At 32.7% G+C, this 115,343-nt stretch carries 104 protein-coding genes, 1 tRNA gene, 1 other RNA gene and 1 riboswitch (2 of these 107 only partly in view); of the genes, 69 read left to right on the top strand and 37 right to left on the bottom strand.

Features of this window, described 5'->3' with window-relative positions; translation table 11 throughout:
- A protein-coding gene (locus ACQQ6V_RS04925; protein ID WP_448844441.1) for a hypothetical protein crosses the window boundary here: on the top strand, positions 1–545 show its 3' portion. 115 nt of this gene lie to the left of the window's left edge; only the last 545 of its 660 coding nucleotides appear in the window; its start codon lies beyond the left edge, outside the window; it ends in the stop codon at positions 543–545.
- A 95-nt stretch (positions 546–640) separates the two neighbouring features.
- Here ACQQ6V_RS04925 and ACQQ6V_RS04920 read toward each other — a convergent pair whose 3' ends face one another.
- On the bottom strand, positions 641–2,998 hold the full coding sequence (locus tag ACQQ6V_RS04920) for a TonB-dependent receptor domain-containing protein (protein WP_448844440.1): 2,358 nt from the start codon (positions 2,996–2,998) through the stop codon (positions 641–643).
- Positions 2,999–3,590: 592 nt separating this feature from the next.
- Between ACQQ6V_RS04920 and ACQQ6V_RS04915 the strand changes: the two genes are divergently transcribed.
- Positions 3,591–4,493, top strand: a complete 903-nt coding sequence (locus ACQQ6V_RS04915) for a phage tail-like protein (protein ID WP_448844439.1) — start codon at positions 3,591–3,593, stop codon at positions 4,491–4,493.
- 18 nt (positions 4,494–4,511) lie between these two features.
- Positions 4,512–5,399, top strand: a complete 888-nt coding sequence (locus tag ACQQ6V_RS04910; RefSeq protein WP_448844438.1) for a phage tail-like protein — start codon at positions 4,512–4,514, stop codon at positions 5,397–5,399.
- A gap of 63 nt (positions 5,400–5,462) precedes the next feature.
- Here ACQQ6V_RS04910 and ACQQ6V_RS04905 read toward each other — a convergent pair whose 3' ends face one another.
- From ACQQ6V_RS04905 to ACQQ6V_RS04890, 4 genes are all read right to left on the bottom strand, one after another.
- Positions 5,463–5,996 (bottom strand): GNAT family N-acetyltransferase, encoded by a 534-nt coding sequence (locus tag ACQQ6V_RS04905; RefSeq protein ID WP_448844437.1) that lies wholly within the window; start codon positions 5,994–5,996, stop codon positions 5,463–5,465.
- Between the two features lie 19 nt (positions 5,997–6,015).
- Positions 6,016–7,479, bottom strand: coding sequence for an LptF/LptG family permease (locus tag ACQQ6V_RS04900; RefSeq protein WP_448844436.1), 1,464 nt, complete (start codon positions 7,477–7,479; stop codon positions 6,016–6,018).
- A gap of 105 nt (positions 7,480–7,584) precedes the next feature.
- Positions 7,585–8,229, bottom strand: coding sequence for an outer membrane lipoprotein periplasmic chaperone LolA1 (gene lolA1, locus ACQQ6V_RS04895; RefSeq protein WP_448844435.1), 645 nt, complete (start codon positions 8,227–8,229; stop codon positions 7,585–7,587).
- A gap of 100 nt (positions 8,230–8,329) precedes the next feature.
- Positions 8,330–9,154, bottom strand: coding sequence for a head GIN domain-containing protein (locus ACQQ6V_RS04890; RefSeq protein WP_448844434.1), 825 nt, complete (start codon positions 9,152–9,154; stop codon positions 8,330–8,332).
- A 129-nt stretch (positions 9,155–9,283) separates the two neighbouring features.
- Between ACQQ6V_RS04890 and ACQQ6V_RS04885 the strand changes: the two genes are divergently transcribed.
- The 5 genes from ACQQ6V_RS04885 (at position 9,284) to ACQQ6V_RS04865 (ending at position 14,607) form a co-directional block, all read left to right on the top strand.
- Positions 9,284–11,374: an LTA synthase family protein gene (locus ACQQ6V_RS04885; protein ID WP_448844433.1), complete on the top strand. Its 2,091-nt coding sequence runs from the start codon at positions 9,284–9,286 to the stop codon at positions 11,372–11,374.
- Positions 11,375–11,408: 34 nt separating this feature from the next.
- Positions 11,409–11,897: a DUF4920 domain-containing protein gene (locus ACQQ6V_RS04880; RefSeq protein WP_448844432.1), complete on the top strand. Its 489-nt coding sequence runs from the start codon at positions 11,409–11,411 to the stop codon at positions 11,895–11,897.
- A gap of 135 nt (positions 11,898–12,032) precedes the next feature.
- A complete protein-coding gene (locus ACQQ6V_RS04875; RefSeq protein WP_448846175.1) occupies positions 12,033–12,881 on the top strand; it encodes a 1,4-dihydroxy-2-naphthoyl-CoA synthase in 849 nt (282 codons plus the stop codon).
- A gap of 87 nt (positions 12,882–12,968) precedes the next feature.
- On the top strand, positions 12,969–13,895 hold the full coding sequence (gene menA, locus ACQQ6V_RS04870; RefSeq protein ID WP_448844431.1) for a 1,4-dihydroxy-2-naphthoate octaprenyltransferase: 927 nt from the start codon (positions 12,969–12,971) through the stop codon (positions 13,893–13,895).
- 31 nt (positions 13,896–13,926) lie between these two features.
- On the top strand, positions 13,927–14,607 hold the full coding sequence (locus ACQQ6V_RS04865) for a metal-dependent hydrolase (RefSeq protein WP_448844430.1): 681 nt from the start codon (positions 13,927–13,929) through the stop codon (positions 14,605–14,607).
- Positions 14,608–14,688: 81 nt separating this feature from the next.
- Here the strand turns inward: ACQQ6V_RS04865 and ffs are convergent.
- Positions 14,689–14,786: signal recognition particle sRNA small type (gene ffs, locus ACQQ6V_RS04860), an RNA gene on the bottom strand.
- A 208-nt stretch (positions 14,787–14,994) separates the two neighbouring features.
- Here ffs and ACQQ6V_RS04855 point away from each other — a divergent pair.
- The 9 genes from ACQQ6V_RS04855 to ACQQ6V_RS04815 all read left to right on the top strand — a co-directional run bounded on the left by ACQQ6V_RS04855 (position 14,995) and on the right by ACQQ6V_RS04815 (position 25,349).
- Positions 14,995–15,579: a DUF4199 domain-containing protein gene (locus ACQQ6V_RS04855; protein ID WP_448844429.1), complete on the top strand. Its 585-nt coding sequence runs from the start codon at positions 14,995–14,997 to the stop codon at positions 15,577–15,579.
- A 28-nt stretch (positions 15,580–15,607) separates the two neighbouring features.
- On the top strand, positions 15,608–16,558 hold the full coding sequence (locus ACQQ6V_RS04850; RefSeq protein ID WP_448844428.1) for a glycosyltransferase family 2 protein: 951 nt from the start codon (positions 15,608–15,610) through the stop codon (positions 16,556–16,558).
- Positions 16,559–16,597: 39 nt separating this feature from the next.
- Complete coding sequence (locus tag ACQQ6V_RS04845) at positions 16,598–17,299, top strand: GIN domain-containing protein (RefSeq protein WP_448844427.1); 702 nt, start codon at positions 16,598–16,600, stop codon at positions 17,297–17,299.
- Positions 17,300–17,315: 16 nt separating this feature from the next.
- On the top strand, positions 17,316–19,031 hold the full coding sequence (locus ACQQ6V_RS04840) for a phospho-sugar mutase (protein WP_448844426.1): 1,716 nt from the start codon (positions 17,316–17,318) through the stop codon (positions 19,029–19,031).
- A gap of 86 nt (positions 19,032–19,117) precedes the next feature.
- Positions 19,118–20,371 (top strand): pyridoxal phosphate-dependent aminotransferase, encoded by a 1,254-nt coding sequence (locus ACQQ6V_RS04835; protein ID WP_448844425.1) that lies wholly within the window; start codon positions 19,118–19,120, stop codon positions 20,369–20,371.
- Positions 20,372–20,513: 142 nt separating this feature from the next.
- Complete coding sequence (kdsB, locus tag ACQQ6V_RS04830) at positions 20,514–21,239, top strand: 3-deoxy-manno-octulosonate cytidylyltransferase (RefSeq protein WP_448844424.1); 726 nt, start codon at positions 20,514–20,516, stop codon at positions 21,237–21,239.
- Positions 21,240–21,312: 73 nt separating this feature from the next.
- A complete protein-coding gene (locus tag ACQQ6V_RS04825) occupies positions 21,313–21,975 on the top strand; it encodes a LolA-like protein (protein ID WP_448844423.1) in 663 nt (220 codons plus the stop codon).
- Between the two features lie 157 nt (positions 21,976–22,132).
- Positions 22,133–23,599 carry a toll/interleukin-1 receptor domain-containing protein gene (locus ACQQ6V_RS04820; protein WP_448844422.1) on the top strand — a complete coding sequence of 489 codons (1,467 nt, stop codon included), beginning with the start codon at positions 22,133–22,135 and terminating at the stop codon, positions 23,597–23,599.
- Positions 23,600–24,050: 451 nt separating this feature from the next.
- A complete protein-coding gene (locus ACQQ6V_RS04815; RefSeq protein WP_448844421.1) occupies positions 24,051–25,349 on the top strand; it encodes an aminopeptidase P family protein in 1,299 nt (432 codons plus the stop codon).
- 226 nt (positions 25,350–25,575) lie between these two features.
- Here the strand turns inward: ACQQ6V_RS04815 and recA are convergent, their stop codons facing one another.
- Positions 25,576–26,577: a recombinase RecA gene (recA, locus tag ACQQ6V_RS04810; protein WP_448844420.1), complete on the bottom strand. Its 1,002-nt coding sequence runs from the start codon at positions 26,575–26,577 to the stop codon at positions 25,576–25,578.
- A 239-nt stretch (positions 26,578–26,816) separates the two neighbouring features.
- Between recA and ACQQ6V_RS04805 the strand changes: the two genes are divergently transcribed.
- Positions 26,817–27,572, top strand: coding sequence for a DUF3575 domain-containing protein (locus ACQQ6V_RS04805; protein ID WP_448844419.1), 756 nt, complete (start codon positions 26,817–26,819; stop codon positions 27,570–27,572).
- A gap of 59 nt (positions 27,573–27,631) precedes the next feature.
- Here the strand turns inward: ACQQ6V_RS04805 and ACQQ6V_RS04800 are convergent, their stop codons facing one another.
- The 3 genes from ACQQ6V_RS04800 to pfkA all read right to left on the bottom strand — a co-directional run bounded on the left by ACQQ6V_RS04800 (position 27,632) and on the right by pfkA (position 31,470).
- Positions 27,632–29,182 (bottom strand): T9SS type A sorting domain-containing protein, encoded by a 1,551-nt coding sequence (locus ACQQ6V_RS04800; RefSeq protein ID WP_448844418.1) that lies wholly within the window; start codon positions 29,180–29,182, stop codon positions 27,632–27,634.
- Between the two features lie 237 nt (positions 29,183–29,419).
- A complete protein-coding gene (gene gap, locus ACQQ6V_RS04795; RefSeq protein WP_448844417.1) occupies positions 29,420–30,424 on the bottom strand; it encodes a type I glyceraldehyde-3-phosphate dehydrogenase in 1,005 nt (334 codons plus the stop codon).
- Between the two features lie 59 nt (positions 30,425–30,483).
- Positions 30,484–31,470, bottom strand: a complete 987-nt coding sequence (pfkA, locus tag ACQQ6V_RS04790) for a 6-phosphofructokinase (protein ID WP_448844416.1) — start codon at positions 31,468–31,470, stop codon at positions 30,484–30,486.
- Positions 31,471–32,029: 559 nt separating this feature from the next.
- On the opposite strand from pfkA, the gene ACQQ6V_RS04785 reads away from it, so the two are divergent.
- From ACQQ6V_RS04785 to ACQQ6V_RS04735, 11 genes are all read left to right on the top strand, one after another.
- Positions 32,030–32,956 (top strand): malate dehydrogenase, encoded by a 927-nt coding sequence (locus ACQQ6V_RS04785; protein ID WP_448844415.1) that lies wholly within the window; start codon positions 32,030–32,032, stop codon positions 32,954–32,956.
- Between the two features lie 374 nt (positions 32,957–33,330).
- Complete coding sequence (locus ACQQ6V_RS04780) at positions 33,331–36,429, top strand: SusC/RagA family TonB-linked outer membrane protein (RefSeq protein ID WP_448844414.1); 3,099 nt, start codon at positions 33,331–33,333, stop codon at positions 36,427–36,429.
- A gap of 21 nt (positions 36,430–36,450) precedes the next feature.
- A complete protein-coding gene (locus tag ACQQ6V_RS04775; RefSeq protein WP_448844413.1) occupies positions 36,451–38,073 on the top strand; it encodes a SusD/RagB family nutrient-binding outer membrane lipoprotein in 1,623 nt (540 codons plus the stop codon).
- 92 nt (positions 38,074–38,165) lie between these two features.
- Positions 38,166–38,978, top strand: coding sequence for a tyrosine-protein phosphatase (locus tag ACQQ6V_RS04770; protein ID WP_448844412.1), 813 nt, complete (start codon positions 38,166–38,168; stop codon positions 38,976–38,978).
- 38 nt (positions 38,979–39,016) lie between these two features.
- Positions 39,017–39,109, top strand: a riboswitch (TPP riboswitch).
- Positions 39,110–39,185: 76 nt separating this feature from the next.
- Positions 39,186–39,977, top strand: coding sequence for a hydroxyethylthiazole kinase (gene thiM / locus ACQQ6V_RS04765; protein ID WP_448844411.1), 792 nt, complete (start codon positions 39,186–39,188; stop codon positions 39,975–39,977).
- A 1-nt stretch (position 39,978) separates the two neighbouring features.
- On the top strand, positions 39,979–40,611 hold the full coding sequence (gene thiE / locus ACQQ6V_RS04760; protein WP_448844410.1) for a thiamine phosphate synthase: 633 nt from the start codon (positions 39,979–39,981) through the stop codon (positions 40,609–40,611).
- Between the two features lies 1 nt (position 40,612).
- On the top strand, positions 40,613–41,446 hold the full coding sequence (gene thiD / locus ACQQ6V_RS04755; RefSeq protein WP_448844409.1) for a bifunctional hydroxymethylpyrimidine kinase/phosphomethylpyrimidine kinase: 834 nt from the start codon (positions 40,613–40,615) through the stop codon (positions 41,444–41,446).
- Positions 41,433–42,089, top strand: coding sequence for a thiaminase II (gene tenA, locus ACQQ6V_RS04750; protein ID WP_448844408.1), 657 nt, complete (start codon positions 41,433–41,435; stop codon positions 42,087–42,089). The genes thiD and tenA overlap by 14 nt, the downstream gene beginning before the upstream one ends.
- 184 nt (positions 42,090–42,273) lie before the next feature.
- Positions 42,274–42,558: a DUF3817 domain-containing protein gene (locus ACQQ6V_RS04745; RefSeq protein WP_448844407.1), complete on the top strand. Its 285-nt coding sequence runs from the start codon at positions 42,274–42,276 to the stop codon at positions 42,556–42,558.
- A gap of 44 nt (positions 42,559–42,602) precedes the next feature.
- The gene (locus ACQQ6V_RS04740; protein WP_448844406.1) at positions 42,603–43,520 is read left to right on the top strand and encodes an alpha/beta hydrolase; all 918 of its coding nucleotides are present in this window, start codon (positions 42,603–42,605) and stop codon (positions 43,518–43,520) included.
- Positions 43,521–43,537: 17 nt separating this feature from the next.
- Complete coding sequence (locus tag ACQQ6V_RS04735) at positions 43,538–43,930, top strand: barstar family protein (protein ID WP_448844405.1); 393 nt, start codon at positions 43,538–43,540, stop codon at positions 43,928–43,930.
- A 3-nt stretch (positions 43,931–43,933) separates the two neighbouring features.
- Here the strand turns inward: ACQQ6V_RS04735 and ACQQ6V_RS04730 are convergent, their stop codons facing one another.
- The 3 genes from ACQQ6V_RS04730 to ACQQ6V_RS04720 are packed head-to-tail and all read right to left on the bottom strand — an operon-like array spanning position 43,934 to position 45,225.
- Positions 43,934–44,377: a VOC family protein gene (locus ACQQ6V_RS04730; protein ID WP_448844404.1), complete on the bottom strand. Its 444-nt coding sequence runs from the start codon at positions 44,375–44,377 to the stop codon at positions 43,934–43,936.
- Positions 44,378–44,401: 24 nt separating this feature from the next.
- Positions 44,402–44,785: a VOC family protein gene (locus tag ACQQ6V_RS04725; RefSeq protein WP_448844403.1), complete on the bottom strand. Its 384-nt coding sequence runs from the start codon at positions 44,783–44,785 to the stop codon at positions 44,402–44,404.
- 5 nt (positions 44,786–44,790) lie between these two features.
- Positions 44,791–45,225, bottom strand: coding sequence for a GNAT family N-acetyltransferase (locus ACQQ6V_RS04720; protein WP_448844402.1), 435 nt, complete (start codon positions 45,223–45,225; stop codon positions 44,791–44,793).
- Between the two features lie 189 nt (positions 45,226–45,414).
- Between ACQQ6V_RS04720 and ACQQ6V_RS04715 the strand changes: the two genes are divergently transcribed.
- Entirely contained in the window at positions 45,415–46,182 is a 768-nt protein-coding gene (locus ACQQ6V_RS04715) for a methyltransferase domain-containing protein (RefSeq protein ID WP_448844401.1), read from the top strand.
- 61 nt (positions 46,183–46,243) lie between these two features.
- A complete protein-coding gene (locus ACQQ6V_RS04710) occupies positions 46,244–46,609 on the top strand; it encodes a DUF1304 domain-containing protein (protein ID WP_448844400.1) in 366 nt (121 codons plus the stop codon).
- Positions 46,610–46,637: 28 nt separating this feature from the next.
- Here ACQQ6V_RS04710 and ACQQ6V_RS04705 read toward each other — a convergent pair whose 3' ends face one another.
- Entirely contained in the window at positions 46,638–47,651 is a 1,014-nt protein-coding gene (locus ACQQ6V_RS04705; protein WP_448844399.1) for a LacI family DNA-binding transcriptional regulator, read from the bottom strand.
- A 187-nt stretch (positions 47,652–47,838) separates the two neighbouring features.
- On the opposite strand from ACQQ6V_RS04705, the gene ACQQ6V_RS04700 reads away from it, so the two are divergent.
- Positions 47,839–49,272, top strand: coding sequence for a mannitol dehydrogenase family protein (locus tag ACQQ6V_RS04700; RefSeq protein ID WP_448844398.1), 1,434 nt, complete (start codon positions 47,839–47,841; stop codon positions 49,270–49,272).
- 24 nt (positions 49,273–49,296) lie between these two features.
- Complete coding sequence (locus tag ACQQ6V_RS04695; protein ID WP_448844397.1) at positions 49,297–50,619, top strand: MFS transporter; 1,323 nt, start codon at positions 49,297–49,299, stop codon at positions 50,617–50,619.
- Positions 50,620–50,738: 119 nt separating this feature from the next.
- Here ACQQ6V_RS04695 and proA read toward each other — a convergent pair whose 3' ends face one another.
- Positions 50,739–56,462: an anti-phage protein ProA gene (gene proA / locus ACQQ6V_RS04690; RefSeq protein WP_448844396.1), complete on the bottom strand. Its 5,724-nt coding sequence runs from the start codon at positions 56,460–56,462 to the stop codon at positions 50,739–50,741.
- 176 nt (positions 56,463–56,638) lie between these two features.
- On the opposite strand from proA, the gene ACQQ6V_RS04685 reads away from it, so the two are divergent.
- Positions 56,639–57,190, top strand: a complete 552-nt coding sequence (locus ACQQ6V_RS04685; protein ID WP_448844395.1) for a DNA-3-methyladenine glycosylase I — start codon at positions 56,639–56,641, stop codon at positions 57,188–57,190.
- 66 nt (positions 57,191–57,256) lie between these two features.
- Here the strand turns inward: ACQQ6V_RS04685 and glsA are convergent, their stop codons facing one another.
- On the bottom strand, positions 57,257–58,270 hold the full coding sequence (gene glsA / locus ACQQ6V_RS04680) for a glutaminase A (protein WP_448844394.1): 1,014 nt from the start codon (positions 58,268–58,270) through the stop codon (positions 57,257–57,259).
- A gap of 266 nt (positions 58,271–58,536) precedes the next feature.
- Positions 58,537–59,457, bottom strand: a complete 921-nt coding sequence (locus ACQQ6V_RS04675) for a T9SS type A sorting domain-containing protein (protein WP_448844393.1) — start codon at positions 59,455–59,457, stop codon at positions 58,537–58,539.
- Between the two features lie 295 nt (positions 59,458–59,752).
- On the opposite strand from ACQQ6V_RS04675, the gene ACQQ6V_RS04670 reads away from it, so the two are divergent.
- A complete protein-coding gene (locus tag ACQQ6V_RS04670; protein ID WP_448844392.1) occupies positions 59,753–60,184 on the top strand; it encodes a PaaI family thioesterase in 432 nt (143 codons plus the stop codon).
- The gene (fabF, locus tag ACQQ6V_RS04665) at positions 60,181–61,425 is read left to right on the top strand and encodes a beta-ketoacyl-ACP synthase II (protein WP_448844391.1); all 1,245 of its coding nucleotides are present in this window, start codon (positions 60,181–60,183) and stop codon (positions 61,423–61,425) included. The genes ACQQ6V_RS04670 and fabF overlap by 4 nt, the downstream gene beginning before the upstream one ends.
- 149 nt (positions 61,426–61,574) lie before the next feature.
- Here the strand turns inward: fabF and ACQQ6V_RS04660 are convergent, their stop codons facing one another.
- Positions 61,575–61,868 (bottom strand): hypothetical protein, encoded by a 294-nt coding sequence (locus tag ACQQ6V_RS04660; RefSeq protein ID WP_448844390.1) that lies wholly within the window; start codon positions 61,866–61,868, stop codon positions 61,575–61,577.
- Positions 61,869–62,033: 165 nt separating this feature from the next.
- Here ACQQ6V_RS04660 and ACQQ6V_RS04655 point away from each other — a divergent pair, with 165 nt between their 5' ends.
- Positions 62,034–64,469 (top strand): alpha-ketoacid dehydrogenase subunit alpha/beta, encoded by a 2,436-nt coding sequence (locus ACQQ6V_RS04655; RefSeq protein ID WP_448844389.1) that lies wholly within the window; start codon positions 62,034–62,036, stop codon positions 64,467–64,469.
- Positions 64,470–64,556: 87 nt separating this feature from the next.
- Positions 64,557–65,648 (top strand): acyltransferase family protein, encoded by a 1,092-nt coding sequence (locus ACQQ6V_RS04650; protein ID WP_448844388.1) that lies wholly within the window; start codon positions 64,557–64,559, stop codon positions 65,646–65,648.
- Positions 65,649–65,656: 8 nt separating this feature from the next.
- On the opposite strand, the gene ACQQ6V_RS04645 is transcribed toward ACQQ6V_RS04650, so the two are convergent.
- Complete coding sequence (locus ACQQ6V_RS04645; protein ID WP_448844387.1) at positions 65,657–65,803, bottom strand: hypothetical protein; 147 nt, start codon at positions 65,801–65,803, stop codon at positions 65,657–65,659.
- Positions 65,804–65,866: 63 nt separating this feature from the next.
- On the opposite strand from ACQQ6V_RS04645, the gene ACQQ6V_RS04640 reads away from it, so the two are divergent.
- From ACQQ6V_RS04640 to ACQQ6V_RS04630, 3 genes are all read left to right on the top strand, one after another.
- On the top strand, positions 65,867–66,163 hold the full coding sequence (locus ACQQ6V_RS04640; RefSeq protein WP_448844386.1) for an MGMT family protein: 297 nt from the start codon (positions 65,867–65,869) through the stop codon (positions 66,161–66,163).
- A 119-nt stretch (positions 66,164–66,282) separates the two neighbouring features.
- Positions 66,283–67,935 (top strand): alkaline phosphatase PafA, encoded by a 1,653-nt coding sequence (gene pafA / locus ACQQ6V_RS04635; RefSeq protein ID WP_448844385.1) that lies wholly within the window; start codon positions 66,283–66,285, stop codon positions 67,933–67,935.
- A gap of 126 nt (positions 67,936–68,061) precedes the next feature.
- Complete coding sequence (locus ACQQ6V_RS04630) at positions 68,062–68,565, top strand: hypothetical protein (protein WP_448844384.1); 504 nt, start codon at positions 68,062–68,064, stop codon at positions 68,563–68,565.
- Positions 68,566–68,631: 66 nt separating this feature from the next.
- On the opposite strand, the gene ACQQ6V_RS04625 is transcribed toward ACQQ6V_RS04630, so the two are convergent.
- On the bottom strand, positions 68,632–70,272 hold the full coding sequence (locus tag ACQQ6V_RS04625; protein WP_448844383.1) for an ABC1 kinase family protein: 1,641 nt from the start codon (positions 70,270–70,272) through the stop codon (positions 68,632–68,634).
- A 159-nt stretch (positions 70,273–70,431) separates the two neighbouring features.
- On the opposite strand from ACQQ6V_RS04625, the gene ACQQ6V_RS04620 reads away from it, so the two are divergent.
- Positions 70,432–71,214, top strand: a complete 783-nt coding sequence (locus tag ACQQ6V_RS04620; protein WP_448844382.1) for a hypothetical protein — start codon at positions 70,432–70,434, stop codon at positions 71,212–71,214.
- A 78-nt stretch (positions 71,215–71,292) separates the two neighbouring features.
- Here ACQQ6V_RS04620 and ACQQ6V_RS04615 read toward each other — a convergent pair whose 3' ends face one another.
- The 8 genes from ACQQ6V_RS04615 to ACQQ6V_RS04580 all read right to left on the bottom strand — a co-directional run bounded on the left by ACQQ6V_RS04615 (position 71,293) and on the right by ACQQ6V_RS04580 (position 80,379).
- Complete coding sequence (locus tag ACQQ6V_RS04615) at positions 71,293–73,071, bottom strand: acyl-CoA dehydrogenase FadE (protein ID WP_448844381.1); 1,779 nt, start codon at positions 73,069–73,071, stop codon at positions 71,293–71,295.
- Between the two features lie 20 nt (positions 73,072–73,091).
- The gene (locus ACQQ6V_RS04610) at positions 73,092–74,270 is read right to left on the bottom strand and encodes an acetyl-CoA C-acyltransferase (RefSeq protein ID WP_448844380.1); all 1,179 of its coding nucleotides are present in this window, start codon (positions 74,268–74,270) and stop codon (positions 73,092–73,094) included.
- A 40-nt stretch (positions 74,271–74,310) separates the two neighbouring features.
- The gene (locus ACQQ6V_RS04605) at positions 74,311–74,673 is read right to left on the bottom strand and encodes a four helix bundle protein (RefSeq protein WP_448844379.1); all 363 of its coding nucleotides are present in this window, start codon (positions 74,671–74,673) and stop codon (positions 74,311–74,313) included.
- A gap of 28 nt (positions 74,674–74,701) precedes the next feature.
- Positions 74,702–77,104: a 3-hydroxyacyl-CoA dehydrogenase/enoyl-CoA hydratase family protein gene (locus ACQQ6V_RS04600; protein ID WP_448844378.1), complete on the bottom strand. Its 2,403-nt coding sequence runs from the start codon at positions 77,102–77,104 to the stop codon at positions 74,702–74,704.
- A 29-nt stretch (positions 77,105–77,133) separates the two neighbouring features.
- Entirely contained in the window at positions 77,134–77,586 is a 453-nt protein-coding gene (locus tag ACQQ6V_RS04595; protein WP_448844377.1) for a MarR family winged helix-turn-helix transcriptional regulator, read from the bottom strand.
- Positions 77,587–77,739: 153 nt separating this feature from the next.
- A complete protein-coding gene (locus tag ACQQ6V_RS04590; RefSeq protein ID WP_448844376.1) occupies positions 77,740–78,669 on the bottom strand; it encodes an ABC transporter ATP-binding protein in 930 nt (309 codons plus the stop codon).
- Complete coding sequence (locus ACQQ6V_RS04585) at positions 78,669–79,649, bottom strand: iron chelate uptake ABC transporter family permease subunit (RefSeq protein ID WP_448844375.1); 981 nt, start codon at positions 79,647–79,649, stop codon at positions 78,669–78,671. Before ACQQ6V_RS04585 ends, ACQQ6V_RS04590 begins: the two co-directional genes overlap by 1 nt.
- Positions 79,650–79,734: 85 nt before the next feature.
- Positions 79,735–80,379: a TlpA family protein disulfide reductase gene (locus tag ACQQ6V_RS04580; protein WP_448844374.1), complete on the bottom strand. Its 645-nt coding sequence runs from the start codon at positions 80,377–80,379 to the stop codon at positions 79,735–79,737.
- 451 nt (positions 80,380–80,830) lie between these two features.
- On the opposite strand from ACQQ6V_RS04580, the gene ACQQ6V_RS04575 reads away from it, so the two are divergent.
- From ACQQ6V_RS04575 to ACQQ6V_RS04520, 12 genes are all read left to right on the top strand, one after another.
- Positions 80,831–81,388 (top strand): SanA/YdcF family protein, encoded by a 558-nt coding sequence (locus ACQQ6V_RS04575; RefSeq protein ID WP_448846174.1) that lies wholly within the window; start codon positions 80,831–80,833, stop codon positions 81,386–81,388.
- A 233-nt stretch (positions 81,389–81,621) separates the two neighbouring features.
- Positions 81,622–82,242 (top strand): uridine kinase, encoded by a 621-nt coding sequence (udk, locus tag ACQQ6V_RS04570; RefSeq protein ID WP_448844373.1) that lies wholly within the window; start codon positions 81,622–81,624, stop codon positions 82,240–82,242.
- 2 nt (positions 82,243–82,244) lie between these two features.
- Positions 82,245–82,595 carry an FtsB family cell division protein gene (locus ACQQ6V_RS04565; protein ID WP_448844372.1) on the top strand — a complete coding sequence of 117 codons (351 nt, stop codon included), beginning with the start codon at positions 82,245–82,247 and terminating at the stop codon, positions 82,593–82,595.
- Positions 82,596–82,597: 2 nt separating this feature from the next.
- Positions 82,598–83,755: a methylmalonyl-CoA mutase family protein gene (locus ACQQ6V_RS04560; protein WP_448844371.1), complete on the top strand. Its 1,158-nt coding sequence runs from the start codon at positions 82,598–82,600 to the stop codon at positions 83,753–83,755.
- Positions 83,756–83,802: 47 nt separating this feature from the next.
- Positions 83,803–84,951: a THUMP-like domain-containing protein gene (locus ACQQ6V_RS04555; RefSeq protein ID WP_448844370.1), complete on the top strand. Its 1,149-nt coding sequence runs from the start codon at positions 83,803–83,805 to the stop codon at positions 84,949–84,951.
- A 94-nt stretch (positions 84,952–85,045) separates the two neighbouring features.
- Positions 85,046–85,285, top strand: a complete 240-nt coding sequence (locus ACQQ6V_RS04550) for a hypothetical protein (RefSeq protein WP_448844369.1) — start codon at positions 85,046–85,048, stop codon at positions 85,283–85,285.
- A 75-nt stretch (positions 85,286–85,360) separates the two neighbouring features.
- Positions 85,361–86,743 carry a dipeptidase gene (locus ACQQ6V_RS04545; RefSeq protein WP_448844368.1) on the top strand — a complete coding sequence of 461 codons (1,383 nt, stop codon included), beginning with the start codon at positions 85,361–85,363 and terminating at the stop codon, positions 86,741–86,743.
- Positions 86,744–87,100: 357 nt separating this feature from the next.
- Positions 87,101–87,847 (top strand): electron transfer flavoprotein subunit beta/FixA family protein, encoded by a 747-nt coding sequence (locus ACQQ6V_RS04540; RefSeq protein WP_448844367.1) that lies wholly within the window; start codon positions 87,101–87,103, stop codon positions 87,845–87,847.
- Positions 87,848–87,948: 101 nt separating this feature from the next.
- Positions 87,949–88,896, top strand: a complete 948-nt coding sequence (locus tag ACQQ6V_RS04535) for an electron transfer flavoprotein subunit alpha/FixB family protein (RefSeq protein WP_448844366.1) — start codon at positions 87,949–87,951, stop codon at positions 88,894–88,896.
- A gap of 279 nt (positions 88,897–89,175) precedes the next feature.
- Positions 89,176–89,793 (top strand): bifunctional nuclease family protein, encoded by a 618-nt coding sequence (locus tag ACQQ6V_RS04530; RefSeq protein WP_448844365.1) that lies wholly within the window; start codon positions 89,176–89,178, stop codon positions 89,791–89,793.
- A 38-nt stretch (positions 89,794–89,831) separates the two neighbouring features.
- The gene (locus ACQQ6V_RS04525; RefSeq protein WP_448844364.1) at positions 89,832–91,223 is read left to right on the top strand and encodes a nucleoside permease; all 1,392 of its coding nucleotides are present in this window, start codon (positions 89,832–89,834) and stop codon (positions 91,221–91,223) included.
- Between the two features lie 104 nt (positions 91,224–91,327).
- Positions 91,328–92,272, top strand: a complete 945-nt coding sequence (locus ACQQ6V_RS04520; protein ID WP_448844363.1) for a sterol desaturase family protein — start codon at positions 91,328–91,330, stop codon at positions 92,270–92,272.
- Between the two features lie 41 nt (positions 92,273–92,313).
- Here ACQQ6V_RS04520 and ACQQ6V_RS04515 read toward each other — a convergent pair whose 3' ends face one another.
- Positions 92,314–94,806 (bottom strand): hypothetical protein, encoded by a 2,493-nt coding sequence (locus ACQQ6V_RS04515; RefSeq protein ID WP_448844362.1) that lies wholly within the window; start codon positions 94,804–94,806, stop codon positions 92,314–92,316.
- A 29-nt stretch (positions 94,807–94,835) separates the two neighbouring features.
- Positions 94,836–95,267: a type I restriction enzyme HsdR N-terminal domain-containing protein gene (locus ACQQ6V_RS04510; RefSeq protein WP_448844361.1), complete on the bottom strand. Its 432-nt coding sequence runs from the start codon at positions 95,265–95,267 to the stop codon at positions 94,836–94,838.
- 8 nt (positions 95,268–95,275) lie between these two features.
- Here ACQQ6V_RS04510 and holA point away from each other — a divergent pair, with 8 nt between their 5' ends.
- From holA to ACQQ6V_RS04485, 5 genes are all read left to right on the top strand, one after another.
- Complete coding sequence (gene holA, locus ACQQ6V_RS04505) at positions 95,276–96,313, top strand: DNA polymerase III subunit delta (RefSeq protein ID WP_448844360.1); 1,038 nt, start codon at positions 95,276–95,278, stop codon at positions 96,311–96,313.
- 193 nt (positions 96,314–96,506) lie between these two features.
- A complete protein-coding gene (locus ACQQ6V_RS04500) occupies positions 96,507–97,268 on the top strand; it encodes an alpha/beta hydrolase (RefSeq protein WP_448844359.1) in 762 nt (253 codons plus the stop codon).
- 238 nt (positions 97,269–97,506) lie between these two features.
- Positions 97,507–98,475, top strand: coding sequence for a thioredoxin-disulfide reductase (trxB, locus tag ACQQ6V_RS04495; protein ID WP_448844358.1), 969 nt, complete (start codon positions 97,507–97,509; stop codon positions 98,473–98,475).
- Complete coding sequence (gene crcB / locus ACQQ6V_RS04490; protein ID WP_448844357.1) at positions 98,475–98,843, top strand: fluoride efflux transporter CrcB; 369 nt, start codon at positions 98,475–98,477, stop codon at positions 98,841–98,843. The genes trxB and crcB overlap by 1 nt, the downstream gene beginning before the upstream one ends.
- A 125-nt stretch (positions 98,844–98,968) precedes the next feature.
- A tRNA-Ser gene (locus ACQQ6V_RS04485) sits at positions 98,969–99,053 on the top strand.
- Positions 99,054–99,294: 241 nt separating this feature from the next.
- Here the strand turns inward: ACQQ6V_RS04485 and ACQQ6V_RS04480 are convergent.
- The 4 genes from ACQQ6V_RS04480 to ACQQ6V_RS04465 form a co-directional block, all read right to left on the bottom strand.
- Positions 99,295–100,023, bottom strand: coding sequence for an isochorismatase family protein (locus tag ACQQ6V_RS04480; RefSeq protein ID WP_448844356.1), 729 nt, complete (start codon positions 100,021–100,023; stop codon positions 99,295–99,297).
- Between the two features lie 312 nt (positions 100,024–100,335).
- The gene (locus tag ACQQ6V_RS04475; protein WP_448844355.1) at positions 100,336–101,736 is read right to left on the bottom strand and encodes a serine hydrolase; all 1,401 of its coding nucleotides are present in this window, start codon (positions 101,734–101,736) and stop codon (positions 100,336–100,338) included.
- 104 nt (positions 101,737–101,840) lie between these two features.
- Positions 101,841–102,941, bottom strand: coding sequence for a helix-turn-helix domain-containing protein (locus tag ACQQ6V_RS04470; protein ID WP_448844354.1), 1,101 nt, complete (start codon positions 102,939–102,941; stop codon positions 101,841–101,843).
- Positions 102,942–103,134: 193 nt separating this feature from the next.
- The gene (locus ACQQ6V_RS04465) at positions 103,135–103,581 is read right to left on the bottom strand and encodes a KTSC domain-containing protein (RefSeq protein WP_448844353.1); all 447 of its coding nucleotides are present in this window, start codon (positions 103,579–103,581) and stop codon (positions 103,135–103,137) included.
- A 424-nt stretch (positions 103,582–104,005) separates the two neighbouring features.
- On the opposite strand from ACQQ6V_RS04465, the gene tyrS reads away from it, so the two are divergent.
- On the top strand, positions 104,006–105,211 hold the full coding sequence (gene tyrS / locus ACQQ6V_RS04460) for a tyrosine--tRNA ligase (RefSeq protein ID WP_448844352.1): 1,206 nt from the start codon (positions 104,006–104,008) through the stop codon (positions 105,209–105,211).
- A 389-nt stretch (positions 105,212–105,600) separates the two neighbouring features.
- The gene (locus tag ACQQ6V_RS04455; RefSeq protein WP_448844351.1) at positions 105,601–106,515 is read left to right on the top strand and encodes an alpha/beta hydrolase; all 915 of its coding nucleotides are present in this window, start codon (positions 105,601–105,603) and stop codon (positions 106,513–106,515) included.
- Positions 106,516–106,762: 247 nt separating this feature from the next.
- Here the strand turns inward: ACQQ6V_RS04455 and ACQQ6V_RS04450 are convergent, their stop codons facing one another.
- Positions 106,763–106,996, bottom strand: a complete 234-nt coding sequence (locus ACQQ6V_RS04450; RefSeq protein WP_448844350.1) for a hypothetical protein — start codon at positions 106,994–106,996, stop codon at positions 106,763–106,765.
- A 12-nt stretch (positions 106,997–107,008) separates the two neighbouring features.
- On the bottom strand, positions 107,009–107,173 hold the full coding sequence (locus ACQQ6V_RS04445) for a GldL-related protein (protein ID WP_448846173.1): 165 nt from the start codon (positions 107,171–107,173) through the stop codon (positions 107,009–107,011).
- Between the two features lie 212 nt (positions 107,174–107,385).
- On the opposite strand from ACQQ6V_RS04445, the gene ACQQ6V_RS04440 reads away from it, so the two are divergent.
- The 6 genes from ACQQ6V_RS04440 (at position 107,386) to ACQQ6V_RS04415 (ending at position 111,244) form a co-directional block, all read left to right on the top strand.
- On the top strand, positions 107,386–107,856 hold the full coding sequence (locus ACQQ6V_RS04440) for a hypothetical protein (protein WP_448844349.1): 471 nt from the start codon (positions 107,386–107,388) through the stop codon (positions 107,854–107,856).
- Between the two features lie 229 nt (positions 107,857–108,085).
- Positions 108,086–109,303, top strand: coding sequence for a hypothetical protein (locus tag ACQQ6V_RS04435; RefSeq protein WP_448844348.1), 1,218 nt, complete (start codon positions 108,086–108,088; stop codon positions 109,301–109,303).
- A 74-nt stretch (positions 109,304–109,377) separates the two neighbouring features.
- Positions 109,378–109,797 (top strand): hypothetical protein, encoded by a 420-nt coding sequence (locus ACQQ6V_RS04430; RefSeq protein ID WP_448844347.1) that lies wholly within the window; start codon positions 109,378–109,380, stop codon positions 109,795–109,797.
- 75 nt (positions 109,798–109,872) lie between these two features.
- Complete coding sequence (locus ACQQ6V_RS04425) at positions 109,873–110,295, top strand: hypothetical protein (protein ID WP_448844346.1); 423 nt, start codon at positions 109,873–109,875, stop codon at positions 110,293–110,295.
- Between the two features lie 75 nt (positions 110,296–110,370).
- Positions 110,371–110,814: a hypothetical protein gene (locus ACQQ6V_RS04420; RefSeq protein ID WP_448844345.1), complete on the top strand. Its 444-nt coding sequence runs from the start codon at positions 110,371–110,373 to the stop codon at positions 110,812–110,814.
- A 52-nt stretch (positions 110,815–110,866) separates the two neighbouring features.
- Entirely contained in the window at positions 110,867–111,244 is a 378-nt protein-coding gene (locus ACQQ6V_RS04415) for a hypothetical protein (protein ID WP_448844344.1), read from the top strand.
- A 21-nt stretch (positions 111,245–111,265) separates the two neighbouring features.
- On the opposite strand, the gene ACQQ6V_RS04410 is transcribed toward ACQQ6V_RS04415, so the two are convergent.
- Entirely contained in the window at positions 111,266–111,775 is a 510-nt protein-coding gene (locus ACQQ6V_RS04410) for a hypothetical protein (RefSeq protein WP_448844343.1), read from the bottom strand.
- Positions 111,776–112,046: 271 nt separating this feature from the next.
- Between ACQQ6V_RS04410 and ACQQ6V_RS04405 the strand changes: the two genes are divergently transcribed.
- Entirely contained in the window at positions 112,047–113,735 is a 1,689-nt protein-coding gene (locus tag ACQQ6V_RS04405) for a T9SS type A sorting domain-containing protein (protein WP_448844342.1), read from the top strand.
- Positions 113,732–115,343 carry the 5' portion of a hypothetical protein gene (locus ACQQ6V_RS04400; protein WP_448844341.1) on the top strand. The gene runs 350 nt beyond the window's last position, so only the first 1,612 of its 1,962 coding nucleotides appear in the window; it begins with the start codon at positions 113,732–113,734; its stop codon lies off the right edge, out of view. The genes ACQQ6V_RS04405 and ACQQ6V_RS04400 overlap by 4 nt, the downstream gene beginning before the upstream one ends.

Below are 115,343 nucleotides of genomic sequence, written 5' to 3'. Positions count from 1 at the left end.
TGCGAGGGTTAGAATACAAAAAAAATGATCCTAATTATACTAAGATCTTAGTAACAAATGCTGCTGGAGAAATAGAATATTGGGATAAACAGGATATTCTTGATAAGATAGATCAGCTATATGTTGTTAACAAAAAATTTGTACTTTCTGCAACAGGTCCAGATACTAACTTAATCGTTCCTTGCGGACGTTTTCAATTTAGATATAATAATCCGGTAATGCCTCAGATAAAATTAGTAACAGCTAATACGTCTGATACAAATATTTATTACAGCAGGATTAGAAAAAGAAATAGTAGCGCTAATAATTTTACTGTAAATACTGGAAGAAGCCTTAATACCAACCAGATGACTACAATTAATGCTAGTAATCAATGGGTTGATATCGGCAATGCTACAGATTCTACAGGTGCATTTTCAAAAGATACATTAGATGAGTATTATATCACCTATCCTGGAGATGTTAATATGTATCGTGTAACATTTGTAGCAAGAACTGCTGCCGATAATAACGTCAGCTATTCTATGGTCTGCGAAAGATTTTAAATCTTATTTAATTATATAAAACATACAAGAAAACCCGTCAACAATTGTTAGACGGGTTTTTTGATAATGAATATGAATAAAAAATAGTGTCCAGACTAAGAACCTCCACCAACACGGCTTTGTTCTTCAAATTTATTTTGCTTTGTCGCACCTTTAACGTTGTTATTACCGAATTTGTATGTGGCAGACAGGTAAACATTTTGTGAACTTCCTTTATATTTAAAATTCGAGGTGTAGTTAGAGTAATATTCTTCACCTTTGTAATATTGCGTATTGAATATATCATTAACATGAAATTGTAACATCAGATTTTTCTGCATTAGATTCAGTTTTACACCACCATAAGTCCCATTCATCATACTAATATTGCTAATGCCTTTTTGACTAGGGAAGTCTGCCCAGTAACCTAAATACAGAATAACGGTTTTGTCTTTGGTCAAGAAAAAGTTATTATCGATATTAAGATTAGCACCATAACTACCAGAGTTAACGACAATATCAGATCTATCTGTTTTGGACTTGTTATAAAATCCAGTGGCGAAGATGTTGGATTCTAGCCATTTCAGTTTGTTAAAATTGTAATTAACACTTAAGCCTGTTTGGATTTCGCTAAAGAAATTTTCTATAGTTCTTAATCTTGTCCCATCTATAATCTTCATAATACCATCATAAGAGTTTTTAGAATCGTTGTAATATAGAGTAGTGGTAAAATTATTCTTCAAGACATAGCTCAATTCTAGATTATCTGTAAATGACGGTTGCAGATAAGGATTTCCTACAAAATATTCGAAATCCGATGTGTAATTTCTGAAAGGATTAAGGTTTCCGAAATAAGGTCTTCTAATTCTTCTAGAATAATTAATGCTATAAGCATTGTTATCATTCGGTTTATAGCTTATATAAGCCGTCGGGAAAAACTTGCCATATTGCGTACTATTGGTAAGATTAGTCTGCGGGGATTCTCCCGTTAGTTCTGTATATTCGTATCTTAGACCAGCTTTGGCATCCCATTTTTCGCTAATTTTGAAATTGGTAGAAATGTAAGCTGCGTAATTTCTTTCATCGTAAATAAAATCGTAAGTCTTTTTAGGATTGATGATATAATTATCGTTTTCGATGTCAAAAAACTTAACACTAGAATTGTTATTAATGCTACTAAATTTAAAGCCTGCTTCAGTTTTTATTTTGTTGAAATTCTTTTCTAAGTCTGCTTGTGCCGAGTAGATTCGATATTTGTTTTCAGGTAGATTAAGCGATTCTTTTAAGCGATCTGTAGTCGTGAAAATCCTATTATTGGCATTGGTATTATTGGCCATTAAGTTAGCAGATAGACTCAATTTACTGCCTAAGCTATCTAGTTTTACATCATAAAAAGCGGTAGCATAATGGTTTTTATTATTATTGAGGGTGGTATTTTTTGAGATGAATTCAGAATATTTCCCTGCATTTTCTGTGCGAGTATTGCCATCATTTTGATTAAGAGGATTGGAGAAAGAATAGTTATAGCTTGCTCCAATTGTATTCTTATCATTCAGTTTGTATTCAGCTTTTATATTGCTGTTTTTATATCGGTATCTTCCAAAATATAGATTGGTGTTTTTCCAATAAAAATCATTTCCTACGATATTATTAAAGTTTTCTTGTCTGAATTGATTCTCGCCAATACCAAGATTAGCCGTTAATGATAGTTTTTTACCTTGATAATTAAGTGTGGTACCATCTCTCCAAGATGCAATGTGTTTATTATAGTTGGCAGACATCTGAAGTGATCCATTAAAGCCTAACGATGTATTTTTCTTAAGGATAATATTGATGAGACCACTAATTCCGTCGGCAGCATACTTTGATGGCGGCGTAGTGATAACTTCAATTTTTGCAATATCGTCCGATCTAAGACTTTTAAGATAATTAATCAACTCTTGACCAGAAATATTGAGAAGCCTATCATTAACCATCACGGCAACTTGGTTTTTGCCAGCAATACTTATAGCGTCGTCAGTAGTCCTAAGCATGGGCGTTTTAGCTAAAGCTTCCATAGCATCTAGACCTTGGGCGGCAACAGAATTTTCTACATTAAAGACCAGACGATCGACTTTTCTCTCAACCAATTTTTTCTTTTGAGCAACAACCGTCACGCCTTCTAATTGTTTCTCGGCAGTTTTTATTTCGGTTAAGATATCTTTTGTTATTGTACCTTGGATGTCGACTTGCTCGCTGTATATTTTTTGATCATCACGGTATATTTCTAATAGATAAGAGCCATTAGCAGGAAGTTTTAGTTCATAATTTCCGTTCTCGGTGGTGATTGCTGTAATCTTTTTATCTTTTTGAGTTAATACAACTTCTGCGTAAGAAATAGATTGCTTATGTTGATCGGTAATTTTTCCTTCGATGCTTTGCGCCCAAGTTAACATCCCGAAAAGGCTTAATAATAAAACGCTTGTTCTTTTCATAACACTAATTTTATAGTTATAACAAGCCAGCTTTCAATTCTGTTACATCTAAAAGTGAAATTTTATTAAAAAATATTAAATTTAAAGTGTAACTGTCTGATATTAAGAGTGAACGTTTTTTTTAAGATTTTGATTTAAAACTTGAATTTAATATACAATCCAATTAATTAGTTTCTGCCTTGTTATAATATTCTTAGAAAATGGATGATTGATAACCTTGGTGGCATAGGCTTTATTTTTAGGTTCTGATTCTGAATAAAATCTAGTTTTTATACAAGAAATAAAAATAATGTTTTCTGTTAAGCTTTTAGAAGCCAAATATGGGGAATAATGCCAAGTTAATATAAGCTTGATTAGCATCTTTTTGATGTAAAATGATGTTCTTACACTATTTTTTTTAAATTTTTTATTTCTTTAAAATATCAATTTATAAACAATAATTATTTACGGTTATTATTATAATTAAAATATGCATTTATTGTATATAATATATTTATTTATTTGATTGAATGAAAATAAAACATTTTATATTTAATTATACGGTATATTTTAATGTGAAATAGTTAGATTTACTAAAAATAAAATAAAAATTATGATAAGATTAAAAATTATAGGCTTATTACTTATAAGTATTAGTTCTTTTGCACAAGTAGGGATTAATACAACCTCGCCAGATTCTAGTGCTGTTTTAGACATTGAAAGTTCTTCCAAAGGCGTTTTAATTCCGCGTGTGAATTTAACTGGTAAGTCAGATGTAACCACAATTGCTAGTCCTGCTAATGGACTATTAGTGTATAACCTTAATAATGGAAATAATGGTACCCCTGCTACAATTACAGATGATACCATTGCAAATAATTTTTATTATTTTTCTACAGAAACAAGTACATGGAATTTAGTTGTAAATCAAACTAACTTAGATGATCAACTTGACAAGCTAGGAGTTCCTAAGTTACTTGTTATTGCTACTTTTCCGCAGACAACATCTAATTATCTAGATTATATTAGCAGCTCAGATATTAGTACAGGATCAGGAGCTAACATTAGACAATTGTATTTTAAAAACAAGGTTTTTGACAGAGACGGAAGTTCATATGATGCTGCTAATTCTATTTTTACAGCGACGCGTACGGGCTATTATCAGTTTGAGGCTTCAGCCCTTTTGGTCTCTAGTCAAGCGCAATCAACTAATAGTGTTGTAAGACTTGGACTTTCTAAGACATTTACCTCGGGTAATACCCCAGCCGTGATTAATAATGGTTCTTTTGCAATTCTTAATCAACCATTAAATTCTGCGATCTCAGCTAGTGAGCCTCTAACAATTAGAGCATCTGGTGTAATAGCTATGAATGCTGGAGATAAAGTAATTGTATTAACCCGATATATTACGCCAGGAACAACAGGAAATAGCTATTCTTCTGATACTTTTTCTGCATTTGGTATTAATAGAAATCAAGCCAATATTCTTACGATTACTTATTTCCCAGCTAATTAATTAAAAAATCTTTGAAGGATGAAAAAAATTATACATTTATTTTTTTTAATATGCATTTCTTCTATCAGTGGACAGGTTGGTATTAATAATAGTAATCCTGATGAAAATGCAATGTTAGATATAAAATCAAATAATAAAGGACTGCTTGTCCCTAGAGTTTCATTAAAGGGAGCAACGGATGTAATTAGTGTTTCTAATCCGGCTAACTCTTTGTTGGTATACAATCTAACTAATGGAAATAACGGGACTCCGCTAGATACCACTGATGATGTTATTGCCAATTCTTTTTATTATTACAGTAATAAAAAATGGAATAGATTTCTAAACCAAGATTATTTAAATTCAGCGTTAACGACTTTAAATCTTAATCGCATTATTCTTTTAGTCAAAATGAAGCCTTCTGGTAATGATAATAGTTTTGTTAGTAATGATCTAGGAAACAATATCCGACGTTTTATTTTTGATGATATTGTGACAGATAAACAGTCTACTTATAATACAACTACAGGAGAATTTACGGCACCTCTTACGGGCTACTATCTTGTATCAATTAATACTCTTTTGAAGCCTTGGCGCGGTTCCAATGATTCTACAAGAAGGAATCTTCATTTAGGAGTTTCCAAGCCTTATTTAGGCGCATTTTCAACGTCTGGATTAACTGACGCAGTTTTTTTAACAAAAAGTAATTCGATTGATCCTGCGTTAGGTCCCAACTTTATTACTTACCAAAGTTTTAAAACTGTTATATACTTAACGGCGGGGCAAAAGACTGTACCGTTGACTAAAAATGTAACGCCTGGTAGCACTCAAAATTCTTATGAATATAATCTAAATGTTGAATTATCTTCTTATGACAGAACGATATCTAATTCAATGTCAATTATTTATCTGCCTTCGGCAAAGTAAGTAAATTTAAGAGTTTTGAATTTAAAAAAAGACATTGAAGAGCTTTCTTCAGTGTCTTTTTCATTAGCGGTTATTGTAATCTTCTTTATTGATTTGATAAATGAAATTAAGCCGAGATGGTTCTCCAAAATATTCAACTTCTTGCTCTTTAATTTTTTTGGCGCCTAATCTTTCAATAGAAATTTGAGATCTTATATTTTTTGCACCAATATGAAAAATGACAGCATCTACAAATTGGAAGATATAATCCATCATTAACTTTTTTACACGATGATTAATACCCGTTCCCCAGTATTCTGTTGTATAAAAGGTATAACCCATTAAGATGCTATTTTCTTCTGGATTATAATCATAATAACGAGAAGATCCAGCAACTTTCCCAGATTCTTTATCTATAATTTTGAAAGCGCCTTTACTCAAAATTGCTCCTTCAAAAAAAGTTTGAAATACGTCTCTTTTGTAGCGATCCGGATTAGGATGTTGCTCCCAGATTTTAGGATCAGAAGCTGCTTGATAAAGTTCTTCAAAATCAGATTCTTTTAAAGGTAAAAGAAGTACTGTTTCGTTTTCTAATTCTGTCTGTATGGAGAAATTCATTTTTTATTTAATATCAAAATTATTGATAACGTTGATGTTCCTTTTGTTTTACAAAAAGCTTTGTAATTGGTTTTAATAAAGTTTTGTATTTTTCAATATCAAATAATTGAGAATCAGTTAATGCTTTGATTGTAAGCCATAATCCTAACGGAAATAACACCATATTAGGGAACCATGTTGCAATATAAGGATCTAGCTGTCCTTTCCAAGACATGTTTTCTACAGTTAGGTTAATGACAAAGAATATGATAAAGATAACAATTGCAATCACAACAGGTAATCCCATACCGCCTTTTCTAATAATAGATCCTAGACTGGCTCCAATCATAAAAAAGATGATACACGTGACAGAGTAGGAGATAATCCGCTGTTGATATATTATAATTCTATTTTTATATTTTGTCATTTCTAAGATCTGATCTTTGTAACTAGATTGACTTTCTTTGTTACTCTGTATACGATCATAGGCAGATTTTAATATTTCTAATCTTTTCTCGGGTGTTAGTTTTTTGAGATCGAGAGGATTATCTGTTTTTGCTTTTTCTTTTTCGGTTATTTTGTCTTTGTCCGCATAGATGACATAAGAATTGGTCTGTATCAAAGACTGGTTAGAGATAGAGCCTAGATTGACTTTGTTCTCTTTGTTGACTTTATCCAGAGTTTTATTAACTTCACGATAAGTCTGGAAACGATAATCGTCTGTTATTTTCTCATTTTCTATGGCATTATTAATCAATTCGCTAATATCGATGTGGAATACCAAACTATCAAATTTTACTGATTGATTAGGTTGTTTCTGTCGTTCTCTGTAATCTTTATTACCGATGTTATCTTCAAAAATATAGCCGTTGTAGAGAATTAACTTTAAAAAATTACGATCAATAGCGGGCGCAAATTTTCCGTTTTTGGAAATTATTGTTTGTTGATTTTCATAAGTGTTAGCGTTTTTATGAAGAAATACGCCTTCTAGTTTTTCGTTATTTTCGCCAGATATTTTATCAAACTTTACTGAGAATCCTGTAATCTGATTAATAAAAACGCCTGGTGTAAAATTAAGAGCAGGTTTAGATGATATGATATTGAACATCATATTTTTTGCCTTTTTCTGAAAATCTGGTATGACATTATTAGAAAAGAAAAACAACATTACAGAGAGCATCGTAACGGTGATAAACAATGGAGCCATAATCCTCGTTAGAGAAATACCAGCAGCTTTCATGGCAGCCAACTCATAGCGTTCTCCAAAATCTCCAAAAGTCATAATAGAGGCTAGCAGAATGGTTAATGGTAATACCATACTGATTACGCTAACCCCCATATAGAAAAGGAGTTTGGTTATTTCCCAATAGGTGAGCCCTTTACCTGTGAACTGTGCCATCTGCACCCAAACGATGTTAACGATGAAGATGAAAAATAATACACTAAAGATGAAGAAAAACGGTCCGAAAAACGTTTTGATAATATATTTGTCTAATTTTTTCAAATGGGAAAAGCTTAATGAAATTTCGCATCAAAAATACAATAAAAAAAGTCATAATGCCCAAGGACAATATGACTTTTTAGATGTTAACCTAATTATAGGTATTCATTACAATTTTGTTATAATATATTTAGGGTACTTAGATTCGTCAAAACTGAATATTGCAGAAGATAAAGTTTGGTTTTCTTTGTAGTCGCTAATTGTGATTGTTGCGACTTGGTTACTTGTTGATAATTGCTCTAATTTTACAATTCTTTTGTTAGGTGTATTGATATAAACATCAACTTGTTTTAGTCCATTATCTTTAATCGGAATCATAGTAATCTGGTCTAAGCTTGCTCCTCCAATATTTTTTTTACCTGTATAAGTTACATTGTAATCCTTTTTGTAAGTTTCTAGATAGCTTAATGGAGAAAACATTGCATCGCTATCATTGGGTTTTGCTACGGTGATTTCTTTGTCTGCCGCATTGATATTATAGATCTTACTGCCGTCAAAAATCTGCTCTACACCCATTATTTTCAGCTTATACTTGTCTGCGCTAGAGTAGAAGATGCCTGTTTCTGCTTTACTTACTGATCCACTTCCTGTGCCATAAGTAAATTTGAAATAGGTGTTCTTTTTACTTTTATAGTTGGCAGTCACCGCGTCTAAAATTGTCTGAGATTTGGTGTCAATTTTTTGTGCTGATACCAAGATGATATTACCTATGATAAGTCCTAATAAACTTGTTTTTTTCAATAATTGTGTCATATGTATAGTTTATGCTAAGTTTGACTCTTTTTTAATTAAAAAGTTAAAACTGATATTACAAATTTAGGGCAAGTTCTGCAGGTAAGACTAATATTTAGGATTATTTAACAATTACAGAGCCAGAGCTACTTTCTTTAACAGTTACTTTATCAAGCGTACCCTTTTTCAGAACGATTACATCGCCGCTAGAAGATGCAGTGCCTACTAGGCTTTGTCTTACACCAACTTTGATTCCTCCAGAAGAAGAGGCTGTTAAGATGGCATTTTCTGCTACAAATTCGGAAGCTTCTATATCACCAGAAGATGATGCTTGTCCTGTTACATTTTCGGAGCGTCCTTTTATATTAATTGTTCCAGAAGAGGAAACTTGGGCATTAAGATCTTGTGCAAAAATTTCACCATAAAAATCTGCGCTGCTCGTGGCTTTTATATTAATAATTCTGGCATCAAAACTTCCTTTAATACTTGCTGAGCTAGAGGTGCTAATGTCAAATTGATTGCCTTTAAAAGCGTCCATAAGTTTTATCGAAGAACTAGATGATGCCGAAATTTTACTAAAATCGTTAGCGTATACCGTTACTTTTACACGTCTTGTAGATATATTTCTAACTCCGTCTGCAATTTTTATTCTTACTTTATCGCCTTCTTTTCTGATTTCGATTTGATCGATAAGGTCAGATGGTGCAGAGACTACGACTTTCTCAGTGCTAGATTTAACAACTTCAACAGTTAGAGAATTGGATGATTGGATGTCATCAAAATCAAAATTATAAGTTTTTTCTGTTATAGCGCCTTTTCCCTCGTTGCTACCTAATGAGAATCCATTGAAAACATTAACGCCATCATTATTTGATTTTTGATAGCTACAAGCTGATAAACTTAAGATTCCTGATAAAAAGAGAGCGGATAGTATGTTAGTTTTCATAATTATATTTTTGAATTATATAGAGTTAGACAACTAAAGTGATGATTTTGTTACATGTAAAGATTTAATGTTTTAAAAATACTAAATAATAAGCTTAAATTGCGCCCAATTTTTATAAAAATATTTACCATGAATTTTAGTAAACTAAAACCATTTCTTTACCTAGGTTTATTCTATCTTATTATTTCATTTCTATTAAGATTAGTGTTTTTCTTTCATCCAATTACCACAACTGCATTTGGTATTATTGATAGCATTGGGATTTTATTATTAGGTACTTTGACGGATATTTTTGTTTTTGTATTGGCTTCTTCTATATTGGCTTTAGATTTATTATTTCTATCTAATTCTAAATATCAAAAGCCTTGGGGTTATATCATATTAGGCGTCTTGGCTGCTTTTTGGTTATACATTGCGGTAATTCCTAATAATATTTTCAAACAATATGGAGGATCTGTTGCAGAGATTGCGATGGCTTTTGTTGGGGTTAAGCTGGTTTTATTTGCATTACTATTATTTTTCCCGAAGAAGAGATTACAGTTTAGAAATATCCTTTATTTTATACTATTATTCTTGTATGTATTACTAATTATCCAAAATGCCGTTAGTGAGTATTTTTTCTGGAACGAATTCGGGGTTAGATATAATTTTATCGCAGTAGATTATCTAATATACACCAACGAAGTTATTGGTAATATTATGGAGTCTTATCCTGTTGTTCCGTTATTTACAATCATTATTACATTTGCTTTGCTGGTGACACTTTTTATTTTCAAAAAAACAAAATCAGAGCTTGTGCAATTGCCAACTTTCATGCAGAAAATTGGGTTTTTAGTTGTGTATGTTATTTTGTTTGGATTAAGTTTGTTTACAATTGGACAGTTGGATAAGATCCATTATGATAATAATTTTTCTGAAGAGATTAAAAGTAATGGCTTGGACAAATTTTATACAGCTTTTAATACTAAAGAATTAGATTTTGTTAAATTTTATCCAGCTCTTGGACAATCCGAGGCAGAAAAATTATTTTTAAGCGAGTTTGATCCATCTCAGTTAAGAAGATCAGTTGTCTCTGCTGAGCCAGAAGTTAAGAAGAATGTGGTTTTAATTTCTGTTGAAAGTTTATCTGCTGATTTCTTGGCACATTACGGTAACAAACAAAATATCACGCCTTTCCTAGATAGTTTGGCAACCAAAAGTATGATGTTTACTAACCTTTATGCTACGGGAAATAGAACGGTTAGAGGATTAGAAGCATTAACATTGTGTATCCCGCCAACTGCTGGAGAAAGTGTTATCAAAAGAGTTGATAATAAAAATAAATTCACAACAGGAAGCGTTTTTAAGGCTAAAGATTATCAGGTGAAATATCTTTACGGTGGCGATTCTTACTTTGATAATATGAAAGATTTCTTTGGAGGAAATGGTTACGATATTGTTGATCGTGCGAGTTTTAATCCAGAAGAAATAACTTTTGCCAACATCTGGGGCGTGAGCGATGAAGATATGGCGAGAAAAGCGATCCAGACCATGAATGCTGAAGCAAAATCCGGAAAACCGTTCTTCAATCATTGGATGACGGTAAGTAACCACAGACCTTTTACTTATCCTAATGGTAGAATAGACATTCCTGGCGATGCAAAATCTCGTGATGGTGGTGTAAAATATACGGATTATTCTATCAGATTATTTTTTGATTTGGCTAAAAAACAAGATTGGTATAAGAATACAGTTTTTGTGATTGTTGCAGATCATTGTGCTTCTAGTGCAGGTAAAACCGAGTTGCCACTTGACAAATACAGAATTCCTGCAATGGTTTTCTCAGAAGGTTTTATCCAGCCTCAACATGTTACCAAACTTATGTCGCAGATAGACGTGATGCCAACGGTTTTTGGATTACTTAATTTCAATTATGAAAGTCAGTTTTTAGGACAAGACGTATTAAAGCCTAATTATCAACCGCGAGCTTATGTTGGGACTTATCAAGACCTTGGTTATATTAAAGATAATGTCTTAACGGTTATTTCTCCGGTTAAAAAAATAAAACAATACCTTTTAAAACAACAAAAAAACGATATTCCTGAAGATTTCAATCCTTATTATGATGAGGTTGTAAATCAGAGTATTAACGATTTTTATAAGAATAAAACTATTGCCGCTTACGAAAGTACTTCACTTTGGTTGAAAAATAATCGACTAAATAAGAATGATTCTAAATAAATTTTCATTACATTTACAAAAAATAAATAAAAGAATGAAAAATTTATTGTTTATCTTGACTTTGGGCTTAGGCGTTGTGACTTTTGCTCAATCTGGTCCTCCGGTTGGCGATGCTAACGTTGGTGAGTTTTACGGAAAGGACGTTGATGCTAGTATTGCAAAAAAAGCAATTACAACCAAAGAACTTAATAAACAATTACAAACTCAACCAAAGGTAGAAAACGTTGTTGTAAAAGGCAAAGTAACCGATGTTTGTCCCAAAAAAGGATGTTGGGTAAAAATTGAAACAGAAGATGGAAAAGATTTTTTTGTTAAAATGAAAGATTACGCATTCTTTGTACCAACTGCATTAAAGGGGAAAACCGTTGTTCTAGAAGGTAAGGCAGAGACTAAGACAACTTCTGTTAATGAGTTAAAACATTATGCAGAAGATGCAAAAAAATCTCAAGCAGAAATAGATGCGATTAAAGATCCTAAATCAGAAACACGCTTTTTAGCCAATGCTATAAAAGTAGTTAGTTAACACGACCAATCACTTTACTTATATTTTTGATGGCGCTTCCGATTTTTTCGGGAGCGTTTTTTTATGCTTAAAAATTGATTTTACAGCTTTTATTGCCATTGTTAAAGCCGTAATTTCTCCTTATCTTTGGAGGAAATTTTCAACAAAATGATAGACTGGAAAACCGTTAAAGAATACGACGATATTACTTATAAAAAGTGTAATGGCGTTGCAAGAATTGCCTTCAATAGACCAGAAGTAAGAAACGCTTTTCGTCCAAAGACAACTTCAGAATTGTATGATGCTTTTTTTGATGCTTCAGAAGATCCGTCCATAGGTGTTGTGTTGTTATCTGGAGAAGGACCAAGTCCTAAAGATGGCGGTTGGGCATTTTGCAGCGGTGGCGATCAGAAAGCACGTGGCGAGAAAGGTTATGTAGGAGAAGATGGTAGACATCGTCTTAATATTTTAGAAGTTCAACGATTAATTCGTTTTATGCCCAAGGCTGTTATTGCTGTGGTTCCTGGTTGGGCTGTTGGTGGTGGACATTCTTTGCACGTTGTTTGTGACTTGACTTTAGCAAGTAAAGAACATGCGATTTTCAAACAGACAGATGCTGATGTTACGAGTTTTGATGGTGGTTACGGTTCTGCTTATTTGGCAAAAATGGTAGGGCAGAAAAAAGCCCGCGAAATTTTCTTTTTAGGAAGAAATTATAATGCTCAGGAAGCTTTCGAAATGGGAATGGTTAATGCTGTTATTCCGCATGATGAATTAGAAGATACGGCTTATGAGTGGGCGCAAGAAATTCTTGGTAAATCACCAATGTCTATCAGAATGCTGAAATTCGCGATGAATCTTACAGATGATGGTATGGTAGGACAACAGGTATTTGCTGGTGAAGCGACAAGATTGGCTTATATGACCGAAGAAGCTAAAGAAGGTAGAAATGCCTTTTTAGAAAAAAGAAAACCAGACTTCGGGAAAGATCAGTGGATTTCTTAATCTAGAAATTTAGAATTAAGAAGTTAGATTGAAGTATTTTTCTTACCTCTAACGTCTTATGTCTAACATCTAACATCTAAAAAATAAATGATACATTGGATACAAGCAGCTAGACTGCGCACATTAACGCTTTCTTTAAGTGGAATAATTATGGGATCTTTCATTGCAAAATGGCGATTGAAAGAAGAAGGCGGTTTTTGGGATTGGAAAATATTTGCCTTAGCCATTTTGGTTACTTTATTATATCAAATCCTTTCTAATTATGCCAATGATTATGGTGATGGCGTAAAAGGTACTGACAAGCTCAGAATTAATGAAGCCGAAGCCAGAGCTGTAGCGTCTGGTAGAATCACAGCTAGTCAAATGAAAACTGCGGTCATCATTATGGCTATTTTATCATTTGTAGCAACTTTAGCATTGTTATATACGGCATTTATTCCAGAATTTATGAACGAATTTTACATCTTCATTGGATTAGGCGTATTGAGTATATTGGCGGCGATTGGTTACACTGTGGGCAAAAAGCCTTATGGTTATATGGGATTGGGCGATATTTTCGTGTTTATATTCTTTGGATTAGTTTCAGTGTGCGGAAGTTATTTTCTGTTCACCAAAACTTTTAGCTGGGACATCTTAATTCCCGGGACAGCGATTGGGATGTTGAGTATGGCTGTTCTTAACCTCAATAATATGAGAGATATGGAAAATGATGAAGCATCAGGTAAAAAGACTTTAGCTTTAAAATTAGGGTTCCGTAATGCGATGGTTTACGAAATTGTGTTACTGCAATTGCCAATTTTATTGATGTTATTATTCTTAATGATGAATGGTTTCCAAGAAAGAGGGAATTATTATGCGTTTATGGTAATGATTTTATTATTTCCATTTACGGCTTTGCGTCGCAGAATTATGCAGGTTAAAGCGCATAAAGATCTTGATCCATTCTTGAAACAAGTCGGTATATTGGCATTTATGACCGCGCTATTGACGGCGGTTGGTCTTAATTATTTTTAAATAAAATTTCCAACAATAAATTTTTAAATTAATGAAAATTAAATTTTTAGGACAAAATTGTTTTTTGTTCACATACAACGGAAAAAACATATTAAGCGATCCTTTTTATAACTTTCAAAAATCCGAAAGTGGTTTTGATATTAAGGCGCAGAAGATAGATTATGTCTTAATCACACACGCTCATGGCGATCATATTGCTGATGTTGCAGAGGTTTTGGAGAATCATCCAGACGCAACGGTAATTGGACAACCTGAGATCTGTGCTTACTTTAAACATAAAAATAATATTGATATTAACTTTGGCGGTTCTGCTAAGATTGATGATCTTAAGATTTCTATGGTGCCAGCAAGTCATACAAGCTCTTTTCCTGATGGATCTTACGGCGGATTAGCTTCTGGTTATATTTTCCGTTTACCAGGTAAAAATCTATACTTAGCAGGCGATACGGGAGTTTCTGCAGAGATGGCTTTATTTCCTAAAGTATTCGGAAAGATAGATTGGTCTATTTTGCCAATTGGTCGTCATTACACAATGTGCCCTAGAAAGGCGGCTTTTGCAGCCAAAGAATTGTTATTAACGCCTAAGGTTATTGGTTGTCATTTCGATACTTTCGAAGCGATTACTATTAATCATGATAATGCGCACAAACATTTTGCTGATGCAGGTGTAGAGTTGGTATTGCCAAAATTAGGAGAAGAGTTAGAATTTTAATTAAAGAAATTGAGAATATGAAAACCTTGAAAGAAAATCAGACGATTGTATTCTCAAATTTATCTGACTACAAGGCACAAAAAATGGCAAGCTACCTACATCACACCGCTACAACCGATTACCTTTGCTGCGTTCCCACCCTGGAGGATTCTCAGGAGCTGGTTGTGTAGGACTTGCCGGTGCAAATATAGAACATTATTATGAATTTGGAAGAAGGACCACTAAAAAAAGATTGTTTTTTCCTTTATTAAAAGCTAATTGCTTGATTTTTAATTCTAAAAATTATTGAAATTTTTCAAAATTAATAGAGCAGTTAAACTTTTTAGGATATAATTTTATCTTTTTTTAATCAATTTTAATCCTCAATCTTCCTACATTTAAAACATTATGACAAAAAATCCAGTTGCTATTGGTTTCGCTTTATACGGAGTAACCATGTTGTTATTCTTTATCGTTTATTATTTTTTTGCAAATGCCAGCTATTGGGATACCAGTATGGCGATTAATGCATTTGGTTTAACTTTTCTTTATGGTATTACGGCATTTTTATCCGTGTATTTTAAAAGAGGAGGTGGGTATATTACTTATCCTCAGGCTTTTAGACAAGCTTTTGTTCCTGTTTTTATCGGTGGCTTTTTCTCTATTTCTTCTATGTTTTTATTTCTTAATTATGTGGATACAGACGCAAGAGATTTATTAATTTATCAACATTCTAAGGGAGAGCAATTGAAGTTAGATGAGTCTTACAATAAGCAGATTGCGAGTATTAACGCAAAAGATAAAGAAAAAGTTGATGCTATTAATAAAGAGTATAAAGAGTTTAAAACAAGGATAGATTATGCGATGAATAAAAAAGAAAATCTCTTTTCTTTTCAATCTTTGTCGAGGTTTTTTGGAGGCATTTTATTATTTTATTTACTTTTGTCAATAATTATTGCTGCTTTTTTGAAAAACAAAAAACGTTACGAGTAATTATCAATTTTTACCCTAAATTTAATAGATGAATCTTTCTATAATTGTCCCGCTTCTTAACGAAGAAGAGTCCATTGAGGAATTGTTTAACCGTATAGATAAGGTGTGTAATCAGCATCAATTGTCGTATGATGTTTGGTTTATAGATGACGGAAGTACCGATTTGTCTTGGGGCATTATAGAAAATCTTAAGTTACTATATCCGCAAGTTCATGGGATAAAGTTTGCTAAGAATTACGGAAAATCTCAAGCGTTGCATGCAGCTTTTGAGAAAGTACAAGGTAATGTAATTATTACTATGGATGCTGATTTACAGGATTTTCCGGAAGAAATACCAGAACTTTATGATATGGTTATTAATGGCGGTTATGACATTGTCTCTGGCTGGAAGAAAAAACGTTTTGACAATGTGATGACCAAAAATCTACCGTCAAAACTCTTTAACGGCGCAGCAAGAAAATTATCCGGCGTAGAGTTGCATGATTTTAATTGCGGGCTTAAAGCTTACAGAAAACAAGTTGTAAAATCTATAGATGTCTATGGCGATATGCATAGATATATTCCTGTTTTGGCTGCTAATGCAGGTTTCAGAAAAATAACCGAAAAGCCAGTGCAACATCAGGCACGTCCTTATGGTACGTCAAAATTCGGGACAGAGCGCTTTATCAGAGGCTTCTTAGACTTGGTAACACTTTGGTTTGTAAGTCGTTTTGGAGGACGCCCGATGCACTTTTTTGGTGCAGCAGGAACATTAATGTTTATCATCGGATTTCTATCTACAATTTGGTTAGGAATTTCAAAATTAATTGATGTTTCTAGAGGGATTTATGGTCATCTAATTACCAATAATCCTTGGTTTTTCATAGCTTTGACGATGATGTTAATGGGAAGTTTACTCTTTGTAGCAGGCTTTTTGGGAGAGATGATTATCCGTACCAAACGTGATCATAAAAACTATAATATCGAAGAAGTAATTTAATTTTGTTTAAATTTATCTTTGAAATTAAACGAAAGACATATGAAAAATATACTTTATTCAGTTCTGGTTTTGACTTTATTCTCTTGTGGGAACATTTCGCCAAAAGGAACCATTGAGGCTAAAGATGTTGAGTTGGCAGAGTTTTCTAAGGTAGATGCCAAAGGGAAATTCAGATTATTTTATGTAGAAAGTCCTCATAATTTTGTGACAGTGGAGACGACATCTAATTTTTTCAAAAACCTTAATATTAAGGTAGATGGTAAAGTCCTTACGATTGCAGAAAAAAGACCAACGGAGAAAATTGGCTTTTATAATCTGACGATCTATGGCAAACATAATTTTGATGATATTAAATTGTCGGATTCTGTAGAAATGAATATTTCTAGCCAAATGAAAGTGAAGGATTTTAAACTAACTCTTAAAGACCAAGCAAAATTTATTGGAGCTGTTGTCTCTGAGAAAGCTTGGGTCGATATGACACAGAAAAGTAGAGCTAATCTTCTTGGTAAGACAGATCAAGCTTATATCAAGATTGCCGACACAGCGAGTATTATCTCGCCTTATTGGTTTATCAAAGATCTCGAAATCGATTCTAAAAATGGTAATTACACCGAAGTTAACGTCGATGAAGAAATGAAAGGAAACCTTAATAATACAAGTAAATTTATCTATTACGGTAATCCAACTAAAAAAATTAAAGTAGCCGATAAGGCAAGCATGCAACAAAAAGTTTTAAACTAAACACACCTAAAAATATATGACAATATTAGAAAAAGCACAATTGTGGCTAACAGATACTTTTGATGAAGAAACAAAAGCTCAAGTCCAAGCACTTATTGATAGTAATTCTCCAGATTTGGACGATTCTTTTTATAGAGAATTAGAGTTCGGGACTGGTGGTATGCGCGGTGTAATGGGCGTTGGGACTAATCGTCTTAACAAGTATACATTAGGACAAGCAACACAAGGCTTGGCTAATTATCTTCATCAATCGTTTCCAAATCAAACGATTAAAGTTGCGATAGCTTACGATGTACGTCATAATTCTAAAGAATTTGGGAAATTAGTTGCTGATGTTTTGACAGCTAATGGCATTAAGGTTCTTTTGTTCAAAAATCATAGACCTACGCCAGAATTGTCTTTCACGGTTAGAGATAAGAAATGTAATGCAGGTATCGTGTTAACGGCATCTCACAACCCGCCAGAATATAATGGATACAAAGTCTACTGGAACGATGGTGCGCAGGTTGTACCACCAGATGACGAAAATATTATCAGAGAAGTTTATTCAACAAAATTTGATGAGATTAAATTTGAAGGTAACGATGATCTAATCGAGTGGATTGGAGAAGAGCAAGACAGCGTATATATTGACGCTTGTATGGAGCATTCTTTATATCAAAATGTGGGTCGTGATAACTTAAACATTGTCTTTACCTCTATCCACGGGACAACGTATACAACGATTCCTCAAGCGTTGAAAAAAGCAGGTTTTACAAAAGTAGATTTGGTAACCGAGCAGATGATCCCAAGCGGAAATTTCCCGACGGTAGAATCTCCTAATCCAGAAGAGCCAGCAGCTTTGCAAATGGCAATGGATTTGGCAAAGTTTACCAATGGTGATATCGTTATTGGATGCGATCCAGACGGTGATAGATTAGGTATTGCGGTGAGAAATCTAGAGGGCGATATTCAGTTATTGAATGGTAACCAATGTAACACGATTTTGACTTATTATATTTTGGATCAATGGAAAAAACAAGGCAGAATTACAGGTAAAGAATTTATTGGTTCTACCATAGTTACCTCTGATATTTTCTTTGATGTAGCCAAAAAATTCGGTGTAGATTGCAAAGTTGGTTTGACAGGATTCAAGTGGATTGGTAAGATGATTCGTGATCACGAAGGTCAAGAAAAATTCATTTGCGGTGGCGAAGAAAGCTTCGGTTTTATGACGGGAGATTTTGTGAGAGATAAAGATTCTTGCGGTTCTATATTGTTGGCTTGTGAGATTGCCGCTTGGTGCAAAGCTAATGGCAAAACGATGTATCAATATATGATTGACATTTATAAAGAACTTGGTTTCTATTATGAAGGTCTTGTTAATGTTGTTAGAAAAGGTAAAGAAGGCGCTGAAGAAATCCAGCAGATGATGAAGGACTTCCGAGAAAATCCACCTAAAGAAATCGCTGGTTCTCTTGTTGAAGAGGTTAAAGATTTTAAAGAGCAGACTTGTTTGGTTGTTTCTAAAAATGAAAAACATACCATGGATGACATCCCGAAGTCTAACGTTTTAATTTATTATACAGTGGACGGCACTAAAGTCTGTGTAAGACCATCTGGTACAGAACCTAAAATTAAATTCTACGTTTCTGTAAAAGATAGTATTGCATCAGAAGCTGACTTCGTTGAGAAACTTCCACTTTTGGAAGCTAAGATTGAAGCTGTTAAAGAAAGTCTAAAGCTTAATTAATATAGAAATTCGGGGTTAAGCAATCCCGAATTTTTTATTTAAATAAAACTAATAAAAAGAAATACTAAATCTAATATATATAAAACATGAAAGTTTCTAAATTGGCCGCTAACCTTATAGGTTCAGAAATTATCGCCATTGGCAATCAAGTGAATGATCTCAAAGCGCAGGGCGCAGAAATCGCTAACCTAACCATTGGTGATCTTGATTCCTCAATTTATCCAATACCAGAATTATTAAAAGAAGGTATCCAAAAAGCTTATACTAATAATCTTACCAATTATCCACCAGCAGCAGGTTTGCTTAGTTTGAGACAATCTGTTTCTCAGGAAATTAGCCAACGTTGGGATTTGGATTATTCAGCTAACGATATTTTAATTGCAGGAGGATCTAGACCTTTAATTTATGCCACGTTTAAGACGATTGTAGACGAGGGTGACAAAGTAATATATCCAGTTCCTTCTTGGAATAATAATCATTACGCTTATCTCACTTCGGCTAATGCTGTTGAGATTAATGCATCAGAAGATAATAACTTTTTACCAACAGCAGATGATCTAAGACCACATCTGGACGGCGCTGTTTTGTTGGCATTATGTTCTCCACTTAATCCTACAGGAACAATGTTCACCAAAGAACAATTATCAGAAATCTGCGAATTGATTTTGGAGGAAAACAAAAAGCGTAGCGCAGACGAAAAGCCTCTTTACCTAATGTATGATCAGATCTATGCTTTATTAACTTATGGTGATACACATTTTAATCCAGTGAGTCTATTCCCAGAGATGAAAGATTATACTATTTTTATTGATGGTTCTTCTAAATGTTTTGCTGCAACGGGCGTTAGAGTAGGATGGAGCTTTGGTCCAGAAGCTATTATCAAGAAAATGGCATCATTTTTAGGTCATGTTGGAGCTTGGGCGCCTAAGCCAGAGCAACAAGCGGTTGCTGATTTCCTTTTAAATACTAAAGAAGTAGATACTTTTATGGTGACCTATAAAGATGGTCTTAACCAAAGTCTACAAACGTTACATCAAGGTGTTCAGTCCATGAAGTCTAATAATTTGGCAGTTGATAGTATTAAGCCAATGGGCGCATTATATCTGACGATTAAATTAGATTTTATCGGTAAAAAAGATGCAAAAGGTGAAGTTATCAAAGATTCTACAGATCTTGTATTTTATTTAATAAAAGAAGCTGGCGTGGCATTAGTTCCATTTTCAGCATTTGGAGCAGATAAGTCTGTGCCATGGTTCCGAGCATCTGTTGGAGGACTGTCATTAGAAGGGATTAATGCCATGTTGCCAAGACTAGAAAAAGCATTGAGCCAATTAGCATAAAAATTATTCCATTAAAAATATCAAAAGCAGAAAGTCGCAAATTATTAATTTTAAGTTCATCTAAATTATATTGCGACTTTCTGTTAAGTATATTAAAAATTAAGCCTCTTCAATATTCGTAAATTTTTTACATTTTAAAACTATGAAAATCATCGCTGTTATTCCAGCTCGTTATCAAGCCAGTAGATTTCCTGCAAAGTTGATGCAACTCTTAGGCGAAAAAACAGTCATTGCAACGACGTATCAAAATGTGGTAGACACCAATCTTTTCGATGAAGTTTTTGTGGCAACAGATTCCGAAATTATCTTTGACGAAATTGTTAAAAACGGAGGCAAAGCTGTGATGACAGGCGAGCACGAGACAGGAAGTGATCGTATTGCAGAAGCCGTTAGAGATATCGATTGTGACATTGTTATTAATGTGCAAGGCGATGAGCCTTTTCTTAAAACTGAACCTCTGAAACAATTAATTGAGGTTTTTTATCAAGACGAACAAAAAGAAATTTCATTAGCTTCTCTTAAAATTAAATTGAAAGAAAAAGAAGAAATTGATAATTCTAATAATGTAAAAGTGATTACCGATCACAAAGGATTTGCCCTTTATTTCAGTAGATCTGTGATACCTTATCATCGAGAAATATCATATAAAGTTGATTATTATAAACACATTGGCGTGTATGCTTTTAGAAAAGAAGCATTGCTAAAGTTTTCTCAGTTAGAAATGAGTCCTTTAGAAATTGCAGAAAAAATAGAATGCATCCGCTATCTGGAAAATGGTATGAAAATAAAATTATTAGAAACTCATTTTGTAGGCGTTGGGATTGATACACCAGAAGACTTAGAAAAAGCAAGACAATTGTTGGGCTAAAGCGCAATTTTATACTTTTTTTAAGAACCTACACTTACAAAAAAGCTTATATTTGAACCCTTAAACGGAATAAATGAAGAGATTACTGTTAGTTTTTAGCCTTTTATTAGCACAAATTATATATTCGCAGACCGCCAAAGAAATAATTGATAAGAATATCGAAGCGTCTGGTGGACTTACCAATTGGAAACTTCTTAATTCTGTTATTCTCCAAGGTCGAGTGATATTAGGTGTTAATGACGAGTATCCGCTGAAGATATATCAGAAAAGACCTAACCTTACCAAAACTGTTGTCATGATTAATCAGAAAGAGACGGCTGTAGAAGGTTATGATGGCAAAAAAGGATACGCCATGAATTATGCTCAGAATAAATTGCAAGAATATCCTAATTATATCCCAGAAAGTTTTGATAACGATTTCATAGATTGGGAAAATAAAGGTTTTGCAGCCGAGTTAATTGGGAAAGAACAGATAGGAAACAATACTTATTTTAGAATAGAATTGACCAAAAATGTTAACAAGACCATTTATTTTTTTGATACCAAAACCTATATGTTATACAAAGAGATAAAAAAAGATGAAACTCTGATATATACAGATTATAAGAAATTTGGCAATTTTGTGATGGCATCTAGGATAGAATCTTCTTCTAATAAAAAAGATGGTGATTATGTTATGCTAATCCATAGAATAGAATTGAATAAAGAATTTCCTGAGAATACTTTTAAGTTTTAGAGAAGGATTTATAAAATATAGAAACACGTTCAGAATAATGGACGTGTTTTTTTATGTTGTTATTTGATTGAAAATTAAGAGAAATTATGGTTTTTGCCAAGTCTGTGTTTCTGATGTTTTGTAAATTTGGGTATTATATACAATTTAGAAAAAAAATATGGATAAAATTGATGAAAATTTAATTAGAATATTTATTTCTTATAGTTGGAAACCAATTTCAAATAAGAATAAAGTAGTTGATTTAGCTGAAAGACTTTCAAATGATGGCATTCACGTAATTTTAGATGATTGGGATTTAAAAGAAGGACAAGATAAATATTCTTTTATGGAACAAATGGTAAATGACCCAACTATATCAAAAGTTCTATTAATTTGTAATAAAGAATATTCTGAAAAAGCAAACCAGAAAGTTGGAGGCGTTGGAGCAGAGAGTTTAATTATTTCTAATGATATTTATACTCAAGCTGAACAGACAAAATTTATTCCTGTTGTAATGGAGTATGATGATAATAATAATCCTTTTGTTCCAACCTTTGTAAATACAAGAATATTTATTGATTTAAGCGATGAAGAAAACTATGAAGAAAATTATGAAAAATTACTTCGTAATATCTATAATAAGCCAAAATCTAAAAGACCACCAATAGGAAAAATGCCAGTGCATTTATTAGATGAAAACCCTATATTTTTAGCTACCGCAAATAAAGTTTCAATAATCAAGAATTCTTTAATAAATAATAAGCCTAACTCAAATCTACTTATTAAAGATTATTATCAGAGTTTTATTCAGGCTTTAATAGATTTCAAAATTGATTATAAAACTATTAATCGATCAAATTTTATAGAAGAAGTTGAAAAAAGCATAGATGATTTACAGGCTTTAAAAAATGATTTTATTGATTTTTTGACAACTTTATGTAAATTTTCGAACGAAGATTTTGGCGACGATATTTTTGATTTTTTTGAAAATTTGTTACAATCATTAGAAGATAACGATATTAGTCTATTAAATGGAAATTCTTTAGATGCTTTGGCTGATGATAATATAAAATACTTTATTTACGAGTTATTTTTGTCTTCAATGACTATTTTGTTAAAGAATGACAGGTTTAAAGAATTTTCAATACTTATAAATAATAGTTTTGTTATTTCTACCAAACATAATAAAACCCAAGTTTTGAATTTTGTGAAATTTAGAACTTACAATTCAACACTAAATGAATATAAAAATCAATCAATTAATCCGAAAAGAGTTAGTGTTGTTGCAGATAAGATAAAACAATATTCAACAATAATAAATTTTAAAGATTTAAAAGAAACAGATGTTTTATTATATTATTTATCTTTATTGAACCCAAGTAAAAATCAATTTTCCAAATATTGGTTTCCTGAAACAAGTTGCTATAATTCTTTTGATATAAATATTTTACCTAAAATAGTTTCAAAACGTTTTTTTGAAAAACTAAAAATAATTTTTGATGCAAAAGACGCAAACGAATTGCGAAGTAAAATTGATAATGTAGTGAAAGATGATGAGGAATTCGGAAGTAATATGAGAGGATTTTATTATACATTTCCACACATTAAGATTGGGCTAAATTATGAGAATATTGCTGAAAATTAAACTTCACCTAACATTGATAGCCGTAGCACAACTTCTTATTTTATGAAAAGTAGAAAAACAGTTTTTTGACAATACTTTTAAGTTTTAGAGAAGGATTTATAAAATATAGAAACACGTTCAGAATAATGGACGTGTTTTTTTATGTTGTTATTTGATTAAAAATTAAGAAAAATTTATAGCTTTTCTAAAGCCTATGTTTCTGATGTTTCGTAAATTTGAATGGTTGTAAGGCGCGAGCGAAGCGAGCGTTGTTATACATCGCGCTGGCGCGTGAGCGATGATAGCGGATATCCTTTTTCTAATGCAATTGCCAAATGATGTGATGCTTAACTTAGCATGGGCTAGAAAAAGATAGAAGCGGACGTAGCGACCCGCCGTTAAGCTTGGATAAAGCCAAGGAAACGAAGGGACACGCCATAATAATTATTAATAAGAATCAATTATATACGTAATGACTACAAAATATGACAGAATCCCAAATGCTCTTTTTATTAAAAATAGAAAGAAATTTGTGGCACAAATGCAAGCTAAATCTATAGCCGTTTTCAATTCTAATGATATCTATCCAATTAGTGCGGATTCTACAATGCCTTTTCAGCAACATCGTGATATTTTCTATCTTTCTGGTGTAGATCAGGAGGAGAGTATTTTGTTGCTATTTCCGGATGCTTATTTGGAGGAGCATAGAGAGATTCTTTTTGTAAGAGAAACTAACGATCATATTGCCGTGTGGGAAGGTGAGAAGTTAACAAAAGCTGATGCTACAGAAGTTTCTGGGATTAAGACTGTGTATTGGTTATCAGATTTCGAAAAGATTTTTTATGGATTGATGAACGAGGCAGAAAATATCTATCTTAATAAAAACGAACATTATCGTGCTTCTGCAGAGACCGAGACTAGAGAAGATCGTTTTATCTCTAAAATTAATAAGCAATATCCGCTTCACCACATTTTGAGAAGTAATCCTATCTTGCAAAGGTTGAGAAGCATCAAAGAACCAGAAGAAATTGCACTGATCCAAAATGCTTGCGATATTACAGAAAAAGGATTCAGAAGATTATTGAGATTTGTTAAACCTGGCGTATGGGAATATGAGATAGAAGCCGAATTGTTACACGAGTTTATCCGTAACAGAAGTAAAGGCTTTGCTTATGGACCAATTGTAGCGGGTGGTAATAATGCCAACGTTCTGCATTATGTTGCCAATAATATGCAACTGAAAGATGGTGATCTTTTGTTGATGGATGTGGCTGCAGAATATGCTAATTATTCTTCTGATCTAACGAGAACAATCCCTGTTAATGGTAAATATACTGCGAGACAGAAGGAAGTTTACAATTCGGTTTTGCGTTGTAAGAAAGAGGCAGAAACAAGATTAGTTGCTGGTAATAACTGGTATAAATTCCATAAAGAAATGGGCGAAGTTTATACTGCAGAATTGTTACAATTAGGATTAATTGATAAAGCTGATGTGCAGAATGAAGATCCAAAATGGCCAGCTTATAAGAAATTTATGATGCATGGTACATCTCACCACATGGGATTAGATACGCATGATTACGGAATCTTGAGTGATGATTTTACTGCAGGAATGGTATTTACCAATGAGCCTGGATTCTATATCCCAGCGGAAGGATTAGGAATCAGAATTGAAGATGATTACGAAATCCAAGCTTCTGGAGCGCCTAAGAATCTTATGAAAAATATCCCAATAGAAGTGGATGAAATAGAAACGTTGATGAATGCTTAATAATACAGTTGGAGATTTTGATTATCTTCTGTAATTAAGTTGTTAATATTAATATACCCCAGGAAAGTTAATGCTTTCTTTGGGGTATTTTTTGTAATAATATTTAGATACTATCTTTTTGATATGATGTATTTTAAATGATAAAATGTAATAATATTTGGTCAAAAAAAGAGAGCTAGAAACTGAATCTAACTCTCTTTTTTAGCTGCAAATTTGGTGAAAGAAATTATTCTCCTTTTATTTTTGCTTTTATTTTTGTTTCAAGTTCTTCTGATAGTTCTGGATTATCCTTAATCACATCTCTTACAGCATCACGACCTTGTCCTAGCTTAGTACCTTCGTAGCTGAACCAAGAACCACTTTTCTGGATAACGCCTAACTCTACACCTTGATCTAAAATTTCTCCAACTTTAGATACACCTTCGCCATACATGATGTCAAATTCTGCCATTTTGAAAGGAGGAGCAACTTTGTTTTTAACGATTTTTACTTTTACACGGCTACCAACAGCTTCGTCACCATTTTTAATTGGCGCACTTGCTTTACGGATATCAACTCTTACAGAGGCATAAAACTTAAGCGCATTACCACCTGTAGTAGTCTCTGGATTACCGAACATGACACCAATTTTTTCTCTTAACTGGTTAATGAAGATTACTGTACATTTAGTTTTATTAATAGTTCCCGTTAACTTTCTTAAAGCTTGAGACATTAATCTTGCATGAAGACCCATTTTAGAATCTCCCATTTCTCCTTCGATCTCTGCTTTTGGAGTTAATGCAGCAACTGAGTCAATCACTACAATATCAATCGCTCCAGATCTGATTAGATTATCTGCAATTTCTAAAGCTTGCTCACCGTTATCAGGTTGAGAAATAATTAGGTTTTCTAGATCGATTCCTAATTTTCCGGCATAGCTTCTGTCAAAGGCATGCTCAGCATCGATAAATGCTGCAATACCGCCTGCTTTCTGTGCTTCGGCAATGGCATGAAGGGTTAATGTTGTTTTACCAGAAGATTCTGGACCGTAGATTTCTATGATTCTTCCTCTTGGGTAACCACCTACGCCTAACGCTAAGTCTAAGCCTAAAGAACCAGAAGGAATAACTTCTATTGTATTATCAATAGCGCTATCTCCTAAAGTCATTACGGTGCCTTTTCCGTAGGTTTTATCTAATTTATCAAGCACTAATTGAAGTGCTTTTTTCTTATCGTCTATGTTGCTCATTGTAATATTTAATAAAGCCAAAATTACGCAAATTAATTTTGAATCAAAATCTATTTGTCTAAAAACTTATGCTTATATCCTTAGTTAATTGATGTTTTCAAAATGTTTTTATTCGTGGAAATTATTGCTAATAAATATTAAATAAAACAATATTATTTTTAAATTACTTTAATGTAAGTGTTATCATTGTTTATTATTGAAAATTTTAATTACTTTTGCGCTCGAAAAATTAATTAACCATGAAAAAAATTCTACTTCTTGCTGGTATAGCTATCGGCTCAGTTTTTAATGCTCAGAGTATTAAAGAAGAAACTTCAGAGATTAAGAATACAATTAAGACTAACGTATTGGCTTATACATTTCGTAATTTTAATTTGACTTACGAAAGAGCTATTAATAAGAATATAGCTATTAATGCTACATTTGCTACAATCCCCAAAGGAGGCGTGCCTTTTTACAATAGTTTGGTTAATGAAAAGACAAGAGCAGATTTTGGTGATATAAAAATGGGAAACACGGCTTTTACTTTAGAAGCAAGATATTATTTTGGTAAGAAGTTTAACAGTGGTTTTTATCTAGCTCCTTATTATCGTTATACTAAAATGAAAGTTGAAGATATGGTATACGATTATAAAATAGTGGATACTAACAGTAATATCTCGATAAGTAATCCTGTGGACCTAAGTGGGAATATATCTGCCAACAGTGTAGGGTTGATGCTTGGTGTACAATGGCTATTAGGGACTAAAAATAATTGGGTGTTAGATTGGTGGATCGTAGGTGGTCACTATGGTGGATCTAATGGTAACTTAGAAGGTAAGACTAAATATTTGCTTACACCAGCTCAACAACGTGAGTTAGAGAAAGAACTTAATGATCTTGATATCCCTGTTGTTAAGCATAGTGCAGAGGCTACAGTTAATGGTGCTAATGTCAAATTAGATGGACCTTGGGCAGGCTTAAGAAGCGGATTGTCTTTCGGTTATAGATTCTAGAAATTAAAAATTAAATAGTAAAACACCTTCTTTCTAATCGAAAGAAGGTGTTTTTTTTATTATTCTTTGATGAATTTCTTTATGACTTGATTATTGGCAGTTTTAATTTTTATTAAATATATTCCCTTTTGTAAAGCTTTTATATCTATCGTTTTACTAGCCTTTGTTGTATTTAGTAATTGACCGTTTATTGAATAAATTTCAGATTTTAGGATTTCTGAGTTTGTGTTAATTTTAAGATAATCTTTAGCAGGATTGGGGTGAATGCTGATATCTAATAGGTTGGACTCATTAACAGCAAGTTGAGTTGCAGTGAAATTCACATTATCCAGACGCAGTGATGCATTAACGGCTACAGGCTCTGTTGCGTTACCAAAAGCAAAATAAATAACCTCATCTTTTTCTGCAATATATGTTTCTTTAAATTGAGAATATTTTTTTCCTGTAACCGAAAATTTATTAATCATTTTGGTGATGTGATCTCTATCGGGAGAAGAAGCAACAGATAGCTTGAGTGTTGCAGGAGATGCCTCGTCTAAGCTCATTGCTGCATAAAATTTGACATCAACACTTTCTCCAGCTTTTAGAGAGATAGGATAGGAGAATAGCCAATCATTTTTAGTGGTTGTTTTGCTGGTATTATTGAATGCGTAGCCAGATCCTTGTTGTGCAGCACTTGTATTTTCTCCATTAATCCAAGTGTTAGAAGACCAACCGTCAGAATCGTACTCTCCAAAATTTTCTACTGTTTTCTCAAAGTCATAACTGTATGGCAATTTAGATGGAGTGAAAATGGATTTCGGCCCTGCCCAGCCTGATCCACAATCAGAGTTCTTAAGGAAAAACTGATATCTTTTGCCGGCTTCTAGATTGTTATAAGTTTTAGTAGTATTAGCGCTTATTCCTGTAGAGCTTACTGGTGTGCTGAATGTTGTAAGACCTGTATCGTATTTGCTAATACCTGCTGTAGGATCCCAACCAATATCAAAAGAATTTGTCTGAAGATTATTAACAGAGAGTTTGTTCATAGATGGCATGATGCAATTTGCGGTATTGCTTATATATACATCGTCCAATGCAAGATAAGTACCGTCATTGGTATTATTAACAAATGCAATATGTATGGTTTTTCCTTTAAATTGTGATAAATCAATACTTCTATTGTTAAAATCAAAAGGCTGTTCTCCTTCTACAGTTTCTATAGTTTTGGTGAAAGAAGCCATGTTATTATCTGTTTCGGATACCTTAATTACATAAGAATCTGTGAACTCAAAGTCATAAGACTTAGCTTTCCAATATAATGTAGGATTGCCTGTATTAGGAATTGTTATAGACGGTGTAATTAGCCAATCATTAGATTGCCCAACAGGAGAATACAAAGAGGTGCTGAAGGCTATTTTGTTATCAAGACCATCATAAAACTGAATCCAAGCTTCAGTATTAAAACTTTGGACCTCAGCAGAAGCAGGTACCGTTTTACCATCTGCATTAATTGTTTTGAAATTAGATAATGGTGTCCCGTTGTTGTTTTCAAAACCAGAGTTAAAAATTTGAGCATTGGCATTGATTATCATACCAAGCATCAATAAAGAAAGAATCGTTTTTTTCAATTTAATTAATTTTTGTATTACAGTTTATTTTTCTTTGTTTAAAATAAAAGAAGCTACAAATTTATAATTTAATTGGTTTTTATTGATCTAAATAGTGTTATAATTATTTATTTTTCATTAAATAACCTTTAATTGTTTTAATTTGAAAATAACTAAAAGTAGTATCTAAACGAACATGAAAACAAAAGAGCCAAAGTAAAACTACTTTGGCTCTTTTATTAAGTATTAAGTCATCTACTATAAAGAAGCAGAATGTACTAATAGATCTGTTAACTTGTTAGAGTAACCAGTCTCGTTGTCATACCAAGAAACTAACTTAACAAAATTAGGAGATAACATGATACCTGCGTCTTTGTCAAAGATAGAAGTTCTCTTATCTCCGATGAAATCTTGAGAAACTACTAGATCTTCTGTATAACCTAAGATACCTTTTAGTTCTCCTTCAGAAGCAGCTTTTATAGCTTGACAAATCTCGTCATAAGAAGCTCCTTTTACTAGTCTTACTGTTAAGTCTACTACAGAAACATCAGCTGTTGGTACTCTGAAAGACATACCTGTTAATTTACCATTAAGAGAAGGAATTACCTTTCCTACTGCTTTTGCAGCACCTGTAGAAGATGGGATAATGTTTAACAAAGCAGAACGTCCACCTCTCCAATCTTTGTGAGAAGGTCCATCAACTGTTCTTTGAGTTGCTGTTGTAGCGTGTACTGTTGTCATTAATCCTTCTTCGATACCAAAATTATCATGGATAACTTTAGCTAGAGGCGCTAGACAGTTAGTTGTACAAGACGCATTAGAAAAAATCTTGATATCGTCTGTTAATTCTTTATGGTTAACACCCATTACAAACATTGGGGTATCATCCTTAGAAGGTGCAGAAAGAACAACTTTCTTAGCGCCAGCGTTGATATGAGCTTCTGCAGATTCTTTAGTTAAGAAAAGACCTGTAGATTCTACGATATAGTCTGCTCCAACTTCGTTCCATTTTAAGTTATTAGGATCTCTCTCTGCAGTAATACGGATAGTTTTACCGTTAACTACAAGGTTGTTACCTTCTACTTTTACCTCACCATTAAATTTCCCATGCACAGAATCATACTTCATCATGTAAGCCATGTATTCTGCATTGATAAGGTCGTTAATACCAACGATTTCGATGTTGTCTCTTTCTAACATTGCGTTGAATACTAGACCTCCAATTCTACCAAATCCGTTGATACCTACTTTAATTGTTGACATATTTTATTTTTATAAATTGATATTAATTTTGACTTTAAATTTACGATTTTTTTAATGAATTACATTGCTAAAATCTCAGAAATTTTCAGCAAATCTTTGTTTATTTCATTATGTTTTTTGATAGCTTCTTCTATTGGCGTATAAACTAAAGTGTTAGATCTCATACCTACCATAACTTTATTTTGGCCTTCTAATAAACCTTCTACAGCACCAAAACCAAGCTTACTAGCTAAGACACGATCTGCACAGCTTGGGGAGCCACCACGTTGGATATGTCCCAAAACAGCTACTCGGATATCATAAGTAGGGAATTTATCTTTAGTTGCTTTAGCAAGATCATAGATATTTCCTAATTTCTCTCCTTCTGCAACAACGACAATGCTAGAGGATTTTCCTACTTGTTCTGCTTTTTCAAAGGTGTCGAACAAGTCCTCCATACTGTCTTTCTTCTCAGGGATTAGGATATCTAGTGCTCCTGTTGCTATACCACTATTAAGCGCTATAAAACCAGCATCACGCCCCATAACTTCTACAAAAAATACACGATTATGAGAAGTTGCAGTGTCTCTAATTTTATCTATAGCTTCCATAGCTGTGTTAAGAGCTGTGTCATAACCAATGGTATTATCAGTACCGAAAATATCATTATCAATAGTGCCAGGTACGCCAATTACTTGGATCCCGAATTCTTCGTTAAAGATTTTAGCACCCGTAAAACTACCGTCTCCACCGATACATACTAAAGCTTCTATCCCAAACTCTACACAATTGTCATAAGCTTTTTGTCGACCTTCTTTGGTCATGAATTCTAGTGATCTTGCAGATTTTAAAATTGTACCTCCTTGATTAATAATGTTCTTAACAGATCTTGGTCCCATTTTGGTAAAATCACCATTAATTAAACCATTATAACCTTCTCTTATCCCATAACATTCTATATCGTAAAAGTTAGCTGTTCTTACCACAGCTCTTAAAGCAGCATTCATACCGGGAGCATCTCCTCCAGAAGTTAATACTGCAATAGTTTTTATCTTTTTATTTGACATACGTTTCAATTTTTCCGCAACGAATTTACAAAATATGAATGGATTTATCATTTCATTTTTATTACATATCTGAGATTATTTATTTTTATTAATTATGATCGATTGTGAGTCTATCTGTTTTAATCTTAAAGTAAAATAATCTGATTGATGTAAATTTCTCTCACATAAGCTTATTTGTGTATGGCTTTTTCAATAATGACATATTTGATGAGATTCATATTGAGTTGTAATAAATAATGATATTAACAAAACTATTACTTAATATATTTTTTTCATAATGAGAAACTTCTTAGATCTATTTAATATTTTTTTTGATTTTAGTAGGCATTAGGAGAAATGATTATAATCATTAAAGATCAGTTGGAGTTTGTTATTGGCAGTTATACCATAGATTCTGTAAATAAAAACTTAAATTTTATTATAAAAATATAAAACATTACATGACTTATTGGATAATCCGTAATTGAAAAAAATCAAAGTAAATAATGGGTGTGAAAATAAAAAGTTTACTATATTTACGAACAATACGAATTAAAAATTTAAACCAAAAAATCATATTATGAAAGTTACCGTAGTAGGCGCAGGAGCCGTTGGTGCAAGTTGTGCAGAGTACATCGCGATGAAAAACTTCGCATCAGAAGTTGTGTTAGTAGACATCAAAGAGGGTTTTGCAGAAGGTAAAGCAATGGATCTTATGCAAACTGCTTCTCTTAATGGTTTTGATACTAAGATTACTGGTACAACTGGAGATTATAGCAAGACTGCTGGTTCTAAAGTTGCTGTTATTACTTCTGGAATCCCAAGAAAACCAGGAATGACAAGAGAAGAACTTATCGGTATTAATGCTGGTATCGTAAAAGATGTTACAGCTAATATCCTAAAACATTCTCCAGAAGCTATTATTATTGTAGTATCTAATCCTATGGATACTATGGCTTATCTAGTACATAAGACGTCTGGTCTTCCAAAAGAAAGAATTATTGGTATGGGTGGAGCATTAGACTCTGCACGTTTCCAATATAGATTAGCAGAAGCTCTAGATTGTCCAATTTCTGATGTAGATGGTATGGTGATCGCAGCGCACAGTGATACTGGTATGTTACCACTAATTAGCAAAGCAACAAGAAATGGTGTTCCTGTTTCTGAGTTTTTAACAGAAGAGCAAATTGCTTATGTTACAGAAGAAACTAAAGTAGGAGGTGCTACATTAACTAAGTTATTAGGTACATCTGCTTGGTATGCACCAGGTGCAGCAGTTTCTGTATTGGTACAATCTATCCTTTGTGATCAGAAAAAAATGGTGCCTTGTTCTCTAATGTTAGATGGAGAATATGGAGAGTCTGATATCTGCCTAGGTGTGCCAGCAATTATCGGTGCTAATGGTGTTGAAAAAATTATCGATATCCCATTAACAGATGAAGAAAAAGCGAAGTTTGCCGAAGCTGCAAAAGCTGTAAGAGAAGTAAATGGAGATCTTAAATTTTAATTTAATTTCTATAAAGTAAAAAGGAGCATAGCAATATGTTCCTTTTTTTTTGTGATATATAATAAGAGAATCTATTTCTATAAAAGTATTTTTAACGCTCAATAACCTTCTCTATTTGTAGATTAAAGTGATTGTCTACAAGGTCTATTTTTTCTTATGTAATCAAATGTTAATCTAGAGTCCTATTATTTTAATGCATTCACATTACTATAACAATGATTGGTTAATTAATTAAGGTAATGTATTGTTTTTTAGTAAACATTAAGATGTTTTTAATATTTATATGTTTATTTTTTTAATATTTATTTAAATTAAAGGTAATATACTCTGGTGATTGTTGACACTACATTTGTTTCGGAAAAAATAATATTAGGATGGACAAAAAAATCAACAAGTTAATCGTTCTGGTTGTCTCAACAATGATCTCAATTCCTATATTTGCACAAAAGGAAAAGGCTAAAAAAGATACTATTAACGATATCTCCGAAGTTGTAGTGACTGCTATGGGGATAAAAAAAGAGGTTAAAAAGCTTGGCTATGATGTCACAGAAGTTAAAGGAGAGGCTGTTAACAAGGTAAGATCCGCTAACCCTATGAATGCCTTAGCAGGGAAAGTTGCTGGCCTTAATATTGGTGCTAGTACAGAGATGTTAGGCAGGCCAGAGATTGTTCTTAGAGGTAGCAAAGATTTACTTTTTGTTGTTGATGGAGTACCTATCAACTCTGATACATGGAATGTCAATCCAGATGATGTAGAAAGTTACTCCATTTTAAAAGGGCCCAATGCAGCTGCATTATATGGTTTTCGAGGGATTAATGGTGCCATCGTGATTACTACTAAAAAAGGGACAAAAGATAAGCGTGGCTGGACAGTAGATTTCAACTCTTCTTCTATGTATGATGTTGGCTTTATAGCTCTTCCGGAGAGTCAACATGAGTATGGACGAGGGACGGGTTTTAAATATTCTTATGGTAATGTTCTCTATGATAACACACAACGTCTGCCAGAATGGGGACCTCGTTTTGAAGGGCAACCCGTACAGCAATTTGATAGTTCTTGGGATAATATTACTCAGACTAGAGGGACTTCGCCATGGTTAGCTAGAGGTGTTAAGAATTTTGAGAATTTTGTTCAGACGGGGATTACCAATACTAATAATATATCATTATCAACTTCTGGAGAGAATTATGATGCAAGGTTATCTTACTCTCATCTATACCAGCAGGGTATGTTTCCTAATACTAAATTAAATGCTGATAACTTTAGTATCAATCTCGGTTATAAACTTAATGATAAAATAAAATTTGAAGGTAATCTTAATCTTAGTTTACAATATTCTCCCAATATTCCAGATGTTAATTATGGGCCTAATAGTTACATCTATATGTTTAAAGTTTATGGCTCATCAGATTACGATATTAATGCTCTAAGAGATATATACAAAGGACCACAAGGTGTACAAGATCTAATGCAATATTCTTCTGAATACGGAAGGCTTAATAGTGCATGGTTTATGGCTAATGAATGGCTAAGATCACATCAGAAAACTGATATCTATGGTTATCTAAAAGCGACTTACAAAATTAATGATGATCTTAATCTTAGTGCTAGATCTCAAGTAACCACATGGGATCAGTCTCGGACAGAAAAAGTACCACCGTCTACTAACCTTAATGATTATGTGCCTTGGTATAGTTTCGGGTGGTATGGAGATTATAGGATTGATAAAAGAAACTTATTGGAGAATAACACGGATATTATGTTAAGCTTTAATAAAGAATTTGATAACTGGAATGTGTCTGCTTTAGGTGGAGCTAATATGAGATTGTTTAAGTACAACTCAGATTGGGAGACAACTAAGGGACTTGCTATTCCTAAGCTTTATAGTTTATCCAATACCAAAGCTCCTGGACTAGCTTATTCTTGGGGATCAGATATGCAAGTCTATAGTGCTTATTATTCAGTTGATTTTGGGTACAAAAAATATTTTAATATCAATACCACAGGTAGAGTAGATAATTTATCAACCTTACGCAAAGGTTATAACACTTTCTTTTATCCTTCAGCCTCTATAAGCTCTGTTATTTCGGATTATTTTAATCTAGGAAATACGCTTTCTTACTTAAAGATTAGAGGATCATTTGCAGATGTTAAAGGAGCACTTACCGCATCTAATATAGGATCTGCTTATATGGCAACAACAGGCAGTAGCCTAAACTCTGGTTTATTGCACTATGGATCAGAATTGTATACCTCATACGATGGACCTACGTATGCTAACCAAAATGCTTATTCTAATAATAACTATTATAACGGGACAGCATCAGTAGATTATAGTAATGTTATCGCAAATCAAGAACTTGAGCCTTATAAAAGAATTTCTTATGAGGCAGGACTGGATCTAAAACTTTTCAAGAATAGAATTGGTATAGATGCTACTTACTTTAGAACAATTAATGGACCTCAGATCTTTGCGATAGAAAATGCACCTTCTGTAGGTCAGAATTATCATAATATCAATGGAGTTACAACACTTAATCAGGGTTTTGAATTAAGTCTTAATGCAAATATTATTAAGAATACCAGAGGTTTTAACTGGAATCTATCTGCCAATTGGAGTACTTACAAAGAAACTCTTAAAGAAATTGCCAGTGGTTACGATGAGATTTGGCTTAATGGTCACAACTACAAGCCAGGAGATCGGCTAGATGCCTATTACGGGACGAAGTTAGTGAGAGATAACCAAGGTAATGTTGTACATAATTCGGCTGGATTATTATATCAGGCGCCAAGTGGGCAAAGTCAAAATGGCTTATTGGGACATCTTAATCCTGATTATTCTATGAGTATTACCAATAATTTATCTTTCAAAAATTGGTCACTTAGCTTTCAATGGGATGCAAGAGTAGGTGGTAAAGTTTATGATTTTTTATACGCTCAGGCAATGAACGGTGGTACAGCTTATGAGTCTGCTGCTGGTGATTTTGGTAAGGCGAGATATAATGAATGGGTTTCTTTGCGAGATAGAGGTGTTGTTACGCCAAGCTATATAGGGCAGGGTGTTGTTATCGTTTCAGGAACGCCTAGGTTTGAAAACGGACAAATTGTTAATATGAATGAGCTTACTTTCGGTGCTAATTCTACAGCTGTTACAGTACAAAGTTATGTGACCAATCTCTACAATAATACAGAATACTTTATGGTTGATAGATCTTTCGCCAAACTAAGAGAAGCCAGCTTGACTTATAGCTTTCCTAAAGAATTTTTAGAAAAAACATTCTTGAGGTCCTTAAGTGTCGCTATAATAGGTAGGAATCTTCTTTATTTTGCTAAAAGGAAAGATATGGATATGGATTCTTATGCTGCTGGATATAACTCTGCAGATAGGACGGCTAATGGAGGCAAAGGTTCTGTGGGGCTACAAAGCACCTCTACGAGAACTATAGGCTTTAATCTTAACATCGGTTTTTAACGGAATTAAAATATCATTAAAATGAAAAATAATTTTTTATACAAAGCTCTTATCCTTTCATCAGTTGTATTGATTACTAATGCTTGTAATAGAGATGATAGCTTACTTAATAATCCTAATACAAGACCAGAAGAATCTCTTGTTCCTCCAACATTAATTCTTAATCATATTACTGCTAATCTAATAAAACCAGATGAGATGCCCTTTGCTCAGGCAGGGAGAACTAACCAGTATTTTGTAAGTAATTATTCTTATTATTGGGGATCTAACTCTTATAGCTGGACTAATACAGATAATAAATATAACATATTCTTGTATGCTAATAAGATGCAAGAACAAGCACAAAAGCTAGGAGATACAACAAAACTTAATTTCTATAAAGCTTTAGCTAATTTTTTCAAAGCTTATTCATCCATATGGTTGTCGCAACGTGTAGGCGATATACCGATGTCTGAGGCGGGAAATTCTTCTAATCTTACCCCAAAATATGATACTCAAAAAGATGTCTATAAGCAATCTCTAGCTCTATTAGAAGAGGCTAACCTATTGTTGGGAAATATTAATACGACATATCCTAATTTAAAAAATACTATAGCAGACCCTACTGGAGATGTCTTTGGTTTAACATACTTTCAATGGCAGAAGCTTATCAATACTTATAGATTGAGAATTCTTATTAGCTTGAGTAAAAGGGTCGATGATACGCCTGATCTTAGCATTCAAGCAAAATTTGCAGAGACTATTAGTAATACTACTAAGTATCCGATTATGGAATCTAATAGTGACAATATGCTTTATAGATATAATAGAGATTATAATCCGTATCCACTTTTCACGAGCCGTTCTTACACGTATGGTGCTAATATAGGAAAGACCATTCTTGATATTACAACTCTAACTAAGGATCCTAGGACCTTTATCTTCGCAACACCAGCACCTGCTAAATATAAAGTTGCTGGAGTCGCAATCTCTGATTTTTCTGCTTATGTAGGAGCTAATACCAATACTGCGCAATCTGTACTTTTTGCTGGTACAGATACAACAGGTAACACGCTTTCTGATAAAGGAGCTTACTCTTATATCAATTATAAAAGATATTTTTCTTCTCAAGATGGCTCTACAGCAGAACCTTACATGTTAATAGGTTATCCTGAGCTATGTTTCAATATTGCAGAGGCTATCAACAGAGGATGGGGAAGTGGTGATGCTGCATCTTGGTATAATAAAGGGATTAATGCTTCCCTAGCTTTTTACGGATTATCTAATGGACAATCTTTTGCGGTAGGAGATCGTCTGGGCGGGACTATCGGTAACGTTACCATTAATTTTGATCAATTTATGAATAATAGTGATGTTGTATATAAAGGAAATAATCCTAATGGGCTAAAACAAATTTTGATACAAAAGTATGTCGCATTATTCTGTAACTCAGGATATGAATCTTTCTATAACTGGAGAAGAACTGGATTTCCTGAATTTCTGAAAGGTGGTGTCGGCATAGGGACGCCAGATAACCAATTACCTTACAGATGGATGTATCCACAAGGCGAAATCACTTACAATAATGTTAATTATAAAGCAGCAATCCAATCACAATATGGAGGAGCTGATGATATATCAAAACTGATGTGGCTTTTAAAGTAATTTTCAGTTATAATCTTTTTCTTTACTTCCTTTTTTTACTATAGTGATGAGGTTTTTATCTCATCATTATAGTTATTTTAAATCCTAATTCTATGAAATATATCTACATTCTTATAACCTTATCTTTATCTACATTTTCTTGGGCTCAACAAAGCAATAATAAAGCTGATTTTGCCGATATTCAGGCTATTAATTTCAGAGATATTGGTGGGTATGTAACAGAGCAAGGGAATGTTGTTAAGCACAATAAGCTTTTTCGTTCTGGAGAACTTAGCCGTCTTAGCAATGAAAATTTGATTCATTTTAAAAAACTAAACATCAAAACTATTATTGATTTTAGAAGTAATGATGAGGTTGAAAAAGCACCAGATAACTTATCTCAAGATATTATATATCAACAATTATCTGCAGGAAGTGAAGATTTGGGAAATTGGCAAAATATATTAACCAAAACTAAAAATGGAGATTCTCTAATGCTTTCTTTCTATTCTAAAACGGATTATCTTGGAGATAAATACCGCCCGTTTTTTCATAGTTTACTTGAGGCACCAAAAGAAACATCTATAGTTTTTCATTGTACAGCAGGTAAAGATAGGACTGGTATTGCTGCAGCATTATTGTTGTATATATTGGGCGTTTCACAAGAAGATATTATCAATGATTATCTAGCGAGCAATAATTACCGAAAAGAAGAAAATCAAAAGTTGATTCATCAAATGAAATTGATAGGTATAGATGAGCAAGTCGCAACAGATATTGTAATTGTAAAGCCAGAATATCTTACCGCTACCTACAATGCTATTATTGATAAGTATGGAAGTATAGAAGATTTTGTAGAGCAAAAACTTAATCTTAAAGCTGATGATATAAAGCTATTAAGACAAAAATATACAGAAAAACTCTAAAATTAACCTTTGCTATATCTAGTAAAATCCTTATGTTTGTAATGCTTTAGGGGTATTCTGAAAAGAATTGAGAGAGTCCCTTAGAACCTGATACGGCTCACACCGACGTAGGGAAAAGCATACTATTTTACTCATATTCCTTTTTTGGAGTAATCTTGTATTGTTGCTTTTTAGTCTATTCCTAAAGTTTTTTTAAAATTAAAAATTATGGAAAAAAGACTTTGGCAAAACATAGAAAATCTTCGAGAAAAATCCCCTTTAGTTTACAATATTACCAATTTTGTAGTGATGAATACCACTGCAAATGCGCTTCTGGCAGTTGGTGCATCGCCTATCATGTCGCATGCGCACAGTGAGATTGATGAGATGTCTGCAATCAGTCAAGCTTTGGTGATTAATATTGGGACTTTGGACGAATATTGGGTTCAGTCGATGTTAAAAGCTTCAGCATCGTTTAATAAACTGCAAAAACCTTGGGTTTTAGATCCAGTTGGAGCTGGTGCAACTTCTTTCAGAAATAGAACTTTACAACAATTATTAGAAAATAAACCTAATATTATCCGAGGAAACGCTTCGGAAATTATGGCATTAGCCAATACCAATTTATCGGCGACAAAAGGTGTAGATAGTACAGAATCTAGCACCAATGCGATGGATGCTGGGAAATTTTTATCGCTAAAATTGAACTGCGTGGTGTGTATTTCAGGTGAAATCGATTATATCATTGAAGGCGAAAAGATACTTGCTATCCATAATGGACATCCGATGATGACCAAAGTAACAGGTTTGGGTTGCACGGCAACAGCTTTAATTGGTGCTTTTTCTGCCGTCAATAATAACTATTTTGAAGCGTCTGCATCTGCCATTGCTTTGTTAAGTATTGCTGGAGAAATAGCCAATGAGAGATCAAATGGTCCGGGCACTTTACAACTTCATCTTTTGGATATTTTGCATAGCATTTCCGAAAATGAGTTTTTAGAACGAATAAAATTGGTTTAAAATGAAGATTCATCCAGATTTTCCGTATCCATTATATTTGGTTATTTCGGAGAAAGATTGTTTGCATTTTCCGTATTTGGAGGTTTTAGAACAAGCTGTTTTGGGCGGTGTAGATATTGTGCAATTGCGAGAGAAAGATATTACTTATGCCGATTTTCTGTCTAAAGCTATTGCGGTAAAAGCAATTACAGATCGCTATAATATTCCGTTAATCATCAACGATTCGGTGGAAGTTGCCAGAGCGATTAATGCTTTCGGAATTCACGTTGGTAACCATGATACACCTCCTTCTAAAGTTAGACAATTGTTGGGGCAAGAGGTTAATATTGGCTATTCCATAGAATATTTGGAGCAATTAGATAATGAAGAAAGTCAAATTGCAGATTGCCTTGCTGTGAGTCCCGTTTTCAGTACACCAACTAAAACTAATACGGTTACCGAATGGGGCTTGGAAGGTTTAACTAAAATTTCTCAACAAACTAATAAACCCATTATCGCGATTGGAAATATGAATCATAATAATATCAGAAGTGTTGTAGAAGCAGGAGCGCATTCTGTAGCAGTAGTTTCTGAAATTTGTGCTTCCAAAAATCCTAAAGAAAGCGCTCAATTATTGAAAAAAAATATGAACTAAAATGAAACAATATTCTTATAAATCGGTTCTAAGTATTGCAGGTTTTGATGGCAGTGGCGGTGCAGGCATCCAAGCCGATACCAAGACAATTTCTGCTATAGGTTGTTATGCGACTAATGTTTTGACGGCTTTGCCGGTACAAAATACACAAGGCGTTCGTAATATTTATCCTATTCCGATGCAGGCTGTTAAAGATCAGTTAGATTGTATTTTTGATGATATTGTACCCGATGCTATCAAAATCGGAATGGTGCATACGCCAGAATTGGTAGAAATTATTCAGAATAAATTAATTGATTTCCCCGAAATTCCGGTGGTTTTTGATCCTGTTATGGTGGCGACAAGCGGTCATCATTTAATTAACCAAGAAACGATTACGGAGATTATCAATCGATTATTTCCTTTGGCGACGATTATTACGCCTAATATGGACGAAGCTTCGGTGCTTGTTAATCAGCCCATTATCAACCTAGATGATATGGAGCAAGCTATTGTTAAAATCTCCGAAATGAACATCAAATCTATACTATTAAAAGGCGGACATTTACCAACTGAAGAATTAACCTCTTTGTTTTTAGATTCAGAAAAAAAGATTCATCGTTTTAGCTTTCCAAAATTCGAAACTAAAAATACGCACGGTTCTGGTTGTAGCTTATCATCAGCAATTGCGAGTTATTTGGCACTCGGTAAAAGTCTTTTGGAAGCGGTAACTTTAGCTCAAGATTACGTTCACTTGGCGATTAATAACGGTGCAAATGTTAAGATAGGAAAGGGCAATGGTCCTTTAAATCACTTTTATAATCCTCAAAAATTACATCTATATGAATTGGAATGAACACGCTTGGTTAGCGATAGAAAATATTTATAAAAGCATCCAAAAAATGCCATTTATAGAGCAGTTAAGAACAGGAACTTTGGATATGGAAAAGTTTCAATATTATCTTAAACAAGATTCTTTGTATTTGGAAGATTTCAGTAGAGTTTTGGCTGTAATTGGTACTCGGCTTTCTAGTCTGGATGATATGAAATTATTTATAGGCTTTTCTGAAGGCGCTATTGCTGCTGAAGTAGGATTACATGAGGCTTATTTTAAATCTTATGGTGTAGAAAATCGTGGCGAAATGTTGCCCGCTTGCCATCATTACACGTCTTATTTAAAAAGTGTTGTTGCAACCGAGCCTGTAGAAGTTGCCCTAGCGGCGGTGTTGCCGTGTTTTTGGATTTATCAGGAAATTGGCGATTATATTTACAAAAACCGTGTTGAAGACAATAATCCTTTTAACAATTGGATAGATACTTATGCCGGCGAAGACTTTGCAAACAGTGTAAAAAAAGCCATTGAAGTTTGTAACCGATATGCAGAAAAGACAACAGAAAAGACCAGAGCTGATATGACAAAAGCCTTTGTTTATGCCTCACAGTTAGAATTTGACTTTTGGGATGCGGCAGATCAACTCAGAGATTGGAATGTTAAATAATGAAAGCTGGTTAATCCAGCTTTTTGTCACATTGAGCTTGTCGAAATATTTTTTTTAAGGATGATATTTTTTCTTTATTAAAGTTTTCTTGTTGCAAGTAAAATAGCCTTGTTGCCTATTTCATTTAATTCAATTATTATTGTAATTCTGAATCTAAAAAAAACAAAATTTCAAAATAATTAAAATGATCAATTTATATAGAAAAACAGCATTAATAGAAGGAGGTTCTTATTTGATTTTACTGTTTATTGCAATGCCATTAAAGTATTTTTTCAAGATAAACGATGCTGTTAAATATTTTGGATGGATCCATGGTGTTTTATTTCTCGTGTTTTTTGTAGTTTTAATTTTAGCATCCATTAAGTATCGCTGGAGTCTGATGAGAATTGCGGTATATCTTATTGCTTCTGTTCTTCCTTTTGTGCCTTTTATACTTGATAAAAAATTAGAAAAAGAATATCCGCAATAAAGTGTAATCTTTAATTTTCTACGAATATTTTGATAAATAAAATTATGAAAAATTTACTTGTATTTTTCTTTTCAATCCTTTGTTTTTCATGTGTTAATGCTCAAGAAATTTATTCAAAAGATTATGGAGAAAAACAAAATCCAGCTGTGATTTTTATTCATGGTGGTCCAAGTGGAAATTCCAATTTATTTGAAGCTACAAACGCTCAAAAATTAGCAGATTTAGGATTTTATGTTATTGTCTATGATAGGCGAGGAGAAGGTCGCTCAAAAGATGATAATGCAAAAATGACCTTTGATGAAAGCTTTGATGATTTACTTAAAGTTTATAATACTTACAAAATTGATAAAGCAAATATTCTGGGACATAGCTTTGGCGGAATTGTAGCAACTCTTTTTACTGAAAAATATCCTGAAAAAGTTAAAAGTTTAGTTCTCGCAGGAGCGCTTGTTTCTCAACAAGAAACATACGATCATATTTTGACAAATGCAGAGAATAAATTTGTTAATCAACCTGAAAAATATGCTCAAATTTTAGATATTAAACGTCTGAGTAAAAATTCTGCTGAATATAGAAAACAGTGTTTTGATCTTGCAAGCGAAATGAAGTATTTTAGTATGCCTAGTCCAACCGAAGAAAGTCGGGCATTGCGAGAGTCGTATGAAAAAAGTGAGTTTTATAAAAGCAATTTTAGAAATTATAATTCGCCAATTAAGTTTTACCAAAATGAATTAAAAAATAATGTGAATAATACAGCTATTCTAAAAAAGATTAGAAAAAAAGGAATTCCCATTTCTGCAATTTATGGAAAAGAAGATGCGATATTTTCTACAAATCAACTTAATGATGTAGAGAAAATTGTTGGTAAATCTAATTTTAAAATTTTAGAAAACTGCTCTCATTATTTATTTGTCGATCAACAAACTGAATTTATCAAGTTTGTATCTCAGCATTTTCAATAAATGAATTAAACAGTATTATGAGTAAACAAATCATTATTGATGGAAATCAAATCTACGATATCAAATCTTTGTATGAAGAAATAAACCTCAAATTTATGCAAGGTGAAGATTGGCAACTGGGCGAGAGTTTAGATGCTTTTGATGATCTTTTGTATGGTGGTTTTGGCGCAATAAAAGGCGATGAACCAATCAATTTAGTTTGGAAAAACTTTGAGAATAATAGAGAAGTTTTAGGCTTTGATTTAACGTTAAATTTTTATGAAAATAAATTGAAGCAACCTCAAGTTTTTAATAAAAAAATAATCGAAGACAAAATCCAAAAACTAAAAAATACAGGTAGAGATACCTATTTTGATATCATTTTAGAAATTATTGCCAGTCATTCTAATATTACACTAATCCCAAAATAAAGATTAGATTTTCATCCAATCTTCATAAGAAACAACGCCCAATTCTGGTTTGGCTTCGCCTTCTAAAATTGATATAAATTCTAATTGATTACCATCCGGATCGTTAAAATAAATGGCCAAAGCCGGCATCCACGCAAAAACCATCGGCGTGTCTAATCCGTCTTTTAAGAAATTATAGGGCTTTAAGTTTCTATTTTTAAGATAATCTACCGAGTAATTTAGTATATCTTCTGTCGTACTAGAAAACGCGAAATGTCTGGTTTGTAAATTTTCCTTTTGCTCCCAAAGTCCCAACATAGCTTGTTTTCCTTCGCCAATCCATAAAAATATAATTGGGCGCGTATCGTCTTTATGAGCAAATTTCAATCCTAAAACTTCAGTGTAAAATTTCAACGATTTTTCTAAATCACTAACTTGGATATGTGTTTCGTAAAGTCCCTTTATCATACTTTTTTATTAATAATGAAAAATTTATCTTAATTTTTGATGTAATCCAATACGGTTGCCTTCGCTGTCTTGTATTTCTGCTACAGCAAAACCTAAATCTTGATGAAAAGTTGCGGGGAATAATACTTCTGCACCATAATTTTGTGCTTTTTTTAATGATAATTCTATATTGTTGGTATTGAAATAAATTAGAATACCATCTTTAGTCGGTTTATAAATTTCGCCTTTTGCCAAAGCTCCAGAAATACCAGATTGCTCATCAGAAAAAGGAAAATATGCCATATCAATATTCTCAAAATGGTCGGTTTCAAACTGAAAATCAAAAACATTTTTGTAAAACTCCATGGCACGAGCCATATCATTGACAGGAATTTCAAAATAAACTGCTGGATTAGACTTCTGAGTCATGAGCATTATTTTGAATAGTCTAAATGTAATAAAGGATAATCTTTGCCCATACCGTCTTTTTCTGAACGTCCTTGGGGTTTGTATCCCATTTTTAGATAAAAATCGATAGCTTGTTGATTTTGCTCGTTGACATCAACTTTATATATTTTTAATTGATTTACGATGTAATCAACCGCTTGCTTTCCATAAGATTTTCCGCGATCATTGGCATGTACAAAAAGCATTTCCAGATTATCGTCTGATACCGCAAAATATGCAGGAATTAATCCTTCATTTTCTATAACGAAAACACTTAATTGAGGTAAAAACTCAGCGGGAATTAATTTTTGAAACAACTTAAAATCTTCATCTTTCAAAAAATTATGTGTTGCTTTTACAGAGCTTTCCCAGATTTCCATTATTCTAGAGTAATCGTTGCTATTGGCTTTTCTAATTGTCATTTTTTTTATTCTAAATATAATGAGTTGTAATCTTTATTATCGGATTAGCTATTTAGTAGTTCTTCGTGTTTAACAAAAATAAGAATAATCTAGTTTTAACAGAATTAATTATTGTTTAAACGATTTATTGGTCAAATTTTTGCCACTTTAAAATTACTTCTAAATTTATGAACCCAAAAAAATAATATTATGCCTTGGAATCCTGAAGTTTATAATGAATTTAAAAACATACGTTTTCGTCCTTTTTATGATTTGTCGGACTTAATTGTTGGAGAGCAATCCATGAAATCTATCGATATAGGTTGTGGTACTGGCGAGCAAACTGCAATATTAACGGAGAGATTCCCCGGTAGTTGTTTCATCGGCATAGATTCTTCGCCAGAAATGCTTGCTAAGTCAAAAATTTTAGAAAATGACAGATTAAGTTTTAGGCTAATCACTACTGAGAAGATTTTGGAAGAAGAGGAGAATTGGGATTTAATATTTAGCAATGCTGCTTTGCAATGGTCTGATCATCATTATGAATTATTCCCTAAGTTGATTTCTAAACTGAATAAAAATGGACAATTAGCGATACAGATGCCTTGCCAGCCAGACAATATATTGAACAAAATTTTATTTGATTTGGCTAATGAAGAACCTTATAAGTCACAACTTAAGAATTGGAATCGAGCTTCTGCTGTTTTAACGATTGATGATTATGCACAGATTTTTTTTGATAATGGCCTAGAAGATATCAATATTTCGCAAAAAGTATACCCGATTATCGCTGAAGATCATGATACTTTGTATAATTTTATTTCTGGATCGGCATTAATTCCTTATTTAGAACGGCTTAATGATGAAGATCAAATTAAATTTTCTAATGCTTTTAAGCTAAAAATAACTCAAAAATTCACTAAACTACCAGCAATCTATGCTTTTAAAAGATTTCTGTTGTACGGGAGAAAAAAGTAATATAAATGACGGGATTTGTTTATAATTTTGATTAAATTCGGGTTTTAAAATATTTAATCCTATGGAAATCATTTCTAAAATTATTATTGGCTTTGTTGCCTTAGAACATTTATACATTTTTTGGTTCGAGATGTTTGCATGGGAAACCAAAGGAAAGAAGATTTTTAAAGATGCTTTACCGCCAGAATTATTTAAGCCAACTAAAGGATTAGCTGCTAATCAGGGGCTTTATAACGGGTTTTTGTCTGCAGGATTAATCTGGTCACTCTTCATTTCTGATGCAGAATGGTCTAAAAATGTAGCTTTGTTTTTTCTGGGTTGTGTAGCAGTAGCAGGAATCTATGCTAGTATCACATCGTCTAAGAAAATATTTTTCATACAAGCTTTGCCAGCTATAATTGGGATTATATTAGTATTGATGGCTTAATCGAAAGATTAATTTCAATATTAATCAATTATTTTCTAACAGTAGAATCACGATATTTTAATTCAGAATGGAGAATAATTGTACGATTTTCACATTCTGGATTTTCTATTTTGTCCAGAGCTAGTTGAGCAGCAGCTTCACCCATTTTTATCAAAGGTTGCTCAACGCTTGTGAGAGAAGGGTAGACTAATGTTGCCAACTCTGTCCCAGAAAAGCTTGCAATGGCAATGTCTGTAGGTACTTTGTAGCCTTTTTCTAAAAGTAAATTCATGGCACCAATAGCTAAGGTATCACTGAAAGCAAATATTGCATCTATTTTCACATTTTTTTTTAGTAGCTCTTCGGCAGCTTTTCTACCGTCTTCAACCTTCATTCCTTTGGTTTTTATAATTAAGTTGGCATCATAAATTTTATGTTTTGTCAATATTTTTTCGTAGCCCATTGCTCGTTCTTTAGAATTTTTAATAGAAGAAGGTCCCATAATATGGGCAATTTTTCGGTTTCCGTTTTCAATCAAATGTTCTACCATCAATGCAGCTTGTGTATGATCATTAATCATAACCTTTGATACATCTAGCGAAGCTTCTGGGATGCGATCGAAAAAAATGAGTGGCGTCCCTCTCTCAATCAATTTTTTATATAGTTTTAAATTTTGCGTATCATGAGACGTATTAATAATGATAGCCGCTACATTAAATTCTTCCAGAAAAAGTAAATTATCAGATTCAATACTGGGGTTTTCATCAGATTGCTGTATGATGACACGATAACCTTTGGATGTTAAAATATTCTGCACTCCTTGTAATACAGAAGCTGAGAAAGGCGTCAACATCTCAGGAACGATAAAACCTATGTTCTTAGATTGTCCATATTTTAATGATAGCGCCGTCTGGTTGGGCTTATAGCCTAATTCTGTAGCGGCATCCAAGATCCTTTTCTTAGTATCATGATGGATATTCTTATCATTGATAAGAGCTCTAGAAATTGTGGATGTTGATAAAGATAAATGCTTGGCGAGGTCTTTTATGGTGATTCTTTTCATGTGTTTTACCGTTTTTGGATTACAAAATTATCATTTTGAATACATAAAAATAGTTATTTAATACTAATTGGGAACGTGCCCTATAAATTGGGAACGTTCCCTGTTTTAATTATATTAAATTTTATGGTTCGGATATGAATTTACTATTAATTTACTCCAAGCAAAAACAATAAAATTATCACCAGTCATGACAATAAAATCTTATAATTATCAACCTTCAACTATTGAAACAGGTATACTCCATATAGGAGTTGGAAATTTTCATAGAGCACATCAACAGTTTTATATCAATCAATTACTAGAGCAGGAGGATCAAAAAAATTGGGGCATATGTGGAGTTAGCTTATTAGAATCTGACCGAAAAATTGTAGAAAATCTTCGTCGTCAAGATTTAGAATATACTTTAACAATTTGTGGAAGAAATGGTCAAGATGAAATCCAAAAGATAGCGTCATTACGAGAACTAATTTGGGGTATAGAAAATCCAGAAGCTGTAGTTGCAAAAATAGCTCATCCTAATATAAAAATAATTAGTCTCACCATTACGGAAGGCGGTTATAACTTAGACAAGGAAAGCCAAGAATTTAACCTAAATGATATTAAAATTAAACACGATCTACAACATCCGCAGAACCCGAAAACTGTTTTTGGTTTTATCGCCGAAGGTCTTCGTTTAAGAAAGCAAAATGGAGTAGGTGGTGTGACTATTTTGTCGTGTGATAATCTTCAACATAACGGTAATACGGCGAAGAAAGCATTTCTGTCGTTTATAGAAGCTCAAGATGCAGAATTGGCAATTTGGGTAATAGAAAATGTGACGTTCCCCAACAGTATGGTGGATAGAATTACACCTGCAACAACTGATGAAGACATAAAAAGATTAAATGCCAAAAGTGGAATTGAAGACCATGCACCAGTTTATTGCGAAGATTTTTGTCAATGGGTGATAGAGGATAATTTTGCGGCTGGACGCCCCGCTTTGCAAAGAGTTGGAGTGGAGTTTACCGATGATGTTACCGCCTTCGAAAATATGAAGTTAAGTCTTCTTAATGCCTCTCACACATTACTTTCTTATCCTTCTTTCTTGAAAGGATATAGAAAAGTAGATGAAGCTTTGCAGGACGAAGACGTGGTACAATTTATCCGAAAATTTATGGATATTGATATTACGCCTTATGTACCAGCGCCAGCCAATACTGACTTGGAGTTGTATAAACAGACTTTAATTGAGCGATTTGCCAACACTTCGGTGAGTGATCAGGTTAGCAGATTGTGTTTTGACGGTATTTCGAAATTCCCGGTGTACATTATTCCTAATCTGAAGAAAATGTTAAATGATAAAAAAGATATTACACGTATCGCTTTTTTTGTAGCTACTTACAGACATTATTTAAAATATAAAACCGATGATAATGGTGAGGTTTTCGACATTGCAGAGCCTTGGATTACACAAGAGGATTTACAAATATTAGACAGTGATGAAGCGTTGGACTTTTTAGAATTTTCGGCATTAAAAAGTATTAACTTAAAGGCTTATAAAGATTTAATAGACTGTTATATAGACTTTGTACAACAACTGAAAAATAATACTGCAAAATCAGTATTAGCTTCTATTCTTTAATCAATAATTATAACGATTTTGCTTATGAAAACTCTTTCATTTAAAAAGGTTTTGCCATTTGTTATCGTCACCTTCATTTACTTTATTGTAGGTTTTTTGACTACGGTAAATGAGCAGTTGCAAGCGCCATTACAATTTACTTTTTTGGAGCATTCTGGTTACCTTAAGAATACTTTGACCACTTTGATTTCATTTTTTTTCTTCCTTGGATATCTTATTAATGGGACATTGGGAAGCCGTTGGGTAAATACTTTTGGCTACAAAAAAACGATTCTTAGAGGACTTTTATTTATTATTTTTGGCTTGGTGATGTACTTTGTTTCGGCTTTATTTGGACATTATTTTCCTCATTTGGGTCTTAGTTTTGGAGAAAACCAAATCCCTTATGGGTTCTTCATTTTCTTGCTAGGCTCTTATTTGATGGGCACATCTGCTGCAATTATTCAGGTTGTTGTTAATCCTTATGTTGCATCTTATGACCTCCCTGGTACTCAACCTGTGCAAAGACTTAACATTACGACAGCTGTTAATTCTATTGGGACGACTTCGGCGCCATTTTTTGTTACGGTAATTATTTTTAGCGGAATACCAATTGATAACATAGAAATTCGGCAGTTGATAATTCCATTTTTATGTATTATTGCAGCAATAGGATTGGTCTGGATGATTACTAAAAAGTTAGACCTTCCCGATATAGCCAATACCCGAGCTGTAAATGGAGAAAAATTAGAACGTAATATCTGGTCCTTTCGTCATTTTGCACTTGGCGTTGTAGCTATATTCTTTTATGTTGGTACCGAAGTTGCGATAGGTGCAAATATCAATCTTTATGCTTTTGAGTTGATGAAAGAAGGAAAAGCTATTACTTTCTTTGGGAAATCAGATTTAATTATTGGTAATTATGATTTGGGGATTCATGCGTTATTATCGACGCTTTATTGGGGCGGATTTTTGGTTGGAAGACTTTTTTCTAGTTTTTTTAGTACTATTTCTGCTAGAAAGCAATTGACGGTTACTACTATTTTAGCAACAATTTTAGCTATTATAACAATTGTTACCCAGAATTTGTGGTATTTGGTCGCCATTGGGTTACTGCATTCTTCGATGTGGAGTTGCATCTATTCTTTAGCCATAAAAGATTTAAATAAATATACTTCTAAAGCATCTGGCGTATTTATATCTGCTGTATTTGGTGGTGCTGTTTTTACCTTGTTGCAAGGAGGATTAGCAGATGTATTAGGATCATGGCGATGGACATGGATTTTGATTGTTATTTGCGAATTGGTTATGCTATATTACGCTTTATTTGGTTCTAAAATTAGACAAAAAGATATAGAAGCTATTTGATCTAATAGAGATTATTAGGATGGCATTAGAGAAATTTAATGCACTTAAAGTTAGTTATTATTAAAGCAGTTTGATGAAAAAAAAGCCTGATTAAAATTAAAAATCAGGCTTTTTTGTTATTAGTGAATGAAGATTATTCTGTCTTCAGATTCTTTAAGATGGTTTTTTAGAACTTGTTGATTAATAATTTTGCTAATAATTTCTTCAATTTGAGATCCTACCTTCATAAAACCAAAAGTCTTGGCTGTTGCTCTTATCAGATCTACGCGTATTAGACTCAGATTGTTTTCCATAATTTCGAAAATAGCAGCAAGGATTTCTTCTGGCGCAATATCTTCAATCGTTCTTTTTTCAAGAGAATTATCTCTGTAGAATTCTAATTTTGATGTAATCTGCTCACGATTCCAATAGAAAGATTGATGTGAGATGACTGTTTCTATTTGGGGTAATTCTGATAAAATTTCTATCAAATAATTATTCAGTTTTGTACCAATTCTTGTGATATTCCATAGTTTTAAAATTTTCCTAAAAAGATAATCTTGACTAATAGGTGATTCTACCTGAATGATTTCCTGTAATTGTTGTTTTAAAATCAATTGGTTTTCTGAGTAATAAATGGATTCAGAATTTGCCATCAAGATTGGAGATACTACTGCAATATCGTAAGGTTTCATTTTCTTTGAAGTCAAAATATCTTCTTCAATTATAGAAATACTACTTTTCATAGGTTCGGAAGCTGAAATAACAATAGGTTCTTCTTTTTTTGGTTGTGATAAAATCTGCTGAATTTGAGCAATTATTTCTTCTAAAATAATTGCTTTATTTTTAATCCAATCTAAAGTCCAAATTCTATAAATGTTCCATCCTAAAGATTGCAATACATTGGGGATTAGTAATTCTCGATCATTGGTAGTTTGCGTGTTAAAATAATTTTTACCATCAATTAAAATTCCCAAAATATATTGATGATTGTACTCTGGATGTACAATTCCGATATCCACGCGATAATCAGAAGTTCCGATATTGGTTTTGACGTTCAACCCATTTTGGGTTAAAAAATGAGCAATAGATTCTACCAAAGAATGTGATTGTTGTTGCAATTCTTGCGTTGCAGAAACAGAATTTAACTGCCCTTTTTCGGCAAAGTTTAAGAAAGCTTTCAGGCCTTTTACACCTTCCGAGTTTGTTCTGTTCAGATCAATCTGATCGCCTTTAAGAGAAGAAAAAACTTTCATTTCGTAGCGCGCACGTGTCACGGCAACGTTGAGTCTTCTCCAGCCTCCATCACGATTAAGCGGGCCAAAATTCATGGATACTTTTCCGTCTTCATCAGGACCATAACCTACAGAAAATAAAATATAATCACGCTCATCTCCTTGTACATTTTCTAGATTTTTTATGAAAATTGGCTCTTCATTTTGCATGGCTTTTTCTTCCAAATGTGGATGTGCAGAAAATAAAGTTTGTAGCAAATCTTCTATCAAGTTCTGTTGCGTTTGGCTAAAAGTAACCACGCCTAAAGTCTTATTGGGACGTTGTTCTAGATGATTTTTTATATAATTGATAATGGCTTCGGCTTCCTTTTTATTGGTTCTGGTTTTTCCTTTATCATAAAAACCATCAACATATTGAAAACTCACTTTTTTGTCCAAATCATCGCTAGAAGGAAATGTCAATAGCTTGTTGTCATAAAAGTTGGCATTACTGAACGAAATTAAACTTTCGTGCTTGCTTCGATAATGGCGCAGTAAGTATTTTGACGGAATAGACAATGCTAAAGTATCATCCAAAATACTTTCTAAATCCTCTAACTCCATATTGTCTTCATCAATTTTATTACTGGCAAAAAAACTGGTTGGAGGCATCTGTTTTGGATCGCCCACAATAATCGCTTGCTTGGCTCTTGCTAATGCACTAATCGCTTCAGAAGTCGGTAACTGAGAGGCTTCATCAAAAATAACAATGTCAAAATGATCTGTATTAACATCAAAATATTGCGCTACAGAAATTGGACTCATCAACATGCAAGGTTTCAATCTAGGCAATAGAGTAGGAATCTGGTCAAATAATCGGCGGATGCTTATTCCGCGGCCTTTATTGCGAATAGAGCGTTGCAGAATGCCAATCTCAGAACTTTGTACAGCTTCTTGTGATAGATTTGGTATTTTGTTGCTTAATTCTAATAGCAACTGGTTTTTGGCTAAAGTCGTAAATTCTTGATGCAGATTTTTGTATTGCGCAATCTGTGATTCATAAATGTCAGCGTCAAAACCATTAAGCACTTGAGATTGATCCAAAGACTGAACAAAATAGTTGAGATGGATAATGCTTTCCATATCTTTAGCTAATGTGTTTTTGTCAATTTTATCAACTTCTAAAAGCTTTACAAGCCAATCAATTCCTATTTCTGAAGCTTGAGATTTATAATAATTATATCTAATCCAATCTTCTAAGTGATGCAGGTTATTTTTAATTTTTAGTAAAATTTCGTTATCAGGGATTTCCGCTAAAAATACAGAAAGCGCTTGTCTGCTTGTTTCATAATTTTTAAAATCTAAAATGGAATTAGCTGAAACGACTTTATAATCTCCGTTTGTAATAAAGTTTTTCAGCCATAATTCAACCGAATTGAAATAGAGATTTTTTGCAATTTCATCAATCGCTTTTACTTGTTGTAGATCATTTTGTATCGCCTCTGTATCTAATCCATTATTGGTGAAGTAATTTTGAGTTGTACTTTCAATACTTTGATATTGCGGTTCTTTCAGTGTTTTAGAAACCGAATTAAGCTCATTTATTTTATTAAAACAAAGATCTACTTGCTGCTCTGACTCTATTTTATGTTTGGAAAATCCATTCAAGAATTGCTTTACTTTACGTTGTTTTAACCATTTTGGTAAAAACCAAGTATGTTTGGACTGATTCCAACTGAGTTCTAACGTTGCCAAATCTGCATCTAAAATTCTAGAATTAAAATCCTGCAAAATGCTATCATTTAATGTTTGTTTTTGAGATTGCAAAGTCAACCAATGGTCTAGCAAATTCTTTTGACGTTCATCAAAATAAACATTCAAAATAGAACTTTGAACCGAAAAATGTGATAACTTCTCAAAAAACAAAATCAATTGTGATTGCTTATTGCTCCAATCTTTCGGTAAATTGAGTTGTAAGTCACTGTTAATTTTAGCAACCGAATTTTCAATTTCAATATAATTATCTATTGCTTTTTCAATTTGAGCTTTATGAGAGAAATTTTGCTCTTTCAAAGAAATCAACTGTAGTGGATGCGTAGAAATTGCAGGCATTTTTTGCGTTAAGCCACCAAAAGGAATTGCCCAATCTTTCCATGTATTCCAAGTGTTTTTATTAATATTTTCTAATGTAAGAGGCAAAATCCAATCATTATTAATCTCAACATGATGAGAATCTAGATAAGATACAGAATCGTACAGACTCCAACCAACAGAAAATGGTTGATGCAACAAGTCTACGTAACGACTAAGCTCTTGCTTGCGCTCGTCTATTCTTGTGGCTTCTTCTTGGTAATCAATATGGCTTTGGTATTTTGGTACTTCCAAAGTCCGTTCTAATTGTTGTAGAACGTCAGATTTTTTAGATTTATTAGAGTGTAATTCTAGGCAAAAAGGACTCAGTCCAATTTTTTCTAAACGATGATGAACAACATCCAAAGCTGCCTTTTTCGCTGCCACAAAAAGTACTTTTTTATTGTTAGCTAAAGCATCTGCAATGATGTTGGTAATCGTCTGAGATTTTCCTGTGCCAGGAGGTCCATGAAGAATAAAACTCTTATTAACATTAGAACTCCGTACAGCATCTAATTGAGAATTGTCCGTAGCAATGGGTAAAATAAGCTGCGAAGAAGATAGATGTTCTAAGCTTTCTTCCTCTTGAGAAATGCTCAGTTTGTCCGTGAGTTTTCCGTCAATTAAACTTTTGACGATGTCACTTTTTTTAATTTCTTCAGAGAACTTAGAGATATCTTGCCACAGAATTAACTTGTTGAACGAGAAATTTCCTAAAACTAATTGTTCTAAAATATCCCAACCCTCAAGATTGAGAATTGCCTTTCTGAAAATCGCCAAAACTTTGGGCACATCTACGCCATAACTATCTGCAGGAAGTGTTTCTACAGCATTAAGATTCAGTTGATATTCTTGTTTTAGATACTCTAAAAGTGTAATGTTAATCATGGTTTCTTCTTCACGGCTTCGAAGCGTGAATTTAGAATTAACCGATTTTCTGGAGAGTTCTACAGGGATAAGTAAAATTGGAGCAAAACGTGGTTGATCTTTATTTTTAGTTTCAAACCATTTTAGTAATCCAATGCCAAGATATAAGGTACTTTTCCCGTTTTCTTCTTCTGCTAATTTAGAATTTCGGTATAAATGTGTCAAAATACTATCTAGATCATCTTGATGATAATTAGTCAATAATCGATTATATTTAAACTCATCTTCTGCCAGTTTAAACAAAGGTTGCGACGCATGAAGCGGCTCTACATAATTATTATACCGACGAGAAATAGGCTGGTTATTGTTGGGCTGTATGGTAAATATCTTGCCGTCTGCCAAGTAATCTTCTAAAACATTAATCTTAAGATCCATCAATTGCAACATGCTTTTGGTAAATCTAATATTCAATAGATTATTGCGAAGCGAAAGGTCTAATAACTTGCGCTCCCATACCTTTTGTTTAGTTAGATTTTTTTGATCAGACAATTCTAAATCTTGGTAAATTTCGCCAATCTCAAAATTGTCATTAATGTTATGATTGCTAGTTGTTTGGGTTGATTTTATATCTTCTGATTCTGTTTCTTTTTTAACAAAAGGCAAAGGTAAAATCCCATGAGAACGGGCGCTTTTGATATCAATAGACATCACAAAATTGTCCGCATTAAGAATTTGAGTTTCTGCAATATTCATTGCTTCTTTTAATGTGTACGCAGTACCACGACATAGATTGGTAGACTCTATTAATCCAATTTCCTTAATCCCAGAAGCAATACGTTTAGAAATTGCGGCTTGATCAAAATTAACCGTATCATCAAAACGTTGATCTTCTAACCAGACGCCCACAAATGCATGTCCGCGGGTAATAACCAAAATAGGATTGAGATCTATAGCTTCTAAGCACGCCGCAAATAATAATGAAATATCAATACAGTTTCCAAAGTTGGTTTCCAAAATCTTATCTGCTAAACGGATGCGTTGCCCTTCTGCTTCAAAACTTGGAGGCATAGCGCTGTACACGATTTTTAAATTCAAAATTGCTTGATAAAGTGCTGCTACCATTTGCAAAACGCGCTCTCTATCTTTGGATTGATATGCTTCGAAAGAGGGATTTAGTCCGTTCTTTTCTAAAATTGAAACAGCATCAGATTTAATTTTATAAATCAAAGGATGATTGGGCAAAGAGTAGGAGGCTAGCAATTGTGGATAAACACGCAATCCTCCAAAATGATCTAGTGGTAATACATCTAGCGTAAAAGTATCTTGGTGCAGAACCTCTTCTTTAGTAGAAATTTTTACTTCTATCGTGTCCAAATCTTTTTCGGTAAAATTCTTGATGAGCGCAAGATTGTATTTGAAATCGAAATTTTTTATAACAACAGGAGTATTCTGAAATAGTTTGTCAATATGCAAAGAATAAGCCTCAAATAAGCCAATCTGTGAAGTGATTTCTAGGGTTATATTCTCATAATCTTTCTCATTTCCTTGTAGTTGAATGGTTTTTAAAAACGGAAAATGGTTTAAACAAAAACTATAATTAAAATAAGGAAACTTTTCTATTTCTATCTGGATAGGAGTTGTATTTTCAATCATGGTATGACATCATAAATTTGTTTAAAGATATTAAAATTGATACACGATAATATGAGGAAAACCTTATTTGTTAAAAATAGTTGCCAACAATTAAATTTTAAATGGTTAAAATCTTAAGAATAACTGACAAATAGTTGTCAAAACTAAAGCTTAGATTTGTAATAAAATACACCGAAATGAGTTATTGTGCTGCGATTCCTAATATGCAACCCGAAGAGCGAAAAGCCTTGCATAAAAAATATCACGATTATCATTATGGATTTCCGATTCATGATGACAATGAGTTGTTTGGACGGTTAATTATGGAAATCAACCAAGCTGGGCTGAGTTGGGAAACGATCTTAAAGAAGGAAGAATCTTTCCGAAAAGCCTATGATAATTTTGATATTAAAACAATTGCGAATTATAATGAAACTGAGAGAGAAAGACTTTTGGCTGATGCTGGTATTATCAGGAATAAACTGAAAGTAAATGCAGCGATAGAAAATGCTAAAACAATTATTGAATTGCAAAAAGAATTTGGTTCTTTTGAAAAATGGTTAGAGCATCATCATCCAAAAAGTAAGGAAGAATGGGTGAATTTGTTTAAGAAAACTTTCCGTTTTACAGGTGGCGAAATTGTTGGAGAATTTCTCATGAGCATTGGCTATTTGCCAGGTGCGCATCAGGACAATTGTCCAATTCATCAAGAAATTTTGAAACACAATCCAATGTGGCAACAAGCTTAATGCAAATCATAAAAAAAAAGGAACATGCGATAATGTTCCTTTTTAATTGATTTTTATTGTTAGTTTTTAGAAAATGCTCAAGTTATATTGTTTTGCTAATTCTAAAATCATCTGATATCCAACGACAGAATTTCCGTGAGAATCTAAAGCCGGACTAAAAACGCCGATGCCCATTTTCCCAGGAACGCTGACTGTAATACCACCGCCAACGCCTGATTTACTAGGCAGACCAACGGTTCTTGCATATTCTCCACTATACTCATACATGCCGGCAATTAACATTTGAGATTCTATAAGTTTTGCAATTTCTGCATTTTTATAAGTCGTATCTCCGTCAAATCGTGTGCATTGATTGGCGAAAAAATAACCGATTTTAGCTAAGTCTTCTGCGGTAACTTCAATAGAACATTGTCTGAAATAGTTATCCAACTGATCTTCGTTTCCAGAAATTAGTCCATTGTTTTTCATCAAATAAAACATCCCACGATTGCGATGTCCTGTTTCTTTTTCTGATTGATATACGGTTTTGCTGTAATCAATACTCGGTTTTTTGGTAATATAACGTACCATGTCGAGTATTTTTTGAAAAGGTTTTTCTCCTTCTCCCGAAATTAATGATGTTGTGAGAATCGCTCCGGCATTCATCATTGGATTAAGCGGCTTGCCCGTTGTCTCAAGATTGGCAAAATGATTGAAGGCTTTGTCAGAACCAAAATATCCCATTTTTTCGAACACCGATTTTTCTCCATTTTCCTGAACGGCGATCATCAACGAAATAATTTTCGAGATGCTTTGTATGGTGAATTTTTTGTTTATATCTCCTACATTAATAACTTTTCCGCTGTTGTCAACTATAGAAAATGCAATGGCTTTGGCGTCCATTTTTCCTAGTTCTGGAATATAATTTGCCACTTTTCCATCTTTATAATTAGCACGATTATTTTCTAGAATTTCGGTTAATGTATTGGTCGTAATTGTTTTGTAATCTGCTGTTTTTTGAGCAAAAGAGAAACTATTAAAACCTATAAAAGTAATAATTAAAGTGTTTTTTAGTGTGCGATGAAGTCTATTTTTAGTCATAAATATTGTTCTGAAAAGCTATTTGATAATAAAAAACAAAGATAAACTTTATCAAGGAAAATATTTTTTTGTTGAAAAATCGAATTGATAATATTCTATTTCAATTTTTGAATATACTTCCTGCGTGGGTTGAAATTTTCATTAAAATTCTAATCATAAAAAGCCAGCTTTTCACAGCACAGAAAAGCTGGCTTTGTTTTAAAAGTATTGATAGACGTTTTGGTCTAAGGATTATTGAGGGTGATTATTGACCCAGAATTAAGTCATTACAATTTTATAAATTTCTTAGTTATAGAACCTTTGTCTGTATTTATTTTAACAAAATAAGTTCCAGAATTAAGATGTTTTACATTGATTTTTAAATTTGATTTGTCTTCAGAAATTTTTCGGCCGTTGGCATCGATAATTTCGATAGAATTAATTTTTTCGTCAGATTTTACATTCAGATAGTCTGTAGTAGGATTGGGCGCAATAGAAAAGTTAATTGTATTGATGTTTTTTACGCTCATATTTTCTTTGTTTTCTATGACGATATTATCGACGTTGAAGCCTGTTCCTAAATCAAAAATGAAAAAGTCTAAAGCATTGATTTTATTAGAAACGTCATCGTAATTTCCTTCAAATATTTCTTCATTATTGACGAAAAGTTTGGTTGATTTTGTTGTATGATCTACTTCAAAAACAATGTTGTACCATTTGTTATCCTCGAATTCTAGATCAGGGATTTCTCCTAACATATCGCCTATTCCGGCATAAAATTTATCATCAAAACTAAAATTGATAGTGCCTAACTTATGAGATTCTGCTTCATCTTTACTTATAACACTGAAAAGAATATCAGACCGCAAATCATCTATTTTGGGCTCTATAAAAACATCCATAGAAATTCTTGTCTTTTCAAATGTCTCACTAAGATTATTGCTAACACCTTTGAAAGCAAAATCAGAATCAGCACCTAATAAAAGCGAATTAACACCATCTGTTTTTCTTAAATCCGAAACTAAGACACCGTCATAATCGACATATTCTTCGTTGATAGAATGATAAGATTTCCAGCCTTTTTGGTTGTTTATATTTCCTACAGTGTAACCTTCACTATTTTCGAAAGATATTTTGGATTGTTGTCCTTTTATCATTGTCATTGGTAGCAAAAAAATAGCTGCCACAAAAAGTAGTTCTTTTCTCATATAATTTCAATTTATTGTAAATGTATTGAAATAATATATTTTATTTACGCTTGTGTTATTAATAATATATGTTTATTGTGTTTTTGATGTGATTAGATTAATTGGTTTGATCATAAATTGATTAATAGAAATTAGGTTTTTGTTTTTTTATTAAAAAAATATGGCTTTAGCCTAATGAGGTGATGTAAAGCATTATTCCTATCGTTTATTTAGTTTTTGATAAAAAAGCAATGAATAAAAAATTAATATTCTTTGCATAGAACTTTCAATTAAATATCTTTGCAAACGAAAAAATATGGATCCATTAAATTTATTAAAAGCTTCAATAGGCAAGGCATTTGTCGACTCTCCTTCGCCATTTATGCATTGGCTTAATCCAGTCGTTGTAGAAGTAGAAGAAGGGCGATTGGTTTTTCAATACCAGATTCGTCCAGAATGGCTTAATCCTATGCAGAATCTCCATGGTGGTGTTACAGCGGCGATTATAGATGATATCATTGGTGCAACCATGTTTTCTTTGGGAGAAGACTATTTCTATACAACAATTAATAATACAATAGATTATTTTACAATTGCTAAAGCTGGAGATCATATTTTGGCAGAAACAAAAATTATAAAAAAAGGCAAACAATTTATTAATGCCGAATGTGAAATATGGAATGCTGATCGCTCAAGATTAATAGCCAGAGGCACTTCCAATTTATTTAAAACTGATTTTAAAAAATGAAACGAGTAGTAGTAACCGGATTAGGAACCATTAATCCATTAGGAAATGATATTAACACTTTTTGGAACAATATTAAAGAAGGAAAAAGTGCAGGACAAAAAGTAAAACGTTTCGATGCTTCTAGATTCAGATCTCAAGTTACCTGTGAGATTCAGGATTTCGAACCAAGTAAATACCTTGACCGCAACGAAATAAAAAGAAGTGATCTTTTTACACAATACGCTTTGTATAGCGCAGCAGAAGCTATGGCAGATGCCAATATTGATGTATCAACAATGGATCCATTTGATTTTGGAGTGATCTGGGGCGTTGGACAAGGTGGGATGGAAACTTTTGAGACGGAAGTAGAGAATTACGTAAAAGGTGATTATAACCCTAGATTTAATCCTTTTTTTATTCCGAAATTATTAGTGAACATGGCTTCTGGATTGATCTCTATGAAGTATGGTCTTCAAGGTATTAACTATACGCCGGTTTCTGCTTGTGCCACTGGTAATACCGCAATTATGGATGCTTTCAATTATATCCGATTAGGAAAAGCAAAAGCTTTTGTTACTGGAGGTTCTGAGGCAGGTATTACTCAGGCTTCTTTTGGAGGTTTTTCTGCAATGAAAGCGATGAGCAGTAGAAATGATGATCCGCAAACAGCAAGTAGACCTTTTGACAAAAATAGAGATGGTTTTGTAATGGGAGAAGGTGCAGGCGCATTGATATTAGAAGAATATGAACATGCTAAAGCTCGAGGAGCAAAGATTTATGCAGAGTTAGTTGGGGCTTCTATGACAGCAGACGCTTATCATATGACATCACCACATCCAGATGGTCTAGGGGCAGCAAAAGCAATGGAGCTTGCCATGGAAGAAGCAGGATTAACGTCTAAGGATATTGATTATCTTAATCTTCATGCCACTTCTACATCAGTTGGTGATATCGCAGAGCTTAATGCAGTACAGAAAGTATTTGGGAATAATCACAAGTTACATGTAAGTTCTACCAAGTCTATGACTGGGCATTTATTAGGTGCTGCTGGTGCTATTGAAGCTATTATTGCTATAAAAAGTATTAACGATAATGTTATCCCTGCAACAATTAATGTAGAAGAGCTAGATGATAGGATACCAGCTGATATCAATGTAGTCATTAATAAGCTTTTAGAAAAACCTGTGAAGGTTGCTATGAGCAATGCTTTTGGATTTGGAGGACATAATGCTTCCGTAATTTTTAAAGAATTTGAAGATTAAAAAATACTTTGAAAAGCTAAACGTACAAGTTAGATAATAACAGTATTGTTGACAGTAATATCAGACCGAGTTGTCTAAGTCATTAAGTAACAAAACTGATTTTCCTAAAATATAAAATGAGATAATTAACAAGTTATCTCATTTTCTTGTTAAAACAAATCCAAACTTACAATACAAGCAGCAAGAGTTATACATAAAAGTGCTGACAAAAAAAGAACATCAGCAATCCTTTCTATCTTATCGCTAAAATTTTCATTTTTGGATTTTATGGATAAAAAAGAACAGACGCAACTACTAGAAAGACATAATATCGCAACAACAGCAAATTCATCCAGATAAGTAGAATGATCAATTTTAGAAATCCTAAGTGATGTAAGGATTATTAGACAAAAACCAAGAAGATTAGAAGAGGCATTTAATATATGAGGTGAGCGTTTTTCCATTTTCGTTTCGTATTTTGTATTTTTTGCACTGTAAATTTATTGATAATTAAGTAATTTTAGTATTTTTTAAGAAACTTTATAATATCTTTAAAAATCCTTAAAAATATCGTAACACGTTATATAACATTCATATAAAAATTTTATCTTTGTGAAAATTCAATTCAAATGCAAGAAACTTTTATTGATACAGAAGAAGTGTCTTTTCAGGATTTCAAAAACCAAATATTATCTAATTACAAGTTAGCAAGAATTTCTCGTGAGATGAGCTATCTAGGTAGGAGAGAAGTATTAACAGGAAAGGCTAAGTTTGGAATTTTTGGTGATGGTAAAGAGTTGCCACAACTAGCAATGGCTCAGGTTTTCCGTGATGGTGATTTCCGCTCTGGATACTATCGTGATCAGACTTTTGCAATGGCAATTGATGCCTTAACTGTAGAAAGTTTTTTTGCTCAATTATATGCAGATACTTCTGTAGATAGAGAGCCTGCTTCTGCTGGTCGCCAGATGAATGGCCACTTTGCAACCCGTACAATTAATGAAGATGGAAGTTGGAAAGACTTAACTAAAATTAAAAATATATCGTCTGATATTTCTCCTACGGCAGGACAAATGCCAAGATTATTAGGGTTGGCGCAAGCGTCTAAATTCTATAAAGACATAAAATTCCCTGGATCAGAAAAATTCTCTAACGAAGGTCGCGAAGTTGCTTTTGGGACAATTGGAGATGCTTCTACAGCAGAAGGTCATTTTTGGGAAACGCTTAATGCGGCTTGTGCATTGCAAGTCCCAATGATTGTGTCAATCTGGGATGATGGTTACGGGATTTCTGTACCAACAGCTAGACAACGTGCTAAGAGTGATATCTCTGAGATGTTGTCAGGTTTCCAAAGATCAGAAGAAAATGGTCAAGGTCTAGAAATTATCAAAGTTAAAGCTTGGGATTATCCAGCGTTGATGGATGCTTATGCTAAGGCAGAACATTTTGCAAGAGAAGAAAGTATCCCTGTTGTGGTGCATGTTGTAGAGGTTACTCAGCCACAAGGTCACTCAACATCGGGTTCTCACGAAAGATATAAAAATGAAGACCGTTTAAAATTCGAAACAGAATTTGATTGCCTTAATAAATTCAGAGAATGGATAGAAACTTATTCTTTCCAATTTGAAGAAGGTGGCGAGGAGCAAATTATCGCAACTAAAGAAGACTTAGATCTTATTGAATCTGAAGCTAAAAAAATCGTAAAAGACGGTCAGAAAAAAGCTTGGGAACATTATCAAAAAACTATCAGTGATGTTAGAAATCAAGCTTTACCTTTGGTTGAAGCATTGGCTAATCATAATTCTGAAGTTGCAGAGTTTGTTCAAAGTTTTAAAGCTTTAGTTTCGGTTGGTAAAAAAGAAATTTTCCACCTTGTACGTAAAGCTTTACTTGTTACAAGAAGTAATAATACTAATGAAAGACAGCAGCTTAAGTCTAAGTTCGAAACTCTGTTTTCAGTAGAAAAAGATAATTATTCTTCACATTTATACTCGCAATCTCAATGGAAAGCGACTAATGTTAAAGAAGTAAAACCCGTGTTTTCTGAGCAATCAGAAATGGTTGACGGTAGAGTGGTTATCAGAAATAACTTTGACAAGATATTTTCAAAATATCCAGAAACAATGGTTTTTGGAGAAGATGCTGGTAATATTGGTGACGTTAACCAAGGTCTAGAAGGGTTACAAGAAAAATACGGTGATCTTAGGATTGCAGATACGGGCATCCGTGAGGCAACAATTTTGGGGCAAGGTATTGGTCTTGCAATGAGAGGTCTTAGACCAATTGCAGAAATCCAATATTTAGATTATATCCTATACTGTTTGCAAGGGATGAGTGATGATCTGGCAACGATACAATACAGAACTAAAGGCGGTCAAAAAGCACCTTTAATCATCAGAACAAGAGGTCATCGCCTGGAAGGTATTTGGCATTCTGGTTCTCCAATGGCTGGGATTATCAACCTTGTAAAAGGGATTAATATTCTTGTGCCTAGAGATCTTACAAAAGCCGCTGGATTCTATAATACTATGTTGCAGACAGATGAGCCTGCCTTAATTGTAGAATGTCTTAACGGTTATAGATTGAAAGAAAAACAACCTGATAACTTGGGAGAATTCACGGTTCCTGTTGGGAAAGTAGAAGTAACCAAAGAAGGAAAAGACGTAACCTTGGTAACTTACGGTTCTACATGGAGAATTGTTACCGAAGCTGCTAATGAGCTAGAAAAATTAGGGATTTCTGCAGAAGTTATCGATGTACAATCTTTAATTCCGTTTGATATTTCTAAAGATATAGCAGAAAGTGTTAAGAAAACCAATAGATTGGTCGTTATAGACGAAGATGTAGAAGGCGGAACTTCAGCATTTATCCTTCAGCAAATTATTGAGAAGCAAGATGCTTTCCGTTACTTAGATTCGGCGCCAGTTTGTATTACTGCTAACGATCATAGACCAGCTTATGGTACAGATGGCGATTATTTTTCTAAACCATCTGCAGATGATATGGTAGAAAAAATTTATGCTGTTTTTCACGAAACTAATCCTCAGAAGTTTCCAAAAATTTAATTAAAAGTAAACAATTTTATACTAGATAAAATCGTTTCTAAATATCCAATAAAAGGCTTATTTTCGTAAGCCTTTTATTTTTGTAAAATGTCAGAAAATCAATCAAAAGTACATTATGATGCCTTAACTGGATTGCGTGCAATTGCAGCAATAATGGTATTTGTGTATCATAATAGAAAATATTGGAGAGACGACTTAGCTTGGCCTATCATGCGCTTTATCAGTGAGTGGCATATTGGCGTCACCATTTTTTTTGTGTTAAGTGGATTTTTGTTAGCGTATCGGTATCAAGCATCACCTTTGGAAAGTGGTAAATCCTATCTTAAATATATTCTGCTAAGGATTGCTCGTATCTTTCCGATGTATTGGTTGCTATTGACGGCTTATTTTTTAGAGCCTTTTTATTCTAAATCTGTGACGACTTATTTTCTTCAATATTCGTTATTGTATCCGTTGTATCAACAATATGCCTTAACCGGAATTACGCAAGCTTGGTCCTTAAGTGTAGAATTTTTCTTTTATATATTCTCGCCTTTTTTATTTTTATTATTGAAGAAGAAATGGCAAATATGCATCGGGTTTTTGATTGTTTTATTTCTTGTAAGCTGGGGAATTGGCTACGGCATTCAGTGTTACAATAACAACCCGAAAGGTTTTCTTTATCCAGTCAGTTTTATTTTGGGCAATACTTTTTTTGGAAGAAGCTTAGAGTTTTTCTTCGGAATGTTATTGGCTTTTGTGATGAAAATTAATCCTAAATTAATTCCATTATCAAAACTTAAAAAACCAACATTATATGCAGGATTATTGATGTTAATCGCGACAATTAGTATTGCTTATTTTGCACGAAATAACTTTGTCCACGGCGTAGAACGTTGGGAAGGAAGGCTTATCCATGAGACCGTTTTACCAATTTCTATTGCTCTATTTTTGTTTGGGTTGATGACCGAAAAAACATGGGTTTCTCAATTTTTGTCGTCTCGGTTAATGTTGTTGTTGGGTAATGCTTCGTTTATTTTCTACCTCGTTCACATCAGTTATTTTAACCTAAAACTGAAAAGTTATATTTATCTTCCGGATCGTAATTTTGTGTTGCTTTGGATATGTTCTGTCATCATTTATTTGCTTATAGAAAAGCCTCTTTATAATTTATGCAGACAATGGATCGCTAAGATTTAAGTTGAAATTTAATCCAAAGAATTAATTAACACATAATATTTTATCCCTAAAAGTACTTTTTGAAACTTAGATAATTTCATTGGATCTTTACCACTAAATTTTGGTAAAATGGTTTGAGTGATTTTATTAAGCACTTTGAAGATTGATTTTTTCATATCTTTATTTTAAATTGTTTCATCAAAAAAGATGCTAATGATTTTATTAAACTAAATTAAACAATGGACGATCTTTTTAAACAACAAGTCTACGAAATTTCGCGGTTAATCCCAAAAGGACGCGTTACAACTTATGGTACGATTGCAAAAGCAGTGGGATTTCCTAATCATTCTCGACAAGTTGGCAAAGTTATGGGCGATTGTCCTGCAGACGTCCCAGCACATAGAGTAGTAGGCGCTTGTGGTAAGTTGTCTGTACCTTCATTCAAAACAAAATTAGAAAAAGAAGGCATCGAATTAAATAATATGACCATCAAGAACTTTAAAAATCTCTTTTGGAATCCATTAGATGAAATATAACAAAGATTATGTCAATAATATTGACATTATGCTATTGAATAAATTTTTGTAATTATCGATTAATTAATTTCTTTGGCTAAGATGCGTGGCTTACCTTTGTAACACCAAAATATAGAAGCATGGTAAAACGTATAGGCATTGTTATAGCAGTTGTATTTTTAGGAGTATTACAAACATCTGCTCAGAAGAAAGAAGTAAAAAAAGAAGTAGAGCGTCCAAAATTAGTTGTAGGATTGGTCATAGACCAGATGCGATGGGATTATCTTTACCGTTTTGAGAGCAAGTATGGAGAAGGAGGCTTCCGTAGATTATTGGGAGATGGTTATTCTCTTAATAATGTTCATATCAATTATATACCGACCGTTACAGCAATTGGTCATACGTCAATCTATACGGGATCTGTACCGTCTATACATGGCATTGCAGGTAATAATTGGGTGGATAAATCCACAGGAAAAAGCATCTATTGTACCTCAGATGATACTGTGAAGCCAGTAGGTTCTACAAGTGACAAAAATGGACAGCATTCTCCAAGAAATCTCTGGAGTACAACAATATCAGATCAATTAAGATTAGCTACTAACTTCCAATCAAAAGTTGTAGGGGTTTCTCTTAAAGATCGTGCCTCTATTTTGCCAGCTGGTCACAATCCAACTGCGGCTTATTGGCTTGATGATAGTACAGGTAATTTCATTAGTAGTACTTATTACATGAAGGATTTACCTAACTGGGTTAATGATTTTAACCAACAAAATTATGTTGAAAAATTATCTGCTAATGGTTGGAATACATTACTTCCCATTAATCAATATACAGAAAGTACAAGAGACAATGTAGAATGGGAAAGCTTATTAGGAAGTGCTAAAACACCTACTTTTCCTTATAATAATCTTGCCGAAGATGTTAAAGCTAAAAAAGGATTAATCCGTACAACACCTTTTGGTAATACATTAACTTTAAAATTTGCGACCTCATCTTTAGATAATTATCAATTAGGACGAGGATCTGCAACAGATTTCTTAGCAATTAATCTAGCATCTACTGATTATGTAGGACATGCTTTCGGTCCTAACTCTATAGAAGTAGAAGATACATATCTAAGATTGGACAAAGATTTAGCAGCATTTTTCACAGATCTTGATAAAAAATTAGGTAAAAATAATTACTTAGTATTTTTATCTGCAGATCATGGTGGCGCCCATTCTGTAGGCTTTTTAGAAGAGAATAAGATCCCAACAGGTTTCTATGGTGAAGGTCAAGAAAAATCGCTTAACGATGATTTAGAAAAGAAATTCGGGGTTGCAAAGTTGATTTTGGGTACAGAGAATTATCAAGTTTATCTTAATGAAAATCTAATTGCGGAGAAAAATCTTAACTATGACGAAGTTAAAAAATATGCAATTGCAACGATTAGAAAAGATCCTAAAGTTTTATATGCACTAGACATGGAAAAAGTAGGAGAGGCACCAGTACCAGAACCTGTTAAAACTAGAGCGATTAATGGTTATAATTGGAAAAGAAGTGGAGATATCCAGATTGTAACTAAAGATGGTTATCTTGCATATTACGCTAAAAAAGGAACGACGCACAGCGTTTGGAACTCTTATGATTCTCATATTCCTTTAATTTTTATGGGATGGAAGATTAAAAGTGGAGAAAGCAATCAACCTTATAATATGACAGATATTGCACCGACAATAGCAGCTTTATTACACATACAATTCCCAAGTGGAAACATTGGACAACCAATTGTGGAAATCATTGGGAAATAAAATTGTAATTCATTTTAGCATATCAAAAAGATCAAAATTAAAACTTTTGGTCTTTTTTTTTGGATGTATGTCGATGAAATAGTCTAATTTTAATATTCCAAACTTAACATTCTAAATATAATATTTATGAAAAAATTATTTGTAAGCGCATCTGCTGTTTTATTATTATCAGTAGTGGCATGTAAAAAAGAGCAAACAACAGAAATCACAACAGATGGCTCTGATACACTTAGTGTTGTGAAAACAACCGAAGTGACAACTCTTTCTAAAGATGAAGCAAAGCTTAAAGTAGACCAAGCTCAAGCAGATCTAGATGCTGCTATTAAGAAAGGTGACAAAGACGCAGAGGCAACAGCCAGAAAAGCTTTAGCTGATGCACAATCAGTATGGGATCAAGCTAAGGAAGCTACCAAAGAAACTGCACAAGATGTTAAAGAAGGCTTTGATAAGGCTGTAGAAAAAACAGACCTTGCCGCTAAGGATGCAAAACAAGATCTAAAGAAAGCAACAGAAGATATTAAGAACGATGCTAACAAAGCTGCTCAGGATACTAAAGAAGCAACTAAAAAGGCAACAGAAGATGCCAAAAAAACTTATAACGATGTATTAGATAAAGCAAAAGCTAAATAATATATTCGTTAATATTAAAATAAGCGTTCCGTTATTGGGACGCTTATTTTTTATAAATTCTATTAACTATCGTCGTAATAACCTAACTAACAAAACCAAGGCTATTAATAGAGAAAAGGCTAATAAAAACACAGAGATAAGCACAATATTACTCGATATAATCTCGGTTTGAGAAGACCAAATAATAGCAGTAGCAATAATATTAGAAGCCAATAACATGGTAAGAATAAGATTAATAATACTAGATTTTATAAGTTGATCTATCTTGTCAAAATTCTTAATCTCGGTATTAACAGAAAATTTATTTTCATTAAGTTGCCCCAGAATTGTACGTAATTCGTCTGGGATCTGCCCAACACTATCTACAAAAGAGGACATTTTATCAAAGCTATCTTTTGCAAGATTTTCGGGATTTATTTTTTTGAAAAAGATTTTTTTAGTGTAAGGTTTAAGACTTTTAACGATGTCTAAGTCAGGATTAATGCTTCGTCCAACGCCTTCCATTAGAGAAATTCCTTTAAAAAGCAAATAAAAGTAATCTGGCATTATCAATCTATTTTCTTTTAAAACATCTTTCATTTTGTTTAGTATCTCAGCGATATCTATTTCTTTTAGAGAAGCAGAATGGATGTAGTTAAGAATTTCTGTAACATTATTTTCAAACTTTTTTTCATCCGGAATATCGTAGAAAATAGACATTTTTTTAAGGTTTCTAATAATTTTACGAGGATTTTTGGCTAAGAAATTAATAATCAAATTCTCTAAAATTTCTTTATCATTCGGCTGGATTTTTCCTACTGCGCCAAAATCTATAAAAACTACTTTGCCTTGCTTAGTAATCAAGATATTTCCGCCATGTGGATCTGCGTGAAAAAAGCCGTAATCCAAAACCTGAGAAACAAACAAGCGGTAACCAACTTCTGATATGGTAATCGGACTGATATTATTAGCCTTTAATTCTTCAATATTTGTAACTTTAATACCATCTATAAACTCCATTGTTAAGATGTTATTGGTACATAAGTCATCAAAAACTTTAGGAACATAAGTGTCCTTGTTTGATCTGAAATTATAAGCAAATTGCTGGATATTATTCTTCTCATTAATTAAGGAAAGTTCTTCTAGCAAAGACTTTTCGAAGGCAAAAACAGCATGTTTCAAATTCATCTGATCGCCAATTTCTGAGTAAGTATCTATTAACTTGACAATATCTTTTAGCAACATCAGATCATCCTGAATGATACTGTCTATGTCGGGACGTTTAATCTTGATAATAACGGCGGTACCATCTTTGAGAACCGCTTTGTAGACTTGTGCAATAGATGCTGCGGCAATTGGCTCTGTCTGGATATACTGAAAATAATCATCAACATTAATACTCAACTCGGTTTCCAAAATCGATTTTACATCAAGATCCACAGTTTCTACATGATCTTGAAGTTTCTGTAACTGAACAATAAATTCTGGCGGCAACAAGTCTTCTCGATTACTGAATGATTGTCCCAACTTAACAAAAGTAGGCCCTAATTCTTCCAAAGCCAATTTTAACCTTTCATAAATATCAAGTTGGCTGGATTTTTCAGAATCAGATTTCATGATATTTCCCGAGAGATTCATTCTAATTAATAAATCCTGAAAACCATATTTGCTGAGAACAGAAATTAACTTGGCAGAGCGTTTTAACTTTCGTTGTTGTTTATCAAACATAATTATTATTGAATTTTTAATCTGTCAAAAATTGTTCCTTTAACAGAATGTCATTACAAACAAAACAAAAATCAATTGTTAAATACAGTTTTTGAATTTCATATTTCAATATTTTAAATTAGATTTAAACAGTAATAATTACCGATACTAAAATAAATCATGAGAAAGCTTATCATATTAATCCTTTTTTCGGCAACCTATCAATGGTCATTTTCTCAAAAAACAGAAGAAATTAAAATAGAGAGTGGAGCAATTACTAAACAGTTTAAAAACGGAAAATTATACAGTTTTATAGTATCCATGTACGCTGTTAACTACGGAAACAATCTTATAATCTCCAAGTCAAAAGATGAAATTTTAATTAAAAATGCAGAAGACGAGCATTCTGTAATCACCATTTCCTTGAAGAATAATCAGCAAGTTAAATTATTTATTTATAAAAATAAACCGATTATGATGATGGAAAATATAAATTTAGATCTTAATAATTTACCTAAAAATAGCATTATCTCAAGTCATTTATCAGGTAAGGATATTAACAGTTTTACTTTTACTACTAACTTTGATAATTTAGGCGATGACAATCCTGATAAGAGTTTCAAGTTATTTTCTAGACTTTATATTAACCCGAAACTAGATAATATTGATGATATTTTTAATTGGATTGGCGATTTCTTTTCTCAAGAAGATGCGCTTTTAAAAATATATTTTGGACGTTATGCCGAGAAATACGAACCGAAGACTTTAGCATATTTACAAACAGATAATTTTTCAAAAGTTAAAAGCGGAATTATCTGGAAAACCAATAATAGCAGTGATTTTAGCGCAGGAAAATATGATATCTACAACAACGGAAAAATCACAAAATCCGTATCTGAATCTCTAGAAAAATTCCAACAAACTTATATGGATTTTAGAATGAAGTTGGAAGAAAATAAATAATTAAACCTTTAAAATAATACAAAAAAAGATACTTCCCAATTGAGAAGTATCTTTTATATTGAACTAAAAATCTAAATTTTAGTAAGAACCTTTCTTCACAAAATGATCCGCAATGCTTTCTGTTAAAGCGATTACGTTAGGGAAGTTAGTATATTTTGTAAATCTTCTCAGACCAGAAAGCATCATACGTTGCTCATCACCATCCGCGAAAGAAATAATACCTTCTTTAGCAGATTCAGCGATTTTTTCAACTGCTTTATAAAGATTTAATCTTGCCATAGATGCCTCTACGCTTCCTTCTGCAAAGTGCTTTTCAGCTCTTAGGATTGCAGATTCTGCCATGTAGATTTGGTTAAGTATTTCAGAAGCGTTTAATAATAGATGTTGTTGCTTTTCGATTTCTGTCATGTATTTTTGAAGTGCAGATCCAGCCACCATTAAGAATACTTTTTTAAGATTTTTAATGATTACTTTTTCCTCTGACATGTAAGCAGAATAATCAGGTGTTTCGAAAGATGGGATGCCCATCAACTCTTTGCCAACAGCCATGGCAGGAGATAGAAGATCGATTTCGCCTTTCATCGCACGCTTAATTAACATGCCTACAGAAAGAAGTCTATTGATTTCGTTAGTTCCTTCATATATTCTAGAAATTCTAGCATCTCTCCAAGCTGCTTCCATTGGTGTATCTTCTGAGAATCCCATTCCTCCATAGACTTGGATACCTTCATCAGCGCTATGTTGCGCTAAGTCAGAAACGTAAGATTTTAGGATAGAACATTCTACCGCAAATTCTTCAACACCTTTCAATTCAGCTTCCTGATGGCTCATTCCGCCCGCTACCAATTCTTCGATTTTATCTTCGATATCTTTTGCAGCACGGTAAGTACCAGCTTCACTTACGAAAACACCAACACCCATCTCAGCAATTTTCTTTCTAATTGCTCCAAAAGTTGAAATTGAAACCCCGAATTGCTTTCTCTCATTAGAGTACTGAATGGAGTGGTTCATGATTCTTCTTTGTGCATCCAGACAAGCCGCCGCCAATTTGATACGACCAACGTTTAATGCATTCAAGGCGATTTTGAAACCATTGTTTCTTTCTCCTAAAAGATTTTCGACAGGGATTTTCATATCGTTGAAGAAAACCTGACGTGTAGAAGATGCTCTAATCCCCAATTTATGTTCTTCTTCTCCGAATGTTAAACTGTCTGGATTTTCTAATTCTGACTTGTTAACAACAAAACCAGTAATATTTTTATCATCACCAATTTTAGCAAACAACGTGAAAGTTTCTGCAAAACCAGCGTTAGAAATCCACATTTTTTGACCGTTGATGATATAATGTTTACCATCTTCAGTAAGAACTGCTTTTGTTTTTCCGCTGTTAGCATCAGAACCTGCATCTGGCTCTGTCAAACAATACGCCCCAAAATGATTACCAGAAGCCAAGTCCGGAAGGTATTTTTGTTTTTGTGCTTCGTTACCATAAAGCACCACTGGAAGTGTCCCAATTCCTGTGTGAGCGCCATAAGCTGTGGCCAAAGAACCCGTTGCACCAGAAAGGTAATCGCAAGCCATAACGGTTGTTACAAAGCCCATTCCGATTCCGCCATAAGCTTCTGGAACAGCGATTCCTAAGAATCCCATTTCGCCAATTTTACGCATAACTTCTTCTGTGTATGCATAATCTTTTTTCTCAAAACGTTCTCTATTAGGGACAACCTCTCTGTCGATAAACTCTTTCGCAGAGTCACGCATCATTTTTTGATCGTCATTAAGTTCTTCAATACTGAAAACTTGTGATGCCTCTATGTCTTTTATTAGGAATTCTCCTCCTTTTGTAATATTTGCCATGTTTTTGTGATTTTAAATTTCTATAAAAGCTCGAAAATACTCGCTGCGCCTTGTCCAGTTCCTACACACATAGAAACCATACCATATTTTGAGCCACGTTTTTTCATTTCGTCTAAAAGTTGAACCGTTAATTTTGTACCTGTACAGCCCAGTGGATGTCCCAATGCAATGGCACCGCCGTTTACGTTTAAAATATCAGGATTAAGACCTAACTCTTTTTTAATCGCAACAGATTGAGAGGCGAAAGCTTCGTTTAACTCAATTAAATCGATATCGTTTAATGTTAATCCAGCTTGTTTTAATGCTTTTGGAATTGCATAGATAGGCCCAATCCCCATGATTCTTGGTGGAACTCCCGCTGCAGCATAAGATGCTAATCTAGCAATTGGGGTAACGCCTAATTCTTTCACCATTTCTTCTGACATTACCATCACGAAAGCAGCACCATCAGACATCTGAGAAGAGTTACCTGCTGTTACAGAACCTCCATTTTTGAAAACAGGTCTTAGCTTACCTAAACCTTCCAAAGATGTGTCTTTTCTTGGACCTTCATCTACAGAAAAATCGAATTTCTTAGTTTGAATTTTCTGATTTTCATCTAAGAAATTATATTCTACAGGAAGAGAAACAATTTGATCTTTGAAACGCCCAGTTTCATTCGCTTTTAAAGCTTTTTGATGCGACTCAAAAGCAAACTGATCTTGCTCTTCACGAGAAATATTATACTGACTGGCTACTTCTTCGGCAGTGTAACCCATTCCCCAATAATAGTCTGGATGTTCCCCAGAAATTTTGGTTTCAGGTGTAGGTTTGTAACCGCCCATTGGGATATAACTCATAGATTCTGTCCCGCCAGCAATGATACAATCTGCCATTCCTGTTTGGATTTTCGCTGCTGCTAGAGCAATAGCTTCAGAACCTGATGCGCAATATCTATTAACGGTAACCCCAGGCACTTTATCAGTCTTAAGCGCCATCAAAGAAATAAGACGCGCCACGTTAAGACCTTGTTCTGCTTCTGGCATTGCATTTCCGACGATTAAATCATCGATTCTTGCATGATCCAGCTGTGGGAAATCACCCACCAATTTTTGTATAACTTCTGTTGCCATAACATCTGGTCTTGTAAAGCGAAGTGATCCTTTTGGTGCTTTACCAACCGCTGTTCTGTATCCGGCAACGATATATGCTTGTTTCATAATTTAGAATTTGGAAATTAGAGGTTAGAAATTAGATTTACTAACCGTTAATTAAATTTGTTTTGAACTTATAAACCATTTTTTGAATTTCAGTTAGATGATTCAGAACGAGAGCAACCTTGCTTTCATTAATAAATTTTAATTCAACCAAAAGGATCAATTGCGTTTCGAGTTCATACGTTGAACCTTGTGCAATTCCTAAAAATTGAAAAAACTCTTTAGCATTATTTCTTCCCGCTCCTTCGGCAATATTAGAAGGAATAGAAACTGCACATCTTCTCATTTGATTGATTAAACCAAATTTTTCTTCATTGGGTAGCTCTTGAGTTAAAAGGTAAATATCTTTAACCAGCTCAATCGATTTTTTCCAAATCAGTAAATCTTGTAAACGATGTGCTTTCATCTAAATTCTAATATCTAAAATCTAACTTCTAATTTCTCAGCGGTTTTCCATTTTGCAACATATACTGGATTCTCTCAAGCGTTTTTCTTTCGCCACAAAGGGAAAGGAAAGTTTCTCTTTCGAGGTTCAGTAAATATTGTTCGGTTACTTCTGTAGCTTCAGATAGATTACCTCCCACCATAACATTAGCTAGTTTATCCGCAATCTTTTTGTCATAGTCTGAGATGAAGTTTCCAGTTCTCATTTGATCCGTACCTACCAAGAAAAGACCTAAAGCGTCTTGACCTAAAACTCTTACTTTTTGCTTCACAGGTTGCGTGTAACCTTGTTCTGCTAATTGAAGTGCTACTTTTTTAGCTTCCGCAATTTGCCTGTTCGGATTAACCACAACGATATCTTTTCCTTCCTGAAGAATACCAAGATCAAAGGCTTCATAAGCAGAGGTTGCCACTTTTGCCATCGCGATATTCATGAACGCATCACGCAGTCGGTTATCTTTAACATCATCTTTATGGAATAATTTTGAGGTTCTTAGTGTAAATTCTTTAGTCCCGCCACCACCAGGGATAACACCTACACCCAGCTCTACAAGTCCTATATAAGTTTCTGCTGCGGCAACAACTCTGTCAGCATGCATAGTCATCTCGCAACCGCCACCAAGAGCCATTCCGTGAGGAGCAACCACTACCGGAATATCAGAATATCTTACTCTCATCATCGATTGTTGGAAATAATTAATCGCCATATTAAGATCATCCCAATCCTGGTCAACAGCCATCATGAGAATCATTGCCAAATTGGCTCCAACAGAGAAGTTAGTCGCTTGATTTCCGATTACTAAACCGTCGTAATCCTTTTCTGCTAGATCAATAGCGCGGTTAAGACCTTCTAAAACTTCGCCACCAAGAGAATTCATTTTTGAACGAATTTCGAAATTGATAATTCCGTCACCCAAATCCTGAATCGCAGAACCTGAGTTACTCCAAAGTGTTTTATTTTTTCTGATATTATCTAAAATAATGAAAGCGTCTTGACCCGGAATATTAACATAATCCTTTTTAACTTCGTCAAAGAATGTCTTTTTACCTTCATCACTAATTTTGTAGAATGTTGCATTTTCTGGTAAAGCTATAACCCAGTCAGAAACTTTGTAACCCGATTCTTTCGCTAAGTCGATTCCTTTTTTGACACCAACAGCATCCCAAATTTCGAATGGTCCGTTTTCCCAACCGAAACCAGCTTTCATAGCATCATCGATTTTGTAAACTTCGTCAGAAATCTCAGGAACTTTATGCGAAACATAAGCAAACAAAGCACCTAACATCAATCTGTATAATTCGCCAGCTTTGTCTTTTCCGTTAATTAAAACCTTGAAACGATCAATTGGTTTATCAATCGTTTTGGTCAATTCTAAGGTTGGGAAAGCCGATTTAGCTTGAGATTCATATTCTAATGAATTTAAATTCAAACCTAAAATTTCAGATTTTCCGTCTGCGTTTTTAACTTTTTTAAAGAAACCAGCATTAGTTTTAGAACCTAACAATTGATTTTCCATCATAAAATTGATGTAATCAGGAAGCACGAATTGATCTTTGAACAAATCTGACTCTGCGCCACTTTCTCGCACGCCATTGGCAACATGAACCAACGTGTCCAATCCTACAACGTCCGCCGTACGGAAGGTTGCAGATTTTGGACGACCAATGACAGGTCCTGTTAATTTATCAATATCACTAACCGAAAGACCTAATTTTTTGATGTTATGGAATAAATTCATAATCCCAAAAACACCAATTCTGTTAGCGATAAATGCTGGTGTATCTTTGGCTAAAACGGTGGTTTTTCCTAAGAATTTTGCGCCATAATCCATGTAAAACTGAATTACTTCTGGATCGCTTTCTGGCGTTGGGATAATCTCCAATAATGGTAAATATCTCACTGGATTGAAGAAGTGCGTGCCTGCAAAATACTTTTTGAAGTCGTCGCTTCTTCCTTCAATTAAGAAATGAATCGGAATACCAGATGTATTAGAAGATACCAAAGTACCTGGTTTTCTGTGTTTTTCAATCTTTTCGTAAACAGATTTTTTGATATCAAGACGCTCTACAACGACCTCAATAATCCAATCTGTATTTTTAATCTTTTCTAAATCATCATCAAAATTGCCAGCAGTAATTCTGCTTGCAAATTTTGGAGAATAGAGTAGTGCGGGACTTGCTTTAGGTAATTTTGCTAGATTGTCTGCGGCAATTCTATTTCTTACCGTTTTGCTATCAAGCGTAAGACCTTTGGCAGTTTCTGCATCGGTAAGTTGGTTGGGGACAATGTCCAACAGCAAGACTTCTACGCCAATGTTGGCAAAGTGTGCTGCAATACCACTTCCCATAATCCCAGAACCGAGAACAGTCACATGTTTTATTCTTCTTTTCATTTGGATATATTTATTTTTTGGATTTGTACTTATTTTTTATTGTTTAGTTCGTTGGCTATTTTCAAGATATCATTCATGACTTCTTTAAAAGTTTCGAACTTTTCTGGAAGAATTCGCTCCATGACTTTGGTATTAAAATCAAGAACAACTTGCTTTGAGAGGTTTCTTGATTCTATACCTTTTTCAGTTAGCTTAATAATAACTTCTCGCTTGTCTGTTGTTGTTTTTTCTTTGTAGATATACCCATTATCTTCTAAGAGTTTTATAATTCTTGTTAATGAAGTGGGTTCAATCGCCATTTTAGGACCAAGATTAGTACTTCTTGTGCCTTCTTTAGGGTCGATCTTTAAAAGAGTTAAGGCTTGTACCGCTGTGGAATTGTACAGAGAAGCCTTCTCAGAATACATCTTAGAAACGGATAGCCAAGCAGACTTTAGCATTAGATCTACGCTTTCAACTTTATCTGTATTTTTCTTTTCCATATTTTCAATTAAAGTGATTAATTCAAATATAGATAAAAATACTATGCATGCATAGTATATATACGTTAAAATTTAGTTAACTACTGATAATCAAACGATTAAATACTATGCAAGTCGTAATATTAGATGTTGTAAATAGAAATAAAACGCTGATTACATGCGCTTTTTAAGAGAATTAGCAACTTCTGAGAAATCCTGACAATTGTCATGAAAATCGTTAAAAATAATGTCCCATTTTTCATTTTTTAACACTATTTTATACTTTGACAAGTCGGTTTCGAAATTTTTTTGTAAAAAAGAATACATTAATTCTTTTTCTGGATCTGTTGCGAGAATCTCAGGGGCTACAAAATAAGAGTTAGAAAAGAGGATGTGATTATTAATTAAATCCTGATTATTTAACAACACTTCCTCAGTTAATCCAGAGATCATTAGATTGTTTTTTACCCACCATAATTGATCTGAAAATTCTTTTGCCAATCGCCAATCATGGGAAGAAAATAAAACTAATTTCTGATCGTTCTTAGCAAGATCTCTAAGTAATTTTAGAATCATTAACTTATTGTCTTCATCCAGATGTGTTGTAGGTTCGTCTAAGATTATGACTGGGGAATTTTGCGCCAAAGCCCTGCCAATAAAAACTTTTTGAAGATTACCATCTGATAAATGAATCAATAATGTATCCCGATATTGCTCTAATTGTAATCGAGAAATGATATCTTCTATCTCTTGGATATCTTTTTTATTTAATTTGAAATAATAAGGATAATGGATGTATTTCCCAAAGGAAATCAAGTCAAAAACCGTGTAATTGGAAGGGATTTCTGATTTTGAAAAAACAATAGAAATAAGCTCCGCAATAGATTTTGAATTATATGTATTAATGTCCTCTCCATTGATTAGAATTTGACCAGAAAGCAATGGAAGTTGTTTTAATAACGTTTTAATCAAAGTTGTTTTTCCTACTCCGTTATTCCCCATCAATAAGGCGACATCTCCCAACTTAAGAGTTGCGTTGATCGTATTTATCAATGGTTTTTCGTAGCCAATGTGAGCCTGTTTTATTTCTAAAAAATTATCCATTATTGTAAGCTTTTAGATTGTTTTAGCAGCATTAATAGTATAACTGGGATTCCAAATATTGAGGTTATGATATTAATAGGAAATTGTGTTAATTCTGAAATAATAGAAAAACATTCCATTAACAAAACCCCAAGCAGCATATTAAGTATCCATTGATGCCATAATTGAGAAGGGTTGAAAATTAATCTGCAAAAATGAGGAACAACAATCCCTACAAATAATATTGGACCAAGAAATGCAGTAACGGAAGCAGATAGAAGGGAGGTGGCTAAAATTACACTGTATTTTAGAAAATCAAGATTAATACCGAAGCTTCTTGCGTAAGCATCTCCCAAAGCATTTCCGATCAAAGGTTTTATGGTTTTGAAACTTACAAAAAGACCGACAAAACATAATATGGCTAAAATGATTAATTGAGATCCAGAAATATTATTATTAGCGCCAAAAGACCATAAAATGTAATTTTTTAGATTTTGACTTTCGACATAGAATTGTAGAATGCTCACTATTGCACCAGCTAATGCTGAAATCAAAAATCCGAAAATTATAATAAATGAAGAATTCTTAAATCTGCTTGAGAAAATAATTAATATGCCCATTAACAAAAGACTTCCGGTAATAGCGGATATGCTAATGAAACTACTCTGTAACCAATCTGGTAATGCTAAGGCTTGAGAAAAAAATATGTAAAAAGCTACTGCCAAGCTCGACACGGATGTAATTCCTAATACATCAGGGCCAGCCAATGGGTTTTTAAAATATTCTTGCAATAGAAAACCACTTGTAGGTATAGATAATCCCGCCAATAATACGCCTAATATACGATTAATTCTTATTTGTGCAATAGCCGAGTTGGCTGATTCTGTTTGCCAAAAATCAGTCCATGATAGTTTTATAAACCCAACATTTAAGTTAAAAAAAATGAGGGAGATTATCCCTAGACATAGAATAACTAAAAGGGTATTAAAGCGTCTATTCATAAAGATTATTGTACTTCAAATATAATCTAAATTAATAAAAGACATCTTGTAATAGATGTCTTTTATATTCTTAATCTTTAATTATTTACAAATTACTCTTAGAAGAAGGTCCAGATAATTTGTTTCTTTCTTTTTGCTCATTAATATTAGCATTAACATTTGTAGAAAGAAGCTTTTTAACTTTTGTATCAAGTAATTCTTTGGTCATGGTTCCCATGTACTCATCGTCAAGATTTCCTTTTTTCATTAGCGTAAAAGGAATAGCTTCCCCAGTCCAGGTTTTAAAATTAGCCTTAAAAAAGTTATCATCTAGAAGTGTCCCATCCAGAAGAACAACATTTTTTCTGATATCATATTCATCAGCAAAATCATTAACTTTAGTCTGCCAATCATCTTTATTATCAAGACTTACGAAAGTGAACTTTACAGGTTGAGAACTTAGTTCTTCCATTTTTTCTTTAAAATGAGGGATTTCTTGCATACAAGGACCACACCAGGTTGCAAAGAAATTGGTAATATATAAGGTGTCGTTAGCTTTGTTTTTAAGATCCAAAGTAATTTTTTCAGGCTTTAGTTCGTGGATGTCTACATGCTCTGTATCCATATTCTGCACAGGCTTATCAATGCTTACTGAGTCACTTTTTGGTGAAGAAGACTGCATCTTATGATCTTCCTTTTTACAGGCTATTATACCTAAACCGATGATTAAAGACAATACTATTTTTTTCATTATAAATTATTTTAGAGTTTTTTTATTAATCATTTCTTCGATAAGAAATAATTGTTTCACAAGATAATTTTGTATTACAAAAGTACAAACTTTAAAACTGAATTTTATATTATATGATTCTCGGCAATAAATTAATTATGAAATAATCATTAAGTATTTGATAACTTTTAGCTTATCTACTTGTGATAATTTTTGTTTTTCTTGCAATGGAGTCGTTGTGTAAGAAAATGATAGCTTGCATTGTACAAAAAGTCGCACATCTCAGGGTTGTGATCTATCTTAATTATAGCGATGAGCAAAGAATTGTTTTTAGATTTTTACCATATATAGAAATAAAATCCTTAATTTCACTCTCTCAAAAAAGCAACATCCCAAACATTAATTTATGTTTAAAATTCTAAAATCTATTTTAAAAAATATCTTTGTTAGCGCCGAGATTATTTTTTTGGTAATGATTTTGGCCAATGCCTGGGTTTATGCACTCACAAGCGGTAGAACATATACTAAAATTAGTAAAGTTCCACCACGAGAAAGCGCACTGGTCCTTGGCACATCACCTAAGATGAGATCTGGTGTTGCTAATCCTTATTTTATCGCGAGGATGGATGCTGTAGGTACTCTATATCACCATGGGAAAATAAAAAAAATCATCGTTAGTGGTGAGAAAAGTAAGAATTACGATGAGCCAGCTGCCATGAAAAAATTCTTAATTTACAACGAAGGCGTCCCAGGAAATATTATCATAGAAGACCCTAAGGGGTTTAATACACACAAGAGTATCTTGCGTTGCAAAGAGGTATATAATCAGAGTAATGTTATCATTGTATCGCAAGGTTTTCATAATCTTCGGGCTTTATTTTTTGCCAGAAATAATGACATGAATGCCCTTGGTTTTGACGCTCAGGATGTTAGCAAGAATGAAAGTTATTACCGTAATCATTCTCGAGAGTTTCTCGCTAGGGTTTTAGCTGTTTTTTATTACATATTAGGTATCTCTCCCAAAGAGTAAAATTATGGCGTGACCTTGCCACAGCCACTTTTCCTTCATAGCAAGGTCGGTCTTCGCCTAGTCGCTGTATAAGATACTTGTCTCCGCTTTGCTTCGTCAGGCATCTTATACGAGCTCCAACAGTAGGCTTCGCCCTCACGCAGAAACCCTGACTCTAATAAAAAAGCAACAATATTTTAATCATTATTTCTTCCGAATATAATATTTAAAGTAAATTTGTAAAAAATCAATCAATGCTCGTTATAGGAATTGCCGGAGGAACAGGATCTGGTAAAACAACTGTGGTTAATAAAATCTTACAACAACTTAATATAGAAGGCGTTAATGTGCTTTCTCAAGATAATTATTACCATGATAATCCCAACCTTAGCCTTACGGAAAGAGAAGGTCTTAATTATGACCATCCCAAGTCTATCGATTTTGAATTAATGCTTCAGCATGTCAAATCTTTAAAACATCAAGAAAGTATAGAACAACCTGTTTATTCTTTTGTAACCCATTCTAGAACTGGTGATCATGTTTTAGTGGAGCCAAAAAATGTCTTGATTGTAGAAGGCATTTTGGTGTTAACTAATAAAGAATTGCTTAAAGAATTTGATCTTAAAGTCTATGTTCATACCGATTCTGACGAAAGATTAATCCGAAGAATAAAACGTGATACGCAAGAGCGAGGTCGTGACTTAGAAGAAGTGTTATACCGTTATCAGAATACGATAAAACCAATGCATAATGAGTTTATAGAACCTTCTAAAAACGAAGCGGATCTTATCGTACCTAATATGAAACAGAATAATGTTGCCATAGATTTTCTAACGACCGTAATCAGTAACTCTTTGAAAAAAGATATTCATTAATTATGAAAGAACTCATTAAAGATATCCAGAAAAAATCACCAAGCATGGCTTTTGTAAAAAAGTATGTGATTAATAAATATGTAATTACCATTACTTGTTTTTTGGTGTGGATGGTATTCTTTGATGATACTTCGTTTTTAGTTGTTAATGAGCTTAATAGCGATATTAAGAAGTACGAAAATCAATTGGATTTTTATAAAAAAGAGTATGATAAAAATGATGCTTTTTATAAAAAATTGATGAATAATAAAACCGAGAAAGAAAAATATGCTCGCGAAAATTATTTCATGAAAAAACCTAATGAAGAAATTTTCATTCTCGTTGTAGATAGTACAAAAACAACTAAAAAGTAAACATGGAATTTCCAAAAGTAAGCCTCAATGACTGGGAAAGTTTAGTCAAAAAACAGCTGAAGACAGAAGATATTTATGGTATTTTGGTTAAGGAGAATCTAGAAGATGTTGATGTAAAACCTTATTACGACCAATCAGATAATATCCAGAAGTTACCCAAAATTGAAGAAAGCACGCATCTTGTGGCGCCTTACAGTGAGTTTTTAGAAGAAGACGTTTATGCTTTTTTCACCAATGAAAATATTAGCGTTGCCGAGAAATCTATTTTCTTTTCCGATAAAGATTTAGCTCAAAATTTGACGATTCATAATGATAATAAATACTTTTGCCTCGCGGATGTTTTTAATGAAAATGGTTCTGTTAATGAGGATTTAGCAAAAGAATTATTAGACCGAAATTTTGATAGGAAAATAGGAATTGACCTTACGCTTCATCAGAATGCCGGCGCATCTATTATCCAACAATTGTCGATTGCTTTGGTTAAAACTAAAGATTTGATAGAGATTTTTGGAGCAGGAATTCTTAATCAATTGATTTTCAGGTTTGCAATTGGGCATCAATATTTCTTGGAAATTGCTAAAATCAGAGCTTTCAAATATCTTTTTAATCAGTTATCTAAAGAATATAACCTTAATGTTTTTCCTTACATTTATGCAGAAACTAGCTTTAGAAATAAAGCTAATAACGATCCTGAGAATAATCTAATTAGATCAACTTTGGAGTTGTCTGCAGCTATGATTGGCGGTGCAGACGCTGTTTTTGCAAATGATTATAAGATGCAAAATCAAAGCAAATTATCTGAAGAAATTTCTTTTAAACAAATGATTGTTCTCGCTTACGAAAGCATTATTAACGTTTTTGAGGATGCGACTTCTGGTAGTTATTTAATTGAAGATCTTACCAAACAGTTTGCCGAAAAAGCTTGGGATTTATTTTTAGATTTAGAAAAAAAAGGCGGTTATCAAGCCAATATCGTTTCTGGTAATCTTCAAAAAATGATTTTTGATCAGGCGATTAAAGAACAAAATTGGGTAGAAGAGGGTAAAATCAAATTAATTGGCGTTAATCTTTATCCAAAATTAGAAGTTACAAAACAAGTTTCGGATTTATATAAAGATGATGAAATTAAAGCTGTGCGTTGGGCAGAAATGTTTGAATAATCTAATTGAATTTAAAATTATAAAATTGTAGAAGTTCTTTTTATAAAATGGAAAAACTCCTTAACAAAGATATTCAAGACTATATTAATGCAAATCTCAACACAGATTTGCATTCTTTATTATTAAAAAAATCACCTTTTGAAAATGTGTCGATTCAGGAGATTGTACAGCAGATAAAAGGTAAAAAAGTTGCAGATAAAAAGTTCCCATTTTTGCAGAAAGGAGGCGTTATTTTTCCGCCTAATCTTAATCTAGAACAAGCATCATCGCAATCTACAGCAGAATATAAAGCAAAAAATCTTACCGGAAAAAGCTTCTTAGATCTTACTTGTGGCTTCGGGATTGATGCGTATTTTTTGTCTCAAAACTTTGAAAATATCACTTTAATTGAGCAGAATGAAGTTTTAATTAAAATCGTCCAGCATAACTGGGGCATTCTTGGTAGAAACGCTCAATTTATCAATCAAAATTTAGAACAATTTTTAAAAGAAAATTCGCAACAATTTGACGTTATTTATCTCGATCCTGCAAGACGTGATGTTCAGCTAAAAAAGAAATTTTTACTAGAAGATCTTTCTCCTAATTTATTAGAAATCCAAGATCAACTCAACCAAATTGGATCTAAAATCATTGTTAAATTATCGCCGTTAATTGATATTTCCTACTTAATTTCAGTATTAGAAAATATTGAAGAAATACAAATTATAGCAGTCAAAAATGATGTTAAAGAATTATTGGTAATTATTAATCCTAAAAAAGATTCATCGGAAATCATTTGTTCTTGTATTAATTTAGAAAGTCAAGAAATGCCATTTCAATTTAATTGGGAAGAAGAAAAATCTATAAAAGCAGAATTTTCGGAACCACTCAATTATCTTTACATCCCGAATAATGCGATCTTAAAATCAGGCGCATTTAATGGAATTTCGAAATCATTTAATATTAAAAAACTGCATCCCAATACGCATTTTTATACTTCAGGGCAAAAAGTTGACAATTTCCCAGGACGTACTTTAAATATCGAAGTGATTGACGCTAAGCAAATCGAGAAAAATTCTAAATACAACATTATCTCTAAGAATCATCCTTTAACGCCTGATGATATTAAGAAAAAGTATAAAATAAAAGATGGAGGTAATCATTATTTGATTTTCACACAAAGCCAAAATGGGAAATTAATCCTTAGAAGTTTTTAGATTATCTACCATTATTAAGAATCCAAATAAATTTCTAATATTTATTTTGTTGAGAGAGCTAGTTTTAGTACTTTTGAGCTTTAAAATTTTAGAAATGAAAAAATCTGTTTTATTATTAGCTTCAGCATTATTAATCGTATCTTGTAGCTTACCAGAAGGTGGTAACAAAGGTCGTCTAAAAAAGACCGATGATGTGGTAAGATATGACGATCCTAATGCACCTCACGGGACTTACGAAGCTAAAGCAGACACTGTAAAAGCAACACCAGTGAAAACTGCAGAAGTTACGGCACAACCAGAAGCTGCAAAGGTAGATTCGGTAAAAGTTAAGTAATAACAACGCTACAATATATTATGTCTTACTTTTGTGAGACATTTTTTATATCAATTAATTTTAAATATTTTCGAGATGAACGATACTCAAAATTATATCCAAGAAAACAAACAACGTTTTTTAGATGAGTTGTTTGATGTGTTAAGAATAGCTTCTATCAGTGCAGATCCTGCTTATAAAGATGAAGTGTTAAAATGTGCTGATACTGTTGCTGATCACTTAAAAAAAGCTGGTGCAGATCAAGTAGAAGTGCTTAAAACCAAAGGTTATCCAGTAGCCTATGGCGAAAAAATAATTGATCCTGCTTTGCCTACAGTTTTGGTGTATGGTCATTATGATGTGCAACCAGCTGATCCATTAGAGTTATGGACGAGTGATCCCTTTGAGCCAGTTGTAAAGAAAACAGAATTACATCCAGAAGGAGCGATTTTTGCGAGAGGTTCTGCAGATGATAAAGGTCAATTCTTTATGCATGTCAAAGCTTTTGAAGCGATGATGAAAACAAATACTTTACCTTGTAATGTTAAATTTATCATCGAAGGCGAAGAAGAAGTTGGCTCGGCAAGTTTAGCCGATTTCTTAGAAGATAACAAAGAGAAGTTGAAATGTGATGTTATTTTAATTTCGGATACACATATTTATTCTGTAGATCAGCCAACTGTTACAACAGGACTTAGAGGGCTTAGCTATGTAGAAGTAGAGGTAGAAGGGCCTAACAGAGACCTGCATTCTGGTCTTTATGGTGGCGCTGTACCTAATCCTATTAATGTATTATCAAAATTGATTGGTGAACTTATTGACGATAAAGGTCGTATCACGATTGATGGTTTTTATGATAATGTATTAATTGTCTCTGATGCAGATCGTGCAGAAATGAACAAACTAAAAGATGACCAAGAAGGTTACAAAAAATCAATTGGTCTTAATGATATCCAAGGTGAAGAAGGTTATACAACACTAGAAAGAGCGTCTATCAGACCAACTTTAGATGTTAATGGCATCTGGGGAGGATATACCGGCGAAGGTGCTAAAACAGTTATTGCTTCTAAAGCTTTTGCTAAAATCTCTATGAGATTGGTTCCTAATCAGACACCAGAAGAAATCACTGAGAAATTCACGAAACATTTCGAAAAAATTGCGCCAGCAAGCGTAAAAATAAAAGTGACACCTCACCACGGCGGAATGCCTTACGTCTTAGAAAGTGATACAAAAGAGTTTTTGGCTGCTAAAAAAGCCATGGAAAAAGCTTTCGGGAAAGAGGTATTACCATATAGAAGTGGCGGAAGTATCCCAATCACATCTCTGTTCGAGAAAGTGCTAGGTGCTAAGTCTGTATTAATGGGCTTTGGTTTAGATTCTGATGCAATCCACTCACCTAATGAGCATTACGGATTATACAACTATTATAAAGGTATCGAAAGTATTCCTTACTTTTTTGAATTTTACGCTAAAGGATAAGATCCTTTTCTAAGATAAATTACAAAGACAATATTTAGGTATTGTCTTTTTTTTTGAATTTATTATAACCGTCAAATTATTCAGAACGATCTTAAGGGATTAAAAGCGTATTTTATTTTAACTTTAAATAAAAACAAAAATTATTGATGTTTTTGGTTTTCAGTATCTGTTCGTGCGCTTGTCATAAAGTTTATAGGTCGATAGATTTCATTACTTATTTGATACTTATTTTTATAAATAGACATCAATAAAAGACTTATATAAGAATAGAATTCATTATTCATAAAATAGTAAAATATTATGCGTGCATAGTATTTTTTAGTATATTAGCAAAGCTTAATTTTAAAAAATTATCAAATGAAAATATTAGTTTGCATCAGCAGTGTACCTGATACGACAAGTAAAATTAACTTTACCGCAGATAAGTCTGCATTTGACAAAAACGGAATCCAATGGGTAATTAATCCTTTGGACGAATTTGCTTTAACAAAAGCTATAAAATTACAAGAATCTCAAGCTGCTACAGTGACGGTTGTTAATGTAGGAGATGCTGGCACAGAAGCTGTTGTTCGTAAAGCCTTGGCTATAGGTGCTAACGATGCAGTCCGTGTTAATACAGAAGCTAAGGACAGTTTTTCTGTGGCTAAAGAAATCGCAAAAGTAGCACAAGAGGGTGCTTATGATATTATATTGATGGGGAAAGAATCTATCGATTATAATGGTGGAGCAGTACCTGGTATGGTTGCAGCTTTATTAGGTCAACCTTTTGTTAACGCTTGTGTAGGATTGGATGTTAATGGTGCAGAAGCGACAGCCGTTAGAGAAATTGAAGGAGGTAAAGAAACTATTTCTGTAAAATTACCTGCAGTTATCGCTGGACAAAAAGGTATTGTTGAAGAAAAGGATCTTATTATCCCTAATATGAGAGGTATTATGTCTGCTAGGACTAAGCCTTTACAAGTAGTAGAGCCTACTAATACTGAGATAAAGGTAGAAGCTGTATCTTTTGATAGTGTGCCTGCAAGAGCTGCAGTAAAGCTAGTTGCTCCAGATAACTTAGACGAGTTAGTGAGACTACTTCACGAAGAAGCAAAAGTTATATAAAATTAAATGTTGCAAATTAGAATTAACAGGTAAAAATCATTAACCTTTAATATCTCTAATTATCATCTAAAATTTAAAATTCACAATCTAAAATTTACAAAATGGCAATATTCGTATATGCAGAAAATATAAATGGCGTTTACAAAAAAGCAGCTTTCGAAGCGGTTGCTTACGCCAAAGCTATTGCAGACCAAGCAGGTGATACTGTAACAGCAATCTCTATTAATCCAACTGACTCTTCTGAGTTACTTTATAAATATGGCGCTACCAAAGTTGTTAATGTAAAAGACGAAGGTCTTAAGAACTTTAGTGCAAAAGCTTATGCAGATGCCGTTAACCAATTAGTAGATGGTAATATCGTTGTTTTCCCACACACTACAGATGCATCTTCTGTAGCACCTATGTTAGCAGTTCAGAATGGAGCATCATTAATTACCAATGCCATTGCAGCACCAGAAGGTCTTTCTCCGTTTCAGGTAAAGAGAAAAGCATTCTCAGGAAAAGCTTATATGCATGCAAAAGCAGATGCAACTAAAGTTATCGTAACTGTTTCTCAAAATGCTTTCGGAGCTAAAGAAAATGCGGTAGCAGGTTCAGAAGAAGCCAAAGATCTAAGCATCGTTAATGAAGATACCAAAGTTATCAGCCACGAACAATCGTCTGGTAAACTAGACCTTAAAGAAGCAGAAATCGTAGTATCAGCAGGTCGTGGTCTTAAAGGTCCAGAAAACTGGGGGATGATAGAAGATCTTGCTAATGTGTTGGGCGCTGCAACAGCATCTTCTAAGCCAGTAGCAGATATCGGTTGGAGACCTCACGCAGAACACGTAGGGCAGACAGGTAAAGCAATTTCTCCCAATCTTTATATTGCAGTTGGTATATCAGGAGCTATTCAGCATTTAGCGGGTGTTAATGGTTCTAAGACGATTGTAGTAATCAATAGTGATCCAGAAGCACCGTTCTTCAAGGCGGCAGATTATGGCGTAGTAGGAGATGCCTTCCAGATTATCCCGGCATTAACAGAAAAAATTAAAGCTTTAAAATCTTAATCAAGATTTTTTAGAATCCAACTTATTATTAAAGTCTGAGATTATTCTCAGACTTTTTTATTTGGGCGCCATTTCCGCCTTCCGCTCTCACTCTTTTCTGTCCTTTCTTAGGCTAATGCAGAAAAGGAGTTCCGCTCAAGTCGGGGCGCAACAAGAGTTTTAGTAAAAGCTAATTAGTTATAATTTTGATATAATTTTAGCTTTATTATTCACAATCAAAGTATTACATGCATTAATAATTATCTGATAATTATTAACAAAAAATTTTATATTTGCTATATGGATTATAAAAGATTAATCATAAGAGGCATTTCCTATAGCCAGACACAATCAGGTGCCTATGCACTTCTTCTAGAACACGAAGAAACAGCTGTAAAGCTACCTGTTGTTATTGGTAATTTTGAGGCTCAGTCTATTTCGTTAGGTCTAGAAAAAGATATTCATCCGCCGAGACCTCTTACACATGATTTATTTTCAAAATTTGTCACTTCTGCACAATATACATTGTCTTCTGTGATTATTTATCAGATTTTAGATGGTGTGTTTTTTTCTAACATTCATTTCAGAAATAATTTTAACCAAGAAGAATTGATATTGGATGCTCGTACTTCTGATGCTGTTGCTATGGCTGTTAGATTTGATGCGCCTATTTATACGACAGAACAAGTTCTTAATGAAGCAGGTATTTTATTAGATATGGATGATGATAAGGAAAAGGATAACCAAGATTTTTCAGAACCTGAGGTAGAAGATGTCTTTTCTGATATCAATGACTTATCTAATCTTAGCAGTCAAGAACTAATCCATTTATTGGAAGATGCTGTAAAAGAAGAAGACTATGATACAGCCTTAAAACTTCAAGAAGAAATTAAAAAAAGAAACAAAAAAATAGACTAATTTTACGGGCTATCACTTTTTAATCAGATTATTACAACATGAGTATAAAATTACGTTTAACGATACTGAGTTTTCTTCAGTTTTTCGTTTGGGGAGCTTGGCTAATTACAATAGCTAATTTCTGGTTTGGAACAAAACATTGGGACGGTACACAATTTGGAGCCGTATTTGGCACTATGGGTATAGCTGCAATTTTCATGCCTACATTGACAGGTATAATTGCGGATAGATGGATTAATGCAGAAAAAATGTATGCTGTGTTGCATGTTCTTTATGGACTGACTTTATTCTATCTTCCTCATACGGATTCTCCTTCTTCATTTTTCTACGTTATGTTATTGGCGATGTGTTTTTACATGCCTACAATATCATTATGTAATTCTATTTCTTATAATATTTTGAAGAATAACAACTTGGATGTTGTAAAAGATTTCCCTCCAATTAGAGTGTGGGGGACAGTCGGTTTTATTGTAGCAATGATTATTACTAATCTTTCTGGTAATAAGGCATCAGAAGGGCAGTTTTATCTTGGAGGCGCAGTTGCTTTATTATTAGGTATATATGCTATTACTTTACCAAAATGTCCACCTCAAAAATTAATTGATAAAAGCGCGCCACTTACAGAGCAGCTTGGGCTTAATGCTTTCAAACTATTCGGTAATTATAAGATGGCATTGTTTTTTATATTTTCTATGATGTTGGGTGCAGCATTACAGTTAACTAATGCCTATGGTGATGTTTTCTTAAGTGAATTTTCTAATTTTCCAAAATATGCCGATTCTTTTGTTGTAAAGAGATCAACAATTATCATGGCGATTTCGCAGGTGTCAGAGACTCTATTTATATTGGCAATTCCATTTTTCTTGGTAAGATACGGTATAAAGAAAGTGATGTTAATCAGTATGTTCGCGTGGGTTCTTAGATTTGGTTTATTCGCTTACGGAGATCCTCAATCTAGTCTATGGATGATCATAATGTCATGTGTAGTTTATGGTATGGCTTTCGATTTTTTCAATATTTCAGGATCATTATTTGTAGAAACAACAACTGATAAAAAAATTAGATCATCAGCGCAGGGATTATTTATGATGGTGACTAACGGATTTGGTGCAGTAGTTGGCAGTAATGCTGCAGGATGGTTGATTGATAATTATTTCACTCATAAATTTGAAACTGCTAATGAGCTTGCAACCTATCTAGAAACGACTGCTGACAATCCTACTTTTTTAGAAATTTTAAAAAATTCTTTTAATGCAACAATAGGATCAGATGGTACTTTGTCGCATGTTATATTAATGAAAAACTGGCATGAGATATGGTTAGCTTTTGCTTTTTATGCATTGATTGTTGCTATAGCTTTTGCTATTTTGTTTAAACATAAACATAATGCATCAACAATGGCGAAAGCTGTTGATAATTCTTCTCACTAAATATACCAACCGACTTTATAGTCGGTTTTTTTTATCTATAGACATTAAGTTTTATTGCATGTAGTTCCGTTTATAAATTCTTTATATTTGCACAAATTATGTAGATGATGGATTTTTTTAATGAAAATAGTCAAGAGTTAGTGTATATATGGTCTGTGCCAATTCTTGCTATGTTTATTTTGGCAGAAATGATTTATAGTCATTTTAACAAAGCTGAACTTTATAAGACCAAAGATGTTATTAGTAACATATATCTAGCTTTGTGTAATTATGGCTTAGACTTTTTGATGAAGGGCATTTCTATGGCAGTTATGTTTTTCTTTTACCATTATAGAGTTTTTAATTGGGAATTTAATATTTGGTACTTTATAGCGGTCTTTGTTCTTCAGGATTTTGCGTATTATGTGTTGCATTATGTAGATCATAAATCGAGAATGTTTTGGGCTGTTCATATTACCCATCACAGCTCCGAAGAATTCAATATAACTACAGGCTTTAGAAGTCCTGTTTTCCAGCCGTTGTACCGTTATCTATATTTCTCTCCATTAGCATTTTTAGGATTTAATCCGTGGCATATTATGCTAGCTTATTCTGTGTTACAAGTCTACGGAACTTGGGTGCATACGCAGACGGTAAAGAGTATGGGCATTCTAGAGTATATCTTGGTTACACCATCTCATCACCGTGTACATCATGCTTGTAATATCAGATATCTTGATAGGAATATGGGTATGGCTCTTATCATTTGGGACAAAATTTTCGGAACCTTTGAGAAAGAAGTACCAGAAGTACCGGTTAAGTTTGGGATTTATCCAAAGATGGAAGATACAGGGCCTGTTAATCTTATTTTTTATGAATGGAAAAAGATTGTTAGAGACCTTAGACAGCCTGATTTAAAATGGTCTGATAAGCTAAAATACCTCATATATTCTCCAGGTTGGCGTCATGATGGAAAAGGAAAAACAGTCAAAGATTATCAACGTGAAGAATTAATAAGAAGACGCAAAAAAGAAGATTTAGCTAAAGCCGAGAATCAAAAAATAGCATAGCATTATACAAAAAAGCACAGTTTTACGCTGTGCTTTTTAATTTATATCAAAGTCTTTTTCAGACCTTCCATTAAGCCTTGCCATAGCATATTAAAGAAAGAACGTGTTGGCTCTCGTTTCTTCTCAATTTTTTTACTATCAGCATTTTCTTTAGAATCATTTCGGATTAATAAGTTGACAACTTTACTTATAAGTTTACGCTTTTCGCCGCTTTTCTTATTCATGAAATTAACGTAAAGGTCATTGTAAAGCAATAAGAAATCACCTTTTATCACGGTTTTATCACCTAGGTAATCAAATTTAACCGTATGGATATCGCCATCCAATGATATGTTAAGATAAGGTCTGACAAAAAGATTGACATTATCAGCAGATAGTTTGCTAACAACCCCATTGATTTTAAAAGCATCCGTCTTATCCAAAACATCGAATGTCCAGTATACCTTGCTAGGCGCAGAGCCATAGAAATCAAAATTGGTGTTTACCTTTACAAGAGTAGGTTTACCAGTGATCTTCCCATTGCCAACATCCTTAATATTAGCATTGAAATTACTCATATACAGTTTTCCTGGTTTATTATTATTTACCGCATCTTCCTCATATGAGATATAAGAATTCTTAAGCTGGATTTCTTGGATGTACATTGGCATCTTTATATTCCTAAGTTTTTCGCTAAACATAGATCTTAAAGCTATGTCTTCTGGTGGAGCCAGATCATGATAAATACTACATCTAACGCCGTCTAATATAATTTTATCAAGCTGAATAGTTTCGTGTTTTTGAAACAAATCTATCTTATCAAAGACTACAATCTGCTTTGCAGTAATATCATACAAATCTTCTTGCTGCTTAATCACTTTGCTAAAGGCTTTGCGAGAATATTTTGGCTTAAAAGCGAAATCTGTGATCTTAGTTTCTTTACCTGAATTATCAATTGATTTTGCTAATAAATTATAGTAACGACCAGCATCTAGGTTAAAATTTCTTAGGTTAATATGATGATTGGCAATTTTAAAAGGAATATCATTCTTTATCAATTTAGAATCCGAAGTCAATTGATTTAACTGAATGTCAAATTTTTGTACACTCATTTTTTCTTTTCCATTGGCTTCAATTTGTTTGAAAGAGCCATTCTCAAGAGTTATTTTCCCAATTAAAGCTTGAAAATCAAATTCGGATTTCTGAGCCTTAGGCGTTGATTTTGGTGAAGATTGTGCCGCAATCATTTTGATTTTAGGAGATTGAAGCTTAATTTCACTAATGTTTAGATTTAATTTAGAATTTTTTAGTTTAGATTGATTATTGACGATTAATAACTTCTCTAGATTAATGTCCCAAAGATTTTTATGAGGATTTTTCCCAATAGGAGTAAGGTGAAAACCTTCTAGATTAATATTTTGATTATTAGAAAAAGCTTTGTCTAACGTTAATGACTGATGATTATCTGCTCGGAAATAAACGTCAGAAATATTAATGTCATGATTGTTAAAATGAAAAGGAATCTTCTCTTTTACTGTGTTTTTATCAAAAACGATATCGCTTAATTTTACATCAAATTGTTTTACAGAAGCTTGTTTCTCAAGTTTAGTATTTTCCACAAGTAATTGTCCGCTTTGCAATTCTAAGTTTTTCAGAGCAATTTTGATATCAATCTCTTTTGGATTCTCTTTAACAATAGATTTGTTGGTAGAAATTATTTTGAGATTGGGTGATACAAAGATTGTTTTATCAGCAATCAAGGAGTCATTATTAATCCAAATTCCATCGGCAACAAAGCGTTGCATTTGAAAATCGAATACATTTTTGGCATTGTATAGATGTGGTTTCTGAGTCGGAATAAGATGAAAATTATCCATCTCAAGATGTTTGTCTTTAGCCGAAACTGTTTCTGCTTTTATTTGATAAAAATCGTTAACGGTTAACAATAATTTTTTAGCATCAATTTCGAAACTTTTAAAAGCTAAAGGTATTTTAGAAGGTTTATTATTGAGGCTAATTTCTTTTAAATTCAAGCTTAACGTTTCGCTGCTAGCATAACCTTTCCCAAGAGAATCAAGAACATTAAGTTTGGCATTTTGTACTACAATATTTTTTACATTGATCTCTGGATTGCTCTTAGAATCATGCTTTTTATTATTCTTTTTAGTTAATTGAATATTAAGATTTGGATTGATTATTTTAATGTTTTCGGCGATGTATTTTTTACTGAAAATAGCTTTTATGATTTTCAAATTCTCAATATCAAGATTGGCAATTGTACCATTAATCTGAGTAATTTTAGAATCAGTTGGATTTTTAGTATTTATATCAATATTTTTAAGATGAAGATTACCACTTAATAAACTAACATCAAAACTTTCTAGCTTAACATTGTAAGGTGTTTTTTCGTTAATGATATCCGGTAATTTCTTCTTAAGATAAGCATCTAATGCAAAGGGAAATATTAAGATTATAATAAGAAAGGAAGCTCCAACAATTAGTCCGATTTTCTTCCAATTAATCTTTTTTTTCGAAGAAGTAGATTGTTGCGCCATAAGATATTTGTGTTTTTAGTTTTATTATTTTATTCAAATTTCACAAAATGATAAGCGCCGTTTTCATATTTGGCTTTTATATGATGCAGGCCATTAGTTAATATAATTATTGGGGCTTGCAAAATACTATTGTAGCGCGCAATTTGCTCAAAATGGGATTCATTAAGAGTGATGCTAGGCGCTTTGCATTCTATTAAAATCTGAGGTTTTGTACGAGAAGTCACCAATAGGTCAATTCTTTTCGTTGTCCCATTCAATTCCAACTTTTGTTCCAAAATAAGAGAAGAAGCAGATTTTTTTTTAATTTTAAGAAAATAACCTATCCAATGTTGACGTACCCATTCTTCTGGCGTAAGCACTAGCCATGACTTTCGTACAGAATCATAAATAAAAAATGTATCTTTGTCTTGCTTGATTTGAAAATCAAAATCTCTACTAAAGTTAAGTTTTGGAAGTTGCATAAAGTCTGATGAAAGATATAGAAATAGTCCTCAAAAGTATTAAAAATAAAGCGTTTTTACCAATTTATTTCATTCATGGTGAAGAGCCTTATTATATAGACCTAGTCACAAAACATTTTGAAAATGATGTTTTAGAAGAAGACGAAAAAGCTTTTAATCAAACCCTGGCTTACGGCAAAGACACCAATTATGGAGAGATTTTTTCCTTAGCTAGACAATATCCAATGATGGGCGATAAGCAATTGATTATCGTAAAAGAAGCTCAGGATTTAAAATTAGACGAAGAAGAGACCAACGCTTTTCTCAGTTATCTACAGAATCCTGTATCGTCAACTATTCTGGTATTTGCACATAAGCATAAGAAATTAGACTCCAGAAAAAAAGTATCAAAAATCCTCAAAGACAAAGGTTTTCTCTTCGGTTCAGATAAGATAAAAGACAGTCAGTTGCCAGCTTGGATACAAGAAGAAATCTCAAGATTGGGCTTGAAATCTGCTCCTAACGTTAATCACATTTTAGCAGAATATCTAGGCAGTGACTTATCCAGAATTGCCAATGAATTAGGCAAGTTAAAAATTATTCTAAAAGAAGGAGAGGAGCTTGATGGTAAAGTTATTGAGCAACATATCGGGATCAGTAAAGATTTCAATATTTTCGAGTTACAGAAAGCTTTGGCAACAAAAAATCATGACAGAGCATTAAGAATCGCTTATTACATGGGGAAAAATAAGAAAACCAATCCTATCCAGATGTCATTAGGTTTTCTTTACAAATATTTTTCAGAAATTATCATGTATCATACCATGATTGGTCAGCCACCAGCAGCTATTGCCTCTGAGATAGGGATTAATCCTTATTTTATTAAAGATTATGCAGAAGCAGCACGATTTTATCCACTAAAACATGCAACCAGAGTAATATCCATCCTTAGAGAAATGGACCTGAAATCCAAAGGACTTGGCGTAAGACAGATGGAAGATGAGGAGATCTACATTGAGATGATATATAAAATTATCCATATCGATCAGCTCAAAGTTAAGCTTTAATATTAGGGCGTCTTTTCCGCCTACGTCTTCAATCTTTTTGCTCGGCATAGCCTCTCGCAAAAAGGATTTCCAACTTCGTCGGGACGCGGTATGAGTTACCATTATAAAAATATTTTACAATAACGGAAAACCGTTACGTACAGATAATCATAAATATTTAACTTTGACCTCCTAATAACCTTGTTAAAAAATTATGAAATTATTTTATTTCCTTTGCCTTGGAGGATTGGTTTTGTCGTGTACAAGTAACAAAAATTACAAAGTCGTACCTGTAGTACAATATCAAGAATTTGAAAAAACTTATCTGGATACTTCCAGAAACCGTGATATTCCTGTTTGTTATTACGTGCCTAAGAATTATAAAAAAGAAAAGTTACCTCTCATTATATTCAGTCATGGATATGGTCGTAATCAACCTGGAAGTAATAAAGAATATAGTGCCTTACTCAGTGAGTTAGCATCTAACGGATATTTTGTAGTTTCTATTCAGCATGAACTTTTTAAAGATGAGCTTCTTCCTCTAGAAGGAAAGGCGCAATTAGTCCGCAGACCCAATTGGGATAGAGGTGTGCAAAATATTTTGTACGTTTATAATAGGGTAAAAAAAGACTTCCCTGAGCTTAACTATAATCAAGTAACTATCGCAGGCCATTCTAATGGAGGAGACATGAGTACTCTTTTTGTCGAGCAGTATCCAAAGTTAGTGTCTAAGTTAATTACTTTAGATCAAAGGAGATATGCTTTGCCGTATTTTAAACATCCCAAAATATATTCTTTAAGATCTAGCGATCAATTGCCCGACGAAGGTGTTTTGCCTCCTCAAGATGAACAAGATAAACTCGGAATGACAATTATAAAACTCAAAAAAACCATACATAATGATATGGATGATAGTGGGTCTGAAAGCCAGAAAAAAGAAATAGAGAATTATTTTTTGGATTTTCTAAAGAGTTAATTTTATTTAGTAATTATCAATGTATAATCATTAATAATTACTCATTATAATGGTGTTTTTATGTTTTTACTTGAGTGTCAAGGCTAAGCTGTTAATCTGAAAATAACAATATTAATATTTTTTAATCCTATTTAGAAATCAATAACATTGAGAAAATTCATCAACTAAAATTATTAAAAATCAAATATTATCACGATTTTTGACCATTGATAAAAATTAAAAATAAGTTAATAAGAATATGGAAAATATTTTAGATTGCGTTATTGTAGGATCTGGACCTGCGGGTTTTACAGCAGCAATTTACGCTGCTAGAGCTAATCTTAACCCAGAATTATTCACGGGATTAGAGCCAGGAGGACAATTAACTACAACTACAGAAGTAGAGAATTTCCCTGGTTATCCAGAAGGAATTACAGGATCAGAAATGATGATGGAACTTCAAAAGCAAGCAGAACGCTTTAATACAAAAGTTCATTATGAAATGATTTCAAAAGTAGAATTCTCTAAGAACAAAGGTGGTCTGCATAAACTATCCACTGGGAGCAGAGAGATTCTAGCAAAAACGGTTATAATTTCTACTGGTGCAACAGCTAAATATCTAGGCCTAGACGATGAGAAAAAGTATGCTGGAGGCGGTGTTTCTGCTTGTGCTACTTGCGACGGTTTTTTCTACAGAGGCAAAGATGTAGTAGTGGTTGGTGCTGGCGATACTGCAGCAGAAGAGGCAACTTATCTTTCTAAAATCTGTAATAAAGTAACTTTATTAGTGAGAAAAGATCATTTCCGTGCTTCTAAAGTGATGGTTGATAGAGTAATGAATACCGCTAATATTGAAGTGAAATTCAACCATGAGTTAATCGCAATAGAAGGTGAAAATAGTATGGTAGAGCGTGCAGTTGTGATTGATAATGTTTCTAAAGAAGAATCTAAAATAGATGTTCATGGTATTTTTATCGCTATTGGGCACAAGCCAAATACTGATATTTTTGTTAACCAAATTGAGTTAGACGAAAACGGATATATCATCACAGAAGGCAAGTCATCTAGAACTAATTTGCATGGTGTATTTGCGGCAGGAGACGTTCAAGATCACCATTATCGCCAAGCCATAACTGCAGCCGGAAGTGGATGTATGGCAGCAATGGATGCCGAAAAATATATCGGAGAATTAGAGGGTGATAACCATAATTGGGTAGAGCAAGATTAATGTTTAATAACATTATATACATTTTTATTGGAGGCGGGGTAGGCAGTGTATTGCGCTACCTCGTTTCTTATTATGGACAGAAATTATGTAATATCGGGGTATTTCCGATAGGTACTTTATTGGTTAACATAATAGGATGTTTTATAATGGGGTTGTTATCGGCATATTTTCTTAAAGTTGATAATAGTTTTAAGTTTTTATTAATAACAGGTTTTTGTGGCGGCTTTACCACTTTTTCTGCTTTTTCTTCAGAAAGTATAGGTTTGTGGCAAGCCAGTCATTATTATTTAATGTTTATTTATATCTTTTCTAGTGTAATTTTAGGGCTTATTGCAGTTTTAGTAGGCAGTTATTTAGTTAAGATGTAACTTTTTGTGATTGAAAACTAGATTGTTAATGAGAGAGTCTTGTTTTTTTTACAAAATAATTTTGAAGATATATAAAAGCTTACTATATTTGCACCACTGAAAACAACGATGCAATCGGTGTTTAAGGAGAGATGGCAGAGTGGTCGATTGCGGTAGTCTTGAAAACTACTGACTGTAACAGGTCCGGGGGTTCGAATCCCTCTCTCTCCGCAAGTTGAGAGACCAAAATAAGCTAAAACGCTGTAAATACTATTATTTACAGCGTTTTTTGTTTTGTGCTAGAGTCAAAAAAAATGATGAGTTTTGCAACAGTTATCGATGTTATTTACAGTTTCTATTTTATTCCAATATTTAATTTTGTTTAGTAGAAGCCGATGCTTTTTCATAAAAACTAAATTAAAAATATGTGAAATTGAAAACCATCGCTTACAAAAAATAGTACTACAGGGATTTAATTAGTGATAAGGCTTTGCCATTGTGCAGGAAGTTGATTGGCTTGCTTTGCTTCTGGCGTTGCCCAACTTACCACCATGTCTGCTACAAATTGCCTGATGGTTGTAATATCTACTCCGTAGTGTAGCATTTTGTTAAACTGAATAGTATCTGTATAAGCAGAATGAGAGGAACAGCAATCTGCTATTACCTTACAATTGTAGCCCAATCCCAATGCAGACATTGCTGGCAAAGACACGCATTCTTCGGTAGAAACACCACCAATTACAATATTTTTGCGTTTTGTTTTTTTTACAGCTTCGGCGAATGCTGGGTCAGAAAAAGCATCCACAACACCGTTTCTTTTAATTCTGTTTGCATATTCTGTAGGAAAAATTTTTTCGAAATACGAAAATAGCATTCCTTTTCTTGCTTCTGTTTCTTCACTAGATGTGAAAATTATTGGCATATTAAATACTTTCGCCAATGCCATTAACTTTAAAGTGTTGGCTTTTAAATCATCAAGAGGATAAGATGGTGAGGTTTTTGCAATTCCGTCTTGGTAATCTACCATAAGAATTACAGAATCGCTGTGCTTAAATGTTACATATTTGTCTGTCATATCATCTTGTTTTTTTGTTGAACTTATATCGTCTGGAGTAGTTTTATCAGCACCAAATAAACTGAGTGGAAATAACGGCAAAATGCCTGCTAATCCAAATGTTTTTAAAAAATCATTCCTTTTCATAATTGTGTTTATTTTTAAAATTGTTTTATAACTTTTTATAATTGTATATCTATTTATTTAGTTTCAAAGATGCATAGGACTTTTAAAATTACTACTAACGGGAAAGTGCTTTGCGAAGCACGGAAATTCGAAGAGCCAAAAGTTCTGAAAATTAATAACCGTAGCAAATTCTTTTTGACTTTGTCGAACCATCTCGTTAGGTTTCAGTTTGTTAAATTAATCAAAAAAATAATATGAAAAGTAATTTGTGAATTATTTTGATTGAAATTTTAGCTTTCACAAAATCTCATTTAATCTAGATTTATAAGGATATTATTTGTGTATTTCTTTCTCGATTTTTTCTATCATTCTCTCGGCATTTCCGTTAGTCCCACCAAAATTGATTGCTTTTTTATAGCTTTCTAATGCCTGATCGTATTGTTTATTGTTGTAATAGACTTCACCTAAACTATCAAAGATATTAGCGTTTTTTGGAAACTCTTTTGTTGCTAAATTAAATATTTCAATAGACTCATTAATTTTGCCAGCTCTTAATAATTCATAGCCTAATTTATTCAACTCGTTGGGGTTTTCAAAACTGTATTCATCTTTAGAATTTTGCTTAAGCAAATGATAGGTTTCAATTGCTTTGTTTAAATTGGTAAGTGCGTCTTTTCTTATCGATTGATAGATTGATTTTTTAGGAATTTCGTAGTCTTTACCTAACATTATATTATGAATTATATGTCCCAAATCCCATACTTTGTTGAGATTATTAGATAAGAGTATTATCGTAATATTATTTTTAAAATCGTTTAAGAAAATGGATTCAAATTTATACGATATTCCATTATGCCGTTGCATATCATTTGTTTCTATGTACGTACCAAGTGATCCACCTTGATCTTTTGCATAAGGATTATACAACAACGTCTGGAAGGATTTTTTAGATATTAGATGATTTTTATTCATTGCATCAATCCATTTGTATAAATCATTAATATCAACCCAAAGCCATCCACTGATGAATTCTAATTCTGGACATCTAACATTGTCCATGTCATAGCAAGACGTTCGATTTTTATAGCGTAATTGGGGATCAAAAACAGAATTTGTCATTTTCAAAGGCTTAAGAATATTGTTTGTGACAAATTCTTGGTAAGAGGTACCACTAACTTTTTCGATGATTCTTCTTTGTAAAAAAACATTAGCATTGTCATATTTGTAGCCTGTTCCGGGTTCAAATAATAATGTGTCATTGCTTCTCAGTATCTTCCATGCTTCTTCATCATTTTTAGGTACTATAAGTTTGTTTTCAATATTAGGAATACCGCTGGCGTAATTAATAAGGTGACGTATGGTGACCTTTTCTGACCATTTCGGTAATCCTAAATTAAATTTAGAAATGGGATCGTCAAGATTAAGAAGACCTCGTTCTGCTAACATCATAACGGACACTGCATTAAATTCTTTTGCGATAGAACCACTATTAAATATTGATTTACTATTCAAGCGATTTTGTTGCGTTTCATCGGTAAAACCCAGAGATTTTTGATAGATGATTTTACCATTTTTAGCGACAAGTACATTTCCATTGAATAAATTTCTTTGGTAGGACTTGGTCATTAAGTCATCTATTTGACTGATTTCTATTTTTTGCTTTGTCGCTTTTTGGGCAGAAAGGAAATTTGTAAATAGAATAGCTATTAACAATAAGAGAAAATGATTTTTCATTGAAATTAAATTTTAGAAATTTTTCTACAAAACTGCTCTAAAATGTATTGATACGCGACCGAGTAAAAAAAGTCGAACGCATTTTTCATGAAAAAGTAGAGGTTTTACTGATTTTTGCGGAACTCTGTTGGCGTCGCTCCTGTATATTTTTTGAAAGATGTACTAAATGATGACTTAGAATTGAAGCCTACCTCATATAGGATTTCGAGAATTGTTAAATCTTTTTTAGATTGATCTTTTAAAATTTGTTTAGCTTTTTCAATTCGATATTCATTAACAAAATCAAAAAAATGCTTGTTCATATATAAGTTAATCAACGCAGACAAATCTTTTGCAGGCATTTTAAACTGTTCTGCTAAATCCTGAATTGTAAGGGATGAATCTAAATAAGGTTCATTTGTAATCATAAAAGCTTTTAAAGATTCTATCTGCTTATTTTTTTCATCATTAAGCTCAAGTGACGGTTTTTGCTTTTTAGTAAGCTCTGCAATTGGTTTTAGTTCAGAATTTACGCCTCTGAAGAATTCAGGCTTATTTAATGCAATAAATAGATACCAACAAGTACAAAAGAAAAAAGAAAACCCATCTAAGATTACAATCCATTGTCTAAATTCTCCATAACCAAATAGGAAAGTAACTAACCATCGTATCAATACTAAAAAATGCAAAACATAGTATAGAATTGTGATTTTATAAAGTGCATTAAGTATCGAGATATTGGGATTGGTATAATTCTCGAGATAGACAGTTTTAGATTTTCTAATCACTAAAAACGAAGCAATAAAATAGACTTGAAATAAAACTTCGAAAAGAATATGAAAAAATTGCATGATGCGTGATTCACTCAATGCATTGATAAAGTTTATTTTAGAAGCTCTTTCTTCAAAATAAACTCCATACATCATATATAAATTGAAAGCTATGAATGGGATCGTGTGCCATAAATGTTTCGGTTTTAATCGAAACTTGGAAAAACAAACCGATAAAACATAAAGATAAAATGATGCTGAAACCAAATAATTAATACTCCAACGAAATACCTCGAGGTTAATATAATTAACAGGGAATTTATGCATTAAAAACTTACAAGCATCTATAGCACAGTTGATAAGAAAGAAGGCGAGAAGCCAATTAGAAACCCTATTTTTTGTTTTTACCGTTAACAAAAATAAAGCAAGAAAAAGCACTACAAAAATACCGATCATAGCGCTTATTTCTAAAAACTGAAGCTTATCCATAATGACAATCCAATTGCTATGAAACACTAATCGTATATCTCAATACTTGCAGAAGTTGCAAATATATAGAATTTTGATGGTCGTATGCCACAGCCTTTTTATTTAATAGTCGCTTCAGTTTCAGAATTTACTTAGAGGATATCTTAAAATCAATTTGTAATTAATCCTCTGCCGCTGTAGATGCTTTTCTAAAAGTGAATTTCCCGTAAATATGTCTTCTTGCAAAACGACTAGGAGAATCAGAGTTGATCATTTTGATATAAATATTTCTAGGAATGCCCATATACTCATAAGTTACACCATTTGTATGTATAACGTAAAGAATTTGTTTCTCTAAATAAAAATCTTGAATGATAGAATTGGTAATGGTTTCCGTATATTCTTCTAGATTCTTATCGTGTGTTTCTTGGTTAATGCTGACTAAATAATGGTAGGCTTCAATAATACTTTTACTACTTTCTTCTGCAGCTATTTTTCCTGCTTCATCATTAACAAATTTATCAGGATGAGTATCTTTCATTACATTTCTATAAATCGTTTTTAGATCTCTAAGCGATGCATCTTTATCAACACCTAATAATTTTCTGAATTCGTTAATTTGTTTCATACCTTAGTTACTTATTAGCAGCTGCAAATGTAGGTTATTTTATTCCCAAATTTGAAGAATAATTAGATGGTTTTTCTGCTAATGTGTAATAAAACCATTTAAGTTCGGAAAGCGAAAAAAAAATAGATTAATTTTAAGATATAAAATACTTTAAAAATCAATCTGGAAGAAAAGAAGGAAATATCATTTCTTAGAAGATGGCGGTAAACAAATTATTTGTAAATCAAAATAATATATACTATTTTTGCCACAGAATGAAATACACAAACAACATTTTGCCTTTTCCTTTCTTCAGCACTTATTATGGAATAATATCTGCTCGGAAAGGCTGTGTCTGTTTCATAAAGAATATCTAGCGTATTATATTTAATAACATAACCTAAAAGCCCGAGTTTTTAACTCGGGCTTTTTTATTTTCAAAAAAATGGAAACAATTAAAAAACTTAAAGAAAATGTAGAAATTATTCTTCCAGAAAACGGACTGGAAGAAAAACTTGTACAAGCGCAAAAGGAAAACCGAAAGTTGATTATTAAACTTGGCTTTGACCCAACGGCGCCTGATTTACATCTGGGACATGCAGTTGTTTTAAAAAAGCTTAAGCAATTCCAAGATTTAGGACATCAAATTGTGATTTTAGTAGGCAGTTTTACGGCTAGAATTGGTGATCCTACGGGGAAAAACAAAAGTAGAAAACCGCTTTCTACAGAAGATGTACAGCATAACGCAAAAACTTACCTCGATCAGTTATCTAAAATTATCGATGTAAGTAAGGCAAAAATAGTTTTTAACTCAGACTGGCTAGATACACTTTCTTTTTCAGATGTTATTCAGGTTTTGTCCAAAGTGACTGTTGCTCAACTGATGCATAGAAATGATTTTAATAAACGTTTCACAGAAAATAGTCCTATTGGGATGCACGAAATGATTTACCCGATATTACAAGGCTACGATTCTGTAAATATCAAAGCAGATATTGAAATGGGAGGAACTGATCAACTTTTCAATTGTACCATGGGAAGACAGCTACAAGAAACCTTTGAAATGAATCCTCAAATTGTAATATGTATGCCTTTATTGAAAGGCTTGGATGGAAAGGAGAAAATGAGTAAGTCGCTCAATAACATTATTGGGATTACGGATGAGTCTACGGATATGTTCGGGAAAACAATGTCTATTCCGGATAGTTTAATAGATGAGTTTTTAGACTTAGCAACTGATTTTTCTATTGAAGAAAAACAATCGCTCAGAGAAAGATTGGCAAGTGGAGAAAACCCAATGAACATCAAAAAAGTTATTGCTAAAAATATTATCAGTCAATACCATAATGAAGAAGAGGCTCAAAAGGCGGAAGATTTTTTTATTAATCAATTTCAAAATAAAAATTTTGAAGAAAAGATTTATGAACCAATTCTAATTTCTGAGATTCAGGCAGAAAATGAAATCATCAGTTTGTTAGATTTATGCGCCCAATTGAAAAAAGGACAGACGAGATCGGCTATCAGAAGATTGATTGAAAGTGGTGCTGTCCAGATTGACAATGAGAAAATGACAGAACCTTATGCTGATATTACTCTGAAAAAAGAGACTAAAATTAAAATCGGGAAAAGAGATTTTTACGAATTAAAATAGTGAAATCTTAATGTAAGAAGAGATTTTTATAATTTAAAATTAATATCTGTAAAAAAGCGAATTGATAAATAGAGTAGTTTATTGATTTGCTTTTTATTTAGTAAAAGAATATCAGAGCGCTAATTATGTTGGTGTAAACATTTCTAGCTTGTAATATATAGTTGCTAAATAAATAACGTTAGTTTTATTCAATCGGTATAATTGTTGTAAAATATGAATTTAATTACATTGATTAGGTTTAAAAAATTAACATTAATTATATCTATTTAAGTATAATTTATTTATAAATTGCAGGTGCTTACAATTTTAGAAGAAGAAAGTTTAATAAAGTCAAGCGATTAAAAGATCACAAAAAAACATTAAATAATAAATCTAAAAAAAACATATAAATGGAAAAGAATAGAATGTCAGATGCTGATAGACAACAAGTTGAAATTGCACGTAAAGATTACCGTAGTTTGATACCTTTAGCAGGTACTAAAGATGAAGTTGCTCATATTCATGAGATTAATATCCCAACGGAAGATCCTAATAGAACCATTTACTCTAAGTTGTTTATTGGTTTGGGAAACAATGATGACAAGCGGACGGTGATTTTATTTATTCATGGTGGGGGATTTGTATCTGGTGATTTAGATACGCATGAAGTGTTGTCAAGGGCTTTGGCTAATCAGAATCAAGCGCTCGTGCTATCTATAGACTATCGTTTGGCTCCCGAGCACCAGTTCCCAGCAGGGTTTGAAGACTGTTATGCGGCTTTGCTATGGATTAAGGAACATATTGGGGACTACGGAGGAGATGTCAACAAGATATTGGTTGCTGGTGATAGTGCTGGAGCTACTTTAAGCACAGCATTGGTGCAATATTTAAGAGATAAAAAAGAGTCAAAAGTTAAAGTTTGGGCACAACTATTATTTTATCCAACATTATCACCTTATATGAATACAGAATCGTTCAAAGCTTTAGGAAATAAATATTTTCCGACATTTGATATTGGTAATTTTGTAAGAGAAATGTACATCGAAAACTTCGAGAAAGAAATAACTAATCCTTATGCTTTTCCGTCGGTTGGGGCAGTTGATAACTTACCGCCAGCACTTGTTGTTGTAGGAGGCTTAGACCCGCTTAAAGATGAATGTAAAGATTATGCTGATAAACTAAAAGAAGCGCAAGTTCCTGTTTTTTTTAAAGAATATCCTGGAGTAGAACATGGGTTTGTTCAGTTTTTTAAGCAAGATGTTAATGTACAGCAAGGCGCAGAAGTTATGAAGGATATTAGTGATTTTATCAAAAAATTAGCTTAGATAAGCTTTTTTTTTAATAATATTAATTTCAGATCTTATTAACTCTGTATTTATTATAATATCACATAAAACTGTCTATTAAAGGCAGTTTTATGTGGTTAATTATGTAATGAGAGTTTCAACTTAGCATTATTAGCAGTTTATAATAAAATTTTTGAAAAAATCAAAAAATCCTATTTAAATGTACTTTTTTTTAAATGATGGAGTTGTGGACGGTTACTAATGTTAGCTGTAGTTTTTTTCATATTTATTTCAAGATATTAATTACTTTTTTAAAGTCAGACTTATGAACTGCAATTGGAATTAAATTAGCATCGAGCAAATAGGCTGTTTTAGTTCTATGTCTTCCATCTGAAAAAGATATTTTATTAAAATCGTGATTGCAAATTTCAACAATTGGAGGATCTAAGTAAATATCATTATCCCAATTATGTAATATTCTAGCAACTCTACCGTCATTTAGTTTTTCATTGTTAAACAAATAATAATTTTTTTACCTATTTAAAAACTCTTTAAATTTTGGACTTGTAAATAGTTTATATAGCAATAAAATGATTCCAGAAATCTGAAAAATAGAACCTATTACTAGAATTATGTTTCCAGAAATTGGTCCAAAACTCCAATGAGTAATTTTAAAAAGAGCCCCAACAATACTTATTAAAGTTCCAATTAAAAAAAATGTAAATCGTTAGAGAAAAATTTCACTGATTATGGCTATAATTGAGAGGGGTTTTATAAACATATAATTTTTAAATTTGATATAATGAACTTCATGAGAAAAATTTAATATTTTATCCTTCAAAAGAAAGAAGAACAGTCAGATTAATAAGGAAATAAAATGGAGTTTTGAAGCGTTAAGTTTAAGATGATATGAAAGATATGCTAGACGGATTTAATCACAATAAAATTATCCAGAAAATAAAACAAAATATTGAGAATGATTATTCTGATAAATTCACATACGCCATGCCAGATTGGGCTATGATGAGTGCTGAGCCTGATATTATATCTATTCTTGATATTCATGGCAAAGAAGGGCTACAGGTAGCAAAACAAAAAGTGAATTTCCCAGTTGATTTTTATAATATTTCTTCTATTTCTGAGTATGTTGATTTTCTATCTAACCAAATGGATTGTCAGAAAGAGATAATAGGCTATGTCGTTTTCTATAACAAAAACATGCTTATTATTAAAGATCCTAACTATTTACAGGATTTGACCGTATTTCAAAAAAATGAGATTAAAAAATCTAACCAAGCTGAGTCGCAAGTTGATATTTCTCTTATAATTCTGGATCAGAATTGGAACAAAGTTAATTCACTTGATGATTTGTTAAGTTAGTTGAAATATAACTCTAATAAATACGCATTATCTACAATTAATAAAAAAATAGATTAAGAGATTTAAAAAGAATATTCCCAGCTAACGAAAATGTATTTTATGATTTTTAACAAAATTCAAGAGGCTAATTATTTTTATAATAAAAAAAACTTAAATAATATGTAGTTTGTTTAGGATGTATTTAATTTTATAGAAAATTAAACTTTGCAAAATATATAAGAAAAAGAAAATGGATAATAAAGAAATCTGGATAGACGGAGAAACGCTTTTTTATAAAGATCACGGTAATATTGAAAATGCAAATATTCTGTCATTAAAATATGCTTACGTACAGATTTTAGGCGATGTGCCTTTTCTCTTTGTTTTTGCAGATTATCAGCGCTATATATCTACTGAATTGCTGGGTTTTGAAGAAGTTTATCATCAATTATCGGATCGTTTTCATTTTGATAACGAAACTTTTTTTGCCGTATGTAAAGCCAAGAAAGAAGATGAGAAAGTGAAAATATGGGCGAAAAAAATGCCTCAGAATTATCAAATACTAGAAGAGTATCAGGAGGATGGCGATTTGGGTTATGAAGTCTATACAGAGCCAAGACAGATGATATCCTGGGAAACTACTTACGAGCAATTAGAAGCTTTGGATTGTGTAGAAGCCTATTTTACAGATTTTGGCGCTAAATATTTAAGATTCAAATTTCCTGTTAGAGTAGAAAGTATTCTTATCGATCAATTAGAAATATATGCAGACAATGTTAGTGTTAATCGTCCTGTACAAGAGTTTTTCGTAGATCTGTATGATGCAACCAACACAGATGAGAGTTACAAAAAGCTACGAGAACTCTGGATTGATGATAGTATTGATATTGACCAGTACGGTTATGAAAGAGAAGATCAATGTCATCTGCAATTTGCTTTGGCAAACGGTATAAGTGTTTCTATTTCCTATACTTATGATAAAGAGTATGGGTATGACGACGGAAGTACATCGCTTCATCTCTATAACAAGAGAGAATACAAATATTTTTTAGAGAATAAAGAATATGAAGAAGTGATGGAGATTTCAGAATTAATATCATTCTCCAATCAATTAGATATAAATATTAAATATGTTGATAATGATGGCGTTAAGCATATTCCGCTAAAAGTAAAAGAATTACTGAAAGAGGAAAGTGGTATTTGGATCGACAATGCCAATCATAAAATAGGATTTGTGGGACTAGATACTGCATTGATTTTAGACTTAGAAAAAATTGAATATTTTACGTTTCAAAATGTTCTTCCTGCAAGAGGATCAGGATATGCAGATTTTATTGTTCATCTTACTACCGGAGATTATCTGTACGTTTTTGTAGAAGATACATATTTCTTCGATCAGTTTGCCAAGCAATTGAAACAAATGACAAAAAAGCCAGTTAAAATCCCAGAATCATATTACAATGATTAAAAAACTTGAAGTTATCACATAATCGTTTTCTACAACATAATTAGATTAAGCATAAACCACAATTAGATTAAAATATGAAGAATACCGTTTATATTTTTTTATTTATTTTTTTACAATCTTGTATTGATTGTAAAAGAGATACTGAGACGGCTTATAATGATGAATGTAATTTAGTTGTAGAGATACCGCCTTCAGAATATCCTAATTTATTTAAAACTAAAGGCTACGATCCTATTACTCAGGAAGAAAAAGTTTGTAATAATGAAAATAGATGGTGGGATGAATATAAAAAAGAGATTGAAGTAGGAGATACTATTGTTAAGAAGAAAGGTGAGTTAACATTTTATATTCATAAAAAAGACACTATAATAGCTCATGATTGGGTATGTTATGATGGAGATGGTAAACATGTATACTTCGATCAGTTTGCCAAGCAATTGAAACAAATAACAAAAAAGCCAGTTAAAATCCCAGAATCATATTACAATGATTAAAAAACTTGAAGTTACCACATAATCGTTTTCTACAACATAATTAGATTAAGCATAAACCACAATTTGATTAAAAATATGAGAAATTTAATAATATTTTTATTTTTATTTACTTTTTTTCAGTCTTGTACTGATTGTAATGGTTATACAAAAATAATTTCTAACGATGAATGTAATTTAGTTATAGAAATACCGCCTTCAGAATATCCTAATTTATTTAAAACTAAAGGCTACGATCCTATTACTCAAGAAGAAAAAATTTGTGATAATGGAAATAGGTGGTGGAATGAATATAAAAAAGAGATTGAAGAGGGAGATACTATTGTTAAGAAGAAAGGTGAGTTAACATTTTATATTCATAAAAAAGACACTATAATAGCTCATGATTGGGTATGTTATGATGGAGATGGTAAACATGTATACTTCGATCAGTTTGCCAAGCAATTGAAACAAATAACAAAAAAGCCAGTTAAAATCCCAGAATCATATTACAATGATTAAAAAACTTGAAGTTATTACATAATCGTTTTCTACAACATAATTAGATTAAGCATAAACCACAATTTGTTTGAAAATATGAGAAATTTAATAATATTTATACTTGTGTTTGTTTTTTTTCAGTCTTGTACTGATTGTAAAAGAGATACAAAGACAGCCTATAATGATGAATGTAATTTAGTTGTAGAAATACCGCCTTCAGAATATCCATATTTATTTAAAACCACAGGTTATGACCCTGTTACAAAAGAAATGAAGATTTGTCATAATGATAGTAGATGGTGGAGTTTATATATAAAAGAGATTGAAGTAGGAGATACTATTGTTAAGAAGAAAGGTGAGTTAACATTTTATATTCATAAAAAAGACACTATAATAGCTCATGATTGGGTATGTTATGATGGAGATGGTAAACATGTATACTTCGATCAGTTTGCCAAGCAATTGAAACAAATAAAAAAAAACCAGTTAAAATCCCAGAATCATATTACAATGATTAAAAAACTTGAAGTTACCACATAATCGCTTTTTACAATTTAATTGGATTAAGCATAAACCACAATTTGATTAGAATATGAAGAATATATTAATACTTGTTTTTTTGTTTGTGTTTTTTCAATCTTGTATTGATTGTAAAAGAGATACAAAGACAGCCTATAATGATGAATGTAATTTAGTTGTAGAAATACCGCCTTCAGAATATCCATATTTATTTAAAACTACAGGTTATGACCCTGTTACAAAAGAAATGAAGATTTGTCATAATGATAGTAGATGGTGGAGTTTATATAAAAAAGAGATTGAAGTAGGAGATACTATTGTTAAGAAGAAAGGTGAGTTAACATTTTATATTCATAAAAAAGACACTATAATAGTTCATGATTGGGTATGTTATGATGGAGATGGTAAACATGTATACACTAACAGAGAAGCCTCATCTGGCAATAATTAAATTTATTATTTGCAATTATTTTTATAGCATTACATCTAATTCTTCTATAACAGTTGACTCTTTTTTACATTCATTAGAACAGTGTGAGCAACTACAATTTCCGCCAAATATTTCTGCATTACATCCATGTGAACATTGAGTAGACGTACATTTACACGATTTACCTTCACTGATTAATGCGGTTTCATTATGATTAGTAGAAAAGATATGTGCTACGCTAATTCCGTTAGATGCTTTAGCTTGTAATACGTAAATAGTTTTATTTGCATCTTCTTCTTTTTTTTCAAGCTTAGTTAGCTTTCTTAGTGTGATATCTTTCAATTTTTGATCAGGATTTAGATTAGCCTCTTTACTAATTTGAGCAATGACCTTATCAGCAGATAATTTTTTTTCAGTATCTGATTTCGAAACAAAATGATTGGATAAAGGGTTATTAGTATTGATTGTTTTAACAACTGAATTTTTTGTTTCACAAGAAAACATAACAATAATTAAAAATAAACAGGATAATAAATTCAATAATATTTTCATGATAAATATTTTTAATTAATTTATCTAAAAATACGAATAATATTTTATAAAAATGAGTTTTAATGTTTTTTTTTATCAAAATTGAAATAAAAAAAAAGAGTAGTTAATAAACAAGATATTTCTATTCTGAATTCATTGTTTAATACTGGTTTTAGTTATATTTTTAATCTAAATATTATTTTTTGCTTTATTTGTTTTATTTTTTTTAGCTTTAAGTAGTAAAATTTAATTATATTTAATGACTTTAAATTAATGAAAAAATCTATAGTATATGCAAAAGTTTTACATCAGTATATTGAGTTTAATGATAAGCATTGGAGTATTTAGCCAAAAAATAGCTTGGCAACGTGATGTTTCTTCTTCTTCACAGGATTTTCTCTCTAATTTAACATCCACCATTGATGGTCAAATTCTATTAATAGGAAGTAGTATCCAAAGCGATAGTCAACAGACAAGAAGTAATATAGTCAATAATGGTTACGATTATCATATTATTAAAGTAGACCAACAGGGCCAAAAACTTTGGGAGAAATACTTTTCGGGAAATCAACATGATTATCTAAGTTTTAGTCTAGCTACAAAAGAAGGTAGCTTTTTGTTGGCTGGTACATCTTATTCTAGTAAAGGACTAGATAAGAAATATCAATCCTTTGGAGGATCAGATATGTGGATTATCAAACTAGATGAAAGTGGTAATGAACAATGGCAGAAAACAATTGGTACGAGCCAAAATGAGGAAGCTATAACGGCTGCTCAGACAACAGATTTGGGCTACATCATTGCTGGTAGCACTAATAATAAAAAGTTAAGTTTTGGTCAAAAGGATGTTATGCTGGTGAAACTAGATAGCCAGGGTCATATCATCAATCAATTAATTTTAGGAGGTAATGGTATGGATGAAGTGGAGAGTATTATTGCTACTAAGGATGGTGGTGCTTTATTGGGTATCTATTCTCGAAGCCAACAATATAAAGGAGATTTGAAAACTTCAATTAAATATGGGAGTTTTACTAAAGAAAATTCTTATCAAGACTCTAATGATAGTAATGGTATCGCCAATGTAATAGGCGTTGGGTATAACTCGTCAGAGGATGATTCTGAAATTCATTTTTATGCTAAACAGTCCGAAAATTATGGCGATGGTGACTTTTGGATTGTAAAAGTAAACAAAAGTGGAAAGGTGGAGTGGGAGAAGAGTTTTGGAGGTAAAGAAGATGATCATATCAGAAGCCTCAGCCATACCGATAATGGTTACGTTATTGGTGGTGAAAGCAGATCTCAAGTATCGGGTAACAAGCAATCAACCATTAAAGAAGGGACAGATTTATGGTTGATTGCTTTGGATGAACAAGGTCAAGAGCAATGGCAGAAATCTTACAACTTTGGTAATCGTGACATTTTGATGAGTCTTAATACTATTAATACTCTGGATAACAAGACTAAAGGTTTTTTAATCGGTGGATATACACAATCCGAAGGACAGAAAAAGAAAAATGACGAAACCTTTTGGATGTTGTATGTAGATCATAATGGCGAAGAAGTTTGGAGAAAATATGTAGAAGGCGAGGCTAAAAAGAATCAAGAACGCCTGACCAGTGCGATATTAACGAGAGATGGCTCTTATATCTTGGCAGGGACTAGTGCGGAAGAATTAGGAAAAGAAAATTGGAAAATTATTAAGCTAAAAGATTCTCAGATAGAAGATTTAATAGGTAACAAAAATATTCAGATTTATCCTAATCCAGTTGGCAGTTATTGTTATGTAGAGATTGGAGTTAGCTTTACCGAAGCCGATCTATACATGTACGATATGACAGGACGCTTAATCGAGCAGACTAAGACTAAAAATAAGATTACAAAGCTTAATACCGCAAGTCTTCCACAAGGTGCTTACATCATAAAAGCCCAAACCAACAATCCTCAAAACCAAAATCTAACCACTAAAATTATTAAGGAATGAGAAGAAATGTCTTGATATTAGTTTTATTACTAGTTAATATTATATTGCTTAAAGCACAATTGGGAATAGATAATTTAGGATTTCAAAATAAGAATTTAATTCCTGTACCTGTGACAGCAGATACTTATAGTCTATCTAAAGTTGGGAAGTTACCTATGGATCTTTTTAGAGGAAAAGCGAATATAAATATACTAATTTACAATATATCAGTCGATGGCATTAATATTCCTATCTCGTTATCATATAATACAGGAGGCATAAAATTAAATGAAGTTTCTAGTATTGTAGGATTAGGTTGGTCTTTAAACATTCCTGGTTTTATTAATAAAACAATCTATGGGAAAGATGATTCTGATGTGCCTTTTTTTAGTAAAGATATTATTACCTATGGATCATACGATGGATATGTCTCGCATACAGCTTCTGATGATGAACGAAGAAATAATTTATGGCATATATTCAATGGATTATATGATTTAAAGCCAGATCTATTTAATTATAATATTCCTAATGTATCAGGTACATTTATTCTCAAAGAGAATATAGGCCTAACAATACCATATGAGGATGTGAAAATTGATTATATTCATAGTCCATCTATTTATGGAAAACAGTTTAAAGTTTCAGATTCTCAAGGTAATATTTATTGGTTTTCTACAAAGAATCTTTCTGATTTTTCAGACCCAACTTCTGCTTTAAGTTTAAATGTTAATTCTGTTACATATAAATTAGATAGTATTAAAACTGCAGCTAATAAAGAGGTGAAGTTTTTTTATAACAAAAATATTGGTTATACAGAACGAAATTCTATTGAGAAAGTATACACCAGTATAGGTGAAAATCATGCTTCAGTTGACAATTGTTTAAACCTTCCTCCCAAGTATGAAAAATGGGAATCACAAACAAACAATAGTGAGAATTTGATTACTCGAATTGAATTTCCATTGGGAAGTGTTGAGTTTAAATATTCAGATGATAACGAAGAATTAATAATTGAAAATGAATTATATAGGAAAGATCTTAATAGTGTAAACGGTGTAGCATTAAGACAAATTGTTGTGAAAGATTTGTCAAATCATATTGTATCAGAAAATAAGCTTAATTATGGTTATTTTAAAAGTAGTGGTAGTCAATATGATTATGAGAATTATAGATTAAAACTTTTGAATGTGCAAAATGTTTTATCTAATACCTATCATAAATTCACTTATAATGAGGAGATTTTGTTTCCACCTAGAAATTCTAATAATGATGATTATTGGGGGTATATTAATAGTATAAGTAATTCATCAATGTCTTCTAATATACCATCCTCACTAAAATATCCTATAAGCTTACCTATTAATCTTAATACAAGAGATAGAAGTGCTAACCCTGATTTAATACAGGCAGGTATACTTATTTCTATTGAATATCCAACAAAAGGAATAAAGAATTTATATTATGAAAGCCCTCAAAATGAAAGTATAAAAGATCTGATGCTACTTATTCCTTATAATGGTATGCACAAAGACGTATCAAGCTTTTATGATCCAGAAGTTATTTTTTCTGATGTAGGTGCAATTTCAGATAGCTATATTTATGAATATTCTGATTTTCCTCAACAGT

It is taken from the genome of Chryseobacterium electrogenes (assembly GCF_053553015.1).
This window is presented reverse-complemented; position numbering and strand designations above follow the sequence as displayed.

Coding starts and splice junctions, on each gene's coding strand:
- ACQQ6V_RS04500 (WP_448844359.1), top strand. CDS start 96,507: ATGAAATTATTTTATTTCCTTTGCCTTGGAGGATTGGTTTTGTCGTGT.
- ACQQ6V_RS04920 (WP_448844440.1), bottom strand. CDS start 2,998: ATGAAAAGAACAAGCGTTTTATTATTAAGCCTTTTCGGGATGTTAACT.
- ACQQ6V_RS04820 (WP_448844422.1), top strand. CDS start 22,133: ATGGATAAAATTGATGAAAATTTAATTAGAATATTTATTTCTTATAGT.
- ACQQ6V_RS04805 (WP_448844419.1), top strand. CDS start 26,817: ATGAAAAAAATTCTACTTCTTGCTGGTATAGCTATCGGCTCAGTTTTT.
- lolA1 (WP_448844435.1), bottom strand. CDS start 8,229: ATGACACAATTATTGAAAAAAACAAGTTTATTAGGACTTATCATAGGT.
- ACQQ6V_RS04910 (WP_448844438.1), top strand. CDS start 4,512: ATGAAAAAAATTATACATTTATTTTTTTTAATATGCATTTCTTCTATC.
- ACQQ6V_RS04600 (WP_448844378.1), bottom strand. CDS start 77,104: ATGAAAAGAAGAATAAAACATGTGACTGTTCTCGGTTCTGGGATTATG.
- ACQQ6V_RS04645 (WP_448844387.1), bottom strand. CDS start 65,803: ATGAAAAAATCAATCTTCAAAGTGCTTAATAAAATCACTCAAACCATT.
- ACQQ6V_RS04585 (WP_448844375.1), bottom strand. CDS start 79,649: ATGAATAGACGCTTTAATACCCTTTTAGTTATTCTATGTCTAGGGATA.
- ACQQ6V_RS04515 (WP_448844362.1), bottom strand. CDS start 94,806: ATGGCGCAACAATCTACTTCTTCGAAAAAAAAGATTAATTGGAAGAAA.
- ACQQ6V_RS04630 (WP_448844384.1), top strand. CDS start 68,062: ATGAAAAAATTATTTGTAAGCGCATCTGCTGTTTTATTATTATCAGTA.
- ACQQ6V_RS04455 (WP_448844351.1), top strand. CDS start 105,601: ATGGAAAAGAATAGAATGTCAGATGCTGATAGACAACAAGTTGAAATT.
- ACQQ6V_RS04575 (WP_448846174.1), top strand. CDS start 80,831: ATGATTTTGGCCAATGCCTGGGTTTATGCACTCACAAGCGGTAGAACA.
- ACQQ6V_RS04520 (WP_448844363.1), top strand. CDS start 91,328: ATGATGGATTTTTTTAATGAAAATAGTCAAGAGTTAGTGTATATATGG.
- ACQQ6V_RS04560 (WP_448844371.1), top strand. CDS start 82,598: ATGGAATTTCCAAAAGTAAGCCTCAATGACTGGGAAAGTTTAGTCAAA.
- ACQQ6V_RS04710 (WP_448844400.1), top strand. CDS start 46,244: ATGGAAATCATTTCTAAAATTATTATTGGCTTTGTTGCCTTAGAACAT.
- holA (WP_448844360.1), top strand. CDS start 95,276: ATGAAAGATATAGAAATAGTCCTCAAAAGTATTAAAAATAAAGCGTTT.
- glsA (WP_448844394.1), bottom strand. CDS start 58,270: ATGACTAAAAATAGACTTCATCGCACACTAAAAAACACTTTAATTATT.
- ACQQ6V_RS04785 (WP_448844415.1), top strand. CDS start 32,030: ATGAAAGTTACCGTAGTAGGCGCAGGAGCCGTTGGTGCAAGTTGTGCA.
- ACQQ6V_RS04580 (WP_448844374.1), bottom strand. CDS start 80,379: ATGAAAAAAATAGTATTGTCTTTAATCATCGGTTTAGGTATAATAGCC.
- pfkA (WP_448844416.1), bottom strand. CDS start 31,470: ATGTCAAATAAAAAGATAAAAACTATTGCAGTATTAACTTCTGGAGGA.
- trxB (WP_448844358.1), top strand. CDS start 97,507: ATGGAAAATATTTTAGATTGCGTTATTGTAGGATCTGGACCTGCGGGT.
- ACQQ6V_RS04605 (WP_448844379.1), bottom strand. CDS start 74,673: ATGAAAGCACATCGTTTACAAGATTTACTGATTTGGAAAAAATCGATT.
- ACQQ6V_RS04835 (WP_448844425.1), top strand. CDS start 19,118: ATGAAAGTTTCTAAATTGGCCGCTAACCTTATAGGTTCAGAAATTATC.
- recA (WP_448844420.1), bottom strand. CDS start 26,577: ATGAGCAACATAGACGATAAGAAAAAAGCACTTCAATTAGTGCTTGAT.
- ACQQ6V_RS04530 (WP_448844365.1), top strand. CDS start 89,176: ATGGATTATAAAAGATTAATCATAAGAGGCATTTCCTATAGCCAGACA.
- ACQQ6V_RS04675 (WP_448844393.1), bottom strand. CDS start 59,457: ATGAGAAAAGAACTACTTTTTGTGGCAGCTATTTTTTTGCTACCAATG.
- crcB (WP_448844357.1), top strand. CDS start 98,475: ATGTTTAATAACATTATATACATTTTTATTGGAGGCGGGGTAGGCAGT.
- ACQQ6V_RS04535 (WP_448844366.1), top strand. CDS start 87,949: ATGGCAATATTCGTATATGCAGAAAATATAAATGGCGTTTACAAAAAA.
- ACQQ6V_RS04695 (WP_448844397.1), top strand. CDS start 49,297: ATGAAAACTCTTTCATTTAAAAAGGTTTTGCCATTTGTTATCGTCACC.
- ACQQ6V_RS04865 (WP_448844430.1), top strand. CDS start 13,927: ATGAAAATTAAATTTTTAGGACAAAATTGTTTTTTGTTCACATACAAC.
- ACQQ6V_RS04915 (WP_448844439.1), top strand. CDS start 3,591: ATGATAAGATTAAAAATTATAGGCTTATTACTTATAAGTATTAGTTCT.
- ACQQ6V_RS04650 (WP_448844388.1), top strand. CDS start 64,557: ATGTCAGAAAATCAATCAAAAGTACATTATGATGCCTTAACTGGATTG.
- fabF (WP_448844391.1), top strand. CDS start 60,181: ATGAAACGAGTAGTAGTAACCGGATTAGGAACCATTAATCCATTAGGA.
- kdsB (WP_448844424.1), top strand. CDS start 20,514: ATGAAAATCATCGCTGTTATTCCAGCTCGTTATCAAGCCAGTAGATTT.
- ACQQ6V_RS04465 (WP_448844353.1), bottom strand. CDS start 103,581: ATGAAACAAATTAACGAATTCAGAAAATTATTAGGTGTTGATAAAGAT.
- ACQQ6V_RS04590 (WP_448844376.1), bottom strand. CDS start 78,669: ATGGATAATTTTTTAGAAATAAAACAGGCTCACATTGGCTACGAAAAA.
- ACQQ6V_RS04780 (WP_448844414.1), top strand. CDS start 33,331: ATGGACAAAAAAATCAACAAGTTAATCGTTCTGGTTGTCTCAACAATG.
- pafA (WP_448844385.1), top strand. CDS start 66,283: ATGGTAAAACGTATAGGCATTGTTATAGCAGTTGTATTTTTAGGAGTA.
- gap (WP_448844417.1), bottom strand. CDS start 30,424: ATGTCAACAATTAAAGTAGGTATCAACGGATTTGGTAGAATTGGAGGT.
- ACQQ6V_RS04670 (WP_448844392.1), top strand. CDS start 59,753: ATGGATCCATTAAATTTATTAAAAGCTTCAATAGGCAAGGCATTTGTC.
- ACQQ6V_RS04475 (WP_448844355.1), bottom strand. CDS start 101,736: ATGAAAAATCATTTTCTCTTATTGTTAATAGCTATTCTATTTACAAAT.
- ACQQ6V_RS04615 (WP_448844381.1), bottom strand. CDS start 73,071: ATGGCAAATATTACAAAAGGAGGAGAATTCCTAATAAAAGACATAGAG.
- ACQQ6V_RS04655 (WP_448844389.1), top strand. CDS start 62,034: ATGCAAGAAACTTTTATTGATACAGAAGAAGTGTCTTTTCAGGATTTC.
- thiE (WP_448844410.1), top strand. CDS start 39,979: ATGAAGATTCATCCAGATTTTCCGTATCCATTATATTTGGTTATTTCG.
- ACQQ6V_RS04885 (WP_448844433.1), top strand. CDS start 9,284: ATGAATTTTAGTAAACTAAAACCATTTCTTTACCTAGGTTTATTCTAT.
- ACQQ6V_RS04440 (WP_448844349.1), top strand. CDS start 107,386: ATGAAAGATATGCTAGACGGATTTAATCACAATAAAATTATCCAGAAA.
- ACQQ6V_RS04700 (WP_448844398.1), top strand. CDS start 47,839: ATGACAATAAAATCTTATAATTATCAACCTTCAACTATTGAAACAGGT.
- ACQQ6V_RS04480 (WP_448844356.1), bottom strand. CDS start 100,023: ATGAAAAGGAATGATTTTTTAAAAACATTTGGATTAGCAGGCATTTTG.
- ACQQ6V_RS04905 (WP_448844437.1), bottom strand. CDS start 5,996: ATGAATTTCTCCATACAGACAGAATTAGAAAACGAAACAGTACTTCTT.
- ACQQ6V_RS04610 (WP_448844380.1), bottom strand. CDS start 74,270: ATGAAACAAGCATATATCGTTGCCGGATACAGAACAGCGGTTGGTAAA.
- ACQQ6V_RS04845 (WP_448844427.1), top strand. CDS start 16,598: ATGAAAAATATACTTTATTCAGTTCTGGTTTTGACTTTATTCTCTTGT.
- ACQQ6V_RS04815 (WP_448844421.1), top strand. CDS start 24,051: ATGACTACAAAATATGACAGAATCCCAAATGCTCTTTTTATTAAAAAT.
- ACQQ6V_RS04720 (WP_448844402.1), bottom strand. CDS start 45,225: ATGACAATTAGAAAAGCCAATAGCAACGATTACTCTAGAATAATGGAA.
- ACQQ6V_RS04470 (WP_448844354.1), bottom strand. CDS start 102,941: ATGATCGGTATTTTTGTAGTGCTTTTTCTTGCTTTATTTTTGTTAACG.
- udk (WP_448844373.1), top strand. CDS start 81,622: ATGCTCGTTATAGGAATTGCCGGAGGAACAGGATCTGGTAAAACAACT.
- ACQQ6V_RS04435 (WP_448844348.1), top strand. CDS start 108,086: ATGGATAATAAAGAAATCTGGATAGACGGAGAAACGCTTTTTTATAAA.
- ACQQ6V_RS04855 (WP_448844429.1), top strand. CDS start 14,995: ATGACAAAAAATCCAGTTGCTATTGGTTTCGCTTTATACGGAGTAACC.
- ACQQ6V_RS04540 (WP_448844367.1), top strand. CDS start 87,101: ATGAAAATATTAGTTTGCATCAGCAGTGTACCTGATACGACAAGTAAA.
- ACQQ6V_RS04625 (WP_448844383.1), bottom strand. CDS start 70,272: ATGTTTGATAAACAACAACGAAAGTTAAAACGCTCTGCCAAGTTAATT.
- ACQQ6V_RS04565 (WP_448844372.1), top strand. CDS start 82,245: ATGAAAGAACTCATTAAAGATATCCAGAAAAAATCACCAAGCATGGCT.
- ACQQ6V_RS04840 (WP_448844426.1), top strand. CDS start 17,316: ATGACAATATTAGAAAAAGCACAATTGTGGCTAACAGATACTTTTGAT.
- proA (WP_448844396.1), bottom strand. CDS start 56,462: ATGATTGAAAATACAACTCCTATCCAGATAGAAATAGAAAAGTTTCCT.
- ACQQ6V_RS04595 (WP_448844377.1), bottom strand. CDS start 77,586: ATGGAAAAGAAAAATACAGATAAAGTTGAAAGCGTAGATCTAATGCTA.
- ACQQ6V_RS04430 (WP_448844347.1), top strand. CDS start 109,378: ATGAAGAATACCGTTTATATTTTTTTATTTATTTTTTTACAATCTTGT.
- ACQQ6V_RS04715 (WP_448844401.1), top strand. CDS start 45,415: ATGCCTTGGAATCCTGAAGTTTATAATGAATTTAAAAACATACGTTTT.
- ACQQ6V_RS04705 (WP_448844399.1), bottom strand. CDS start 47,651: ATGAAAAGAATCACCATAAAAGACCTCGCCAAGCATTTATCTTTATCA.
- ACQQ6V_RS04685 (WP_448844395.1), top strand. CDS start 56,639: ATGAGTTATTGTGCTGCGATTCCTAATATGCAACCCGAAGAGCGAAAA.
- ACQQ6V_RS04880 (WP_448844432.1), top strand. CDS start 11,409: ATGAAAAATTTATTGTTTATCTTGACTTTGGGCTTAGGCGTTGTGACT.
- ACQQ6V_RS04510 (WP_448844361.1), bottom strand. CDS start 95,267: ATGCAACTTCCAAAACTTAACTTTAGTAGAGATTTTGATTTTCAAATC.
- ACQQ6V_RS04555 (WP_448844370.1), top strand. CDS start 83,803: ATGGAAAAACTCCTTAACAAAGATATTCAAGACTATATTAATGCAAAT.
- ACQQ6V_RS04735 (WP_448844405.1), top strand. CDS start 43,538: ATGAGTAAACAAATCATTATTGATGGAAATCAAATCTACGATATCAAA.
- ACQQ6V_RS04850 (WP_448844428.1), top strand. CDS start 15,608: ATGAATCTTTCTATAATTGTCCCGCTTCTTAACGAAGAAGAGTCCATT.
- ACQQ6V_RS04725 (WP_448844403.1), bottom strand. CDS start 44,785: ATGACTCAGAAGTCTAATCCAGCAGTTTATTTTGAAATTCCTGTCAAT.
- ACQQ6V_RS04415 (WP_448844344.1), top strand. CDS start 110,867: ATGAAGAATATATTAATACTTGTTTTTTTGTTTGTGTTTTTTCAATCT.
- tyrS (WP_448844352.1), top strand. CDS start 104,006: ATGGAAACAATTAAAAAACTTAAAGAAAATGTAGAAATTATTCTTCCA.
- ACQQ6V_RS04425 (WP_448844346.1), top strand. CDS start 109,873: ATGAGAAATTTAATAATATTTTTATTTTTATTTACTTTTTTTCAGTCT.
- ACQQ6V_RS04620 (WP_448844382.1), top strand. CDS start 70,432: ATGAGAAAGCTTATCATATTAATCCTTTTTTCGGCAACCTATCAATGG.
- tenA (WP_448844408.1), top strand. CDS start 41,433: ATGAATTGGAATGAACACGCTTGGTTAGCGATAGAAAATATTTATAAA.
- ACQQ6V_RS04525 (WP_448844364.1), top strand. CDS start 89,832: ATGAGTATAAAATTACGTTTAACGATACTGAGTTTTCTTCAGTTTTTC.
- ACQQ6V_RS04405 (WP_448844342.1), top strand. CDS start 112,047: ATGCAAAAGTTTTACATCAGTATATTGAGTTTAATGATAAGCATTGGA.
- menA (WP_448844431.1), top strand. CDS start 12,969: ATGATACATTGGATACAAGCAGCTAGACTGCGCACATTAACGCTTTCT.
- ACQQ6V_RS04660 (WP_448844390.1), bottom strand. CDS start 61,868: ATGGAAAAACGCTCACCTCATATATTAAATGCCTCTTCTAATCTTCTT.
- ACQQ6V_RS04545 (WP_448844368.1), top strand. CDS start 85,361: ATGAACGATACTCAAAATTATATCCAAGAAAACAAACAACGTTTTTTA.
- ACQQ6V_RS04825 (WP_448844423.1), top strand. CDS start 21,313: ATGAAGAGATTACTGTTAGTTTTTAGCCTTTTATTAGCACAAATTATA.
- ACQQ6V_RS04770 (WP_448844412.1), top strand. CDS start 38,166: ATGAAATATATCTACATTCTTATAACCTTATCTTTATCTACATTTTCT.
- ACQQ6V_RS04730 (WP_448844404.1), bottom strand. CDS start 44,377: ATGATAAAGGGACTTTACGAAACACATATCCAAGTTAGTGATTTAGAA.
- ACQQ6V_RS04410 (WP_448844343.1), bottom strand. CDS start 111,775: ATGAAAATATTATTGAATTTATTATCCTGTTTATTTTTAATTATTGTT.
- ACQQ6V_RS04550 (WP_448844369.1), top strand. CDS start 85,046: ATGAAAAAATCTGTTTTATTATTAGCTTCAGCATTATTAATCGTATCT.
- thiD (WP_448844409.1), top strand. CDS start 40,613: ATGAAACAATATTCTTATAAATCGGTTCTAAGTATTGCAGGTTTTGAT.
- ACQQ6V_RS04890 (WP_448844434.1), bottom strand. CDS start 9,154: ATGAAAACTAACATACTATCCGCTCTCTTTTTATCAGGAATCTTAAGT.
- ACQQ6V_RS04640 (WP_448844386.1), top strand. CDS start 65,867: ATGGACGATCTTTTTAAACAACAAGTCTACGAAATTTCGCGGTTAATC.
- ACQQ6V_RS04420 (WP_448844345.1), top strand. CDS start 110,371: ATGAGAAATTTAATAATATTTATACTTGTGTTTGTTTTTTTTCAGTCT.
- ACQQ6V_RS04745 (WP_448844407.1), top strand. CDS start 42,274: ATGATCAATTTATATAGAAAAACAGCATTAATAGAAGGAGGTTCTTAT.
- ACQQ6V_RS04740 (WP_448844406.1), top strand. CDS start 42,603: ATGAAAAATTTACTTGTATTTTTCTTTTCAATCCTTTGTTTTTCATGT.
- ACQQ6V_RS04775 (WP_448844413.1), top strand. CDS start 36,451: ATGAAAAATAATTTTTTATACAAAGCTCTTATCCTTTCATCAGTTGTA.
- thiM (WP_448844411.1), top strand. CDS start 39,186: ATGGAAAAAAGACTTTGGCAAAACATAGAAAATCTTCGAGAAAAATCC.